The organism is Microbacterium sp. gxy059 (assembly GCF_050958665.1).
GTDB lineage: Bacteria > Actinomycetota > Actinomycetes > Actinomycetales > Microbacteriaceae > Microbacterium.
In genome coordinates, this window is the sequence record NZ_JAMXWT010000014.1 from 1 (window position 1) to 80,789 (window position 80,789).

General features: G+C 73.0%; 70 protein-coding genes and 1 pseudogene. 33 read left to right on the forward strand and 38 right to left on the reverse strand.

The features are described from left to right. Nucleotides 1-353 precede the first annotated feature (353 nt). The 4 genes and pseudogenes from NHL53_RS09350 to NHL53_RS09365 all read right to left on the reverse strand — a co-directional run bounded on the left by NHL53_RS09350 (nucleotide 354) and on the right by NHL53_RS09365 (nucleotide 7,879). A complete protein-coding gene (locus NHL53_RS09350) occupies nucleotides 354-689 on the reverse strand; it encodes a hypothetical protein (RefSeq protein ID WP_433776664.1) in 336 nt (111 codons plus the stop codon). 230 nt (nucleotides 690-919) lie between these two features. After that, nucleotides 920-1,297: pseudogene (locus NHL53_RS09355) on the reverse strand (alpha/beta hydrolase); the annotation flags it as partial. Nucleotides 1,298-1,443: 146 nt separating this feature from the next. Then, a complete protein-coding gene (locus NHL53_RS09360; RefSeq protein ID WP_433776595.1) occupies nucleotides 1,444-6,129 on the reverse strand; it encodes an FtsK/SpoIIIE domain-containing protein in 4,686 nt (1,561 codons plus the stop codon). 40 nt (nucleotides 6,130-6,169) lie between these two features. Beyond that, a complete protein-coding gene (locus NHL53_RS09365) occupies nucleotides 6,170-7,879 on the reverse strand; it encodes an RDD family protein (RefSeq protein ID WP_433776596.1) in 1,710 nt (569 codons plus the stop codon). 134 nt (nucleotides 7,880-8,013) lie between these two features. Here NHL53_RS09365 and NHL53_RS09370 point away from each other — a divergent pair, with 134 nt between their 5' ends. Continuing rightward, nucleotides 8,014-8,892, forward strand: a complete 879-nt coding sequence (locus NHL53_RS09370) for a spermidine synthase (protein ID WP_433776597.1) — start codon at nucleotides 8,014-8,016, stop codon at nucleotides 8,890-8,892. A gap of 547 nt (nucleotides 8,893-9,439) precedes the next feature. On the opposite strand, the gene NHL53_RS09375 is transcribed toward NHL53_RS09370, so the two are convergent. The 3 genes from NHL53_RS09375 to aztA form a co-directional block, all read right to left on the reverse strand. Next, complete coding sequence (locus tag NHL53_RS09375) at nucleotides 9,440-9,793, reverse strand: amino acid transporter (protein ID WP_433776598.1); 354 nt, start codon at nucleotides 9,791-9,793, stop codon at nucleotides 9,440-9,442. After that, on the reverse strand, nucleotides 9,790-10,419 hold the full coding sequence (locus NHL53_RS09380) for an acyl-CoA synthetase (RefSeq protein WP_433776599.1): 630 nt from the start codon (nucleotides 10,417-10,419) through the stop codon (nucleotides 9,790-9,792). The genes NHL53_RS09375 and NHL53_RS09380 overlap by 4 nt, the downstream gene beginning before the upstream one ends. Before the next feature lie 277 nt (nucleotides 10,420-10,696). Beyond that, complete coding sequence (aztA, locus tag NHL53_RS09385; protein ID WP_433776600.1) at nucleotides 10,697-11,317, reverse strand: zinc ABC transporter ATP-binding protein AztA; 621 nt, start codon at nucleotides 11,315-11,317, stop codon at nucleotides 10,697-10,699. 51 nt (nucleotides 11,318-11,368) lie between these two features. Here aztA and aztB point away from each other — a divergent pair, with 51 nt between their 5' ends. The 6 genes from aztB to NHL53_RS09415 all read left to right on the forward strand — a co-directional run bounded on the left by aztB (nucleotide 11,369) and on the right by NHL53_RS09415 (nucleotide 18,820). After that, nucleotides 11,369-12,259, forward strand: coding sequence for a zinc ABC transporter permease AztB (aztB, locus tag NHL53_RS09390; protein ID WP_433776601.1), 891 nt, complete (start codon nucleotides 11,369-11,371; stop codon nucleotides 12,257-12,259). After that, a complete protein-coding gene (locus tag NHL53_RS09395; RefSeq protein ID WP_433776602.1) occupies nucleotides 12,256-13,509 on the forward strand; it encodes an ABC transporter in 1,254 nt (417 codons plus the stop codon). The genes aztB and NHL53_RS09395 overlap by 4 nt, the downstream gene beginning before the upstream one ends. Before the next feature lie 413 nt (nucleotides 13,510-13,922). Further along, nucleotides 13,923-14,900 (forward strand): zinc ABC transporter substrate-binding protein AztC, encoded by a 978-nt coding sequence (aztC, locus tag NHL53_RS09400; protein WP_433776603.1) that lies wholly within the window; start codon nucleotides 13,923-13,925, stop codon nucleotides 14,898-14,900. Between the two features lie 26 nt (nucleotides 14,901-14,926). Then, a complete protein-coding gene (gene aztD, locus NHL53_RS09405) occupies nucleotides 14,927-16,147 on the forward strand; it encodes a zinc metallochaperone AztD (protein ID WP_433776604.1) in 1,221 nt (406 codons plus the stop codon). 811 nt (nucleotides 16,148-16,958) lie between these two features. Further along, nucleotides 16,959-18,185 (forward strand): sensor histidine kinase, encoded by a 1,227-nt coding sequence (locus tag NHL53_RS09410; RefSeq protein ID WP_433776605.1) that lies wholly within the window; start codon nucleotides 16,959-16,961, stop codon nucleotides 18,183-18,185. Continuing rightward, complete coding sequence (locus NHL53_RS09415) at nucleotides 18,182-18,820, forward strand: response regulator (RefSeq protein WP_433776606.1); 639 nt, start codon at nucleotides 18,182-18,184, stop codon at nucleotides 18,818-18,820. The genes NHL53_RS09410 and NHL53_RS09415 overlap by 4 nt, the downstream gene beginning before the upstream one ends. Before the next feature lie 760 nt (nucleotides 18,821-19,580). Here NHL53_RS09415 and NHL53_RS09420 read toward each other — a convergent pair. Together NHL53_RS09420 and NHL53_RS09425 are read right to left on the reverse strand one after the other, a co-directional pair. Beyond that, on the reverse strand, nucleotides 19,581-20,351 hold the full coding sequence (locus NHL53_RS09420; protein WP_433776607.1) for an LLM class flavin-dependent oxidoreductase: 771 nt from the start codon (nucleotides 20,349-20,351) through the stop codon (nucleotides 19,581-19,583). A 181-nt stretch (nucleotides 20,352-20,532) separates the two neighbouring features. Further along, nucleotides 20,533-21,000 (reverse strand): GNAT family N-acetyltransferase, encoded by a 468-nt coding sequence (locus tag NHL53_RS09425; RefSeq protein ID WP_433776608.1) that lies wholly within the window; start codon nucleotides 20,998-21,000, stop codon nucleotides 20,533-20,535. A 99-nt stretch (nucleotides 21,001-21,099) separates the two neighbouring features. On the opposite strand from NHL53_RS09425, the gene NHL53_RS09430 reads away from it, so the two are divergent. Further along, nucleotides 21,100-21,579, forward strand: a complete 480-nt coding sequence (locus NHL53_RS09430; protein ID WP_433776609.1) for a hypothetical protein — start codon at nucleotides 21,100-21,102, stop codon at nucleotides 21,577-21,579. Between the two features lie 550 nt (nucleotides 21,580-22,129). Here NHL53_RS09430 and NHL53_RS09435 read toward each other — a convergent pair. Beyond that, on the reverse strand, nucleotides 22,130-22,927 hold the full coding sequence (locus NHL53_RS09435) for a methyltransferase domain-containing protein (RefSeq protein ID WP_433776610.1): 798 nt from the start codon (nucleotides 22,925-22,927) through the stop codon (nucleotides 22,130-22,132). 14 nt (nucleotides 22,928-22,941) lie between these two features. Further along, nucleotides 22,942-23,583: a MarR family transcriptional regulator gene (locus NHL53_RS09440; RefSeq protein ID WP_433776611.1), complete on the reverse strand. Its 642-nt coding sequence runs from the start codon at nucleotides 23,581-23,583 to the stop codon at nucleotides 22,942-22,944. A 111-nt stretch (nucleotides 23,584-23,694) separates the two neighbouring features. On the opposite strand from NHL53_RS09440, the gene NHL53_RS09445 reads away from it, so the two are divergent. Next, entirely contained in the window at nucleotides 23,695-24,402 is a 708-nt protein-coding gene (locus tag NHL53_RS09445; protein ID WP_433776612.1) for a MarR family winged helix-turn-helix transcriptional regulator, read from the forward strand. 1,045 nt (nucleotides 24,403-25,447) lie between these two features. Here NHL53_RS09445 and NHL53_RS09450 read toward each other — a convergent pair. The 11 genes from NHL53_RS09450 to rpsF all read right to left on the reverse strand — a co-directional run bounded on the left by NHL53_RS09450 (nucleotide 25,448) and on the right by rpsF (nucleotide 37,303). Continuing rightward, nucleotides 25,448-26,419: a CPBP family intramembrane glutamic endopeptidase gene (locus tag NHL53_RS09450; RefSeq protein ID WP_433776613.1), complete on the reverse strand. Its 972-nt coding sequence runs from the start codon at nucleotides 26,417-26,419 to the stop codon at nucleotides 25,448-25,450. A 109-nt stretch (nucleotides 26,420-26,528) separates the two neighbouring features. Continuing rightward, a complete protein-coding gene (locus tag NHL53_RS09455; protein WP_433776614.1) occupies nucleotides 26,529-29,903 on the reverse strand; it encodes an AAA family ATPase in 3,375 nt (1,124 codons plus the stop codon). After that, nucleotides 29,900-30,088: a hypothetical protein gene (locus NHL53_RS09460; protein ID WP_433776615.1), complete on the reverse strand. Its 189-nt coding sequence runs from the start codon at nucleotides 30,086-30,088 to the stop codon at nucleotides 29,900-29,902. Before NHL53_RS09460 ends, NHL53_RS09455 begins: the two co-directional genes overlap by 4 nt. Before the next feature lies 1 nt (nucleotide 30,089). Beyond that, entirely contained in the window at nucleotides 30,090-30,545 is a 456-nt protein-coding gene (grpE, locus tag NHL53_RS09465) for a nucleotide exchange factor GrpE (RefSeq protein WP_433776616.1), read from the reverse strand. After that, complete coding sequence (locus tag NHL53_RS09470) at nucleotides 30,542-31,981, reverse strand: tetratricopeptide repeat protein (protein ID WP_433776617.1); 1,440 nt, start codon at nucleotides 31,979-31,981, stop codon at nucleotides 30,542-30,544. Before NHL53_RS09470 ends, grpE begins: the two co-directional genes overlap by 4 nt. Nucleotides 31,982-32,007: 26 nt before the next feature. Next, nucleotides 32,008-33,651, reverse strand: coding sequence for an Hsp70 family protein (locus NHL53_RS09475; protein WP_433776618.1), 1,644 nt, complete (start codon nucleotides 33,649-33,651; stop codon nucleotides 32,008-32,010). 190 nt (nucleotides 33,652-33,841) lie between these two features. Further along, complete coding sequence (dnaB, locus tag NHL53_RS09480) at nucleotides 33,842-35,221, reverse strand: replicative DNA helicase (protein WP_433776619.1); 1,380 nt, start codon at nucleotides 35,219-35,221, stop codon at nucleotides 33,842-33,844. Between the two features lie 432 nt (nucleotides 35,222-35,653). Continuing rightward, the gene (rplI, locus tag NHL53_RS09485; protein ID WP_433776620.1) at nucleotides 35,654-36,109 is read right to left on the reverse strand and encodes a 50S ribosomal protein L9; all 456 of its coding nucleotides are present in this window, start codon (nucleotides 36,107-36,109) and stop codon (nucleotides 35,654-35,656) included. Between the two features lie 9 nt (nucleotides 36,110-36,118). Then, on the reverse strand, nucleotides 36,119-36,373 hold the full coding sequence (rpsR, locus tag NHL53_RS09490; RefSeq protein ID WP_433776621.1) for a 30S ribosomal protein S18: 255 nt from the start codon (nucleotides 36,371-36,373) through the stop codon (nucleotides 36,119-36,121). A 27-nt stretch (nucleotides 36,374-36,400) separates the two neighbouring features. Then, nucleotides 36,401-36,952 carry a single-stranded DNA-binding protein gene (locus NHL53_RS09495; RefSeq protein ID WP_433776622.1) on the reverse strand — a complete coding sequence of 184 codons (552 nt, stop codon included), beginning with the start codon at nucleotides 36,950-36,952 and terminating at the stop codon, nucleotides 36,401-36,403. A gap of 9 nt (nucleotides 36,953-36,961) precedes the next feature. Further along, complete coding sequence (gene rpsF / locus NHL53_RS09500) at nucleotides 36,962-37,303, reverse strand: 30S ribosomal protein S6 (RefSeq protein ID WP_433776663.1); 342 nt, start codon at nucleotides 37,301-37,303, stop codon at nucleotides 36,962-36,964. A 281-nt stretch (nucleotides 37,304-37,584) separates the two neighbouring features. Here rpsF and NHL53_RS09505 point away from each other — a divergent pair, with 281 nt between their 5' ends. Continuing rightward, the gene (locus NHL53_RS09505) at nucleotides 37,585-37,938 is read left to right on the forward strand and encodes a hypothetical protein (protein WP_433776623.1); all 354 of its coding nucleotides are present in this window, start codon (nucleotides 37,585-37,587) and stop codon (nucleotides 37,936-37,938) included. 22 nt (nucleotides 37,939-37,960) lie between these two features. On the opposite strand, the gene NHL53_RS09510 is transcribed toward NHL53_RS09505, so the two are convergent. Beyond that, entirely contained in the window at nucleotides 37,961-38,350 is a 390-nt protein-coding gene (locus tag NHL53_RS09510; RefSeq protein WP_433776624.1) for a hypothetical protein, read from the reverse strand. Between the two features lie 301 nt (nucleotides 38,351-38,651). Here NHL53_RS09510 and NHL53_RS09515 point away from each other — a divergent pair, with 301 nt between their 5' ends. Next, nucleotides 38,652-39,785, forward strand: a complete 1,134-nt coding sequence (locus NHL53_RS09515) for a hypothetical protein (RefSeq protein ID WP_433776625.1) — start codon at nucleotides 38,652-38,654, stop codon at nucleotides 39,783-39,785. Nucleotides 39,786-39,797: 12 nt separating this feature from the next. Here the strand turns inward: NHL53_RS09515 and NHL53_RS09520 are convergent, their stop codons facing one another. From NHL53_RS09520 to NHL53_RS09545, 6 genes are all read right to left on the reverse strand, one after another. Continuing rightward, entirely contained in the window at nucleotides 39,798-40,568 is a 771-nt protein-coding gene (locus NHL53_RS09520) for a tyrosine-protein phosphatase (RefSeq protein ID WP_433776626.1), read from the reverse strand. A 225-nt stretch (nucleotides 40,569-40,793) separates the two neighbouring features. Further along, on the reverse strand, nucleotides 40,794-41,630 hold the full coding sequence (locus tag NHL53_RS09525; RefSeq protein ID WP_433776627.1) for an ABC transporter ATP-binding protein: 837 nt from the start codon (nucleotides 41,628-41,630) through the stop codon (nucleotides 40,794-40,796). After that, the gene (locus tag NHL53_RS09530) at nucleotides 41,623-42,414 is read right to left on the reverse strand and encodes an ABC transporter ATP-binding protein (protein WP_433776628.1); all 792 of its coding nucleotides are present in this window, start codon (nucleotides 42,412-42,414) and stop codon (nucleotides 41,623-41,625) included. The genes NHL53_RS09525 and NHL53_RS09530 overlap by 8 nt, the downstream gene beginning before the upstream one ends. Next, entirely contained in the window at nucleotides 42,414-43,337 is a 924-nt protein-coding gene (locus NHL53_RS09535; protein WP_433776629.1) for an ABC transporter permease, read from the reverse strand. Before NHL53_RS09535 ends, NHL53_RS09530 begins: the two co-directional genes overlap by 1 nt. After that, entirely contained in the window at nucleotides 43,334-44,386 is a 1,053-nt protein-coding gene (locus NHL53_RS09540; RefSeq protein WP_433776630.1) for an ABC transporter permease, read from the reverse strand. Before NHL53_RS09540 ends, NHL53_RS09535 begins: the two co-directional genes overlap by 4 nt. A gap of 5 nt (nucleotides 44,387-44,391) precedes the next feature. Then, a complete protein-coding gene (locus NHL53_RS09545) occupies nucleotides 44,392-45,990 on the reverse strand; it encodes an ABC transporter substrate-binding protein (RefSeq protein WP_433776631.1) in 1,599 nt (532 codons plus the stop codon). A gap of 143 nt (nucleotides 45,991-46,133) precedes the next feature. On the opposite strand from NHL53_RS09545, the gene NHL53_RS09550 reads away from it, so the two are divergent. Continuing rightward, a complete protein-coding gene (locus NHL53_RS09550) occupies nucleotides 46,134-46,724 on the forward strand; it encodes an Lrp/AsnC family transcriptional regulator (RefSeq protein ID WP_433776632.1) in 591 nt (196 codons plus the stop codon). A 220-nt stretch (nucleotides 46,725-46,944) separates the two neighbouring features. Here NHL53_RS09550 and NHL53_RS09555 read toward each other — a convergent pair whose 3' ends face one another. The 3 genes from NHL53_RS09555 to NHL53_RS09565 form a co-directional block, all read right to left on the reverse strand. After that, complete coding sequence (locus tag NHL53_RS09555; RefSeq protein WP_433776633.1) at nucleotides 46,945-47,298, reverse strand: hypothetical protein; 354 nt, start codon at nucleotides 47,296-47,298, stop codon at nucleotides 46,945-46,947. A 189-nt stretch (nucleotides 47,299-47,487) separates the two neighbouring features. Next, complete coding sequence (locus NHL53_RS09560) at nucleotides 47,488-48,477, reverse strand: hypothetical protein (protein ID WP_433776634.1); 990 nt, start codon at nucleotides 48,475-48,477, stop codon at nucleotides 47,488-47,490. A 28-nt stretch (nucleotides 48,478-48,505) separates the two neighbouring features. Beyond that, nucleotides 48,506-48,712: a hypothetical protein gene (locus tag NHL53_RS09565; protein ID WP_433776635.1), complete on the reverse strand. Its 207-nt coding sequence runs from the start codon at nucleotides 48,710-48,712 to the stop codon at nucleotides 48,506-48,508. 315 nt (nucleotides 48,713-49,027) lie between these two features. Between NHL53_RS09565 and NHL53_RS09570 the strand changes: the two genes are divergently transcribed. From NHL53_RS09570 to NHL53_RS09665, 20 genes are all read left to right on the forward strand, one after another. Continuing rightward, on the forward strand, nucleotides 49,028-49,897 hold the full coding sequence (locus NHL53_RS09570; protein WP_433776636.1) for a LysR family transcriptional regulator: 870 nt from the start codon (nucleotides 49,028-49,030) through the stop codon (nucleotides 49,895-49,897). A gap of 616 nt (nucleotides 49,898-50,513) precedes the next feature. Beyond that, nucleotides 50,514-51,350, forward strand: coding sequence for a sulfurtransferase (locus tag NHL53_RS09575; protein ID WP_433776637.1), 837 nt, complete (start codon nucleotides 50,514-50,516; stop codon nucleotides 51,348-51,350). A gap of 677 nt (nucleotides 51,351-52,027) precedes the next feature. Continuing rightward, nucleotides 52,028-53,179: an LLM class flavin-dependent oxidoreductase gene (locus tag NHL53_RS09580; RefSeq protein WP_433776638.1), complete on the forward strand. Its 1,152-nt coding sequence runs from the start codon at nucleotides 52,028-52,030 to the stop codon at nucleotides 53,177-53,179. Nucleotides 53,180-53,205: 26 nt separating this feature from the next. Beyond that, on the forward strand, nucleotides 53,206-54,339 hold the full coding sequence (locus NHL53_RS09585; RefSeq protein WP_433776639.1) for an ABC transporter substrate-binding protein: 1,134 nt from the start codon (nucleotides 53,206-53,208) through the stop codon (nucleotides 54,337-54,339). 1 nt (nucleotide 54,340) lies between these two features. Further along, nucleotides 54,341-55,423, forward strand: coding sequence for a FecCD family ABC transporter permease (locus tag NHL53_RS09590; RefSeq protein ID WP_433776640.1), 1,083 nt, complete (start codon nucleotides 54,341-54,343; stop codon nucleotides 55,421-55,423). Next, entirely contained in the window at nucleotides 55,420-56,265 is an 846-nt protein-coding gene (locus NHL53_RS09595) for an ABC transporter ATP-binding protein (protein WP_433776641.1), read from the forward strand. The genes NHL53_RS09590 and NHL53_RS09595 overlap by 4 nt, the downstream gene beginning before the upstream one ends. Next, nucleotides 56,262-57,608 (forward strand): NtaA/DmoA family FMN-dependent monooxygenase, encoded by a 1,347-nt coding sequence (locus NHL53_RS09600; RefSeq protein ID WP_433776642.1) that lies wholly within the window; start codon nucleotides 56,262-56,264, stop codon nucleotides 57,606-57,608. Before NHL53_RS09595 ends, NHL53_RS09600 begins: the two co-directional genes overlap by 4 nt. A 348-nt stretch (nucleotides 57,609-57,956) precedes the next feature. Then, the gene (locus tag NHL53_RS09605) at nucleotides 57,957-59,612 is read left to right on the forward strand and encodes an ABC transporter substrate-binding protein (protein WP_433776643.1); all 1,656 of its coding nucleotides are present in this window, start codon (nucleotides 57,957-57,959) and stop codon (nucleotides 59,610-59,612) included. A gap of 10 nt (nucleotides 59,613-59,622) precedes the next feature. Continuing rightward, nucleotides 59,623-60,576, forward strand: a complete 954-nt coding sequence (locus tag NHL53_RS09610) for an ABC transporter permease (protein ID WP_433776644.1) — start codon at nucleotides 59,623-59,625, stop codon at nucleotides 60,574-60,576. Between the two features lies 1 nt (nucleotide 60,577). Beyond that, a complete protein-coding gene (locus NHL53_RS09615) occupies nucleotides 60,578-61,492 on the forward strand; it encodes an ABC transporter permease (protein ID WP_433776645.1) in 915 nt (304 codons plus the stop codon). After that, a complete protein-coding gene (locus NHL53_RS09620) occupies nucleotides 61,489-63,099 on the forward strand; it encodes a dipeptide ABC transporter ATP-binding protein (RefSeq protein WP_433776646.1) in 1,611 nt (536 codons plus the stop codon). Before NHL53_RS09615 ends, NHL53_RS09620 begins: the two co-directional genes overlap by 4 nt. Before the next feature lie 214 nt (nucleotides 63,100-63,313). Further along, a complete protein-coding gene (locus NHL53_RS09625) occupies nucleotides 63,314-64,489 on the forward strand; it encodes an acyl-CoA dehydrogenase family protein (RefSeq protein WP_433776647.1) in 1,176 nt (391 codons plus the stop codon). Then, complete coding sequence (locus NHL53_RS09630) at nucleotides 64,486-65,508, forward strand: ketopantoate reductase family protein (protein WP_433776648.1); 1,023 nt, start codon at nucleotides 64,486-64,488, stop codon at nucleotides 65,506-65,508. The genes NHL53_RS09625 and NHL53_RS09630 overlap by 4 nt, the downstream gene beginning before the upstream one ends. Nucleotides 65,509-65,533: 25 nt before the next feature. Continuing rightward, complete coding sequence (locus tag NHL53_RS09635; RefSeq protein WP_433776649.1) at nucleotides 65,534-66,361, forward strand: nitroreductase family protein; 828 nt, start codon at nucleotides 65,534-65,536, stop codon at nucleotides 66,359-66,361. A 20-nt stretch (nucleotides 66,362-66,381) separates the two neighbouring features. Further along, the gene (locus NHL53_RS09640) at nucleotides 66,382-67,677 is read left to right on the forward strand and encodes an FAD-binding oxidoreductase (protein WP_433776650.1); all 1,296 of its coding nucleotides are present in this window, start codon (nucleotides 66,382-66,384) and stop codon (nucleotides 67,675-67,677) included. A 52-nt stretch (nucleotides 67,678-67,729) separates the two neighbouring features. Beyond that, complete coding sequence (gene cysK, locus NHL53_RS09645) at nucleotides 67,730-68,671, forward strand: cysteine synthase A (protein ID WP_433776651.1); 942 nt, start codon at nucleotides 67,730-67,732, stop codon at nucleotides 68,669-68,671. An 18-nt stretch (nucleotides 68,672-68,689) separates the two neighbouring features. Further along, the gene (locus NHL53_RS09650; RefSeq protein WP_433776652.1) at nucleotides 68,690-69,814 is read left to right on the forward strand and encodes a hypothetical protein; all 1,125 of its coding nucleotides are present in this window, start codon (nucleotides 68,690-68,692) and stop codon (nucleotides 69,812-69,814) included. 144 nt (nucleotides 69,815-69,958) lie between these two features. Further along, the gene (locus tag NHL53_RS09655) at nucleotides 69,959-71,038 is read left to right on the forward strand and encodes a hypothetical protein (protein WP_433776653.1); all 1,080 of its coding nucleotides are present in this window, start codon (nucleotides 69,959-69,961) and stop codon (nucleotides 71,036-71,038) included. A gap of 93 nt (nucleotides 71,039-71,131) precedes the next feature. Then, nucleotides 71,132-72,217: a hypothetical protein gene (locus NHL53_RS09660; protein ID WP_433776654.1), complete on the forward strand. Its 1,086-nt coding sequence runs from the start codon at nucleotides 71,132-71,134 to the stop codon at nucleotides 72,215-72,217. Between the two features lie 51 nt (nucleotides 72,218-72,268). Beyond that, nucleotides 72,269-73,444: a hypothetical protein gene (locus NHL53_RS09665; RefSeq protein ID WP_433776655.1), complete on the forward strand. Its 1,176-nt coding sequence runs from the start codon at nucleotides 72,269-72,271 to the stop codon at nucleotides 73,442-73,444. Nucleotides 73,445-73,546: 102 nt separating this feature from the next. Here the strand turns inward: NHL53_RS09665 and NHL53_RS09670 are convergent, their stop codons facing one another. The 6 genes from NHL53_RS09670 to NHL53_RS09695 all read right to left on the reverse strand — a co-directional run bounded on the left by NHL53_RS09670 (nucleotide 73,547) and on the right by NHL53_RS09695 (nucleotide 80,043). After that, the gene (locus NHL53_RS09670; protein WP_433776656.1) at nucleotides 73,547-73,945 is read right to left on the reverse strand and encodes a DUF779 domain-containing protein; all 399 of its coding nucleotides are present in this window, start codon (nucleotides 73,943-73,945) and stop codon (nucleotides 73,547-73,549) included. After that, nucleotides 73,945-75,474, reverse strand: coding sequence for an acetaldehyde dehydrogenase ExaC (gene exaC / locus NHL53_RS09675; protein ID WP_433776657.1), 1,530 nt, complete (start codon nucleotides 75,472-75,474; stop codon nucleotides 73,945-73,947). The genes NHL53_RS09670 and exaC overlap by 1 nt, the downstream gene beginning before the upstream one ends. Before the next feature lie 165 nt (nucleotides 75,475-75,639). Then, nucleotides 75,640-76,941: a GAF domain-containing protein gene (locus NHL53_RS09680; protein WP_433776658.1), complete on the reverse strand. Its 1,302-nt coding sequence runs from the start codon at nucleotides 76,939-76,941 to the stop codon at nucleotides 75,640-75,642. A gap of 332 nt (nucleotides 76,942-77,273) precedes the next feature. Beyond that, nucleotides 77,274-78,044: a GNAT family N-acetyltransferase gene (locus tag NHL53_RS09685; RefSeq protein WP_433776659.1), complete on the reverse strand. Its 771-nt coding sequence runs from the start codon at nucleotides 78,042-78,044 to the stop codon at nucleotides 77,274-77,276. Nucleotides 78,045-78,157: 113 nt separating this feature from the next. Then, nucleotides 78,158-78,979 (reverse strand): NAD-dependent epimerase/dehydratase family protein, encoded by an 822-nt coding sequence (locus NHL53_RS09690; RefSeq protein ID WP_433776660.1) that lies wholly within the window; start codon nucleotides 78,977-78,979, stop codon nucleotides 78,158-78,160. Further along, complete coding sequence (locus NHL53_RS09695) at nucleotides 78,976-80,043, reverse strand: lactonase family protein (RefSeq protein WP_433776661.1); 1,068 nt, start codon at nucleotides 80,041-80,043, stop codon at nucleotides 78,976-78,978. The genes NHL53_RS09690 and NHL53_RS09695 overlap by 4 nt, the downstream gene beginning before the upstream one ends. 105 nt (nucleotides 80,044-80,148) lie before the next feature. Between NHL53_RS09695 and NHL53_RS09700 the strand changes: the two genes are divergently transcribed. Further along, nucleotides 80,149-80,739 (forward strand): TIGR00730 family Rossman fold protein, encoded by a 591-nt coding sequence (locus NHL53_RS09700; RefSeq protein ID WP_433776662.1) that lies wholly within the window; start codon nucleotides 80,149-80,151, stop codon nucleotides 80,737-80,739. Nucleotides 80,740-80,789: the final 50 nt, after the last annotated feature.

Below are 80,789 nucleotides of genomic sequence, written 5' to 3' on the forward strand. Positions count from 1 at the left end.
TGCCGACTCCTGCGCGAGGTACCCCTCGGCCTCCACGCGCGAGACGCTCTCGGACAGCGGAGCGGTGTCGAGCACATGCGCCTCTCTCACGAAGCACCCTCGCCGTCGCGCGTCCGGATCGGGTGCAGCTGCGCCCGCCGGCCCGAACTCGTCTTCCGCATCCCTCCATGGTGGCACCCGCGCCGCGCGCATGACGACGCCGATCCGCGCCTGAGCACCCCGATCCGACCGGGCTTCCGGGCATCGCGCCGAGAGATGGCGTCGTCGTGCACCGGCGCCGGGGAACCGCCCCCAGACGCGAGCGCGGCGCCCGTCGAACGGATCGACGGGCGCCGCGCGGGCTCAGAGGCGGATCAGAGGTGGGTGCGGAAGAACGGCACGGCCGCCTCCAGCACCTTGCCCGTCGCCTCGGGCTGGTCGTACAGCTCGTAGTGCGTCACGCCCTCGAGCACCTTCAGCTGCCTCTCCTTCGACGCGGCGCGGCCGAACAGCTCCATGCCGAGGCGGTACGACGCGAACGCGCCCGGCTTGTCGCCGATGACGACGAGCAGCGGCTGCGTGAGGAACGTCTCGGCGTGCGCGTAGGCGTCCCACGTCGCGAGCGCGCCCTGGCGGGCGAAGGTGAAGCTCGTGCCCCCGTTCTCGTGGAAGCCGCGGACGGTCTTGTAGTAGTCGGCCGCCTCGAGCACGTCGACGTCCTCGACGCCGGCCTCGCGGGCCGCCTCGACCGACGGGAGGGCAGCAGATCGTTGATCTGCTCGGCCTGGCCGCGCGCCTCCGCCGTGCGCTGCGCGGCGACGGCCTCGAGCATGGCGATCGGGTCGTAGTTCGAGAAGCCCTCGCGCATGAGGCGGCCCACGTTCGAGCCGGCGACCGGCGCGAGCGCTTTGATCCGGCGGTCGATCATCGTCGCCGCGACCGCGCAGCCCGCGCCGCCGCACACGGCGATCGCGCCGATGCGGTCCCCGTCCGCCCACTCCTGGGTGACGAGGTAGTCGATCACCTGGCTGAAGTCGCCGACGCTGAATCCGGGATCCTCGGTGAAGCGCGGCTCGCCGCCGCTCTCGCCCTGGAAGCTCGCGTCGAACGCGATGGCGACGAAGCCCTCCTTGGCGAGGGCCGTCGCGTACACGTTGCCCGCGGTCTGCTCCGTGACGCTGCCCGTGGGGTGCGCCGCGATGATGACCGGGTGCTTCGCCGAGGCGTCGAAGTCGGCGGGGAAGTAGATGTTCGCCGCGATGTCCCAGGCGAGGCCGGGGAACGTGACGGAGGTGATGGTGGGGGTCTGGTCGGTCACGACAGTGCTCCAAACACGTCGTCCGAGTGGATCGGTTCGCCACCCTGATGGGGTGTGCAGTAACCGCTCTGCAAGCGCGCGACGGGCCCCACCAGATCCGGAACCATCCTAGGAAAGAACCGTCCTCGGTTCGATCCGCCTCCTGCTCATCCCTGCTCAGCGCCCTCCGCCTTCTTCGCCGCCTCGAGGCGGGCCTGGCGGCGGGCGCGGCGGGCGGCCCTCGCCGCGGCGTCGTCCATGTTGTCGCCCGACGCGGGCTTCTCGGCGGCCGGGGCGCGCTTCGGCTCGGGCTCCGGAGCCGGACGCTCGGGCATCCGGAACGGCGCCGCGGCCGCCTCCGGCTTCTCGTCGTGCGCGATCGGCACCTGCATGAGCATCGCGCGGCCCGCCTGCACGAACATGCCGCGGCCTTCCGGGAAGTCGGCGCGCTTGACCCGCCCGAACGGCACCTTGAACAGGCTGTCCCCGTCGTAGGCGTCGGGCTTCAGCGCGATGCCCTGGCGCCCCGCCTTCCACTCGCCCATCACGCCGGATCCGCCGCCGGCGCGCGTCACGTCCGCCTCGCCGATCAGCATGTGGTCGCTCTCGTTGATCGCCTTCAGCAGCCCCCGCATCGGCCGGTCCGCCGGCCCGTCGGCGAGGTGCGGCATGTCCTCGCACACGATGAGGATGCGGAACGGGATCGACTCGTCGGCCACGATCTCGGTCAGCTCCGTCGCGAGCTGCTTCTCGTCCTCGCCCCGCGTGGCGCTGCGCACCCACGGCCGGAAGTCGGCGAGCTCCGAGCGGCGCGTGCCGAAGTGGAACAGCTTCACCTCCGGATCGAAGCGCTCCATCGCGATGACGAGCGACTTGAGCGCGTTCGTCTTGCCCGACTGCGGCGGGCCCGTGACGATGAACGACCCGGCCGGATCGAAGCCGCGCGCCGCGAGCGTGTCGTCCGCGACGCCGAACACGGGCCGCCCCGACGCCGTCGCCGGCAGCTCGCGGATGTCGACCCGCGTGGGCAGGGATCCGATGCTCGGCGCCTCCTGCGCGCCCTCCGCGCGCAGCCGCTCCGCGAGCTCGTCGAGGCGCTTCGCCTGCTCCGAGGTGTTCGACGTGCCGCCGAGCACCGCCAGCTGCACCTCGTTCTTGTCGACCACCGACCGGCCGGGAGGCGACTGGTCGCTCAGCACGTCCTTGTCCGCGCCGAGCAGCGTGTACTGGTTGACGTCGGAGAGCCGCAGCACGATGCGCCGCGAGATGTTCGACGCGACGGCCGTCGGCACGGCGCCGCCGCGATCCGCCGTGATCACGGCATGCACGCCGAGCGGACGTCCCTCGCCGAGCACCCGCATGAACTCCCGGTAGAACGGGGCGCGGGCCGACGTGATCTCCCACTCCTTCTTGAAGTCGGGATAGTTGTCGACGAGCAGCACGATGCGCGGCATCGACGGATCCACCAGCTCGCGGTACTCCGTGAGGTTCGAGGCGTGCGCCGCCGCGAACGCCTCCGCGCGGCGGTCGAGCTCGCGGCCCAGCGTGCGCAGCAGGCGCTGCACGCGCTCCGCGTCGTCGCCGTCGATGACGGATCCGACGTGCGGCAGCTTCTCGAGCACGCCGAGCGCGCCCGACGCGAAGTCGAGGGCGTACACCTGCGTCGTCCCGAGGTCGGGCCGCATTCCCGCGGCCGTCGCGATCGACTTGAGCACGGTGGTCTTGCCCGCGCCCGACGTGCCGAACACCAGCAGGGATCCGTCGCGGTCCGGCCGGTAGAACACCGGGTTCTGCTGCTGCCTCTCAGGCAGGTCGGCGATGCCGAGCACGATGCGGCCGTCGCCCTCCGCCGGCAGGTCGGCGAGGTCGATGACCTGGGCCAGGTCGTCGAGCCACGGACGCCGCGGCGCGGGCAGGCCCGCCTCGTCGGACGCGCGGATGATGGTGCGCACGACGCGCTTCTGGTCGTTCGGGCCGAGATCCTCGTCGTGCGAATCGCTCTCTGGCGCGCGCTCGGGCTCCCACTCCGTCAGGGATCCGAACGCGAGCTCCGCCGCGCGCACCTCCGCGACCTGCTCCTCGTCTCGCGTCCACCCGCCCGCATACGCGGACTGGAACGGCGTGAGCCGCCCCGGGCCGGTCTTCGCGATGCCGCGACCGGGGATCGACGGAGGGAACGACGCGGCGATCGGGTCGTCGACGACGTCCTTCGAGTCGGCCTCGTCCGCCATGCGCAGCGCGACGCGCAGGTTGGTGTTCGCGCGCAGGTTGTCCTTGATGACGCCCGCGGGGCGCTGCGTCGCCATGATGAGGTGGATGCCGAGCGAGCGACCGCGCTGGGCGATGTCGACGACGCCGTCCACGAACTCGGGCACCTCGCCCGCGAGGGCCGCGAACTCGTCGATGACGAGCACGAGCGCCGGCGGGGTCTCGGGATCCTGCCGCTTCTCCAGCTCGAGGAGGTCCTTCGCCTTCTTCCGGTTGAAGAGGTGCTCGCGGTAGTGCAGCTCGGCGCGCAGGCTCGTGAGGGCGCGGCGCACGAGGTGCGGGCTGAGGTCGGTCACGAGCCCCACGCAGTGCGGCAGCTCGACGCAGTCGGCGAACGCCGATCCGCCCTTGTAGTCGACGAACAGGAACGTCACGCGGTCGGGGCTGTGCGCGCTCGCGATGCCCAGCACCCAGGCCTGCAGGAACTCCGACTTGCCCGCGCCGGTCGTGCCGCCGACGAGGGCGTGCGGACCCTGCGAGCGCAGGTCGAGGGTCATCGCGTCGCTCGCTCCCTGGCCGACGATCGCGCGCAGGTTGCCCGCCTTCTTCAGGCGCGGACGGGGCGCGTCGGAGCGGTCGATGATCGTGTTGTTCTGGCGCCAGCGGTCGATCACGGCCCGCGGATCCTCCGCGATCTCCGTGCCCGTGAGGGCGAGGAACATCACCGAATGCGGGATGTCCGACTCGTCGTGCACCACGGTCGACGCGTCGACGACGGGCGCGAGACGCCGCGCGAGCATGTGCATGTAGGCGTTCGAGACGCCCTCGATGCGCACGTGCTCGTACCTCTCGCCGGAGCGGACGACGCCGACCGTCGCGTCGTCGAGCCCGCCCGTGACGTCGACGAAGGTGCGGCAGGCGGCAGGCAGCGACTCGACGGTGGGCGACAGGAACACGGCGTGCACGCCCACGTCGGCGCCCAGCTCGAGGATCTGCGTGAGGCGCGCGCGGTCGACGGGCGCGTCGTTCGCGACGAACACGATCACCGAGATGCGCTTCGACGCGTCGTTGTCCTCCGCCGCGCGGTGCACGTCGGTGCCGTACCGCATCGGGTTCCAGGTCTCCTTGAACGGCCCGCGGTGCGACGGCGCCTTCACGAGGCGCATCACGTAGTCCTCGAGCGCGCTCAGCAGCGCGTTCGCCGTCGGCGCGGAATCGGCGAGGGGCAGATCCTTGAACGGACTCGTCTCGCTCGAGGTGTGCGGCAGCCACTTCAGCCACTCGAGCGCCTCCACCCACTCCGCGTCCGCGAAGGCGACCGTGACGACCTCGTTGGGGGCGTGCAGCCCGAACAGCTGCACCGCGATGCCGCGCATCACGTCGGCGGCCGGCTGCTCGGGCCCCGCGACGCCGAGGGATCCCGCGGCGGGCAGCGTCTCCAGCACGGGCACCTCGTGCACGTACCGGTACCGCTCGCGCAGGCGCTCCACGCGCGCGATGTACTCGGGCAGGCCGTCCTGCGTCTCCTGCTCGCGGATCGAGTTGCGGCTCTCGGCGGTCGAGATGCCGAGGCGCACCGCGAGGAAGTTCCAGTGCTCCGGTCGCCTCGTCCACAGCAGCGGACCGAGGCGCATCGCGTGCTCGAACACCTCCGCGACGGGAGGCACCTCCTCGTTGCGGGCGCGTTCCTCCTCCGGCTTCTCGTGGAAGAACCGCTCCTCGAGCTCCTCGAACTGCCGTTCGAACAGCTGCAGCTCGTGGTTGCGCTTGTTCTTCGACTGCATGCGCTGGTTGATGAAGTTGCCGAGCGCCATGAGGGGCGTCATGAAGATCAGCAGCAGCGCGCGCGGGCGCTCGGTGATGAAGTAGATCGACACCGCCATGATGATCGGCGCCACGAGGATCGTCCACGGGAACAGCTTCGAGAGCATCTCGGTGGGCATGCGCGGCGGGGTGTGCTCCACGCCCGGGTAGCGCACCTCGACGCGCGGGCTGCGGTTGAACAGCAGCCCGCCTCCCCGCTCGAGCACGGGGTCGTCGGCCGACGCGTCGAAGTCGGCCGAATAGAACAGCACGAGAGTGGATCCGCCGATCACGAACGGCTGGCCCGCTTCGATGCGCACGCGCTGCACGGGCTCGCCGTCGACGAGCACGCCGTTCGCGGAGTTCAGGTCGACGAGCTCGATGAAGCTCGACACCTCGAGGCGCGCGTGCCGCTTCGACACCATCCCGTCGCGCAGCACGACGTCGTTCGCGCCCTGTCGCCCGATGAACGAGTGCCCGCGCGGCACGGGGAAGTCCTGCCCCTTCAGCGGCCCGTCGACGGCGCGCAGCACGGCGACGATCTGGCGTCCGTCGACGGCGCGCGAGTGATCGGGGCCGAGGTTGTGCACGGCCGCGGCGAAGCCGGATCCGATCGGCGCCTCGCCCATCGGGGCGTCCGGCTGCAGCGGCTCGAGGCGGTCGGCGGTCGGCGGCGCCACGGCGAGCGTGAGCACGTCGTCGGGATCCGCGTCGATCGTGCGATCGGGATCCGCCTCGGCGATGTACCGCGCCACGTCGCCCGCGGTGGCCGTCGAATCGGCCGTCACGACGATGTCGACGGGGTCGACGCCCTCGCGGTGCAGGGTGAGCTTGACCTTCACAGTTCGCGCCTCGTCTCGATGGAGAGCTGATCGTGCGGCGTCATGCGCCGCTCACGGTGAGGGTGCGGTCGCCGAAGCGCACCGCGTCGCCCGGCTCCGCCACGAGCGCGGATCCGGGGGTCGCCTCGCGCTCGACGCCGTCGCGCACGAGGGCCGTGCCGTTCGTCGACCCGAGATCGACGATCTCGACCCCCCGCGCGGTCGCGCGCAGCAGCAGGTGCGTCTTCGAGATCGAACGGGTCTCGTCGGGCACCGGCACGGGATGCGCGTCGGGAGCGCTCGGGTGGGGCCGCGGATCCCGGCCGAGGACGATCGCTCCCCGCAGCGCGAGGACGGCACCCGTGTCGAGGGTGAGGCGGAACGCCGGGGCGGGAGGAGGCGGTGCCGCGGGCGGCTCGGCGGGCGACGAGGGCGCGCCCGGGGCGGGTGCTGCCGCGGGGGCGGAGGCGCGGCCCGGGGAGGGGAGCGCCGCCGGCGCGGCGGAGGGCGCGGATCCCGGGGCGGAGGAGGAGGCCGCGGGTGCGGCTCCCGGGGCGGAGGGCGCGACGGTCGCGGGCGCGGATGCCGGTCCCGGAGCGGGGGTCGCGGCGGGTGCGGGGTCCGGGGCGGCGGACGGGCCCACGGGAGCGGGCGGCGCGTCGGGGCCGGTCGGCACGGAGGCGCGGGCGGGATCCGGGGCGGGGCGCTCGGACCGCCGCGCGGCCGCGCGGGTGAGGGGCGGCTCCGCGGCGGGCGGCGCGGGGACGTTCGCCGAGGCGGGAGCGGGCGGGAGCGGGGCCGGATGCGCGGGCGGCGCCCCCGTGAGATCGGCGGGCGCACCGAGCACGATGCCGGGCGCCTGCGGCAGGTTCGCCTGCTCGTCGCGGGCCTCCCCCTCGCGTCGCGCACGGTAGCCGCCGACGACCGGACGCCCCGCGCCGGGCCGCTCCTCCGCGGGCGCCTGCGCCCCGGGATCGCGCGCCGTGAGCCCCACCGAGGCCGCTCCGCCCTGGCGATGCGGCCGGGCCACGCCGAGCACGCCCGCGCTGACGCGACCCGCCGGCCGGTAGGCGCTCGGCCCGTCGGCGCTGTCGGGCGTCGCGAGCGAGGGCAGCTCCCTCTGCTCCGGAGTCACCTCGACCTTCACGGTCTTGCGCGCGATCCGCATGCGCTTGTCGTCGTACGGCTGCAGCCCGCGCCGCACATCGATCATCCACAGCTGGGCCGCCATGTCGTGCCAGCCGCGGCCCCGGCGCTCGGGATCCCACAGCGGCGAGAGGAAGAAGAGCGCGGGGCCGAGAACGGGCACGACGCCCGCGCCGCCGATGATGAGCAGCCGGAGCACGACGCGCCAGAACCCGGGGCGCTCGAGGGTGCGCACGTTGACGCTGCGCAGGCCGCAGAAGCCCTTCCCGATCGTGACCCCCTTGCGGCCGTGCAGCGCGAGCTGCACCACGCAGAAGGCGAGGGTGAGCAGGGCCGAGACACCCGCCATGACGACCGCCAGCACGAAGCGCGGGTGGTTGAGGAGGCCGTAGGCCGTGATGCGCGACTGCAGGAACATGACCAGCAGCGGCATCGCGAACGCCCACGACGGGATCTGCAGGATCAGGTAGACGACGGCGTCGATCACCGCCGCGAGCAGACGGCGCCCGTAGGGCGCGCGCACGAGGCCGAGCGCCTCGGCGTATGCGGGATCCGGACGGCCCTGGTCGTCGAGTCCCTCGATCTCGCGCTCGCCGTCGTCGACCTCCCAGATCGTCGTCGCCATGCTCACCTCCCCGGCAGGCGGGCGGCCCTCGCCGCCCGAACGACAACGTTACCGAGCGCGGCGCCGGAAGCGGGCCCTCGAAGGCGGGGAGAACTCCCCATGTCGATCGGGAGCGCCCGTGTGAGGATCGAGGGATGAGCGACGCGAGAGGCGAGGCGCCCTGGATCGTGCCCCTGTCGGGCGGCGGGGAGGCCGCGCTGCGACCCGTCGACGGCGGCTGGCTGCTCGAGGTCGACGGCGTGCGCCAGTCGCACGTCCCCGCCCCGGGCGGGCGCCCGCCGCTCGCGATCACCCGCTGGATGATCGCCGCCCTCGGCCGCGGCGACGCGATCCGCGCCCTGCACCTCGGCGGAGGGATCCTCGCGCTCCCCCGCGCGCTCGCCGACGCGCGCCCGGGATCGACCCAGCTCGTGGCCGAGAAGGAGCCCGCGTTCGTGGAGCTCGCGCGCACGCGCTTCCCCGCGCCCGACGGCGCGGAGGTCGTCGAGGCCGACGCGCGCCGCCTCCTCGCCGGCACCGAGGAGGGTGCGTGGGACGCCGTGACGATCGACGTGTTCGCGGGAGGGCGGATCCCTCCGCCGTTCTCGTCGATCGAGTGCGCCGCCGAGGCCCGCCGTGCCCTGGCGCCGGGCGGCCTGCTCGTCGTGAACTCGGTCGCCGGCCCCGAGATCGACTTCACGCGGCGGCATCTCGCCGGCCTGCGCGCGACCTTCGCGCACGTCGCGATGATCGTGCAGGGGTCGTCGCTCGGCGGCCTGCGCTTCGGCAACGCGTGCCTCGTCGCGTCCGACCGGCCGCTCGATGCCGACGGGATCCGCGGATCCCTGCGCGAGGATCCCTCGAAGGGCGCGCTCGTGACCGACCTCGACGACCTCGTCGGCGACGCCGCGCCCCTGCACGACACCGACGAGACCTGGTCGCCGGAACCCGACCTGCCCGATGCGGCGAACGCCCTCGCGGCGCTCGAGCGCATGCGTCAGACGCTGACGCAGCTGCTGCCGCCGAAGGGCTGAGCGACGCGGACGGGGGTCAGCGCGCGGAACGTCGCCCTCGAGGGTTGCCACGCTCTGCGGCATGCCGACCGCGACACGCCGCGCTTTCTGGCGTCCGGCGCACACGCGCGGGGCGCGACCACGCCAGCCGGCGTGTCTCACTTCCGGTCGGTATGCCGCCGCCTTACCCGCCGAAGGTGAGACACGCAGCGGAGGGCGAACCCGGCATGTCCCACGTTCTGCCGGAATGGGAGCCGCATACCCACCTCAATCGAGACACGCACCTCCAGGACGAGCGCGGTCCCACGCGTCACACTTCCCGGCGACCGGCACGGGTCAGCGCGCGGGGCGCGACCACACCAGCCGGCGTGTCTCACTTCCGGTCGGTATGCCGCCGCCTTACCCGCCGAAGGTGAGACACGCAGCGGAGGGCGAACCCGGCATGTCCCACGTTCTGCCGGAATGGGAGCCGGATACCCACCTCAATCGAGACACGCACCCCCAGGCGCGCCGCAGGGCGAGCACGGTCTCACACACCGCACTTGCCGGCGACCGGCACGGACGGGCGTCAGCGCGCGGAGTCTTCCTCTGCGTCGCCCTCGTCGTCCGTGCGCTCCGCGGCGGCCTCCTCCGCGTCCTCGCGCTCCTTGCGCAGGAGCAGCGGCTCGTCGTGGGTCTCCGCGACCTCGCGCGGATCCACCACGAGCAGCAGGAGGGCGAGGGTCAGCAGCACCACGATGAAGACGATGCCCGCGAGGATCGCGGCCACCCGCCACGCGGTCGCGACCGCCTCCGCGGATCCGCCCGCGAACGCGCCCATCGACATCGCGGTCACGAGCCCGCCGAACAGGGCGGCGCCGAAGGCGATCCCGATGAGGTGGACGGGCTTCATGAGGTCGCGCCGAGTGGGCTTGTCAGTCACGGCTTGTCTTTCTGCGAAGGGGCCGCCTCGCGGGCGGGAGCGGGGGACATCGCGCCGATGCCGAGGAAGACGGCGACGATCGCCGCCCATCCGCCGAACAGCCCGACGCCGACGATCGTGCCGGTGAGCGTGAACGACTGCCCGGCCTCCTCGATGAAGTAGTCGAGGGCGTATCCAGGTGACACGACGAGCGACACGACGGCGAGGATCAGGGTGAGGGCGCCGACGACGATCCGGTCGCGCCCGTCGCCCGCCGCCGCGCCGCGACGCGCGCCCGCGACGCCGACCGCCAGCTCGAACGCGCCCGTCGCCGCCGCCCAGCCGATGAGGACCCAGTGGAACGCGACGTCGGGGGTCGCGTCGAGCAGCTGCGCGAGGGATCCGGCGAGCAGGTGCAGGGCGCCGAGCACGCGGGGCACGACGTTGCCCTGCTTCGGGCGCACCCAGATCGACTCGGCGAAGAACAGGACCGCGAGGGCGAGGGCGAACATCGAGAACACGAGGAGCGCGAACTCGCCCGTGCGCTCCTGCGCGAAGGTGACGATGAGCGCCGCGATCGCGGTGATCGCCGCCCGCAGCACGAGCACGAGGCGCTCGGCACGACGCGAAGGCAGGCGGGACGTCATCGGTTTCCTCGGGCTCGGAACGGGGACTGCCTCCATCCTAGGAGCCCGGCGGCTGAGAAGCCCCGGAGCGGGGCGGTCGCGCGGATCGGCCGGGGCGCGGATCAGGACCGGGGAGTCGAGGCGCGCGGATCCGCTGGGTCGCCAGAGAACGCCGCCCCACGCCGCGCGCACCCGACATTCCCTCGCGAGGCACCACCCCACGCTGGGTCGCCAGAAAACGCGACCGCACGCCGCGCACACCCGACATCCCCTGGCGAGGCACGTCCCCGCGGCGGGGTCAGGCCACGCGGCGGCCCGCCTCGAGGCGCACGGTGCGGTGGGCGCAGGCGACGTCCTCCTCGTCGTGGGTGACCCAGCCGACGGCGCGGCCGCGGTCGGCCTCGTCGGCGAGGATCGCGCGGGTGCGCGCCCGGCTCGCGACGTCGAGCCCCGCCGCGGGCTCGTCGAGCAGCAGGATCGGGGCGTCGCGCGCGATCCCCTGGGCGATGAGCACGCGCTGGCGCTGCCCGCCCGAGAGCGCGTGGATCGATCGGCGCGCGAACTCCGCGAGGCCCACGCGCTCGAGCGCGTCGTCGACGATGCGGCGCACCTCCCTGCGGGGCCGACGCCGGGCCCACGTGCCCATCGCGACGGCCTCCCGCGCCGTCATCGGGAGCGTCTCGGGGATCCGCGCACGCTGCACGACGAGCGCGACCTCGCCTGTGCGCTCCACCCGCCCCTCTCGCGGGGCGCGCACGCCGGCCATGATCTCGACGAGCGTCGACTTGCCGGATCCGTTCGCGCCGACGATCGCCGTGAGGGCGCCGGGCACGAGGTCGGCGCTGACGTCGTGCAGCACGTCGACGCGGTCGTAGGAGAAGCAGATTCCGGCGGCGCGGAGGGCGGGGGTCTCGATCACCCTTGTATTGTAATTGATAACCGTTTTCATCTTCATGTAAGGTCGTCCCTCGTGTCCTGGATCCTCGCCCCCTTCGCCGCCGAGTTCATGAGCCGCGCGCTCATGGGCGGCCTGCTCGTCGCGGCCGTCTGCGCCGTCGTCGGCACCTGGGTCGTCACGCGCGGCATGGCGTTCCTCGGCGAGGCCATCGGGCACGGCATGCTCCCCGGCGTCGCCATCGCGACCCTCGCGGGCTGGCCCGCCGTCGTCGGCGGCGCCGCGAGCGCCGCGGCCATGAGCGCCGCGATCGGACTGCTGCGCCGCCGCGGGCGCCTCTCCTACGACACGAGCATCGGCCTGCTGTTCGTCGGCATGCTCTCGCTCGGCGTCATCATCGTGTCGCACTCGGGCAGCTTCGCGACCGACGCCACCGTGATGCTCTTCGGCGACATCCTCGCCGTTCGCACGGGCGACCTCCTGCTGCTGGGCGGCGCGCTCGTCGCCACGCTGGTCGTCGCGGGCCTGTTCCACCGATCCTTCGTCGCCGCGGCCTTCGACACGCGCCTCGCCCGCACGCTCGGCCTGCGCCCGCAGCTCGCCGACGTCATGCTCACGGCGCTCGTCACCCTCGCCGTCGTCGCCTCGTACCAGGCCGTCGGCAGCCTCCTCGTCGTAGGCATGCTGCTCGCGCCCGCCGTCGCCGCCGGCCGCTGGACCCGCACGATCCCCTCGACCATGGCTCTCGCGGCCGCGTTCGGCGCCGTCGCCGTCGTGACCGGCCTCCTCGTCTCCTGGTACGCCGCCACGGCCGCCGGCCCGACGATCGCCGGAGCCGCGATCCTCCTCGCCGCGCTCTCGGCGCTCGTCGCCCACACCGTCTCGCGGATCCGCGCCGCACGCGCCGCGCACGGATCCGCGGCCCTCCCCTCCCCCTCGCCCCGACAGAAGGAGCTCGTCCCATGACGTCACGCCCCCGCCGCCTCGCGCACGCCGCCGCGCCCCTCGCCCTCGCCTCGCTCGTCCTCGCCGGATGCGCCGCCGAGGCGGCCGACGCCCCGACGCCCGACGAGGCGCCCACGGAGGAGCAGCAGGGCGACGGGCACGGGCACGTCGAGGGCGCGCAGGAGCTCGGCGAGCCCCAGCCGCGCCTCGTCTCGGTGAGCTCCGACGGGACGGTCGGCGTGCTCGACCTGCTCACGGAGGAGGCCGAGGAGATCGGATCCGTCGGCGCGCCCATCCGCGCCGCGAGCGACGGACGCTTCGCGTTCGTGGAGACCGACGAGGGCGTGGACGTCGTCGACGGCGGCGCCTGGTCGTGGGACCACGGAGACCACTTCCACTACTACGCCGCTGATCCCGCGTTGCCCGGGTCGATCCCCGGCGAGGGGCCCGTCGCGGTCGCGACGCCTCCCCTGGCGACGGCGGGCGGCACCGGCCTGTTCTTCTCCGGGTCGGGAGACGCGGTGCTCGTCGACATGAAGGCCCTGTCGGAGGGCGAGGTCTCCGAGCTGTTCCGGCTCGAGACCGACGCGTCCGCCGGCGTGGTCGCTCCCGTCGGCGACGCGGCCGTCGTGGCCCTCGCGGACGGATCCGACGCCGGCCTCGCGCGCGTCGTCGACGCCGAGGGATCCCCCACGGGGGTCGAGGAGGCGTGCGAGGATCCGTCTGGCGCCATCGCGACGCGGGTCGGCACGGTCGTCGGCTGCGCGGACGGCGCGCTCCTCGCGGTCGCGCCGGGAGGCGACGTGACGCTCGAGCGGATCCCGTTCCCGGACGACGCCGCGGAGCGCCCGCTCGCCTTCGACGGCCGCAAGAACCGGCCGACCGTGGCGGGGCTCTCGGGATCCGACGGCTTCTGGCTGCTCGACACCCGCGCCGGCGAATGGACGCACGCGGAGGTCGACGCGACGCTCGTGCGGGTCGTCGCCGCCGACGATGACGACGAGAACGTCGTCGCGCTCGACGACGAGGGCCGCGTGCGCGTCTTCGGACGCGACGGCGAGGAGCGCGCGGCGACCGAGCCGCTGGTCGCCGACGCCCTCGCGGGCACGGAGGCGAGCGGAGTGAGCCTCACGGTCGACACGCAGCGCGCCTACCTCGGCGACCCCGTGGCGGGCGTCGTGCACGAGATCGACTACGCCGACGGCGCCCGCATCGCCCGCGAGCTGACCCCGGCCACCTCGCCCGCCGTCTCGGCCGAGGTCGGGCGATGAGCGCGGCGCGACGCGGGCCGGATCCGACGCGGCCCCACCGCGGGCCCGGCGAGGCGGCGCGGCCGTCCTCCCGCCCGGCCCCGATGCATGACGACGCCGTTCTTCGGCACAGGATTCCGAAACCGGGCGAGAACCGGCCCGCGGCGCGGAGATGGCGTCGCCCTGCACTCGGCGCGGGCGCGGGGGCGGGCGCGCTCCTCGCCGGCACCACCCCGCGGCCCGGCGATCCTCACCCGGCCCCGATGCACGACGACGCCGATCCTCGACGCAGGACCCCGGATACGGGCGAAAGCCGGCCCTCGGCGCAGAAATGGCGTCGTCCTGCACTCGGCGCGGGCGCGCCCGAAGAGACCACGCCCCGCCGCGACGCAACCGACCGCACCGCACGACACGAGAGCCCTCGCCCGGCCCCGATGCACGACGACGCCGATCCTCGACGCAACGCCCCGAAACCAGCCGAGAACCGGCCCGCGGCGCGGAGATGGCGTCGCCCTGCACTCGGCGCGGGCGCGCTCCTCGCCGGCGCCCTCGCTCTCGCGGGCTGCGGCGCCGCCGCGGCGGACGGCGAGCCGCACGTCGTCGCGACCACGAACATCCTCGGCGACGTGACGACCGAGCTCGTCGGCGACGCGGGCCGCGTGACCACGCTGATGAAGCCCAACGCCGACCCGCACTCGTTCGAGATCTCGGCCCGCGAGGCCGCGGAGCTCGCCGACGCCGACCTGCTCGTCTCCAACGGCCTCGGCCTCGAGGAGGGCGTCGAGCAGCACCTCGACACGGCCGCCGACGCGGGCGCCGCCCGGTTCGTCGCGGGCGACCGCATCTCGGTCGTCGACTACACGGGCGACGCGACGGGACCGGATCCGCACTTCTGGACCGACCCCGCGCGCATGGTCGACGTCGTCGACGCCCTCGAGGAGCGGCTCTCGGAGATCGACGGGATCGACGCCGACGCGATCGCGGCGAACGCCGACGCCTACCGCGCCGAGCTGGCCGCGCTCGACGAGGAGATGACGACGGCCTTCTCCGACATCCCCGCCGAACGGCGCGCGCTCGTCACCAACCACCACGTGTTCGGCTACCTCGCCGAAAGGTTCGACTTCGAGGTCGTCGGCGCGGCCATCCCCGGCGGCACGACGCTCGCCTCCCCCAGCGCCGCGGACCTCGAGCAGCTCGCGACCGCGATCCGCGAGACCGGCGTTCCGGCGATCTTCGCCGAGTCGTCGCAGCCCGACCGTCTCATGCAGGTGCTCGCGTCCGAGGCGGGCGTCGAGGTCGAGGTGATCGAGCTGTTCACCGAGTCGCTCACCGACGCCGACGGGGGCGCCCCCACCTACCTGACCATGATGCGCGCGAACACCGAGCGCATCTCCGACGGGCTCACGCCGTGAGCACCATATTCCCGGAAAGGAATACGATGACCTCATCCCTCCCCCGACCCCGCCGCTCCCTCGCCGCGGCCGGATCCCTCGCCGCGATCGCGCTGCTCGCCGTGGGCTGCGCGTCCGGAGGATCCCCCGCCGCGCCCGACGACGCCTCGAGCGACGCATCGGCCGCCGACGTCGCCGCGGGCGAGCGCCTCGCCGTCTCGATCGACGGCCAGGTGCTCGTGCTCGACGCCGCCTCGCTCGAGGTGGTCGACCAGTTCGACAGCGAGCCGTTCACGCGCCTCAACCCCGTGGGCGACGGCCGCAACGTGCTCGTCACCACCTCCGAGGGCTTCCAGGTGCTCGACACCGCGACGCCCGAGCTCACCGACACCGTCTTCGCCGCGGAGGCCGCCGGCCACGTCGTGCGCCACGGCGGGAACACAGTGCTGTACTCCGACGGCTGGGGCGAGACGACGATCCTCCCCACCGATGCCCTGCTCGACTCCGAGGGCGCCCTCCCCGAGGTGCGCCAGTACGAGGCCGAGGAGCCGCACCACGGCGTCTCGATCGTGCTCGAGGACGGAACCCTCCTCACGACGGTCGGCGACGAGAGCTCCCGATCGGGCGCGGTGGCCCTCGAACCGCACGACGACCACTACCACGACCTCGCGTCGTCGAACGAGTGCCCAGGGATCCACGGCGAGGGCACCGCGGCCGACGAGGCCGTCGTCTTCGGCTGCGAGGACGGCGCCCTGCTGTACCACCACGGCGAGTTCGAGAAGCTCGACGCCCCCGACGAGTACGGCCGCATGGGCAACGCCTACGTCTCCGAGACGAGCCCGCTCGTCGTCGGCGACTACCAGGACGACCCGGACTCCGAGGGATACCTGCTCGACGCGGTGACGATCATCGACACCGCGCAGCACAGCTCGGAGGTCGTGAGCCTCGACGGGGTCGAGTACGTGTACAGCGGCGTCGTCCGCGGACCCGATGACCTCGCGTACATCCTCGGCTCCGACGGGTCCATCCACGTGCTCGACCCCGCCACCGGCGAGCTCGTCGACGAGCACCCCGTGATCGACGCGTGGGAGGGACCGGCCGACTGGCAGGACCCCCACCCGTCCCTCGAGACGGACGGCTCGGTCGCGTACGTCTCGGATCCGGCGAACGATCGCGTGATCTCCGTCGACCTCGCCACGGGCGAGATCCTCGCGGAGAGCGAGGCGCTGCCCGGCACGCCGAACGAGATGGCGCTGAACCTGGGCTGACGAGACCGCGCACGGTTGGGGCGTGCGCTGCGGGTCCCTCCCCTCGTGGGTGGGGAGGGGCCCGGATCCCGAGGGCTCTGAACCGCCGGGATCGGAAGGGGCGGGGTCGCGGTGACCCCGCCCCTTCGCCGTGCCCGGGGGGGCGAGCGCAGCGTCGTTCGAGTCGGCGAAACGCACGCCCCGGGCGCTCTGCGGGGTGCGATTCTGCGACTCGGGCCGGTGCGGGATCATTCGGGTCGGCGAAACGCACGCTCCGGGCGCTGCGCGGGGTGCGGTTCTGCGACCCGGGCCGGCGCGTGATCCTCCGAGTCCGCAAAACGCACGCCCCAGGGGGCGCGCGAGGTGCGATTCTGCGACTCGGGCGGGGCGGGATCCTCCGCGGGGAGAGTGCACGTCCGTGGGGCTGATGAGGAGAGGTGCGATTCTACGACCCGACAGGGCGCGGGCGGGGCGGGAAGCGAGCACTCCAGGCGCTGTGCGGGGTGCGATTCCGCGACCCGGACGGGTACCGGGTCCCTTCAGGTCCGCGAAACGCACTCCCCGGGCGCGGTCCCCCGTGCGATTCTGCGACTCGGGTCGGCGCGGGATCCTTCGCGGCGGCGAAACGCACGCCCCGGGCGCTGCGCTAGGTGCAATCCTGAGACCCGGACGGGTGCCGGATCCTTCAAGTCGGCGATACGCACGCCCCGGGCGCTGCACGGGGTGCGATCCTGCGACCCGCGGGTCACGGGCGGGCCGGGAAGGCGACCCCGCCGCATGGATCCGCCGTTCGGATGACGCGGCGCGGCGGCCGGCGTGCTGGGATGGACGCATGGCGGAGAGCAGGAGACGGTCGTTCGACGAGTACGTCGTGCCGCACGTGCTCTATCGGTCGACCGCCGGCGACGTGCTCACGGCGGTGCTCTTCATCATCTTCGGGTTCGCGATGTGGAGCCTGGACGTCGGGTTCGTGCAGGATCCCGACCCCGCGCTGCCGCTCGGGACGCCCGTCGTCGTCGGCGGAATGATCGTGCTCTCCGCGGCGCTCGGGCTGTTCAAGCGGCGTGCGCCGGCGGTGGTGGTCGCGATCCTCGGGGTCGTCGTCGTGGCGATGCCGCTGCTCGTCTCGCCCGGCCTGCCGCTCGTGCCCGTGATCGCCCTCATCGACGCTGGATACGCGGCGATGCTCGAGGGCCGCCGACGCGAGCGGATCGCCGTCACCGTCCTCCTCGTCGCGACCGTCGCGGCGTTCGTGGCCGTGCTGCCGCTCGACGGCCCCGGTCAGGTCGTCGCGATCGGACTTCCCCTCCTCATGATGCTCGGCCTGCCGGTCGCCTGGGGCACGGCGGTGCGCCAGCGCGACGAGCTCGTCGAGGTGGAGCGCGACCGCGCCGACGCCCTCGCCCTCGCGGCCGCCGCGCAGCGCGAGGCGGCCGTCCGCGCCGAGCGGGGCGAGGTCGCCGCACAGCTGCACGACGAGGTCGCCGCGCGCCTCGCCGCGATCTCGCTGCAGGCGGGAGCCCTCGCCGCCGCCGCCGACGACGACGAGGATCCGCGGCGCTCCCGCGCGGTCGCCGCGATGCGCGCGGCCAGCCACGAGGCGCTGGAGGAGCTGCACCGCCTCATCGGCGTGCTCGCCGAGGATCGCGACGACGACGCCTCCGAGACCTCCGCGGCGGATCCCCGCGACGCCCTGCGCGCGCAGGCCGAGGCGTTCGGCGCCGAGGTGCGCGTGGAGGGCGACCCCGGCCCGCTGCCCGGCTCGGTCGCCACGGCGCTCACCCGCATCGCCCGCGAGGCCGTCGCGAACGCCGCCCGCCACGCGCCGGGGCTGCCCGTGCGCGCGACCTTCGGGTTCGCCGACGGATCCGTCACCATGACGATCGAGAACCCCCTGCCCGACGAGGCCGCTGGCGCCCCGGGATCCGGCCTCGGCACCGCGCTCATGGCCGAGCGCTGGCGCGCCCTCGGCGGCTCCGGGTCGATCGGCCCCGCCGGCGAGGGACGCTGGCGCGTGGAGGCCTCCCTGCCCGTGCCCGAGAGGAAGGACGACCGATGACCATCCGCGTCGTCATCGCCGACGATCACGCCGCCGTGCGCGCCGGAGTGCGCGCCGTGCTCGACACGGCCGGAGACATCGAGGTGGTCGGCGAGGCCGCGGACGGCCGCGTCGCCGTGCAACAGGCCGAGGCGCTCTCGCCCGACGTCGTGCTCATGGACGTGCGCATGCCGCACGTCGACGGCATCGCCGCCACCGAGCGCCTCACCGAGCGGCGGATCCCCGTGCTCGTGCTCACGACGTTCGCCGTCGACGACTACGTGGACGGCGCGATGGCCGCCGGCGCCGCGGGGTACCTGCTGAAGACGGCGGATCCGTCGACGATCGTCGACGGCGTGCGCCGTGTGGCCGCCGGGGAGGGGATCCTGTCGCCCGAGGTCACGCGACGCGTGCTCGACCGCGCGCGGGAGGCCGGACGGCAGCAGGCCGAGCACCCCAGCCTCGACCAGCTGACCCCGCGCGAGCGCGAGGTGCTCTCCGCCCTCGGCGAGGGGCTCTCGAACGCGCAGATCGCCCGGCGGTTCGTCATCTCCGAGCCCACCGCGAAGAGCCACGTGTCGAACGTGCTCACGAAGCTGCAGGCGCCGACGCGCATGCGCGCCGCCGTGATCGCCCGCGACGCGGGGCTCGCGTAAGGGGCCGACGGCCGGGCGGTGCGGGTCGTCGACGCAGGCGGTGCGGGGCGCGGGACATCGACGCGGGTCGCGCGGAACGTCGGATCGGTGCGGGGAGCCGGCGACAGGCGGCGCGGGGCCCGCGTGACGGGGCGACAGCGCCGGGTGCGGGGCGTCGGTCGGGCGGTACGGGAGCATTGGCGCAGTGCGGGGCGGGGCGTCAGGCGGTGTGGGCCCGCGGGGGCGCCGGTGCCGGGTGCGGGGCGTCGGATCGGTGCGGGGCGGGGAGCCAGCGGCGTCGACGCAGGCGGTGCGGCGCACGAGACATCGACGCGGGTCGTGCAGGACGTCGCCTCGGTTCGCGGGGAACGGCGCGTGAGGACGGCGACCGCCCTGCCCCGTGAGGCGGCAAACTCCCCCGCGGGAAGGCGCACCCACGGATCCCGCCCCTTCCCAGGTCGCCAGAGAACGCGGTCGGCAGCGCACCCGAAGCGACCGCTCGTGGCGACCCGCTCGAACGGGGATCCGCCGCCTCGCTCCTCCGCGCGGCGGCCTCCGCGGCGGCGCGAGCGGGTGGCGAGTCACGCCACAGAGAGGGGAACCACCGGAGCGGCCCGCATGCGCCAGCGCGCGCTCCCCGGATCCCGCACCAGAGGATCCGCCCCACATCGGTCGCCAGAAGATGCCGCCGGCAGCGCACCCGAGGCGACGATTCATGGCGACCCACTCGGGCAGCCGCGCTCCCCTGGGAGATAACCCCGCGGCGGCGAGGTCGGAGCCGTCAGCGCGCGAGCGGGAGGAAGGCGAGGAACTCCTCGACGGCATCGGCGGGCGTCACGGCGCGCAGCACGATCTCGTCGACCGCGCCGCGGTAAGCGTCGCGGCCCGGACGCGGGTCGTCCTCGCCGGGGCGCGGCAGCGCGGTGTCGAGGGCGCCGACGCCGAGGCGGGCGAAGTTCGCGCCGTACGCGGGGAGCCCCTCGTAGCGGCGGGCCTCCTTCTCGAGGCGGGCGCGAGCAGAGGGATCCGCGTTCGTGCGCACGTAGAGCGAGACCGCGCCGTCGGGGTTCGCCGCGTGGAACTCGCGCGTCTGCGCGGCCGCCGCCTCGGGCGGGAGCCAGTTGAGCAGCACGCCGTCGGACGCGCGGGCGGCGAGCGCGCGCATCTTCGGGCCGAGTGCCCCGACGACGAGGCGCGCCGACGTGGCCTCGCGCAGCTCGGCGAGCGTCGCGTCGATCATGGCGAGGGCGCCCGCGCGGCGGCGGCCGGATCCGATGCCGAGCGTGAGGCGATCCTCGGGGATCTCCAGGCGCGCGATGTCGTCGAGCAGCTCGGACGACGGGCGCTCGTCGACGGGGATGACCCCCGTCGCGACGCGCAGGGCGTCGGTCTCCCTCGCCGCGGCGGCCGCGACGTCGAGGGCGTTGACGCCGGGGGTCTCGTTGATCCAGAGCGTGCGGAACCCCGCCTCTTCGAGGTGCGGGGCGAGGCGCGCGACCTTCTCGGCGCCGATGGCGCCGGCAACGCCCAGCGAGATCTCTGTCGGGAGCATGCACCCAGGCTCGCGCGGGCCGCGCGCGAGGTCAAGCCGACTGCGCGGGTCCGGCGCGCTCCGCCTGCTTCGTTCCCTCGCACACCCGCGGGATCCGTCCAGATGACGCGAAAGCACCGTCGGGCCGCGGCGGACGGCGCGTTCGCGTCATCTGGACGCGACGCGCAGCGCGGCCGCCCCCTCAGCCCGCGAGGTCGAGCTCCATGAACAGCGACAGCGGATTGTCCGCGTACTCGCCGAAGGCGCCGCGCGGGACGAACCCCTCGCTCGCGTAGAGGCGGCGGGCGGCGGCGAACTCGTCGGCCGTGCCCGTCTCGAGCAGCACGGTGCGATGCCCGGCCTCGCGGGCCGCGGCGAGCGCGTGGCGCAGGATCAGCCTCCCCACGCCCCGCCCGAGGAACGCGGGCGCCGTGCGAAACGACTTCAGCTCGGCGCGCTCGGCGTCGAGCCGGGTGAGGCCGCCGACGCCGGCGAGCGCGTCGCTCTCCCACGCCGACCAGAGCGTCACGGCGGGGTCGAGGAGACGGTCGACGTCGTACGCGTAGACGAGCTCGGGCACGGATCCCGCCCGCATCTCGGCGACGTGCGCCGCCACGAGAGCGCGCGTGGCAGGGTGGGTCAGGTCGTCTTCCCGGATCTCGAACGGCACGCCTCCATTGTCCCGCGCCCCGCGAGCCCGCCGCGTGGCGGAGGCCGTCTCATCCGTTGGAACGATGTGCGGGACGCGCGGCTCGGGTGGGATGGAGACATGATCGAATCCCTCCAGACCTTCACCGAGTCCCTGCCCGTCGCGCTCCAGTGGCTCGGGGTGATGCTGCTGGGCGCGATCCCGTTCATCGAGTCGTACCTCGGCTCGTTCGTCGGCATCGTCGCGGGGGTGCATCCCGTGATCGCCATCGCCGCCGCCGTGATCGGCAACATCGTGTCGATGACGGTCTTCGTGCTCTCGGCGCACGGCGTGCGCGTCGCGGCGACCCGCAACCGCGAGGAGAAGCCGCTCTCGCCGCGTCGCGAGAAGCTCAAGGCGCGCTTCGACCGCTACGGCGTCGCGGGCGTCAGCCTCCTCGGACAGCTCGTGCTGCCGAGCCAGATCACGTCGGCCATCATCGTCGGCTTCGGCGCCTCGAAGAACAAGGTGATCTTCTGGCAGATCATCTCGATCATCCTGTGGGGCACCGTCTTCGGCCTGCTGGGCGTCGCGGGCGTCGAGCTGCTCTGGCGCTTCTGACCCACCCCGATCCACCGGGCGGTTCTGCTGTTGGGGGCGGAGCCGCCCGGTTCCGTCTCTTCGAGGCGCCGCGGCTCCGCCCGCGAGACGTGCGATCCGTCGACCCGCAGCGCTTGGCCGCCGCCGAGATCGCAGAAACGCACCTGAAAACGTCCGTGGGACATGCGATTCGCCGACCCGAAAGATCCCCGGCCGACCCAAGTCGCAGAATCGCCCCCCGCATCCGCGCCAGGCCTCTGTGTCGTCGGCCATGGCGATCCCCACCACCGCGAGGGCACGCCCCGCGCGGCAGCACCACACCCGAAACCGCGCCGGGACCGTGCGGCCCGACAGCCCGCAGCGCGCGGCCACCTGCGAGATCGTAGAAGAGCACCCGCGGATCCGTTCAGATGACGCGAACGCGCCCTCGCGGTCGAGTCGACGGTGCGTTCGCGTCATCTGGATGCGGCCGGCGAGCTCGCCGGGCGGTCCACGTCGCAGAAACGCACCCGAATCCGCCGGTAGGACGTGCGATTCGCCGACCCGAAGGATCCCCGACCGACCCGCCCCGTCAGCGACGGGGCCGCAGCGCCGTGATGATCTCGAACGCGTTGTCGTCGAGCAGGAGGCCTCGCTCGTCGGCGATGGGCACGAGGCGCTCGCGTACGCGGGCGTCGAATGCCTCCGCGCGATCGCCGAGCACGGCGGGCGAGACGAACGAGGTCGAGTGCAGCTCTCCGATGACGTCGTCGATCGAGCGGACGCGCCGAACGGGGACGACGCGGCGCTGGATCCCGCGGAATCCGGCGTCGCCGATGTCGTCGGCGAAGTCGCGGGACGGCTCGACATAGGCTCCGCCTCCTGCGCGCCGCCGATCGCCGAGCATGTCGCGGATCACGGCGACGACCTCAGCCTTCCAGCCGGTGTCGTACGCCCAGATGCTCCGGTCGCCGAAGACGGCGAGCGCTCCGTCGTCGACGAGGGCGTCGGCCGCGGCGGCGAGGAATCGCGGACGGTCGAACCAGTGGAAGGCGCGGCACACCGTGACGAGATGCACGCGGCGGCTCTCTGGCAAGCGGATGTCCTCGGCGGGACTCTCCCTGAGTTCGACCGCTCCCGCCGAGATCTCCGGAGCCAGGGCCGACGCGGCCTCGGCGAGCAGATCGGCGTCGACATCCACGCCGATGGCCTCGTCGAAGAAGCCCGCGAGAGCGCGGATCACGAGCCCGGTTCCCGTGCCCGCGTCGAGCAGGCGACGCGGCGATCCCGCGGGCGCGGCCGCCGCGACGAGCGCGGCGACCTCGTCGGGGATCCCCGGCCGGTGACGCGCGTAGAACGATGCGGTCGAGGAGAAGGGGCGGGCCGTCATGCGGATCCGCCCCGTCAGCGGCGGGGCCAGGCGTCGGCGAGGCGGGTGAGGAGGTCGGCCAGCTGGTGGCGCTCGTCGCTGTCGAAGCGGTCGAGCGCCTCGCGCACCGCGTCCACGCGGGCCTCGCGCGCCCGTTCGGCGATCTCGCGCCCGCCGTCGGTGAGCGCGATGAGAGTGCGGCGCGCATCGTCGGGGTCGGCCTCTCGCCGCACGAAGCCCTCGTCGACGGACGCCTGCACGAGGCGGCTCGCGCGCGGCTGATCGACGCCGATGCGGTCGGCGATCTCGCTCACCGACAGCGGCGTCGGCGCCGCGGCGAGCACGTCGAGCAGCCGCAGCCGCGCCATGGACCGTCGCCCTCCGCGACGCGCGTCGTGCGGTCCGCGGATCCCCTCACCCTGCGGATCCCGATCGTCGTTCGCGCCACGGACGTGCGGTCCGCGGATCCCCCCGCCCTGCGGGTCGCCGTGCGGATCGTGCGGCCCGACGTCGGGGCCGCCGTGCGGGTGGCGCCCGTGGGGGCCGCCGTGCATCGGCGGCCAGCCGTTCCGCGGGCCGTCTGGGAATCCGTGGCGATGCGCCCCCGGTCCGCGTCCGTGCCCTGCGCGGATGCGGGCGAGGGCGTCGGCGATGCGATCGGCGTCGGTGGGGCTCACCCCCACAGGATACATGTCACTTGACATGCGATGCGTTGCATGTCATTGTGCATTTACATGCCACATGACATGCAATTCGCGCCGACCGTCGGCGCAGACGAGAGGACCACCATGACCACCGATACACACGACAACACGCACCCGCCCATCGGCTTCTGGCTGAAGGCGACCGACCGCCTCCTCACCCGCGCCTTCCGCGACGCCCTCGACAGCGAGGGTCTCGACCGGCGCACCTGGATGGCGCTGAACATCGTCGACGGATCCGTCGCCCTCCCCGACAGGGACGGCGAGCGCTTCCGCCGCGCCACCCGACGCCTGGCCGACCGCGGCTGGGCCGCCCGCGTCGACGGATCCTGGCAGCTCACCGACGCCGGACGCGCGGTGAAGGACCGGGCATCCGGGCCCGTCGAGGAGATCCGCACCCGCGTCGCGGACGCCGTCACGCCCGAGGATCTCGAGCGCACGCTCGCGTCGCTCGAGCAGATCGCCCGCGCCCTCGGCTGGCAGGAGGGCATGCCCCTCCCCCGCCGCGAGCACGGACGGCGCGGACACGACGCCGCCCACCGCTTCGACCGGCACGGGCACGGGTCCAGTCGGGATGAGCACGGGTTCAGCCGGGACGAGCACGGCTCCCGCCACCACGGCTGCGGCCACGACCGCGGGTTCGATCGCCACGAGCGCGACTTCGACCGCTACGAGCGCGGGCACGATGCACCCCACCGCTTCGACCGCGGGTTCGACCGCGACGAGCGCGGCTTCGACCCGCGCATCCACGGCGGGCGCGAGCACGGCCGCCACGCGCACCGCCCCTGCTGCTGACGAGAAGCCGACCCCTCTCGCGGGGCGCCGCTGATTCGCGGCGCCCCGCGCAGACCGGACAGAGTCACCGCAGAACGCCGTCCCGCGCCCCTGCGACCGGGTGGCGTCGCCGCGCCGCCCCCGACCGTTCGCGGCGACCCTCTTGCTCGAAGAGCCGTGCCGTACCTCGCGGGAAACGACGCGCTGCTCGCGCAGGGGCGCCGTGACGTGCGCCCTCTCGCCCCCGGATCCCCCGACTCGCGAGAACGCGCCCGCCGCATGCTCGATACGCGCGCGCTTCGCCAATCCGACGGATCTGGCGCCCCTCCCCGTCACGGAAACGCGCCCCGCGGAACCCCGGATACATGCGCCTCGCCGCCCCGAAGGATCCACACCCCACGCCCCGAGGCGCAGATACGCACGCGAGGCCACCCCGGACGTGTGCGAATCGCCGACGCGGACGATCCGCCCGCCGCCCGAGTCGCAGAATCGCACCCCGCGGAACCCCGGGCCATGCGTTTCACCACCCCAACGCCCCCCGAGGCGCAGATACGCGCCTGGAACCGCGGGCGGGACGTGCGATTCGCTGCCCCGAGAGATCCGCCCCACCGTCCAAGTCTCAGAAACGCACGCGAGGCCACCCCGGACGTGTGCGATTCGCCGACGCGGACGATCCGCCCGCCGCCCGAGTCGCAGAATCGCACCCCGCGGAACCCCGGGCCATGCGTTTCACCACCCCAACGCCCCGAGGGGCAGAAACGCACGCGAAACCGCCCCAGACACGTGCGATTCCCCGACCCGAAGGATCCGCCCGCCGCCCGAGTCGCAGAAACGCACGCGAAACCGACCCGGACGCGTGCGAATCACCGACCCGAGAATCCCGTGCCCCATCCACGTCGCGAAAACGCACCTCGCGAACAGCTCGACGCGTGCGTTTCGCCGACCCGAAGGATCCCCTCCACGCCCGAGTCGCAGAAACGCACGCCGCGCAACCCCGGAAACATGCGTTTCCCCGCTCCGAAGGATCCGCCGCCCCGCACGAGTCCGGGGCCGCGCGGATCCCGCCTCACCGCTCCGGCGGATACGAGAACCCCGCGGGCGGCGGGGTCATGACGTCGACCTTCGGGGTCCAGTCCGGCGCCGGGCGGAAGGAGCGCGTGACGAGCAGCACCGCGATCACGACGGCGAACACGATCCACCCGGCGACGCCGAGGCCCGTGCCGAGGGCGACGTCGGTCTCGGGATCCGTCCAGATGAGGGTCAGCGGCAGCGTCGCGTTGAGCGCGCCGTGACCGACCGCGGCGGGCCAGACGCTGCGGGTGACGTACCGGGTCCACTGGAGCAGCACGCCGACGAAGAACGTGAAGCCGCACATGAGCGCCAGCCCCCACCCGTCGGTGCGCTGGAAGTTGTAGCCGAGCAGGATGATCGGCGCGTGCCACAGCCCCCACACGATGCCGATGATGACCGCCGACGGCCAGAAGCCGAGGGGCGACAGCGCCGTGGTCAGATACCCGCGCCACCCGAGCTCCTCGCCGAACGCGGCGACGGTCGCCTGCAGGATGATGAGCGGCAGCAGGAGGAACTGCATCGCGATCCAGGCGTCGAGATTCATCGCCGGAGGCAGCGCGGCGGCGACGGGGGCGAGATCCGCGACCGATGTCCAGCCGAGCGCCACCGCGAGGAAGAACGACGCGAATCCCGTCGCGAGGAAGCCGACCGGCAGCAGAGCGAACATCCACAGCTTGCGGGCGATGGGCCGGAAGGGCAGCAGCCCGAGATAGCGCGCCCGGGCTCCCTTCGGCACGCTCGCGAAGACGACGACGAGCGCCGCGACCGTCGGCGTGTACATGAGGCCCGCCGCGTAGAGCTGGAAGGCCGGATCCCGCAGGCCGTCGCCCATCCACAGCGGCAGGCAGACGATCCAGCCGAGCACCGCGGCGATGGCCAGATACGCGATCACGCCGCCCCACGGCACGCGCGCGGGCGGCAGTCCGGGGCGGACGTCGTGCGGGGAGAAGAGGCTGGTGGCGTTCATGCTCCCCATCGTGCGCGGCCGCGGGTCGCGGCGCCTCCGCCCTCGGGCGGATCTTCGCGCTCCGCCGCGCGGCGGAGGGACGCCCCCCCGTCGGCGCGCCGCCCCCGCGTCAGCCGGCGAGCACCTTCGCGCACCCCTCCGCGATGTCCTGCGACAGGAGGGTCACCATCTCCTCGGGCGCGTCGTAGCCGTCGGCGCTCAGGCGCAGATCTCGGGTCTTGCAGGCCTCGTCGACGAGGATGCGCATCGCGCGGGCGTTGCCCCAGTCCTGGTGGTCGAACCGCCCCGCCTCGTCGGCCGCCGCGAGACGCGAGGCCAGCTCGTCGCGCGCGCCCGCGCCGAGCGTCTGACCGGCCTTGGCCGCCATGCTCTCGGCGATCCGGGTCAGCTCGTCCGCCGAATACGGCGCGAACTCGATCCGCGTCGTGAACCGCGACTTCAGCCCCACGTTGAAGTCCACGAACCGCTGCATGTCCCCGGGATACCCCGCCGCGATCGCCAGGAACTTCCCCCGATCGTTCTCGAGCCGCGGCACCAGCGTGTCGATCGCCTCCCGGCCGAAGCTGTTGCGATCCTCCCCCACCGGAACCAGCGAGTACGCCTCGTCGATGAACAGCACCCCGCCCATCGCCTCATCGATCTTCGCCGTCGTCTTCGGCGGCGTCTGACCGACGTACCCCGCCACCAGGTCCTGCTGCCCCACCTCCACGAGGTTGCCCTTCGGCAGCAGGCCGAGCGCACGATAGAGGCGCGCGAACAGACGGGCCACCGTGGTCTTCCCGGTTCCCGGCGGGCCCACGAACAGCAGATGCTCGATCGGCACGGGCCCGTCGACGAGACCCGCCTCCTTCCGCTCGGCAGCCAGGCTCGTCTGCGCGACGATCGCCCGCACCTGCCGCTTGAGCTGCGCCTGACCGACGATGTCGTCCAGCTCGGCGAGCACATCGTCCGTGCTCTCCCCGATCGAGCGCAGCGCGAGCCCCTCGCCCTCGCAGGCCTCGACCATGTCGGCCTCGAGGATCGTGACGAGCGCATCGGGATCGTCGTCGAGGTCGCCGGCGCTCACCCTCAGGTCGCGCGCCTGCACCGCGCGCTCGACGACGCCTCGCACCGCGCGGGCGTTGCCCCAGTCCTTCGCCGCGAACCCGCCGGCGCGCTCGGCCGCGTGCAGGCGCTCGGCGAGTGCGTCCCTCGCACCCTCCGTGAGCGTCTCGCCGGCCTTCGCCGCCATGCTCTCGGCGATGCGGATCAGCTCGTCCGCCGAATACGGCTCGAACTCGATCCGCGTCGTGAACCGCGACTTCAGCCCCACGTTGGAGTCGACGAACCGCTGCATGTCATCGGGATAGCCCGCCGCGATCGCGAGGAACTTCCCCCGATCGTTCTCGAGCCGCGGCACCAGCGTGTTGATCGCCTCCCGGCCGAAGCTGTTGCGATCCTCCCCCACGGGGACGAGCGAGTACGCCTCGTCGATGAACAGCACGCCGCCCATCGCCTCGTCGATCTTCGCCGTCGTCTTCGGGGCCGTCTGACCGACGTACCCCTCCACCAGATCCTGCTCCCCGACCTCCACGATCTCGCTGTTCGGGAGCAGTCCGAGCGCGCAGTAGAGGCGCGCGATGAGCCGCGCGATCGTCGTCTTCCCCGTTCCCGGCGGGCCGACGAACAGCAGGTGCTCGATCGCCGATCCCGTCACGGCGATGCCGCGGGCCTGCTTCGCCTGCTGCACGCGCGCCTGCGCGACGATCGCCCGCACCTGCCGCTTGAGCTGCGGCTGCCCGATCTGGGCGTCGAGCTCGGCGAGCACCGCTTCCGGCGTCTCGCTCGCCTCCGCGACGCGACCGAGCTTGAAGACGTCGCAGGCGGCGGAGACGTCCTCCGCCGTGAGGTTCACGAGCGAGTCGAGGTCGTGCGCGCCCGCGAGGCTGATCCGGGTGTCGCGCTGGATGGCCGCCTCGTCGACGACGTTGCGGATGCTGCGGGCGTTGCCCCAGTCGGCGCGATCGAAGCCGCCGCGGCGATGCTCGTCGGCGAGCCGACGGGCGAGCTCCTGCTCGGCGTCGGCGGCGAGCACGTTATCCATGCCGCGCGCCATGCTGCGGGCGATCTCGACGAGCTCGTCCGGCGCGTACGGCGCGAAGTCGATCGTGCGGGGGAACCTCGAGCGCAAGCCGGGGTTGGCCTTCATGAAGTCGTTCATCTGGTCGGTGTATCCGGCCAGGATGCAGACGAACCCGTCGCGGCGGTCCTCCGCCTCCTTCAGCAGCACCTCGATGGCCTTCTTGCCGAAGTCGTTGTCGCCGCCGCCGGCCAGCGCGTAGGCCTCGTCGACGAACAGCACCCCGCCCATCGCCTCGTCGATCGCGGCGAGGGTCTTCTCCTCCGTGCCGCCGATGTTCTGCGACACGAGCCGCGCCCGATCGGCCTCGACGACCTCCTCGCGCTCCAGCACGCCGAGGGCGTGGAACAGCTTCGCGATGAGGCGCGCGACCGTCGTCTTCCCCGTGCCGGGAGGGCCCGCGAACACGAGGTGGGCGCCGACCTGGCTCGCCTTCAGTCCCTGCTCCTCGCGCCGGCGGTTCATCTCGACCTGGTTCATCAGGCCGCGCACCTGCTGCTTCAGCTTCGGCTGGCCGATGATGGCGTCGAGCTCGGCCAGCACGTCCTCGACGGGGCTCGCGGGCGTCGGCGTCTCCCAGGCGGCGTCGGCGGGAGCCTCCTCCTCGACCACCGCGATCGGATCCGCGTCCGCCCCCGTGCGGAGGAAGCAGTCCAGCGTTCCGTACGTCACCGGATCCCGCCGGCTCGCGCCGTAGACCTTCACGAGCCCCGCATCGGGCAGCGACTCGATCACCGCCTGCGGCAGCTTGACGGTGGTGACCGCGTCGACCGCGTCCGCCAGCCGACGGCCGTTCACCGCGATCCGCTGCGGCGGGAGCGACACGCCGGCCGCGATCGGGTCGCCCTGCTCGCCGACGCGGACGGACCCGTCGTCGATCACGAGCACGACGGTCTCGCCGTCGGGCACCGCGCCCAGCCTTGGAAGGATCTCCTTGCCGCGCACGCTGACGGCGCCGGCGGAGGCCACGTCACCCGCGAACGCGGCGTACGCGTCGACGAGCGGCTGCGACGGCCACAGCGGCTGCACGAGCATCCGCTCGTCGTCGGGCCGCCGGGCGATCAGCTCGGAGCCCCCGCGCACCGACAGCTCGATCACGTCGCGGCGCTCGAAGCCGGCCTTCAGCGCCTGCACCCACCCGACCGGAGGGGCGAGCATCCGCTGCGCGTCCGGGTCGGCGCCCTCCAGCGCCAGCGACGTGATCGCGAGGCGGGCGCCGTCGACGCACCAGAGGGTGAGGGATCCGCCCGAGAAGAACAGGAGGGTGCCGCTGAGCGCCGACGCCTCGTTCGCCTGGCGCGCGGACGAGGTCTTCCCGAGCGCGGCGATGAGATCGCCCGCGGCGAGGGTTCCGAGAACGGTCATGACGAGAAGGGCGCTCCACTTCCGATCCACAGCAGAACACCGGCCGCGACGAGGCACAGCGCGCCGCTCGCGAGGTTCCGCGGCTTCTTCTTGTACTGCCGCTTCGAGAGGAGGATGCCTCGCGACATCAGGATGAATCCCACGAGCGCGAAGAGCGCCGCGAGGATCTGCGTCAGCTCGGCCACGTCACGCCGTCCCCTCCTCGTGCGCCCGCACGACGACCTGCGCCGGGCGCAGCAGGCGGGCCCCCAGCGTATAGCCGGGCCGGCGCACCCGCACGATCTGTCCGGGCTCGGCCCCGGCGTCGACGACCTCGACCACCTCGTGCACGTCGGGATCGCAGGCGCCCGCATCGGCGACCGGCTCGAGCCCCCGTCGGGCGAGGATCTCGATGAGCTCGTCGGCGACCGACGCCGACAGCGCCGCGCTCGCCTCCTCGCCGCGCAGGCGGTCGACGGCCAGCAGGATCTCGCGGAAGAGCCCCGCGAACGCCTCGCCCGTGTCGAGCTCGCGGCGCGCGGCCAGATCGCGCTGCACCTGATCGATCAGCTGATTCTTCGCCCGGTCGTCGAGGAGCCGCCGCTGGAACAGGCTGCGCAGCTCCGCGACCTCGCGGGCGAGATCCGCCTCGGCGCCCGTCATCTCTGCAGTCCGCTCGCGCGCTGCTCCGGAGTGGCGGTCTTCCGATCCAGCTTGTACTGCCGCGGGAACGACATCACGACGAACCACCAGCCGAGCAGGCCCCCGACGGCGGCGGTGAGGATGCCCTGGGGCATCGTGTTGAGGCCCGTGAGGAAGAGCACCAGCGCGAGGATCGCCACGACGATCTTCCCGAAGTTCAGGGAGACCCTCACCTTCTCCTTCTTCGCGAGGAACTCCCGCTTCGTCGCCAGCTGACGCTGCACGTCCTGGTCGGCGACGCCGAGGGCGGCGACCTGGTCGATCGCGCTGCGGTAGCAAGCAGCCTGCGCCTTGTTGAGGATCGTGTGGCTGTCGGCCGAGGTCGCGGGCATCTTGGCCTCGGCGTCGCCGAAGACGCTCCACGCCACCTGCGCCCTCACGTCCTGGTCGTCCGGGTAGCGCGCGAGCAGCGCCCGCGACTCGGCGAGCGCCTCGTCCCACCGTCCCCGCTCCCGCAGGGAGATGATCGCGTACCGCATCAGGCGCTGCGCCTTCGCGCTGTTCGGGAACGCCTCAAGCAGCTGCCGCGCGCTGACCAGCGCCGCGTCGACGTCGCCCTGCTGCTCGATGTCCTGGATCGCGAGGACCGCCTCGAGGATGTGCTGCTCGCTCGCCTCGATCCCGATCAGCCTCTGCGACACCTCGAGAGCCCTCCGCGGATCGCCCGCATCCCGCAGCCTCTCGCCAGCGGCCCGCATCACCTTCACGGGATACTCCTCGTCGGGGAACCGCGCCAGGAGCGCCTCCGCCTCGGCGAACCCCTCCGCGGCGCGGCCCTGGTCGACGAGCGCCCACGCGGCCCGGCCGGCGTAGTAGACGCGGTCGGGGGCGATCTCCGCCGCGCGCCGGAACGCCGCCTCCACCTCGGCATAGCGCTCCATGGCCTCGAGCACGTCGCCGCGCAGCTCGTGGCTCCCCTCGTCCCGCGGGGCGCGGCGCACGAGCTCGGCCGACGCGAAGTCCGCCTCGCGGTAGCGCTTCAGCTCGATGGCCGACCGGCCGTAGACGAGCCACGCGAAGGTGTCGCCGGGCTCGAGGTCGGTGCCCTTCTTCGCCGCGATGAAGGCGTTGTTCATGTCGCCCTCGCGGTAGTACTCGGCCGCGCGCTCGCCCCAGGCCTCCGAGGACGCGACGGGCGCGGCCGGAGCGGACGGCGCCGCCTGCTGGGCGGCGAGCGTCGCGTCGTACGTCTGACGGGCCGCGTCGTCGAGCAGGGCGTTCTCGGCCGCCTCGAGCTCGGCCATCCGGCGCTCGGCGAGCTGGGCGCGCTCGCGATCCGGCGATCCGGTCAGCTGGCGCCAGCGCTTGCGCGCCGTGCGGATCGCCTTCTCGATCGCGGGGGCGTCGGCGCCCCGCTCGATGTCGAAGATCTCGTAGTAGTCGGTGAGGTCGGACAAGGGAGGAACCTCCTGCGTGAGGGTGGTCAGCGGTCCGAGGGCCGCGGGGCGGGCGCCGAGGTCTGCGCCGGCGCGGTGCTCTGGGAGGCGGCGGTCGGCAGAGTCGGCAGACCGGACGGCTTCGTCGGCACGCTCGGCGCGGCCGGGGCGCTCTCGGCGGGCGCCGCGGCCTCGTCGGCGCCCATCGCGCCGACCTTCGCCGCGGCCGCCTCGACGGCCTCCTCGGTGAGGTTCGCGACGCGGTCGATCTCGAAGACGCCGACGAGCAGGTCTTCGGGCAGACGGAACACCTCGACGGTCACCGTCTGGTCGATGTCGTAGTGGTACACGACACGGAAGTCGGTTCCCGTGGGCCACTCCTCCTCGAGCGGGAAGACGCCGTGCCCGATCTCGGTCGTGAAATCGATGTCGGGATCGTCGCCCTGCGTCACCCAGACGTGCAGCTCGGTGCGCGGCGACAGCGTCGTCAGAATCTGCTCGCCCGTGGCGGGGACCTTGGTGTTCCTCTCGATGACCACCCAGTTCCGATCCACGCCGTCGTCGTCCTGGGCGACGGTGCCGAGCGCCTGCGAGGTGACGTCCTCGATGACGACATCGCTCAGGTCGCCCTCGCCGCCCGTCTCGATGCCCGCCTGGATCGCCGCGCCCAGCGCGACCGCCTCGTCCGGGTTCACGCCCTCGACCGGGTTCGCCCCCGACAGGCGCGCGAGGAGAGCCGACACCGCGGGCATCCTGGTCGATCCGCCGACGAGCAGCACGCTGTCGATGTCGTCCCAGTCGAGGCCCGACTCGTCGAGAGTGTCCTCGACGAGCTCCTGCGTGCGCCGCAGCAGGCTCTTCGTCGCGGCCTCGAAGCCCTCGCGGGTCACGTCGACGCTGAAGTGCCCGATGTCGAGCGACAGCTGGATGCTCGTGGTCTCGACGGCGCTCAGCGCGCGCTTGGCCTGCTCGGTCTTCTCCCGCAGCAAGGCGACGGCGTCGACGTCGTCCCAGAAGTCGGTGACGCCGTGCGTCGCCTCCAGCTCGTCGACGACGAGCTTCATCAGCGCGTTGTCCCAGTCGAGGCCGCCGAGGTTGCGGTCGCCGTCGGTCGCGAGCACCTCGAACCGGCTGTCCTCGATGCCGAGGATCGTCACGTCGAAGGTGCCGCCGCCCAGGTCGTAGACGAGCACGATCCCGTCGTCGTCGGAGGACAGTCCGTACGAGAGCGCGGCCGCCGTCGGCTCGTTCAGCACCCGCAGCACGTTCAGCCCGGCGATCTCGCCTGCCTGCCGAGTGGCGGTGCGGCGCGAGTCGTCGAAGTAGGCGGGCACCGTGATGACGACGTCGTCGATCGTCTCACCCAGCTCGGCCTCCGCGGCGCGCACGAGCGCGCGCAGGATGATCGCGGAGACCTCCTCGGGTCGATAGGACTCGTCGTTCGACGAGTCGAACCGCCAGCTCGGGTCGCCCATGTAGCGCTTGACGTGCTGCACGACGTCGTCGGGGCGCAGGCCCGCCTGGCGCTTGGCGGCCCCGCCGACGACCGGCTCGTCCTTGCCCTTGGCGTTCTTGAAGAGCACGACCGATGGCGTGATGGCTGAGCCCTCGCCGTTGTTCACGACCCTCGGAACGCCGGTCGCCTCCACGACCGCCACCGCCGAGTAGGTGGTTCCCAGATCGATTCCCACGGCGCGCCCCATACGGCCCCTCCCCCATCACGCTGGCCGCCCCCCTTCCCGGGGACGCCCTTCTTTCCTGGGGGGATCCTATCGACAACCTGGGAAACCCGAGAATGCGGCGGGAGCGTGCATCGCACCCGCGGGGCCGAAGCGTTCGGAGGGCCGGCCCTCGGAACGCGCCCGCGTCAGAGGGCGCGCGCTACTCCGCCCCGAAGCTCGACTCCATCTGCACCATGTCGTGGAAGCGGCTGTAGTGACCCTGGAACGCCACCGCGATGTCGGCCGTGGGTCCGTTGCGGTGCTTGGCGACGATGAGGTCGGCCTCGCCCGGCCGGGTGGCGCGGTCGTACACCTCGTCGCGGTGCAGGAGGATGACCATGTCGGCATCCTGCTCGATCGATCCCGACTCGCGCAGGTCGCTGACCATCGGCCGCTTGTCCTGTCGCTGCTCGGGGCCTCGGTTCAGCTGCGACAGCGCGATGACCGGCACCTGCAGCTCCTTCGCCATGAGCTTCAGGGCGCGCGAGAACTCCGAGACCTCCTGCTGACGCGACTCGACGCGCTTGCCCGACGTCATGAGCTGCAGGTAGTCGATGATGATCATCTTCAGGCCCACGCGCTGCTTGAGTCGACGGCACTTCGCGCGGATCTCGACGAGCGTCATGTTGGGGCTGTCGTCGACGTAGAGGGGGGCGTCGTTGATGCGGCCGCGGGTCTTCGCGAGCGTCGTCCAGTCGCGCGAGTCGAGGTCGCCCTTGCGCAGGTGCTGCAGGGGGATCTGCCCCTCGGCGCTGAGGAGGCGCATCGCGATCTCGGTCTTGCCCATCTCGAGGGAGAAGAAGATCGCGGGAGCATCGTGCTTGATCGCCGCCGAGCGCGCGAAGTCGAGCGCGAGCGTCGACTTTCCCATCGCGGGACGGGCCGCCACGACGATCATCTGGCCGCCGTGCAGGCCGTTGGTGAGCTTGTCGAGCTCGGTGAACCCCGTGGGGACGCCCGTCATCTCGCCGTCGCGCCCCTTGGCCATCTCGATCTCCTCGACGGCCGCCGACACGGCGACCTCGAGGGGCACGTAGTCCTCCGACTGCTCCTGGCCCGTGACCCCGTAGATCTCGGCCTGCGCCTGGTTGACGAGCTCGACCGCCTCGCCCTCGCCGTTGTACCCCATCTGGGCGATGCGGGTGCCGGCGTCGACCAGGCGGCGCAGCAGCGCGCGCTCCTGCACGATGCCCGCGTAGTACCCCGCGTTGGCGGCCGTCGGCACGATCGACGTGAGCGAGTGCAGGTAGTCGACGCCTCCCGCGCGCTGCAGGTCGCCCGTCTTCATCAGCTCGTCGGTGACGGTGATGACGTCGGTGGGCTCGCCGTGCGAGTAGAGGGAGAGGATCGAGTCGAAGATGAGCTCGTGCTTCGGCACGTAGAAGTCGGCGCCGCGCAGCGTCTCGACGACGTCGGCGACGGCGTCCTTCGACAGCAGCATGCCGCCCAGGGTCGACTGCTCGGCCAGGAGATCGTGGGGCGGCGTGCGCTCCGGCTCGCGCGGCTCTCCCAGACGCTCGGCGACATCGGCGATCGACACGTGCTCTCCTCTCACGAACGGCGATCCGCGCGGGTGGATGCGCGGCGGGCGGACCCGCGGGAACCGCGGGGTCGGGGTGCTGCGGCCATCATCCGAGGGGCCTCCGACATCCGACAGGAGCCCTCGCGCGCGGGCGCCGACCCAGCCTAGCTCTCGGCGGATCCCACCCTGTGGATAACTCTGTGGAGAGCCCTGCGGAAAACGCCGCATGTCCTGTGCACAGAGCCTGTGGAGAACTTTCCCCAACGAGAATATCGGGGCACCTCGATTCCGCCCTCATCAGGGGAAATGCCTCTTCCACACCCTGTGGAGGAAAACTCGTGTGAACCCCGGGTCGAAGGTTCTCGTCATCCTCAGCACATGTGGACGAAGACGTCAGAAACGGCGCCGCCCCCGAGAGGGGACGGCGCCGTTTCCAGACGCGCTGCGTCGTTACTTCTTGAGCGCGACGACCTGCAGCGAGATCACGGCCGAGACGTCATCGTGCAGGCGCACGACGACCTCGTGGTTGCCCACCGACTTGATCGGCGACGGGATCGTGACCTTGCGCTTGTCGATCTGGCCGAGACCGGCCTCGGCGACGGCGGTCGCGACGTCGCCCGGCTTGACCGAGCCGAAGAGGCGACCCTCCGAGCCGGCCTTGACGGCGATCTTCACGCGCGCGTCCTCGAGCGTGGCCTTGAGGGCCTCCGCCTCTTCGTGCGTCGCGATGGCGCGCGCCTCGCGGGCGGCGCGGATGGACGCCACCTGCTTCTCGCCGCCGCGGGTCCAGGCCACTGCGTAGCCCTGGGGGATGAGGTAGTTGCGGGCGTACCCGTTCTTGACCTCGATCACGTCGCCGGCGCTGCCCAGGCCGTCGACCTCATGAGTGAGAATGAGCTTCGACATGGGTTCTCCTTAGCGGCCAGCGCCCGAGTAGGGCAGGAGAGCCATCTCACGCGCGTTCTTGATCGCGCGGGCGATGAGGCGCTGCTCCTGAACAGAGACACCGGTGATACGACGGGCGCGGATCTTGCCGCGCTCCGAGATGAACTTGCGAAGGGTCGCGACATCCTTGTAGTCGATGACGCCGACCCGGATGTGCTTCGCGGGGGCGGCGTTCTTGCCGCCCTTGCGCGTCTTGCGGCGGTCGCCGCTCGACTTTCCAGGCATGAATCGGTCCTTACGAAGAAAAAGAACTTAGAACGGGGTGTCGTCCGAGAACGACCCCGGGGTGCTCCACGCATCGGCGCCGGTCGACCCGGGCGCGGCCCAGGGCTCCTCCGACGACTGCTGCGGGCGCTGCTGCTGTCCCCCGCCGAACCCGCCGGCCTGCGGAGCGACCTGAGCGGGGCCGCTGTTGCCGCCCCCGCCGAAGTTTCCACTGGAGGCGGCGCGGGTGACCTGAGCCGTGGCGTAGCGCAGCGACGGGCCGATCTCCTGGACATCCAGTTCGATCGACGTGCGACGCTCGCCCTCGCGCGTCTCGTAGTTGCGCTGACGGAGGTTGCCCTGCGCGATCACGCGCATGCCCTTCGTCAGCGAACCGGCGACGTGCTCGGCGAAGTCGCGCCAGACGCTGGCGCGGAGGAACAGAGCGTCGCCGTCCTTCCATTCGCCGGACGCACGATCGAACGTGCGCGGCGTGGAGGCGATCGTGAAGTTCGCGACCGGAACGCCGGACTGCGTGTAGCGCAGCTCGGGATCCGCGGTCAGGTTGCCCACGACGGTGATGACGGTCTCGCCTGCCATGCTCTCGCCTTAGGCCTTCGCCGCAGTCTTGCGCGCGGCGCGCTCCTCGGCCCGCTTGGCCTCGGAAGCGACCATCGCGATGGCCTCCTCGGCGCGCAGGACCTTGGTGCGCATGATGTTCTCGGCCAGGTTCAGCTGACGATCCATCTCCTGGGTCGCCTCGCTGGTGGCGGTGAAGTTCACGACGGCGTAGATGCCCTCGGTCTTCTTCTGGATCTCGTAGGCGAACTTGCGCTTGCCCCAGATGTCCACGTTCTCGATCGTTCCCTCGGAGTCGGTGATGACCTTGAGGAACCTGTCGAGGTACGCGGGAACCTGGCGCTCGTCGACCTCGGGCTGGATGATCACCATCAGCTCGTACTGGTGCGTGTGCGTCACTGTCCCACCTCCTTCGGACTCGAACGGGTGCCGGGTATCTCCCGGCACCAGGAGGGTGTGCTGCACGTCACCCGCGACCACCGAGAACCGGGAGCCGACAGGCAACCGGTAAAGACTACCTGATGCTTCCTGAGCGGACCACCCCGCGACGTGGCCCGTCACAATGTTTCGCCGCGTGTCGCCGACGGTTCCCTCGAGCGGATCCCCGTTCTAGCGTGGCCGTCAACCGATTCCCGAGCAGAAGGAGAACCGCCGTGTTCACCCCGCACCCCGCCACCCCGGCCGCCCCGGCGCGGAAGAGCGCGGTGTGCATGTGCATGCACGGCGAGCAGTGCTCCTCCTCGGCCCCCGGCCACGCGCTGCACCTCATCCAGGCGCGCCTCGCCGCGGCCACGCCCCGCGAGTGGATCGACGGCATCGTCGAGGCGGCGGACGCCGAGGACGGCACGATCCTCGTGCGCTCTCTCGACGGATCCGCCGCGCTCGTGTGGAGCGCGACGGATCTCGCGAGCACGACGGTCGAGGGATCGCCGGTGGCGCTGCACGCGCGCTGGAACGTGCTCGCCGTCGACGGCGCGCGCGTCAACGTGGCGCGGCTGTCGGCCTGATCCCTCGGGGAGGACGGACGCGTCAGGCGTTCGCCATCATCATGTTCTTCGCCTCCATGCAGGCGTCCATGCACGCCTTGCAGGCCTGAGCGCACATCTCGCAGACGTCGTCGCCGGAAGCCATGCAGGCGTCCATGCACATCTGGCACATCGCCATGCAGGCGTCGAGCATCGACATCATCGCGGCGGGCGACATGCCCTGCATGCGCATCATCGCGCGCATCATCGTGTTGCACATGTCGGCGCAGTTCATGCAGGCGGCCGCGCAGTCCATGCCCTGGCCCGCGCACACCGTGCACGCCTGCTCGCAGGCGGCGCACGCGTCCATGCAGGCCTGCATGACGTCCATGTCCATCTTGGCGTCCTGCATCATCATGCTCTGGGGCATTCGTCCCATCATCATCGCGTCCATGGTGCTCTCCTCACGTCGTCGCGGGCCCCGACGGCCCGCCCTGTCGCCAGGATAGGGGGGCCACCGACACGCGTCGAGGGTCCCCGGACGATCCGCGCGCCCCAGGTGCCGTCGGGCTCTCCCGGCTCGCGAGCATCCGGGAACGGGCCGGGGAGCAGTCAGCGAGGCCGGCTCGGGGCGCGAGCAGCGGGTTCCGGGCCAGGGCGCAGGCAGCGGGGCGCGAGCAGCGGGTTCCGGGCCAGGGCGCAGGCAGCGGAGCGCGCGAGCGCCGGGCTCCGCACCGACTCGATACCGTCGGAGGATGAGCAGTCCCCTTCCCGCGCCGATGCCCTTCGACGCGCGTGCGCTCACCGAGCCCGTGGATCCGCGAGAAGCCGCGCTCACCCGACGCCAGCTGAAGGAGGCCGCCCCCGGCGGATCCGGCATCGGCGCGACGGCGGTGATCCTCGGCATCGGCATCTCCCTCGCCGTCGTGAACCTCCTCTTCTCGCTCCTCGGCGTCGCCCTGGCGCTCCTCGGCCCGTACGGCCGAATCGCGCCGGGCGCGCTGATCCCCGCCGTCTTCCCCCTGCTCGTCGCGGCGGGCATCATCGTCGGCGTCGTCCTGTGGCGCCGGCGCACGCGCGACAGGCAGCATCGCCTCGTCCGCTTCGCCGCCTCCAACGGGATGACCTACCTGCCGCGCATCGACGCGCCTGCCCTGCCCGGCATGATCTTCGGGATCGGCAGAGACCGCCGCGCCGACGACGCCGTACGCGGCACGAACCCCCGCTTCGTCGAGTTCGCGAACTACCGCTACACGACGGGCGGCGGCAAGAACAGGACCACCCACCGCTGGGGCTACGTCGCGATCCGGCTCGACGCGCCGCTGCCGCACATCGTGCTCGACGCGCTCGGCAACAACAGCGTCTTCGGCTCGAACCTGCCCGTGGGCTTCGACCGCAGCCAGCGGCTGTCGCTGGAGGGCGACTTCGACCAGTCGTTCGCTCTCTACTGCCCCGCGGGCTACGAGGCCGACGCCCTCTATCTGTTCACGCCCGACATCATGGCGCGCTTCCTCGACCACGCCGGCGAGCTCGACGTCGAGATCGTCGACGACTGGCTCCTGCTCTACGCGCGCCGCGACCTCTCCACGATCGACCCGGCGACCTGGGCCTGGCTGTTCTCCGTCGTGGCCGCCCTGCTGGACAAGCTCGCCCAGTGGGGGCGCTGGCGCGACGCGCGGCTCGCCGGATCCCCCGCGCCGCACGGCGCGCAGGAGCACGGCCTCCCGTTCACCGACCCGGGTTCCGCACCCCCGCCGCCCGGCGTGGCCGCACCCGGACGCCGCCTGCGACGACGCTTCTCCTGGTTCGTCCTCGTCGTCGCCCTCGCCATCGGGGCGGGGTTCGTCGTGGCGTACATCGGGACGGTCATCGCGTCCTTCTCGCCGTGACGGGGCGCCCTCTCAGGCGAGGGTGCGCTCGCGGAGGCGCGTGACGAGGCCGTCGGTGAGGCCCGCGTCGCGCAGCGGCTGCAGCGGATCCGCGTACGTCGCATCGAGATGCGCGAGGAGCGACCGCATCGGCAGCCCGGAGAACTCGGTGCGCGTGGCGGCGCGCGCCGACGCGTCGAGGTCCACGCCGAGGCGGGCCATGAGGGGGCCGAGCACCTGGTGCGTGCGGGCGCGGATCGCGTCCTGGTTCTCGCCCGTCCTCTCATAGTCGGCGACGATCGCCTCGTGGTCCGCGCCGAGGGCGAGCAGCAGCGCCGCCGCGAGCACGCCCGTGCGGTCCTGACCGGCCGAGCAGTGGAAGGCGACCGCGCCGGGGGCGAGCGCGATGACGCCCAGCGCCTGCACGAGGCGGTCGGCCGAGCGCTCCATCATCTGCACGTAGAGCGCGCCGTAGGTGGCCTGATCCGTCAGCACGGTCTCGCCGTCGGCGGGCACGTCGTCGAGGCGGGCGAGCAGCGGCAGGTGGTGGTAGCCGACGGTCGTGGATCCCAGCGGGCCGCGGCCCGTGACGGCCGCCTCGTCGGGCGAGCGCAGGTCGATGACCGCCGCGAGCCCCGCGTCGCGCAGGCTCCGCGCCGAGTCCTCGTCGGCGAGCGCGAGGTCGTCTGCGCGGATCGCGACGCCGGGGCGCACGGAGGCGTCGCGCACGGGGACCCCTCCCAGGTCGCGCAGGTTCACAGGCGCCGACAGGGTCAGCGCGGGCAGGTCGTCGATGAGCGTCATGGGGTCCTCTCTCGCGGTCGACTCATGAGAACCCACGGAGGTGAACCGCGGGTGACGCGGCGGGGCGGGGTGCTCGCGTCACCCGGCGGCTCCCGGCTCCCAGCTCGCGAGCGGCGCAGGAATTCGCGAGCGGCGCAGAAATCGGGTCGAATATCTGCGCCGCTCGCGGACATCTGCGCCGCTCGCGAGCCTCGCCCGGCGCGCCAGCCTCGACCCGTGCCGTCCTCACCCGGCGGGCGGGACCTCCGACCAGGCGGCGCGGTCGGCCGCCGACGGGGCCGCCGGGATCCGGCCGCGGCCGTCCGGCTCGGGGATCGCGGCGAGCAGCGCCTGCGTGTAGGGGTGGCGCGGCGCCTCCCACACCCGATCGGTCGGCCCCTGCTCCATGACGCGCCCTCCGTACATCACGAGGGTGCGATCGGCGATGCGGCGGACCACGGCGAGGTCGTGCGAGATGAAGAGCATCCCCGCGCCGACCTCCGCGATGAGGTCGCGCATGAGGCCCGCGACGCTCGTCTGCGTCGACGCGTCGAGCGCCGAGATCGGCTCGTCGGCCACGAGCAGACGGGGCCGGGCCGCGAGCGCCCGCGCGATCGCGATGCGCTGCTTCTGGCCTCCCGAGAACTGGTGCGGGAAACGCCCCGTCCAGGCGGGGTCGAGCCCCACCCGCTCGAGCCACTCCTCCGGCCGGGAGCCCTCCGCTCCGCGGGCGCGGGCCGTGCGGGCCCCGTCCGCGATCTGGTCGCCGATGCGGCGCCGCGGATTGAGCGACGTGGCCGGATCCTGGAACACCATCTGGATCCCCGTCAGCGCGAGCGGACGACGGCGCACGCCGAGCGGCCGCACGGGCTCGCCGTCGAAGAGCACCTCGCCCTCCGCGGCCTTCTCGATGCCCGCCACGGCGCGCGCGACGCTCGACTTGCCCGATCCCGACTCGCCCACCAGCGCCACGGTCTCGCCGGCGCGGATCTCGAGCGACACGTCGGTCACGGCCTGCACCGGAGGGTGGCCGGGATAGCGCACAACGAGGCCCCGCGCCTCGAGAACGGTCCGCTCAGTCATCGTCGCCCTCCTCGATGCGCGACCCGGGCAGCGCCGCGAGCAGCTGCCGCGTGTACTCGTGCTGCGGATCCGCGAACAGCGTCGCGCGGTCCGCGCGCTCGACGATCCGCCCGCCGCGCATGACGGCGACGTCGTCGGCGATGGCGCTCATCACGCCGAGGTCGTGCGTGACGAGCAGCACGGCGAGATCGCGCTCGAGGGCGAGGTCGCGCAGGAGCTGCAGGATGCCGGCCTGCACCGTCACGTCGAGGGCCGTCGTCGGCTCGTCCGCGAGCAGCACCTCCGGCTCGCACGCGAGCGCGCAGGCGATCGCGATGCGCTGCCGCTGGCCGCCCGAGAACTGGTGCGGGAACCGATCCAGCGCCTCGTCCGGGTTCGGCACCTGCACCCGCTCGAGGAGCGCGCCGGCATGCGCGCGGGCGTCGCGCTTCGACAGCCCCATGTGGGTGCGCACGTGGTCGGTCAGCTGCCGTCCGACGGCGAGCTGCGGATGCAGAGACGACGACGGATCCTGGAACACCATCGCGATGCGGCGGCCGCGCACGCGGTTCAGCTCGCGGCGCCGGAGACCGAGCAGCTCCTGCTCGCCGAGGCGGATCGATCCGCCCGTCGTCGCCTGCCGCGGGAGGAGGCCCAGGATCGCGAGCGACGTGAGCGTCTTGCCGGATCCCGACTCGCCCGCGAGGCCCTGCACGCGCCCCGCGTGGAGGTCGAGCGAGATGCCGTCGACGAGCCGGCGGCCGATGTCGATCGTGAGGTCGTCGATCGTGAGCGCGGCGCTCATCACGCGGCTCCCTTCTCGCGGGCGGCCGTGCCCTCGTGCACGACCTCCGCGGTCGGGTCGAGCACGTCGCGCAGCGCGTCGCCGAGGAAGTTGAACGCCATGACGACCGTGAGGATCGCGAGGCCGGGGAACACGCCCAGCCACCACGCGTCGAAGTTCGACATCGCGGCCGAGATCATGGATCCCCACTCCGCCGTGGGCGGCTGCGCGCCGAGCCCGAGGAACGACAGTCCCGACAGCAGGAGGATCGCCGTGCCGATGTCGAGGGTCGCGAGCACGAGCATCGGGCCGAGGATGTTGGGGAGGATGTCGACGGCGAGGCTGCGCAGCGGCGAGTAGCCGAGCAGCCGCCCCGAGACGACGTAGTTCTGACCGCGCAGGCCGAGCACGAGGCTGCGCGTGACGCGGGCGTACTGCGGCCAGGAGACGACGATCGCCGCGATGACGGCGTTGTAGAGCGACGGGCCGAGCGAGGCGGCGACGACCATCGCGAGGATCACCGTCGGGAAGGCCATCACGAGGTCGGTGATGCGCATGAGCGTCTCGTCGACCCAGCGCCCGAAGTATCCGGCGACGGCGCCGACGATCGTGCCGATCACCATGGACGCCGCGACGAGCAGCAGGGCGAGGGGGATCGTCACGGTCGCGCCGGTCATGAGCCGCGAGAAGATGTCGCGGCCGCCGCCGTCGGTGCCGAGCAGCGCCTCGCCGCCCGGCGCCTGCAGGCGCGGCAGCACCTGCGCGTTGGGGGCGAACGGCACCCACCACTGCGCGGTGAAGGCGACGATCACCCAGGCGAGGGCGATGACCGTGCCGATGACGCCGAGCGGGCTGCGCCAGGCCCGCGGCAGGCGGATCCGGTGGCGCAGGCGGGCGGCGACGCGCTCGTCGCCGAGCGGGGCGGGGGTCTGTGTCGCGCTCATGCGAGCCTCACCCTCGGGTCGAGGACGCCGTACAGCATGTCGACGACGAAGTTGATGACGAGGTAGATGACGCCGACGACGAGGCCGACGCCCATGATGCCCTTGAGGTCGAGGTTGGCGGCCGAGTTGTAGGCGTAGGTGCCGAGGCCCGGCCAGGCGAAGACCGACTCGACGAGCACCGTGCCGGAGAGCAGGGATCCGAACGCGACGCCGACGACCGTGAGGATCGGCAGCGACGCGCCCCGCAGCACGTAGTCGATGACGACGCGCGCGCCGCTCAGGCCCTTGGCGCGGGCCGCGCGGACGTAGTCGCTCGCGAGCACCTCGAGCACGGAGGTGCGGATGAAGCGCGTGAGCAGGCCGACCGTCACGAGCGAGAGCACGAGCACGGGCAGCGCGAGGTGCGCGAGCGCGTCGAACAGGCCGACGCTGTCGCCGTTCAGGATGTAGTCGATCGTGTAGAAGCCCGTGACGTTCGGCGGGGGCGTGATCGAGGGCGAGATCCGACCGGATCCCGGGGCGATGCCCAGCTGCAGGAAGAAGAAGTTGAAGCTGACGAGCGCGAGCCAGAACGTCGGCACGCTGAGCCCGACGAGGGTGATGACGCGCACGACCTGGTCGGCGACGAGCCCGCGACGGTACGCGGCGAGCGTGCCGAGCACGATGCTGACGGCGAGGCTCACGATGATCGCGCCGACGGCGATCTCGATCGTCGCGGGCACGGCTGTCGCCAGGTCGGCGCTCACGGCCCTGCCCGTCACGATCGAGCGCCCGAGGTCGCCCTGCAGCAGGTTCGCCATGTAGACGACGTACTGCACGACGAGGGGCTTGTCGAGCCCGTGCGCCTCGATGAACGCCTGCCGCGTGGCGGGGTTCTGGGAGGCGCCCTCGCCGAGCGCCGCGGAGACGGGGTCGCCCGGCACGAGGTTCGTGAGGAGGAACGTCACGATCGTGACGCCGAGGAGCAGCAGCACCGAGGTGCCGAGCCGGCGGAGGAGGTACCGGGCGAGCGGGGATCCCGCCCGCCCGGTGCGCGTCGTCGCAGCCACGTGCCTCAGCCCGCGGGTGTGATCTCGGCGATGTCCATCTCCCAGATCGCGTTGTACACGGCGCCCGTGACGTCGGACGAGGTCGCGATGTTGCGGCCGGGGACGATCATCGGCACGAACGGGCCCTGCTCCTGCATCGCCTCGGCGAAGGCCGTGAAGTCGGCCTCGCGCTCGTCGACGTCGGTGGCGTTGGTCGCTTGGGCGGCGAGGTCGGCGATCTCGCTGTTCTGGTCGGCCTCCCAGCCGGCGCGCAGACCCACCTTGAGGCCGGGGCCGAACGGCAGGAAGTTGGCGGAGTCGGCGTAGTCGGGGCCCCAGAACCACAGGCCGAACGCCTCGGTGCCGTTGACGTACGCGTCGAGCTCCGTCGCGAACGGCGCGGGGGCCAGCTCGACGTCGATGTCGATCTCGGCGAGCTGCTGCTGGATCCGCTCGGCGAGCGGCGTGAACTCGACGCCGCCGACGGGGTAGTCGTTGGGGAACTGCAGGCGCAGCGTCTCGCCGTCGTAGCCGGAGCGCTCGAGCGCCTCGCGGGCCCGGTCGAGGTCCTGGCTCACGCCCCCGTCGAGGGCTCCCTCGTATCCGGGAGGGATGACGCCCGTGGCCTGCACGGCGCCCTCGCCCGCGAGCTCGAGGAGCGCGTCGTAGTCGAGCGCGTAGCGCATCGCCTCGGCGAGGTCGACGTTCGCGAGGTCGCCCGCGACCTCCTCCGACTGGTTGAGCAGGAGGAAGATCGTCTGCCCCGACGGCACCGACTCGACCGTGAGCTCGTCGCTGAGGCCTGCGACCTGGTCGCCGTTGAGGTCCATGGCGACCATGGTGTCGCCGCCCTCGAGGTTGATGAGCTGGGTGGCGCTCTCGGAGACGTTGCGGATGACGACCCGCTCGAACGCCGGATCCTCGTCGCCCGTGTACTCGGGGTTCGCGGTGAGCACGACCTGCGAGCTGAGGTCGAGGGTGTCGAGCACGTACGGCCCGGAGCCGGCCGACTCGCCGTCGAGGAACTCCTGCGCACTGTCGGTGCCGTCGGTCGCGCCGCCGTTCTCGGACACGACGTCGGCGTTGACGATGCCGAGCGCGGCGTTGGCGAGGATCGCGGGCAGCTGCAGCAGCGGGGCCTCGCTCGTGAAGCGCACCGTGAGGTCGTCGACCTTCTCGACGGTCACGCCGTCGAGCAGGAAGGCGGGCTTGGCCTCGGGCATGCCCTGGATGCGCTCCATCGTGAACACGACGTCGTCGGCCGTGATCTCGCTGCCGTCGGAGAAGGTGCGTCCCTCGTCGAGGGTGAAGGTGAACTCGGTCGCCTCGTCGTTCTGCTCCCAGCTCGCGAGACCGGGGACGGGCGTCGACACGTCGGATCCCTCGAAGTCGACGAGCGTCTCGTAGAGCGCCTTCGCGACCATGTTGCCCGTCGGGTCGTACGAGTTGCCGGGGTCGGTGGTCTCGATCGAGAACGCAGCGTCGATGACGAGCGTTCCCGCGGATCCGCCGTCTCCGACCGAGGCGTTCGTGTTGTTCGCCGAGTTGCCGCCCGAGCAGCCCGCGAGGGCGAGGATCGAGACGGCGCCGAGGACCGCGGCGGTGCGGCGCAGACGAAGGGTCATGAGGGCTCCTGGGGGTGAAGGACCTGCAGCTGAACGAATACTGTGGACAGCCGCGATCAGAATGGCACGGTGTGCAACGATTTGTCCACCAAGATCGCCCGCACGAAACACACTCTTCATACGATCCGGAGCATGATTGCAGAATGTCCACTTCACGCGCTTCTGATTCGCCGCCCGCCGGACGAAATGCCGCCCTGGACGATGTTTCGTACCGGATCCTCGACCTCATGCGCGAGAACGGGCGGATCTCGATCGCCGCGCTGGCCGAGCGCGTCGGCATCTCGCGGTCGAGCGCCTACGCGCGGGTCGAGAGCCTCGTGGAGTCCGGCGTCATCACCGGCTTCTCCGCGCGGATCGACCCGTCGCGCGCGGGGCTGTCGGTGTGCGCGCTCGTGTTCGTCACGGTGCTGCCCCAGTCGTGGGCATCGTTCCGCGAGAAGATCACCGAGATGCCCGACATCGAGTACTGCGCGATCACCACGGGCGAGCACGACGCGATGATGCTCGTGCGGGCGACCGACGTCAGCGGGATCCACACCTTCACGACCGGCGTCATCGCGACGCTGCCCGAGGTGCGCACCGTGGTCAGCGTCGTCGTGCTCGACGAGGTCGTGCGCCGCCCCTACCTGCTGCCGCCCGACCTGCCCGAGCGCGAGAGCGCGGCCCAGCTGGGCATGACGCGCTGGACGCCCGCCGCCGAGGGCCGCGACGCGATGGCCGCCCGCGGGGAGTAGGCGCGGCGGGGCGGGGCGCAGCCCGCGAGCGCGCCCGCCGATGCCGATGCCGATGCTCGCGAGTGGCGCAGAAACTCGCGAGTGGCGCAGACATTCGGCCGGATTTCTGCGCCGCTCGCGAAAACCTGCGCCACTCGCGAGCCGGAGATGTCGGGGCCGGGCCGGCCGAGCCGGGTTGGCGAGGCCGGGCGGGGCTGGCCGGCCGAGCCGGGAGGGGCCGTCAGCCCTGCGGGTCCTCGACGCACACGCTCAGCTGCGGGGATCCGTGCATCTCGTAGTGCTCGATGAGGCGCAGCAGCCCGTCGCGCTCCTCGAGCTCGCTCTCGCCGGAGCCGGTGACGACCGCTCCGTCCCGCTTCAGCACATGCACGAAAGACACCCAGATGGTGCGCGGCTGGCGGGTGCCGACGAAGCGGCCGAAGGTGACGGTGTCGCCCTCGTAGTCGCCCCAGATCGCGCCGTCCTTCTCGAAGTAGCGGAAGACGGTGGGCGCGTCGGGGTCGACGTCGGACGTGGTGGACGACTCCATGCGGAAGACGCGGCCGTCGAGGGAGGGGATCGGGGAAGAGGTCACCCGGCGATTATGCCCGGCTCGAGAGAACGCGCATCGCGGAGGGCCGCCCGGACCGGCGGAGCCCCCGGCTCGCGCACGGCGGCTCCCGGCTCGCGAGGGGCGCAGGAACTCGCGAGTGGCGCAGAAATCGGGCCGAATATCTGCGCCACTCGCGGACATCTGCGCCACTCGCGAGCCCGCTTCTCCCCCTCAGCGCGGCGCGTTGATCCGGTCGCCGTCCCACGTGAGGTCGGCGTCGGGGGCGATCTCGTGCGCCTCGATGTCGGGGGCGTCGACGAGGGCGCGGATCAGGTCGGCGGATCCGCCCACGATCGTCGAATCGAGATCGATCTCGCTCGCGAGGATCCAGGCGCGGTCCTCCGGCCAGATGAGGCTCGGGCTCTCGGCCTGCTCAGCCCACCCCGGCCGCGCCCACGGCACCCGATCGGCCCAGGCGGGGTCGGTCCACTCCGCGGGAGCCGCGCGGAACAGCACGTGCCCGCGGCCGGGCAGCTCGAGGCGCGGGCCGCGCGAGACCTCGTCGGAGAGCACGCCTGGGTGCCACCGCTGACGGCGGAACGGCCGCCAGAAGGGATCGTGCAGGATCTTCCCCAGGAGCGACTCGTGGCGCGGATCCTGCGCGTAGCGGGCGGGCGAGCCCTCCGGTGCGAAGCCGAAGTGGGCATCGGACGGGTGCCCGGGCTTCCGGGCGCCGAGGAGGTCGCCCCAGCCCTCCCAGATCGCCGCGAACCCGGCGTCCGGCGTCTCCGTGTGCGCGATGAGACGGCGCGCGACCGCGGCGAGCGTCTCAGGTTCGAGACGCCCCTCCTCCGGTCCTCCGTACCGCCAGCCGTCCGCGTCGCGCAGGTCGTGCGCCTCGTCCGCGTGCGGCGCGCCGACGAGGCGGAACCACTGCGCCTCCGGATGCATCGTCGTGCCGAATCTCTCCGCCGCCGTCGCCCACGTCACCCGCTCGCTCTCGATCTCGGGCGCGGCCGCGAGGAACGTCTCCCAGGCCTCCGGATCCTCCTCCCGCGGCCACGCGACGCCCACCGGGCGCTCCCGGTAGACGGGGTGCAGCACGCGGGCGTACGCCGCGAATCCTGAGGGCACGATGCCGCCCGTGATGCCCGGATCCGCCGAATCGCCCATCCGCTCGCGGATCCAGTCGCCCGCCGACACGTCGCTCGTCCACTCCATGGGGATCACGGTAGGCGACGCGGGGTGTTCATCTCTCGCGGGGAGGATCTGCCCCTCCCCTGCGCGCGGCGCGGCGCACCAGCCACGCGGTGCCGCACGCGAGCGAGATCGCGAGCACGACGGATCCGCTGACCATCGCCTCCGGCGTGCTGCCACGCAGGAGCACCCACGCGGCGACGATCGCGAAGCCCGCGAAACCCGCGGCGAGAGCGGAGTCGATCCGTCCGGCGTCCATGTCGGTCCTCCGTCTCCGTCGGTTGGATGCGCGGCCAGGGTGTCAGGGGACGGGCAGGACCGGGAGGAGACGGCGTCGGGAGTTCCGCTCCCGCGCTGTGTCTCCCCGTCGCCTGATGCACGACAACGCCGATCTTCGGGGCGACGGGTCGGATCCGCGGCGTGTCGGGGCCGGGCGCCGAGATCTGGCGTCGTCGTGCACGGGGCCGATAGCGGACGGCGAATCCGCCCCGCATGTGTCGCCCCGTGTCGCCGGGTGTGACGGCGTGTGACCGCCGGCCGGGACGCGACACGCCCGGATTCCTATTCTCGGAGGATGACGGAGACGCTGGACATCATCCCGCTGCGCACCTTCGTGGCGATCGCCGACTGCGGGGGCTTCGGCCGCGCCGCCGCGGCGCTGCACATGAGCCAGCCCACCGTCAGCCAGCACGTGCGCCAGCTCGAGCGGCGCATCGACCAGCCCCTCGTGCGCCGCGAGGGCCGACGCGCGGCGCTCACCCCCGCGGGCGAGCGGCTCCTCGCCGAGGCCCGCCGGATCCTCGCCGTGCACGACGAGGCGCTGGCGCGGCTCGACGTGGCGCAGGACCGCTCCCTCGTCGTCGGATCCACCGAGACGGCCGCCGAGCAGGTGCTGCCCGGGCTGCTCACCACCATCCGCGACGCGTTCCCCGAGCATCGGGTGCTGTTCCGCATCGACCGCTCCACGCAGATGGTCGACGCCGTCGACAAGGGCACGATCGACCTGGCCGTCGTGCTCGACACCGGATCCACCGTGCCCGGGCTCGCGGTCGGGACCCTCCCGCTCACCTGGTTCGCGAGCCCGAGCTGGGAGCAGTCGGACGCCTCCGCCCCGCTCCCCCTCGTGGCCTACGCCGAGCCGTGCGGCATGCGGCAGCGAGCCCTGCAGCGCCTCGGCGCCGAGGGGCGAGACGTCGAGATCACGGCCGAGTCGGGCACGCTGGAGGGCGTGCTCGCGAGCGCCCGGGCCGGGCTCGGCGTCGCCGTGCTGCCCTCCGCCGGCCGCGCCCCCGAGGGGCTCGTCGAGCGCACCGACTTCCCCGCGCTCGGCAGCATCGCCGTGCGGCTCGTCGTGCGCCGCGGCGTCGACCCTCTCGCGGAGGAGACGGCGCTCGCCGCCCTCGACCGCTTCTTCGCCGCCCCGCACGCCCGCACCGCGGCGTGAGGGTCGGCTCCGGCGCCTTCGAGGCACCCGCACGCTGAGCCGCGTGGTGGGTCTCCCCCTCGCTGAGTGCACGACGACGCCATTATCGGGAGGGTCGGCCGGATCCGCGGCGTGCCAGGGCCCAGCGCTGAAATCTGGCGTCGTCGTGCACCGGGCCGGGACAGAAACGACGCGGAGCCACACCGCGGCACGGGCGGCAGGGATCCCGCTTCCCACGTGAGTGCACGACGACGCCATTCTTCGGTTGTGCGGGGTGGATCCGCGGCGCGTCGGAACCCGGGCGGAGATCTGGCGTCGTCGTGCGCGGGGCAGGACAGACACGGGGCGAAAAGGAGTGTCCTCTCGCGGAATGTGACGCACCGCGACGCGAAAGACGAGTGTGCTCTCGCGGAGCGCGGCGTGGGCCGAGACGCCCGCCCCGTCACCCGGGGTCATATGCGTCACCCCGACGCGCCCGCGGATCCCCCGGTCACCCGCCATTCCCGCCGCCGATCGCGGATCCCGATCGGTTCCGATCCGCGGCGGGCGTTGGACGCGCGGGGCGGGGCGTTCCTAGGGTGAGGGCGACCGCCGCGGGCGACCGGCCCGGGCTCCGGACACCCCTCGTGGAGGCCTCATGTCGATCCTCGTCACCGCCGACCAGCTCGCCGCCGAGCTCGCCTCGGATCAGCCGCCGCGCGTCCTCGACGTGCGGTGGCGGCTCGACCGCCCCGACGGACGCGACGAGTACCTCGCCGGCCACATTCCCGGCGCGGTATACGTCGATCTCGACCACGAGCTCGCCCGGCACGGCGCACCCGAGGACGGCCGGCACCCCCTGCCTCCCGTCGAGGATCTGCAGCGCGCCGCCCGCGGGTGGGGACTGCGGAACGGCGAGCGCGTCGTCGTGTACGACGACCTGAAGAACCTCTCCTCCGCCCGCGCCTGGTGGCTGCTGCGGCACGCGGGTGTCGACGACGTGCGGCTGCTCGACGGATCCCTGCGCGCATGGACGAACGCCGGGCACGCCCTCGAGGAAGGGCCCGTGGATCCGGAGCCGGGCGACGTCGAGCTGACCTACGGATCCCTGCCCGTCCTCACGATCGACGACGCCGCGGCGCTGCCCGAGGAGGGCGTGCTGCTCGACGCGCGCGCCCCCGAGCGCTACCGCGGCGAGACGGAGCCGATCGATCCGCGCGCCGGACACATCCCCGGGGCGCGCAACGCGCCCGCGCCCGGCAACGTCGGCCCCGACGGGCGCTTCCTGCCCGCCGACGAGCTGCGCGCCCGGTTCGCCGCGCTCGGCGTCACCGACGAGGCCGCCGTCGGCGCGTACTGCGGATCCGGCGTCACCGCCGCGCACGACATCGTCGCGCTCACGATCGCCGGGTTCGCGCCGGCGCTCTACCCCGGATCCTGGAGCCAGTGGTCGAACCACCCCGACCGGCCGGTCGCCGTCGGCGACGCCCCGTAGGCCGCCGACCGCGGGCGCCCCGGTCCGGGGCTCCCCCACCGGCCCGCGCCCCACGGGTCCGCCGCCCCGCGCCCCGCGCCCCACAGGTCCCCACGTCTTCGCGACGTCCCCCGCCATCCGCAGCGGACGTCGCGAAGACGTGGGGACGTCGTCATGCCCCGGGCGCGCGTTACCCCGCCCCTGCCCACGTCGGCCCGAAGATCCGAAACCGCTCGTCCCACGCCGCGCGCCACCGCCGCCCGCCACGCCGCCCCGCCCGGGCACCCCGCACGGCGCACGCCGCGCCTCGTCCCGGCGAACACCCCGTAGGCCTTACCCGTGGGACCCCGGCCCGCGCCCCGTCAGGCCCCAGCCCGCGCCCAAGGGATCCGCCGCCCCGCGCCCCACAAGTCCCCGAGTCTTCGTCAGGTTCCCCGCAATCCGCAGCGGACTTCGCGAAGACTCGGGGACTTCGTCGTGCCACGGCGCACCCGCCCCGCAACAGAGCGTCACGGGATGACGCTCTGTGTCTCTCCCCTCCGCGCCCGCGAAAGCCCGCGGATCCGCGCCATCCCCGGCCGGACGCGCACCGATCGCCCGGCCGTATCGGATCCGATAGCCGTTCTCCGCTGGCTCCCCCGCTCGGCCGCTGGTGGGGTGGCCTCATCCCATCCGATCCACCCGAGAGGCAGCGGACCATGACCGTGGAGTTCATCAGCCTGACCTACCCGAACGCATCGACCGAGCTGAACCCGATCCCGGGCGCGCAGATCGACCGGAAGCACCTGATCCGGTACGCCCGCGCCGTGGAGGACGCGGGCTTCGACTACACGCTGCAGCCGTATGGATCGTCGTCGTTCGATCCGTTCGTCACCGCGACGACGCTCACGCAGCACACCGAGCGGGTGAAGCCGATCGTCGCGCTGCGCCCCAACAACATCCATCCCACGTATGCTGCGAAGACCCTCGCCACGCTCGACCAGGTGAGCGACGGCCGCGCCGCCGTGCACTTCATCTCCGGCGGCAGCGACGCGGAGCAGGCGCGCGAGGGCGACTTCCTCGACAAGGCGCAGCGCTACAGCCGCACGGAGGAGTACATCCGCATCCTCCGCCGCGCGTGGGAGTCGCCCGACGCGTTCGACTGGGACGGCGAGCACTACCGGTTCTCCGACTTCTCCAACGGCGTGCGGCCGGTGAACGGCTCCATCCCGATCTCGGTCGGCGGCTCCTCCGACGAGGCCTACCGGGTCGGCGGGGCGCTGGGCGACATCTTCGGCCTCTGGGGAGAGCCCCTCCGCGAGACGCAGGAGCAGATCGACCGGATCGGCGAGTCGGCCGCCGCCGCGGGGCGCGCCGACCGGCCGCGCGTGTGGGTGACCTTCCGCCCCATCATCGCCCCGACGGAGGAGCTGGCGTGGGAGAAGGCGGCCACCGTGCTCGACGCGCTGAACCGCAACACGGCCGCGGCGAGCGCCGCCCCGTCCGGTCGCCAGAAGGACCGGTACACGGGATCCCCGCAGAACGTCGGCTCGCAGCGCCTGCTCGACATCGCCTCGCGGGGCGAGCGCCACGACCGCGCGCTGTGGACCGCGCCGGCCGCGGCGACGAACGCCGCCGGCGCCTCGACGGCGCTCGTCGGCACGCCGGAGACCGTCGCCGCCGCGATCCTCGACTACGTCGACCTCGGCGCCGAGCTGATCTCGATCCGCGGGTACGACAACCTGAACGACGTCATCGACTACGGCCGCCATCTCCTGCCGCTCGTGCGCCAGGAGCTCGCCCATCGCGAGGCGACGGGACGCCGCGGCGAGGTCGTCGCGCAGCCGCCACTCGAGGGCGTCGCGGCCTGACCGCCGAGACGGAGGAGACCCCGCCCATGCCACGCGTGCACCATCGACACCGTCCCGCGCGGCCGCTCGCCGCGCTCGCCCTCGCGGGCGTCCTCGTCCTCCCCGCCTGCGGGACCGGATCGGGGGCCGCGCCGGCCGACGCCGCCGAGGGCACCGGCGAGACGCTCACGATCACCGACGAGCTCGGCCGCGAGGTCACGGTCGACGTGCCGATCACGGCCGTGTACACCGACCTCTTCTACACGACCGAGCTCGTGCGGGCGATCGGGGCCGAGGAGGCGATCGTCTCGGTCGACGACACGAGCAGCCCCGAGAAGACGCCCGCGAACGCCGGATACTTCGAGGAGTTCGCGGGCCTCCCCACCGTCGGCGAGTACGACGAGCCGAACTGGGAGGCGATCGTCGAGTCCGGCGCGCAGGTCGCCCTCCTGCGGCGAAACGGCCCGTACGAGGAGGCGATCGAGAAGCTGGAGCCCTTCGGCATCGAGGTCGTCGTCGTGACCTCCTGGGATCCGGCCGTGATCCGCGAGTACCTCCCCGTGCTCGGCGAGGCCTTCGGCACCGAGGAGCAGGCGGCCGAGGCGGCCCGGCTCTTCGACGACATCAGCGACCTCATCGCCGAGCGGACCGTCGACGTCCCGCCGCGCACCGTCTACTACGAGAACGCGACCGACTACTCGACCGGCGTGCCCGGATCCGGGTGGCACGACATCATCGTCGACGCGGGCGGGGAGAACCTCTACGGCGACGTGCGGCTCGGAGACGATCAGGGCGCGAACGTGCACAACTACGAGGTCGATCCCGTCGACATCATCTCCCGCGACCCCGACCTCATCGTGCGCCAGGGGCTCGACGACCACCCGCAGGGATACGAGGCCTGGCCCGCGGAGGCGTTCCAGCGGGAGGCCGAGGAGATCGCCGAGCGGCCCGGATGGTCGGGCATCAGCGCGGTGCGGGACGACGAGATCTACGTCGTGAACAACTTCCTGCTCAGCGCCTTCGGCAAGCAGCTCGGCGCGCTCGCGATCGCCACCTGGCTGTACCCGGACGAGTTCGCCGACGTCGACCTCGACGCCTACTTCGACCGCTGGCTCGACCTCCAGAACACGCCGAACGTCAGCGCCGGCGCGTACGTGCAGAAGATCGGCGAGGAGGGCTGAGATGACCGCCGTCGACGACCGGCCGGCCGCCGCGGGGGAGACCTCTCCCCCGGCACCCCGGTACCGCAGACAGATCGGGATCGTGCTCGCCGGAGCGCTCGCGATCGCCGCCGCCGCGCTCTTCGGCGTGCAGCTCGGCTCGGCGGGGGCGACGATCGCGGACGTGCCCGCCGCCATCTGGTCGAAGCTGCTGCAGATCGCCCCCGCCGACGCCGCGACCGATCAGCGCTACACGATCATCTGGGAGCTGCGCGTGCCGCGCGTCGTGCTCGCGGTGCTCGGCGGGGCGGCGCTCGCGCTCGCGGGCGTCATCTTCCAGGGCCTGCTGCGCAACCCCCTCGTGAGCCCCTTCACGCTCGGAATCGCGCCCGCGGCGGCCTTCGGCGCCTCGCTGTCGATCATCGTGTTCGGCGCCTCCGCGTCCGGCACCGGCCTCGTCGCCGGCGCCCTCATCGCCGCGGCCCTCAACACGGCGATCATCCTGGCGCTCGCCTCCTCGCGCGGCCTCGAGGCCACGACGCTCATCCTCCTCGGCATCGCGCTGACGCAGCTCTTCGGCGCGCTGACGGCGGGCCTGCAGTACTTCGCCGAGGACGAGGTGCTCGCCGCGATCGTGCGCTGGACCTGGGGCTCCGTGAACTCGGCGCTCTGGTACCAGGTGACGGCGCTGCTCATCATCGTCGCGGTCGCCTATCCGCTCGTGCAGCTGCGCAGCGGGAAGCTCAACGCGATCGCCTTCGCGGGCGACGACGCCGCGCGCAGCCTCGGCGTGCCGGTCGCGCGGGTGCGGCTCGAGCTCATCATCGTCGCCGTGATCCTCACCGCCGTCACGATCAGCTTCACCGGCATCATCGGGTTCGTCGGGCTCGTGGGCCCGCACATCGCCCGCCTCATCATCGGGCCCAACCACCGCTTCCTGCTGCCCTTCGCGGCGGTCATCGGCGCGCTCGTGCTCGTGGTCGCCGATGCGATCGGACGCCTGGTGCTCGCCCCGGCGGTCATCCCCGTCGGCATCATCGACGCCATCGTCGGCGCACCGATCTTCATCTACCTCATCCTCTCGAGAAGGAAGGCCCTCGCATGACGCTCTCCGCCGAATCCCTCGACGTCGGCTACTCCCCCCAGCGCCTCATCGTCCACGGCGTCGACCTGGAGGTGCGCAGCGGGGAGCTGCTGGGCCTGCTGGGCCCCAACGGCTCGGGAAAGTCCACCCTCATCAAGTCGATCGCGGGCATCGCCCCGGTGCGCGGCGGCCGCCTCGTGCACGACGACGACGTCGATCTCGCCTCGCTGTCCCGCGCGGCGGCGGCGAAGCTCGTCGCCTACGTCCCGCAGACGATCGAGGCCTCCTTCGGGCTCGACGTGCGGGAGTCGGTGCTGCTCGGGCGCACGCCCCACTTCGGCACCCGCCCCCGCGACGTCGACTGGCGGCACGTCGACCGGGCGATCTCCCTGCTCGGGCTGGACGATCTCGCGGGCCGCGCCGTCACCCAGCTCTCCGGCGGGCAGGCGCAGCGCGTGCTCATCGCCCGCGCGATCGCGCAGGATCCCCGGATCCTGCTGCTCGACGAGCCGACGAGCGCCCTCGACATCCGGTTCCAGTGGCAGACCCTCGCGCTCGCCCGGCGGCTGACGCGCGACGCGGGCGTCGCCGCGATCATCGCGATCCACGACCTCAACCAGGCCGCGCGGTGCTGCGACCGGCTCGTCGTCCTGAAGGACGGCAGGCTCGTCGCCTCCGGCACCCCCGGCGAGGTGCTGCGGCCGGATCTCATCGAGGACGTCTACGGCATCGCCGTCGAGGTCACCGACCACCGCGGCTTCGTGGAGGTGCACCCCGTTCTCGACGACACCGCCGGGCTCGGCGAGCACGGGCTCCGTCTGCTGTCGGCACCCGCCGCCCGATCCGAGGAGCGTGCGGCATGAGCGACCGTCTCGACCGCGACGACGAGCGCTTCGCGCTCGGCCTCCTCATCAACGGCGTCCCGCGCAACTGGGCGACCACCTTCGGCGACGACGACGACCCGTTCCGCGTCGACCGCTACGCGCGGATCGCCCGGTCGGTCGAGGCCGCGGGCTTCGACCTGATCTTCCTCGCCGACGGGGTGGCGACGAGCGACCGCGTCGCGCGGGGCGGGCTCGAGCCCCTCACCCTGCTCTCCGCGCTCGCGGTGCTCACGGAGCGCATCGGCCTCGTGGCGAGCGTCTCGACGTCGTTCACGGAGCCGTTCAACCTCGCGCGGCAGATCGCGTCCCTCGACCAGCTCTCGGGCGGCCGCGCCGGCTGGAACATCGTCACCTCGTCGGGAGGCGGGGAGAACTTCGGCCGAGCCGACCTCCCCCACGACGAGCGGTACCGCAAGGGCGCCGAGGCGGCCGAGGTCGTCCTGCGCCTGTGGCGGTCGTGGGGCGAGGAGGCGATCGTGCGCGACCGCGCGACGCGGCGCTTCTTCGACGACGACCAGGTGCGGGCCATCGACTTCGCGGGCGAGTTCTTCTCCGTGCGCGGCCCGCTGAACGTGCCGCGGTCGCCGCAGGGGATCCCCCTGCTCGCGCAGGCGGGGAGCTCCGAGGCGGGCCAGGAGGTGGGCGCGCGCTACGCCGACCTGATCTTCACGACCGGGCTGCCGTCCGTCGAGGAGTCGATCGCCTTCGCCGACCGGGTGAAGGCGCGCGCCGCGGCGCACGGCCGCGCGCGGGAGTCCGTGCGCGTGCTGCCCGGCGTCTCGCCCGTCATCGGGAGCACCGAGGAGGAGGCCAGGCGCATCTGGGAGGACTCGGTGCGCGACCTCGACGTGTGGCGCGACGCGGAGGGCTTCGCGAAGCAGTTCTCGATCGACATCGCGCAGCTCGAGCTCGACGCGCCCCTCCCCCGCGAGGCGCTCCCCCGCGAGGAGGACGTCGAGGGCCGGCGGTCGCGATACGGGGTGCTGCTCGGCCTCATCGAGAGCGGCAGAATCGTCACGCTGCGCGATCTCGTGCGGTATACCTCGACCGCCGCGGGCCACTGGTTCCCGATCGGCGCCCCGGAGCAGATCGCGTCGCAGTTCCTCGACCGCTACCGGCGCGGCGCCGCCGACGGCTTCAACGTGCTCGGGTTCTTCGACGAGGTCCCCGGCGGCCTCGAGGCGCTCACGGACGGCCTCGTGCCCGCGCTTCGCGCGAACGGGCTGCTCCGCGAGCGTCCCGCCTCCGGCCCCGGCCTGCGCGGCTCCCTGGGGCTCCCCGATCGCTCGGAGCCCCGGATCGAGGCGCCCGTCGCCGCCTGACCGCGCACCCCACGGCGCCCGCTCGGCCTCTCCGGCCGGGCGGGCGCCGTCGCGTGCGCGCCTTTCGCGCACCGACTCCCCCGCGTCGCATTTCGTCACGCGGGCGACATGCGGCGAGATCCGCGCGTCATCTGCTGTCACGTTCCCGGCGCTCCGCGCGCGACCGCCGGACCGCGGGTTCCGCGCCGTCATGCGGATCCGGCGGGCTCCGCACCCGCATCGATCGGCCTGGCCGATGGGAAGGCATCGGAGGGCGCGCATGGACGCCCGCTCGCCCGTGCCGGATGTTCGAACTGCGGGCGCGGCTCACCGCCGCGCCCACGCCACCCGTCCCGTTCGAGGAGCCCCATGAACGCCACATCCCTCCGCCGCGGCGCCCTCGCCGTCGGCTCCGCCCTCGTCGCCGTCTCGCTCGCCGCGTGCGCGGCCTCGCCCGGCACCGCGGGCACCGGCGAGGCGGGCGAGCCGCAGCAGGGCGGCGTGCTCGACATCGCCTTCTTCAAGGACAACACCGACCTCGTGAGCCTCGACCCGTTCCAGGTGTACTGGATCGAGCACCGCGTCGTGATCCGCAACGTCGCCGAGTCGCTCACCGACCAGGATCCCGAGACGGGCGAGATCATCCCCTGGCTCGCGGAGTCGTGGGAGGTCAGCGACGACGCGCTCGAGTACACGTTCCACCTGCGCGAGGACGTCGAGTTCAGCAACGGCGAGCCGTTCGACGCGACCGCCGTGCAGACCGCGTTCGACGCGAACAAGGCGTTCGCCGAGGAGAACCCCGCCGTGTTCGGCGCGACCTACCTCTCCGGCTACGAGCGCACCGAGATCGTCGACGACCGCACCGTGACGATCGTGCTCGACGAGCCCAACGCGGGCTTCCTGCAGGCCACCTCCACGACGAACCTCGCGATCCTCGCCCCCGAGTCGTACGAGAGGACCCCCGAGGAGCGGTCGGCGGGCGCGATCATCGGCACAGGCCCCTTCGTCCTCGCCGAGTACGAGCCCGAGGTCGGCCTGCGGCTCGAGCGTCGCGAGGGGTACGGATCCGCGTCGGCGGGATCCGAGAACACGGGCGACGCGTACCTCGACGCCGTGGAGATCGCGTACGTCGCCGAGGAGTCGGTGCGCAACGGCCAGTTCGTGCAGGGCGAGGTCGACGTGCTCTGGCCCCGCGAGCCGTTCGCGGAGGTCGACATCGACCTCTTCGAGGCGAACGGCGCGACGATCCAGAGCCGCTCCCTGCCCGGCCCCGCCCTCAACCTCTTCCCCAACGTGAGCGAGGGGCGGATCCTCTCCGACCCGCTCGTGCGGGAGGCGCTGCAGAAGTCCATCGACCGCGAGAGCTACGCGGCGACGATCTACAGCGCCGACTATCCGGTCGTCGAGAGCATCTATGACACGACGACGCCGTTCTTCGCCTCGCAGGCGGACGGCCTCGCCCACGACCCCGAGGGCGCCGCGGACCTGCTCGACGAGGCCGGCTGGGAGCTCGGCGACGACGGCTACCGGCACAAGGACGGCGAGCGTCTGACGCTCGTGCGCAACGTCGCCGCGGAGGACGCGGGTCTCGTGCTCGTGCAGGACCAGCTGAAGCAGGTCGGCATCGACCTCGAGATCCGCGTGCTCGCCGCCGGCGAGCTCACGACCGCGAACGCGGCGGGCGACTACGACCTGCACTCCAGCTACATGACCCGCGCCGACCCGATCATCCTGCAGAGCATCCTCGATCCGCGGTTCACGAACGGATCCGCCCTGTCGACGAGCACCTACTCGCCCGAGCAGCTCGACGAGGTCGAGGATCTCTTCGACGCCGGCCTGCGCACGTCGGACGAGGCCGAGCGCGCCGAGGCGTATGCGGGCCTCCAGGAGCTGTTCATCGAGGAGGACATCGCCTTCCCGCTGTACGAGCGCCTGTGGCAGGCGGCGACCGGGCCGCAGGTGCACGGCTTCGCCTGGACAGCCGAGGGCTTCGCCCTGCTGGGCGACATCTGGCTGAGCGAGTGACGGCCCCGCGATGACCCGCTATCTCATCGGACGGATCGCCCAGGCGCTCGTCGTGCTCTGGGCCACGTGGACCGTCACCTACGTGATCCTCTACCTGCTGCCGGGAGACGCCCTCTCGATCATGCTGACCGCCTCGGGCGTCGAGCTCGACACGCTCACGCCCGCCGAGGAGCAGCGTTACCGGGCCGCGTACGGGCTCGACCAGGGTCCCGTCGCGCAGTACTTCTCGCTGCTCGGCGACACCCTGCGCGGCGACTTCGGGCAGTCGCCGTCCCGCCAGGGGCAGCCGGTGCTCGACCTCGTGCTCGATCGCGTGCCCGGCACCCTCGCGCTCGCGGCGCTCGCCGTCGTGCTGTCGATCGCGTTCGGCGTGGGCCTCGCCTGGGTCGCCGCGATCGTGCGCTGGCGGCCCGCGCGGATCCTCCTCAGCCGCCTGCCGTCCGTGGGGTTCTCGATCCCCGTGTTCTGGGCCGGGCTGCTGCTCATCCAGGTCTTCGCGTTCCAGCTCGGCTGGTTCCCGTCGGCGGGAGACGAGGGGATCCGGAGCCTCATCCTGCCCGCCGTGACGCTGTCGATCCCCAGCGCCGCTGTCTACGCGCAGGTGCTGCTGCGCAACATGAACGACGTGTGGCGCGAGCCGCACATCGTGACGGCCCAGGCGAAGGGGCTCACACGCGGCGAGGTGCAGCGGCGGCACGTGTTCCGCAACGCGGCCCTGCCGGTGCTGACCCTCATCGGCCTGCAGGTCGGAAACACGGTCTCGGGGGCGGTGCTCGTCGAGACGGTGTTCACCCGCAACGGCGTCGGCCGGCTCGCCCAGGAGTCGGTGCTGCGACAGGACATCCCCGTCGTGCTCGCCGTCGTGACCCTCTCGGCGGCGGCGTTCGTCGTCGTCAACCTCGTCGTCGACCTGCTCTACCCCCTGCTCGACCCCCGCATCGCCCACGTCCGGAAGGTGGCCTGACATGACGATCGACACCGCCCTCGAGAAGCCGCGCGTCGCGGAGGATCCCGCGCCCGAGCGGCCCGCTCCCCCGCCCGTCGCGATCGGGCGCCGTCGGCGGATCCTCGCCTCGCTGCGGCCGCTCGTCCGGCGGCCGGGGTTCCTCGTCGCGGCGGGCTTCGTGCTGCTCGTCGTGTTCGCCGCCGCGTTCCCCTCGGCGCTCGCGACCCACGACCCGACGGCGACGGAGGCCGCCGCGAAGCTCGCCCCGCCGAGCGGGGCGCACTGGTTCGGCACCGACGAGATCGGCCGCGACCTGTTCTCGCGCGTCGTGCACGGCACGACCCTGTCGGTGCAGGCGGCGCTCCTCGCCGTGCTGATCGCCGTCGCGGGCGGCGTGACCCTGGGCGTCGTCGCCGGGTTCGCGGGCGGGCGGATCGACGCGGTGCTCATGCGCGTCGTCGACGTGCTGCTCGCGATCCCCGGCCTCCTCCTCGCCCTCGCGATCATCACCGCGATCGGCTTCGGCACGGTCCCCGTGGCGGTCGCCGTCGGGGTCGGGATCATCCCCGGCTTCGCCCGCACGACCCGCGCGGAGGTGCTGCGGGTGAAGACCCTGCCCTACGTGGAGGCGGCGCGCCTCGGCGGCGCGAGCTGGCCGCGCGTGCTCGTGCGCCACATCCTCCCGAACTCGTGGGCGCCCGTCTCGGTGCTCGCCGTGCTCGACTTCGGCTCCGCGATCCTCGTCGCGGCGGGGCTCAGCTTCCTCGGGTTCGGGGCGGCTCCGCCGGCGGCCGAGCTCGGCACCCTCATCGCGAACGGACGCACCTACCTCATGACGGCGCCCTGGGTGTCGCTGCTGCCCGGCCTGTTCCTCGTGCTGCTCGTGTTCGCGATCAACCACGTCTCCCGCACCCTCGAGGAGGTCACGCGATGACCGGCGTCGTCGAGCTGGAGGATCTGCGGATCTCCTACCGCACGGGCGGCGAGCCGCTCACGGCCGTCGGCGGGGTGAGCCTGACGGTGCGGGCGGGCGAGACCGTCGCGCTCGTCGGCGAGTCGGGCTCGGGGAAGAGCACGCTCGCGAGCGCGATCATCGGCCTCCTGCCCGAGAACGCGCGCATCTCGGGCGGCGCCGTGCGCGTCGACGGCGAGGACGTGACGGGCTGGCCGGAGGCGCGGAGGCGCGCCCTGCGGGGACGCCGCATCGGGCTCGTGCCCCAGGATCCGCTCGTGAGCCTCGACCCGACCGCCCGCATCGGCCGCCAGATCGGCGAGGCGATCGCGAAGGCGAAGGGGGTGCGCCACCGCGGCCTCGACGCCGACGTGCTCGCCCTGCTCGAGCAGGTGGGCATCGACCGTCCGGAGCTGCGGGCGCGCCAGCACCCCCACGAGCTGTCCGGCGGCATGCGCCAGCGGGTGCTCATCGCGATCGCGCTCGCGGGGGATCCCGAGCTGCTCATCGCCGACGAGCCGACGAGCGCGCTCGACGTCACGGTGCAGAAGCGCATCCTCGACCATCTGGCCTCCCTCGCCGCGTCGCGCGGCATCTCGCTGCTGCTCATCACGCACGACCTGGGCGTCGCGGCCGACCGCGCCGACCGGATCGTCGTGCTGAAGGACGGCCGCGTCGTGGAGGACGGCCCGGCGTCGCGCATCGCGACGGCGCCCGAGGCGGCGTACACGCGCGCCCTCCTCGACGCGGCGCCCGCGTTCGCGACGGCGGATCCCCCTCCCGCGCCCGACGGGCCGACGCTGCTGGAGGTCGAGGACGTCACGAAGGACTTCGCCCTGCCGCGCACGGCCAGCGGCGAGCGCGCGTTCCGGGCCGTGGACGGGGTGTCCCTCGCGGTCCGGCGCGGGGAGACGCTCGGGATCGTCGGCGAGTCGGGATCGGGGAAGACCACGCTCCTGCGCATCGCCCTCGGGCTCGAGCAGCCCACCTCGGGGAGCGTCTCGTTCGACGGCGAGAGGGTGTCGGGATCCTCGTGGCGCGCGCTGCGTCCGCTCAGACGGCGCGCGCAGCTCGTGCAGCAGAACCCCTTCTCGGCCCTCGACCCGCGGCTGACGGTCTTCGAGTCGGTCGTCGAGCCGCTCGTCTCATTCCGGGTGGGCGACCGCGCGGCGCGCGAGGAGCGGGCGCGGGAGCTGATGCGCCTCGTGCACCTGCCCGGGTCGCACCTCAGCCGTCTGCCGCGCGAGCTGTCCGGCGGGCAGCGGCAGCGCGTCGCGATCGCCCGCGCCCTGGCCCTCGAGCCCGAGCTCGTCTTCCTCGACGAGCCCGTGTCGGCCCTCGACGTGTCGGTGCAGGCGCAGATCCTCGACCTGCTGCGCGAGCTGCAGGGCCGCCTCGGCGTGGCCTTCGTGCTCGTCTCCCACGACCTCGCGGTGGTGTCGCACCTCGCCCATCGCGTGGCGGTCCTGCGCCGCGGGAGCGTCGTCGAGAGCGGGCCGACCGCCGACGTCTTCCGCCGCCCGTCCGACCCCTACACGCGCGAGCTGATCGCGGCCGTGCCGGGGCGCGCGCTCGCCTCCCGCCCCTGACCGGCCGTCACGCGGCGTCACCTCATGACGGCGGGTGACGGCCGCCGGGGGCCCGCCTCGACGGCGCCCGGCCCCGGCGTTCCGCGGAAGGCCGGGGTCGGGCGCCGATCCATCGCCCTCGCCGATGGGAAGCGATCGTCCCCGCCCGCTGGACGCGGCGCCCGTCCCCGCCCCACGCTGATCCCAGACCGAGAGAGCCCCCCGAGGAGATCCCATGACCGCCGTCATCGCCGCCCCCGCTCCCCTGCGCATCGCGCCCGACGCGCTCGCCGCGCTCACGTCCGCCGTGGGCGAGACCGCCGAGCGGTTCGACCGCAGCGCCGAGTTCCCGCGCGCCGGCCTCGAGGCCGTGCACCGCGCGGGGGTGTTCTCCGCCGTCGTCGGCGAGCGCTTCGGCGGCGCGGGGCTGACGGGGCCCGACCTGCTGCGCGTGCTGCAGGCGACGGGCGAGGGCGATCCGTCGGTCGCCCTGATCCTGTCGAACGCCGTCGGCGTGCACCTCGCCCAGGCGCAGCGCGACGTGTGGCCAGAGGATCGCTACCGCGAGCTGCTCGACGCCCTCGAGGAGCGCCCCGTCACGGTCAACACGGCCCGCGCCGAGCCCGAGCTGGGCGCGCCGGCGCGGGGCGGCCTGCCCGAGACGACGCTGCGGCGCACCACGGGAGGCTGGGTGCTCTCCGGCCGGAAGGCCTACGTGACGGCGAGCGAGGGGCTCGACTACCACCTCGTGTGGGCGAAGACCGACGAGCCGACGCCCCGCGTGGGGCACGCGATCGTGCCGGGGACGAGCGAGGGGATCCGGGTGATCCGCACGTGGGATCACCTGGGCCTGCGCGCGAGCTCGACGCACGACGTCGTCTACGAGGACGTGCCCGTGCGAGAGGAGGACTTCCTCGAGATCCCGCAGGACGGCGGCGGCTATCGCGACCCGTCCGGCCGCGGCGGGGCGCTCTCCCTCGCCCACGCCGCCCTGTACGTGGGGGTCGCCCGCGCCGCCCAGGGCTTCTTCACGCGCTTCGCCCGCGAGCGCGTGCCGAGCGCCCTCGGCCGTGCCATCGCGACGACCGAGCGCATCCAGCAGGTCGCGGGCGAGATCGAGGGGCAGCTCGTGCAGGCGGAGGAGCTGCTCTACGGGCTCACGGATCGCGCGGCCCGCGGCGACGAGGAGGCGATCCGCCGCACGCAGATCGCGAAGCCGTTCATCGTGCGCTCCGCGATCTCGGCGGTCGAGCAGGCCGTCGCGGCGATCGGCAACCCGGGGCTCACGCGCCGCAACCCCCTCGAACGCCACCTGCGCGACGTGCTCAGCGCGCGCGTGCACCCGCCGCAGGAGGACGCGGCGCTCGTCGCGACCGGCCGCCGCGTGCTCGGAGCGGAGGGGCTCGCGTGAGCGCCGTCTCGCGCTACGTCGTCGTCGGCGCCGGGGCGGTCGGCGCGGCCGTCGCCTCTGCGCTCGTCGACGCCGGACGCGACGTCGCGCTCGTCGCCCGCGGATCCACGGCCCGCGCGATCCGCGAGAACGGGCTGCGCATCGCCCACGCCGGCCGCGAGCGCGCCCTCGACCTGCCGCTCGCGGAGGATCCCGCCGAGGTGCGCCTCGCGGACGGCGACGTGCTCGTGCTCGCGACGAAGACGCAGGACTCAGGCGCCGCGCTCGCGACCTGGGCGCGCCAGCCGGCGGGCGACCGCCTCGCCGGCGAGGCGGTTCCCGTCGTGACGCTGCAGAACGGGCTCGAGACCGAGCGCGCCGCGCTGCGCCTCTTCGACCGGGTCGTCTCCGGCACCACGCTCATCGCGGCCAGGCACGTCACGCCCGGCGTCGTCGACATCCTGAACGGCCCGAAGATCGGGCAGCTCGTGCTCGGCGCCGCGCCGACCGCCGAGGCCGCCCCGGAGACCGCGGAGCTCGTCGCGACGATCGCCGCCGACCTCCGCGCGGGCGGGTGGCTCGTGCACGAGGCCGCCGACCCTCGCCGATGGAAGGCGTGGAAGGCGGTGCGCAGCGCGGCCTTCCCCGTCGACGTGCTGACCGGATCCGACGACGACCGCGACCGCCTGCGCGCCCTCGTGCGCGAGGAGGCGGAGCGGATCCTCGCGGCCTCCGGCATCGAGCTCGCCGACGCGAGCGAGCTCGGGTGGGATCCGGCGCTCTCCGCCGTCGACCCGGCCGCGGGCTTCGTGCCCGGGCAGCTGTCGACCTGGCAGAGCTTCGCCCGCGGCACGAGCAGCGAGGCCGACTACCTGAACGGCGAGATCGTGCTGCGCGCCCGCCTGCTCGGCCTCGACGCCCCCGCGAGCCGCGCCCTGCAGAGGACCCTCGCTGCCGCGGAGGCCGCGGGCGAGGGCCCCGGCGCGCGCCAGGTCGCCGACGTGCTCGCCGCGAGCGGCCTCGCCGCCGCCCGCCCCTGAACGACCCCGACGCCAGGAGGATCCCGTGACCGCTTCCGCCGTCCGCACCGCGGACCCCGCCCTCGCCGCCCGCTACGGCGGCGCCGAGCCGCCCGATGCGGCCCCCGCGAACGACGTCGTCGGCCTGCTCTACCGGCACCGCTCGGTGCGGCAGTTCGCGCAGACGCCCGTCGCCGACGACGTGCTCACGACGATCGTCGCCGCCGCGCAGTCGGCCGCGACGAGCTCGCACCTGCAGTCGTGGTCGGTGATCGAGGTGCGCGACCCCGAGCGCCGCGCGCGGGTCGCGCAGCTCGCGGGCGAGCAGGCGTTCATCCGCGACGCCGGAGCGTTCCTCGTGTTCGTCGCCGACCTGTCGCGCAACCGGCGCATCGCGGATCGGCGGGGCGAGCCGTCGGACGGCCTCGACTTCGTCGACTCGACGCTCACGGCGTTCGTCGACGCCGGGGTCGCCGCGCAGAACGCGGTGGTCGCGGCCGAGTCGCTCGGCCTCGGCACGGCGTACGTCGGGTCGGTGCGCAACGAGGCGGACGCGCTCGCCGACCTGCTCGGCCTGCCCGAGGCGGCGTTCCCCGTCGTGGGCGTCGCGATCGGATATCCCTCGGCCGAGGCGACCACGGGCGTGAAGCCCCGCCTGCCGCAGCACGTCGTGCGGCACGTCGACGCGTACGCGCCGGCGTCGGACGACGACATCGCGGCCTACGACCGCACCGTCGCGGCCTACTATGCGACGCAGGGAGCCGAACGTGCCTGGACGCCGTCGGTGCTGAAGCGGGTGCGCGACGCCGCGAGCCTGCACGGACGGCACGAGCTGCGCTCCGCCCTCGAGCGCCGGGGACTCCCGTCGCGATGACCGCCGATCTGCGAGGAACGATGACAGAGATCCTGACCGACCGATCCGGCCTCCTCCCCTCCGGCCCCCCGAGCGAGGTCGTCGTCGCCCGCGACGTCGACCACGTGCGCGAGACCCTCCGGCGCGCGCACCGCGACCGGATCCCCGTCGTCACGCGCGGCGCCGGATCCGGGCTCGCGGGCGGCGCGGTGGCCGACGCGGGCGCGATCGTGCTCGACGTGTCGGCGCTCGACCGGATCCTCTCCATCGACCCGGTGGACGGCGTCGCGCACGTCGAGCCCGGCGTCATCACGGCCGACCTCGACCGCGCGGCCCGGGCGCGCGGACTGTTCTACGCCCCGGATCCGGGCAGCGTGGAGCTGTCGACGATCGGCGGCAACATCGCGACGAACGCCGGCGGCCTGCGGGGCGCGAAGTACGGCGTGACCCGCGACGCCGTGCTCGCGCTGGACGTGGTGCTGGCGGACGGATCCCTCGTGCGCGTGGGGCGGCCGACGATCAAGGGCGTCACGGGGTACGACATCGCGTCGCTCATCGTGGGATCCGAGGGCACGCTGGGCGTGGTCGTCGGCGCGACCCTGCGGCTGCTGCCGGCCCCGCCCGAGACCGCCACGGCCGCGGCCTTCTTCCCGTCGCTCGACCGGGCGGCGGAGGCGGTCGCGGCCATCGCCGTGTCGGGTGCCCGCCCCGCGGTGCTCGAGATCGTCGACGCGGCGACGCTCGCCGCGATCGACGAGGCCGAGGGCACGCGGCTGCGCGAGCGCGGGGAGGCGTTCCTGCTCGCCCAGACCGACGGGTTCGGCGCCGAGCGCGAGCTCGCCGTCGTGCGCGAGGCGATCGCGCCGCTCGCGGCCGATCTGGAGTGGACGAGCGATCCGGAGCGCGCCGAGGGACTCATCGCGGCGCGCAGACGCGCCCTCCCGGCGATCGAACGGCGCGGGCGCGTGCTCATCGAGGACATCGCCGTGCCCCGCAGCCGCCTCGCCGACGCCGTGCGCGGGATCCAGCGGATCGCGGCCGAGACCGGCACGGAGATCTTCGTGTTCGGGCACGCGGGCGACGGCAACCTGCACCCGAACATCCTCACGGGCGGCGCCCCCGGCGATCCGATCTCGCCCGCGGCGGAGGAGGCGGCCGAGCGGATCTTCGCGCTGGCCCTGTCGCTCGGCGGCACCCTCACGGCCGAGCACGGCATCGGGCGCCTCAAGCGCTCGTGGGTCGCGCGGGAGGTCGGAGACGAGGTGCACGCCCTGCAGCGCCGCATCAAGGATCTGCTCGACCCGCACGGCATCCTGAACCCCGGCGCGGCGCTCTGACGCGCCCCCACCACCGATGACGCCCCGCGGGGCGAGAGACGAGACCGACACCGTGGCACGACACGACGACATCACCTCCGCGTTCGGCGGCACGCCCCTCGTGCGCCTGAACCGCGTGAACGACGGCGGGGCGACGATCTATGCGAAGCTCGAGTTCTACAACCCCGGATCCAGCGTCAAGGACCGCCTGGCCGTCGCCCTCGTGGACGCGGCCGAGCGATCCGGGGATCTGAAGCCCGGCGGCACGATCGTCGAGGCGACGAGCGGCAACACCGGCATCGGGCTCGCGATCGTGGGCGCCGCCCGCGGCTACAAGGTGGTGCTGACGATGCCCGCCTCGATGTCGAAGGAGCGCAGGGCGCTGCTGAAGGCGGCGGGGGCGGAGCTGATCCTCACGAACCCCTACGAGGGCATGACGCTCGCCGTGCAGACGGCGGAGGAGTACGTCGAGAGCCACCCCGAGGCGATCCTCGCGCACCAGTTCGAGAGCGAGGCGAACCCCGCGATCCACGTCGCGACCACCGGCCCCGAGATCTGGGACGACACGGACGGCGAGGTCGACGTGCTCGTCGCGGGAGTCGGCACGGGCGGCACGATCACGGGCGTCGGCCGGTTCCTGAAGGAGCGCCGGCCCGACGTGCGGGTCGTCGCCGTCGAGCCCGCCGATTCGGCGCTGCTGACCGGAGGCGAGCCGGGCGGGCACCGGATCCAGGGCATCGGGCCGAACTTCATCCCGCCGATCCTCGACCGCGAGGTGATCGACGAGGTCGTCGACGTCGAGTTCCCCGACGCTGTGCGCACCGCGCGCGACCTCGCGACCGGGGAGGGGATCATCGCCGGCTTCTCCACCGGGGCGGCCGTCTGGGCCGCGCTGCAGCTGTCGCGGCGCCCCGAGCACGCGGGCCGCACGATCGTCGTGATCGCCCCCGACTCCGGCGAGCGCTATCTCACGACCACGCTGTTCCAGGATCCGGAGCCCGAGCCGGAGGGGTGAGGCGGATAGCGTGAGGGGATGAGCACCGCCCCGGCCTTCGACGCCCGCCCGCTCACCGAGCCCGTCGACCGCCGGGCGGTCGCGGAGTACGCCCGGCGGCGGGGGCAGACGCTCGAGGCTCCGCCGATGACGGCGGGCGATCGCACCAGCCGCGTCATCGCGATCGTCTACGTGGTCCTCTTCGCGCCGCTCTCGGTCGTGCTGCTGGCCCTCGGGATCTCTCGCGGCAGCGCCCAGCTCGCCGCCTCCGGGGTCGCGCTGCTCGCGATGGCGGGGTTCGCGATCTGGTTCGCGCCGCTCCGGGGGCGTCGCGGCGACCCCGAGAAGGCGTACCGCTTGCGGCGCTTCGCCGAGGCGAACGGGTGGGAGCACCACCCGGGGTACGACGATCCGGCGCTCCCGGGCACGATCTTCCGCCGGGGCGAGGCCCCGCGCTCGCGCGACCTCGTGCGGATCCGCGCGCCGCGATTCGTCGAGTTCGGCGACTTCCGGCACACGGTTCCCGCCGCTCGGAAGCCGCGCGAGACGACCTGGGGCTACGTGGCGGTGAGGCTCGACGCTCCCCTGCCGCACCTTCTCCTCGACGCGGTCGCCACGCGTCCCCGCGATGGCGCGAAGCTGCCCGCGCACCTCGCCCCGCAGCAGAGGCTCTCGCTCGAGGGCGACGTCGACCGGCACTTCTCGCTGTTCTGCCCCGCGGGGTACGAGACCGACGCGCTGTACCTCTTCACCCCGGATCTCCTGGCGCGGCTCATCGACGGCGCCCCCGATCTCGACGTCGAGATCGTCGACGACTGGCTCTTCCTCTACGCGTACGGCCGCGAGGGGAGCACCCTCGATCCGGCCCGCTGGGCGCAGCTGTTCGCCGTCGTGGGCATGCTGCTCGACCGTCTCGCCGCGTGGGGCCGGTGGCGCGACGAGCGCCTGACGGGGATGCCAGGGTCGGCGGCAGCCGCCCCGCCCGTCGCGCCGGATCACGAGGAGATCGCGCCGCTGCGCGCGCCGGCGGAGATCCCGAGGGGCGTCGCCTCGCCCGGCCGCCGCCTCGCGCGGCGCGACCGCACCGTCGCGACCGTGCTCATCACGGTGGGCGCCGTGCTCGCCGCGGGCCTCGCCTTCGCGCTCCCGTTCCTGCTGGGCTGACGTCGCCTCGCCCGCGCCCGTCTGCTCGGATCTCGCGGCAGGGGCGACGGTGTCGGCGGCTGCACCCCGCCTCGCCCCGGCCGCAGCATCGTCACGGCCCCGGCGACGCCGGGCATCCCCGCCCCACCCTCTACCGTGGACCCCATGAGCTCCTTCGACGCGCGTGCGCTGACGGATCCCGTGGATCGGCGGGAGGTGTCCCGGCATCGGCGCGAGATGCGGAAGCGGTTCCCGAAGACGCGGGGCGGCGACGAGACGGGGTCGAACCTCCTCTATCTCCTCCTGGGCGGCTTCTTCATCGTCTTCGGCACCTTCTTCTTCCTCGGCGCGCGCAGCCTCGACTTCCGGCCCGCGCCCGCCGGACTCATCGCCGCGTTCATCGGCGTCTTCCTGGTGATCCGCGGCGTGATCGGCCTCGTCCGGCATCGCAGCGGCACCCGCTGGTATCGGCTCGACCGCTTCGCGCGCGCCAACGGCCTCGCATACATCCCCGGGGTGCAGAAGCCCGACCTGCCGGGCATGATCTTCCGCGTCGGCAGCAGTCGGCACTCGCGCGATCTCGTGCGCGGATCCGATCCTCGCTTCGTGGAGTTCGGCAACTACCGCTACGTCACGGGATCCGGCGACGACCGCAAGACGCACCGCTGGGGCTACATCGCGGTGCGGCTCGACGCGCCCCTGCCTCACATCGTGCTCGACGCGAAGGGCAACAACGGGCTGTTCGGATCGAACCTGCCGGTCTCGCTGCGCAGCAGCCAGAAGCTGAGCCTCGAGGGCGACTTCGACCGGCACTTCGTGCTCTCGTGCCCCGAGGGCTACGAGGCCGACGCGCTCTACCTGTTCACGCCCGACATCATGGAGCGCTTCGTCGACAGCGCCGCCCAGCTCGACATCGAGATCGTCGACGACTGGCTCTTCTTCTACCTGCAGAATCGCGACGCCTCGACGCTCGACCCCGACCAGTGGGCATGGGAGTTCTCGATCGTCGGCGCGATGCTCGACAAGCTCGCCCAGTGGGGGCGCTGGCGCGACGAGCGGCTGGCGGCGCCCGTGGATCCGGATCACACCGAGGCGGACCCCCTGCGCGGCGTCGGCACGCTCACCCCGCCTCCGCGGGGTGTCGCGGAGGAGGGGCGGCGCCTCAAGACCTCCCGCGCGTCGTGGGTCGCGGTCGTGATCTTCTCCCTCGCGGTCTACGTGCTCGTGCGGTTCCTCAGCGGGTGACGGGATCCGCCTCCGGGTCGCGCCACCCGGCTCGTCCCCGGACTCGCGAGCGGCGCTCCGCCGTCACCCCGCGCCTCGTGCAAGAGTGACCGCATGTCCACCGCCTCGCCCGTCCCGTTCGATGCGCGCCCGCTGACCGAGCGGCTGACGAGGCGACGGGCCGTGCACGTGCTCGCCGAGCGTCGCCTGCCGCGGCCGATGAAGGTCGGCACGCGCACGATCGTCATCCTCGTCGAGATCGCGTTCGTCGTGCTGGGCATCGCGCTGATCAGGATCCTGCCGTCCACCGACGAAGAGCCGTTCTTCATCTTCGGCATCGTGATCGCCCTCATCGCCCTCGCGTTCCTCGCCGTCACGGTCGGCACCTCCCTGCGCGGCCGCTACGTCGACGAGGCGCGGCTCGCGCTGTTCGCCGAGGCGAACGCCATGGAGTACGAGCCGTTCTGGGGCGGCAACGGGCACCAGGGGATGATCTTCACGTTCGGCACCGCGCACACCACGCGCGACGTGCTGCGCAGCACCGTGCCCCGCGTCGTCGAGTTCGGCACCCACGACTACGAGCCGCCCGACTCCGAGTCGACGGTGCGCTGGGGCTACATCGCGGTGCAGCTCGACGCCCCGCTGCCGCACATCGTGCTCGACTCGACCGCCAACAACCGGATGGGCCGGTCGAACCTACCGCTCGTGTTCCCCGACGCGCGCGAGCTGGACCTCGAGGGCGACTTCGGCCGCCATTTCCGCCTGCTCTGCCCGCCCGGATACGAGACCGACGCCTACTATCTGTTCACGCCCGACGTCATGGCGCGCCTCCTCGACGCGGGCTCGCAGATCGACGCCGAGATCGTCGACGACTGGCTGTTCTTCTACATCGACGGCCGCCGGTCGACGCCCGTGGATCCGCGCCAGTGGGCCTGGATGTTCACGCTCGTCGCGGCGATGCTCGAGAAGACCGACCAGTGGGCGCGGTGGCGCGACGGCCACCTCGCCGACGGGACGGCGCCCGGATCCGCCCCGGAGGCGCCTGCGGTGCCGAGCGTGCCCGTCCTGCCGCCGCCCGAGGGCGTCGCCGACGACGGCAAGCGCCTGCGTCGGCGCACGCGCATCACGATCGGCAGCGTGATCGGCGGCATCGTGCTCATCTTCTTCGCCGTGCTCCGGGTCCTCGAATGGATCGGGTGAGAAGCGGATCCGCCCTCGGGTTCCGTCGCTCGCCGTGACAGGGTGGACGAGATGTCTGCCCCTCTCCCCTTCGACGCACGCCCGCTGACCGAGCCCCTCAGCCGCGGGGAGGCGAAGCGGATCCTCGCCCAGCGCGGGCGGAAGCCCGGGTGCGGCCCCGTCGCCGGGGCGATCGGGCTGGCGCTGTCGATCCTCGGCGTGCTGATCGGCCTCGTGCTCATGACGCAGGGCACCCCGACCAGCGACGCCCCGGTCGTGATCGGCGGCATCCTCACCGCCGTCGGCGCCGTCCTCATCGTCGCGGTCAGCGTGCTCAGGGGGCACGGCGACGTCACGCGCATCGCGCGCCTCGCCGCCTTCGCCGAGGCGAACGGCATGCGGTACGACGAGCGGCCCGGGCTCACCTCGTACGTCGAGCAGGCGCCGGGCATGATCTTCGACCGCCGCTTCACGCACCCCGTCACGAGCCACACGCTCTCCGCGCCCGCGCCCCGCCGCGTCGAGTTCGGCATCCGCAACTACGAGGAGTCGCAGAGCGAACGCCAGCGCTCCTGGGGCTACATCGCGGTGCAGCTCGACGCACCGCTGCCGCACATCGTGCTCGACGCCACCGCCAACAACCGGATGGGGCGCTCGAACCTGCCCCTCGTCTTCCCCGACGCCCGCGCGCTCTCGCTCGAAGGCGAGTTCGGCCGGCACTTCCGGCTGCTCTGCCCGCCCGGGTACGAGCCCGACGCCTACTACCTGTTCACGCCCGACGTCATGGCCCGCTTCGTCGACACCGCGGCCCGCCTCGACGTCGAGATCATCGACGACTGGCTGTTCTTCTACTTCGACGGCCGCCGCGCGATGCCCGTGGATCCGGATCAGTGGGCCTGGATGTTCTCGATCGTCGCCGCGATGCTCGAGAAGATCGGCCAGTGGGCCCGCTGGCGCGACGAGCGCCTCGCGGGCGGGGCGCCGGAAGGCGCGCCCCGGGACCTCGCGGAGGCGGTCGGATTCGCCGGGGTGCCGGATGGCGCGGGCGGGTCCGCTGCTCCCGCTCCGGGCGCGGGGGTGCCGCCCGTTCCGCCGGTTCCCGCGCCGGTTCCGGTGATGCGCCCGCCGAAGGGCGTCGCGCAGGGCGGGCGCCGCCTGCGCGCCCGCACGCCCCTCGGCATCGGCGGCATCGTGGTGCTCGTCGCGCTCACCGCGTTCTGGATCCTCGGAGAGTTCGGCGGATCCTGACGCGCCCTCCCCGCCCCACCCCCGCCGAGTGACCACGAGATCGCCGAGTGACCACCGAATATCGTGGTCACTCGCGGATTCCGTGGTCACTCGGCGACGGGGTCAGCCCGACGTCACGTCCTCCAGCCGCGCGAGTTCGTCGTCCGAGAACAGCCGTGACCGGATGAGGAAGCGCCTGCCGGTCGGCCCCTCGACGCTGAAGCCCACCCCGCGGCCGACGACGACGTCGATCGTGAGGTGCGTGTGCTTCCAGTACTCGAACTGCGACGCCGACATGAACACCTCGATCGGCTCGTCCAGCCCGACGTCGATCGCGCCGAGCCGCACGTCGCCCGGCCCCGTCAGGAACATGCCCGTCGGATAGCACATGGGCGAGGATCCGTCGCAGCAGCCGCCCGACTGATGGAACATCAGCGGCCCGTGCTTCTCCGTGAGGTCGCGGAGCAGGGCGGCGGCCTCCTCGGAGACCGCCACCCGTGCGATCCGCTCGCCGTCGGGCATCAGAACAGCCCCGCGGGCCCCTCGGCGTACGACACGAGGAGGTTCTTCGTCTGCTGGTAGTGCTCCAGCATCTTGAGGTGGTTCTCGCGGCCGATCCCCGACTGCTTGTATCCGCCGAACGCCGCGTGGGCCGGGTACTGGTGGTACGTGTTGGTCCACACGCGGCCGGCCTCGATGGCGCGGCCCGCCCGGTAGCAGGTGTCGGCGCTGCGGCTCCACACGCCCGCGCCGAGGCCGTAGAGGGTGTCGTTCGCGATCGAGATCGCGTCGTCGTAGGTCTCGAAGCGGGCGACCGAGACGACGGGTCCGAAGATCTCCTCCTGGAAGATGCGCATGTCGTTGGATCCCTCGAACACCGTCGGCGCGATGTAGAAGCCGCCCGAGAGGTCGCCTCCGAGGTCGACGGGCTCGCCGCCCGTCAGCACCTTCGCGCCCTCCTGCTTGCCGATGTCGATGTACGACAGGATCTTCTCGAACTGGTCGTTCGACGCCTGCGCGCCGATCATCGTCGCGGTGTCGAGGGGGTTGCCCTGCACCACCTGCGCGACCCGGTCGAGCCCGTCGGCGAGGAACGAGTCGTAGATGGATCCCTGGATCAGCGCCCGCGACGGGCAGGTACACACCTCGCCCTGGTTGAGGGCGAACATCGCGAACCCCTCCTTCGCCTTCTCGTAGTACGCGTCGCGCTCGCGCGCCACGTCGTCGAAGAAGATGTTGGGGCTCTTGCCTCCGAGCTCGAGCGTGACGGGGATGAGGTTCTGCGCCGCGTACTGCATGATGAGGCGCCCCGTGGTCGTCTCTCCCGTGAACGCGATCTTGCGGATCCGCGGATGCGACGCGAGCGGAGCGCCCGCCTCGATGCCGAACCCGTTGACGATGTTGACGACGCCGGGCGGGAGGAGGTCGCCGATGATCTCGAACAGCAGCAGGATCGACGCCGGCGTCTGCTCGGCGGGCTTCAGCACGACGCAGTTGCCCGCGGCGAGCGCCGGGGCGAGCTTCCACGTCGCCATGAGGATCGGGAAGTTCCACGGGATGATCTGCCCGACGACGCCGAGCGGCTCGTGGAAGTGATAGGCGACCGTGTCGTCGTCGAGCTGGCTGAGGGATCCCTCCTGCGCGCGGATCACGCCCGCGAAGTAGCGGAAGTGGTCGATCGCGAGGGGGATGTCGGCGGCGAGGGTCTCGCGCACGGGCTTGCCGTTGTCCCACGTCTCGGCGACGGCGATCCGCTCGAGGTTCTCCTCCATGCGGTCGGCGATGCGGTTGAGGATCACGGCGCGCTCGGCGGGCGTCGTGTGCTTCCAGCTGTCGAACGCCTTCCACCCGGCGTCGACGGCGCGGTCGATGTCGTCGGCGGTGCCGCGCGCGATCTCGACGAACGGCTGCCCGGTGACCGGCGTGATGTTCTCGAAGTACTCCCCGCCTGCGGGATCCGTCCACTCTCCGCCGATGTAGTGGCCGTAGCGGGGGCGGTAGCTGGCGGGGGATCCGGGCTGTCCCGGGGCTGCGTACACGTTCTGGGTCATCGCTCACTCCCTTGACTCGATCGCGGCCTCGTCGCCGCGCTCACGCCGGACACTACGCCGCGCCGGGTTGCATCGGATTGCGAGGGTGCCAGCGCGGGTGCGAGCGGTTCGGGGCGGGGTCCGGACGGCGAGCGGGGCGGGTGGCCCTGACCGCGGCGCGGCGGCTCAGAGCGCGTCCAGCCGGGCGACGATCCCCGCCCGACGGGGAGAACGCGGCGGCAGCAGCGCGAGGCACAGCCGCATCGCCTCGACATCGTCGGCGCCGAGTTCGGTGTCGAGGAATCGGAGGAGCACATCGAGGCAGGCGTCGGAGAGGATCGCCTCGCGGATCTCGGCTCGCAGCCGCTCCCGCAGCTCGACGACGCCCGGGGCGTGCGAGTCGGGCAGGACGTCGCCGGCCCATGCGGCGAGCGCGACCCGGTGGGCGCCTCGGGCAAGGAGCGATCGCACGTCGTCCGCGTCGGTGTCGAGGTCGGCAGTCAGCCGGTAGGGGCGCGATTCGAGAGTGAGCGACGGTGCGTGGCGGCGCAGCGCCTGCCGGAGCCGCACCATCTCGGGGCGCAGGGTGCCGACGGCGTCGGGCGCGCCGTAGACGAGCTCCGCGAGGCGCTCGGCGGTGACGCCGCGCGCGTGCGCGTGCAGCATGAGCAGCAGCTCGCTGTGCCGTTCGCTCAGCTCTGCCCCTCCCGCGGATCCGATCAGGGCGCGGTCGCGGCCGAGCACGCTCAGGCGGGTGCGCGTCCGGGTCCGGGTCGCGGGGCGGATCTCCGAGTGGGGCGGCGGCGCAGTGCGGGAGCGCATCCGGGAGAGCATCAGCTCGCTCTCGACGGCGCGCACGGTCGCCTCGACGAGCATCCGCGCCTGCGGGGCGGCGGCCGGGTCGCCGCCCGTGACGTCGAGGACGCCGAGCACGGCGCGCGTCTCGGGATCGCGGATGGGCGACGCCGTGCACGACCAGGGGCGGACGAGGCGGCTGAAGTGCTCGGGGCCGCGCACCTGGACGGCGCGTCCGAGGGCCAGCGCCGTTCCCGGGGCGGAGGTGCCCACGCGTTCCTCCGACCAGTTGGCGCCCTCGACGAACCCCATGTCGCCCGCGCGGACGCGCAGCCGGGTATCTCCTTCGACCCAGAGGAGGCGTCCGGCGATGTCGCCCACGGCGACGATGACTCCCGCCTCGGCGGCGTCTCCCGGCAGGAGCAGCTGTCGGATCACGTCCATCGCTCCGGCGAGGGGGTGCCTGCGGCGTTCGTCGTCGAGCTCGTCCGCGGAGAGGTCGAGCCGCGGGAGCGCATCGGCGACCCCGATGCGGGCGAGCGAGCGGCCCCAGGATGCGCGGACGACGGGGCGCACCTGCTGCAGCCGCGGATCCGCGTCGTTCCCGGCGAGCAGCTCGTCGTGAGCGCGCTCGACGATCGAGCGCGAGAACTCGACCGGCGCGCGATCCGGCGCGATCCACGGCGACGTCACGGCCGCTCCTTCCTCATCGAGGGAGCCTGTACTGGGGTCACAGTCTAGGCCGCGGCGGGGGCCGGCGGGCGGGTTTCGGCGCACCGCGGGACCCGCCCTGCGTCGAGCGACCACGAAACCGGCGAGATCCCCAGAAAATCGTGGTCGCTCGACGATCTGGTGGCCGCTCGACGCGAAGGAGGACCTACGCGGTACGTGCCGAACCTGGTGTGGCCTCGCAGAGCCATCGAGGGTTCGGCGCCGGGAACGTCCCGCCGAGTGACCACGAAACCGGAGAGACACCAAGAAAAACCTTGGTCACTCGCCGATCTGGGGGTCGCTCGACGCGGGGATCAGCGCGGGGCGCGCACTCCGAGGAAGGTGACGCGGCGGCGGATCTCGAAGCCGAGCTTCTCGTAGGCGGCGACGGCTCCGGCGTTCGTCTCGGAGGCGTGGAGCATGGCGCGGTCGCCGCGGGCGCGGATGCCGTGCACCACGTCGAGGACGAGCCGCGAGGCGAGGCCCTGTCTGCGGTGCGATTCGTCGGTGGAGACCGCGCTGATCTCGGTCCATCCGTCGGGTCGCAGGCGCTCCCCGGCCATGGCGACGAGGCGTCCCTCGCGGCGGATGCCGACGTAGCGGCCGAGTTCGCGGGTGCGGGGCAGGAACGGTCCGGGCTGGTTGCGCGAGACGATCGCGAGCATCTCGTCGACGTCGTCGGCGCCGAGCTCGACGGCCTCCTCGCTGGGCTCCGCGACGAGGCGCGGGGTCTCGACGAGCTGCAGACCGGATCCGCGCCGCGTCTCCTCCCACCCGTCGGGCAGCTGCGGGTCGGCGTGCGAGATCGAGATCTCGGCGCCGGGGCCGAACACGTCGACGAGGGCGTCCCAGACGTCGGGATCCTGCCACGACCGCACGCCGGTGAACGGCGAGACGTCGTCGGGGTAGTGCTTGACGAGGTCGTTGCCGAGGGCGAAGGCCGCGTGCGCGCCGGTGAGCGCCGACCAGGCGGGAGCGTCGAGCACGGCGTCGTCCGGCGCGAGCACCGGCCCGTCGTGCCCGAGATGCGTCCCGGCGGAGACCGGGGTGAGGCTGAGCTCGGGCGGGGGTGTGACAGCGGACATGCGCGCCTTTCGTGCGGGGAGGTGCCGGCCCCATCCTGCAACGCGGTGGATGTGCGTCTTCTTCCCGGGCGAGCGGGGAGCGGATCCGGCGCGCGCTCTGGGCAGGAGACTGCTCACCCCATCGCCTCCCCGAGCGGAGCGGTGGCGAATCCGGCGCCGAGGGGCGCGTCGGGGGCGACGCGGATGGCCTCCTCGTCGAACCGGTCGGCGAACTGCTCCGAGTCGTCGCGGGGCGTGAAGCCGATGCGGCGGGCGCCCTCGCTGGACAGCCACCCTCGGGTGTTGGCGGAGACGCCCCACACGTGCTGGAACGGCGGGATGTCGTTCTCGAGGGCGGCGTCGACGAGCGCCCGGGCGTCGCGGGGCGAGAGCCAGATGGCGAGGCGCTGGCCGCTGCGCGGCTCCGGGAAGCAGTGGCCGATGCGCACGGCCACGCCGCGCATGTCGCCGCGCTCGCAGAACAGCCGCAGGAGGTCTTCGGCGGCGGCTTTGCTCCAGCCGTAGAACGTGTCGGGGCGGGGCGTCGCATCGTCGGGAAGGCCGCCCGCGGGCGCCTCGCCGCGTGTCCAGAGGCCTGCCGCGTGGTTGCTCGATGCGAGGACGAACCGGCCGACGCCCGCGTCGCGCGCCGCCTCGAGCACGGTGCGGGTGCCGTCGACGTTGATGTCGAGGATCCGGCTCCACGCGTCTTCGCTGCTCACGCCCGCGAGGTGCACGACGTCGGTGACGCCCGTCATCGCCTGCCGCACCGCCTCGGCGTCGGCGATGCTCCCGACGATGCAGCGCACGTCGTCTCGCCCCTCGACGCCCTCGGGCTCGTCGAGATCGAACGCCACGTAGCGCCACCCGATGCGCGGCGGCCGGTCGAGCAGGATCCGCCCGACCTGCCCCGCGGCGCCCGTGATGAGCACCGTGCGCGAAGGCGCGTCGGTCACAGCCGCACCATGTCGACGCAGGCGGGGGCGCGGTGGGCGACGCGGATGCGCTGCTCGCGCCCCGAGAGAGCCGCGTCGATGTCGGCGACGATGTCGACGGCGTCGGAGCGCTGCGCCGCGAGCGCCAGCCCCGCGTCGTCGAGCCAGCCGCAGAAGCGGGGCATGGATCCGCCGATCGGGATCCATCCTTCGAGGCGCGGGGCGAGCGGGTCGGCTGCGATGTCGAACACCGCGAGCGCGTCGCCGCCGCCTGCGGACAGCACGCGGTTCGAGACGAAGACGCGCGTGCCGTCGGGGTCGACGAGGATCGCGCCGACCGCGCTGTCGCCGAACCAGTCGCTGCGCAGCGTGGTCTGCACGTGGTGCGGCACGAGGCCGTCTGCTCCGCGACGCAGCACGGCGAGCGTGTTGTCGAGCTCGTTCGCGAGGTAGACGACGTCGTCGCGGCGCGGATGCGCGGCGAGGTGGCGGGGGCCGGATCCGGGTCGCTGGGCGACGACGCCCGCGTGCGCGATGTCGCCGCCGCGCCAGTCGAAGAGGTGCACCGCGTCCTGCGCGCGGTCGGCGACGAGGAGCGTGCGCCCGTCGGGCGAGAACACGGCCTGATGCGGCTCGGCGGCGGTCTGCAGCGCATTGCGGCGCGTGGCGTCGGGCGCGAGGCCGGCGAGCGGCACCCGCGCGCGGACGCCGTCGAAGCGCCCGTCGCCCGAGAGCCCGACCGTCACGACGTCGCCGCCGGTGAAGCAGGCGACGGCGAGCGCGTCGCCGCGCGGCGCGACCGACAGGTGCACCGGCTCGTCGCTGCCGAGGTCGACGACGTCGACGACCCGCGCGCTGTCGGCGCCCGCCGGAATCGCGACGGCGGCGAGCGACGCCGCGGCGCTCTGCGCGACGTACAGCACGCGCCGATCCTCGTGCCACGCGAACCACGTGGGGTCGAGCAGATCGAGCACGGCAGCGAGCCGCGGACGCCCCGCGTTCCACTCATGCAGCGCCAGGCCCGCGGGCGCGGCCGCGTCGGATGCGCCGGAGAAGCCGCCGACGATGAGTGTCTCGCGCGTCATCACGGGGCCTTTCGCTCGCGGTTCGGGTTCTCGAACAGCCTGGCACGGGGGTCCGACATCCGACGCCGCGCGGGCCGTGTCAGACGCACGCCCTAGGCTGGGATCATGCGCTCTCTCTCCCGCGTCACCGTGTTCACCGGCTCGGCGCCCGGCAACGATCCGGCTTATCTCGAGGCCGCTCGCGCGGTCGGATCCGTCTTCGCGCAGCAGGGCACGGGGGTCGTATACGGCGGAGGGAATGTGGGCCTGATGGGCGCCGTCGCCTCGGCCGCGGGCCGGGCGGGCGGCGAGGTGATCGGCGTCATGCCCGAGGCGCTCGTCGACAAGGAGATCGCGCACCACGAGATCACGCGCCTCGAGGTCGTCCCCGACATGCACGTGCGCAAGATGCGCATGGCCGAGCTCGCCGACGCGTTCGTCGCGCTGCCCGGCGGCATCGGCACCCTGGAGGAGCTGTTCGAGGCGTGGACCTGGCTGCAGCTCGGCATCCACTCCAAGCCCGTCGCACTCTTCGACGTGAACGGATTCTGGGATCCGATGCTCGCGCTCGTCGACCGCCTGGTCGAGACGGGCTTCGTCGACGCCCGATTCCGCGAGGGCCTCGTCGTCGCGACCGACCCGCACGAACTGCTCGAGACCCTGCAGGCCTGGGAGCCCCCGGCCGCGAAGTGGACGCAGCCGGCCGATTCGGTGTGAGGCGCGCGAACGGGGACCGTCGAGGACGTGCTGGCCGAGCTCGACGCCAT

What these genes read in the sequence shown, in the direction of transcription:
- NHL53_RS09620 (WP_433776646.1), top strand. Translation starts at nt 61,489, where the DNA reads ATGACCGGCGTCGTCGAGCTGGAGGATCTGCGGATCTCCTACCGCACG.
- NHL53_RS09535 (WP_433776629.1), bottom strand. Translation starts at nt 43,337, where the DNA reads ATGAGCGCGACACAGACCCCCGCCCCGCTCGGCGACGAGCGCGTCGCC.
- rpsR (WP_433776621.1), bottom strand. Translation starts at nt 36,373, where the DNA reads ATGCCTGGAAAGTCGAGCGGCGACCGCCGCAAGACGCGCAAGGGCGGC.
- NHL53_RS09660 (WP_433776654.1), top strand. Translation starts at nt 71,132, where the DNA reads ATGTCCACCGCCTCGCCCGTCCCGTTCGATGCGCGCCCGCTGACCGAG.
- NHL53_RS09550 (WP_433776632.1), top strand. Translation starts at nt 46,134, where the DNA reads ATGTCCACTTCACGCGCTTCTGATTCGCCGCCCGCCGGACGAAATGCC.
- aztC (WP_433776603.1), top strand. Translation starts at nt 13,923, where the DNA reads ATGCACGACGACGCCGATCCTCGACGCAACGCCCCGAAACCAGCCGAG.
- NHL53_RS09590 (WP_433776640.1), top strand. Translation starts at nt 54,341, where the DNA reads ATGACCGCCGTCGACGACCGGCCGGCCGCCGCGGGGGAGACCTCTCCC.
- NHL53_RS09640 (WP_433776650.1), top strand. Translation starts at nt 66,382, where the DNA reads ATGACAGAGATCCTGACCGACCGATCCGGCCTCCTCCCCTCCGGCCCC.
- NHL53_RS09625 (WP_433776647.1), top strand. Translation starts at nt 63,314, where the DNA reads ATGACCGCCGTCATCGCCGCCCCCGCTCCCCTGCGCATCGCGCCCGAC.
- NHL53_RS09520 (WP_433776626.1), bottom strand. Translation starts at nt 40,568, where the DNA reads ATGACGCTCATCGACGACCTGCCCGCGCTGACCCTGTCGGCGCCTGTG.
- exaC (WP_433776657.1), bottom strand. Translation starts at nt 75,474, where the DNA reads ATGACCCAGAACGTGTACGCAGCCCCGGGACAGCCCGGATCCCCCGCC.
- NHL53_RS09370 (WP_433776597.1), top strand. Translation starts at nt 8,014, where the DNA reads ATGAGCGACGCGAGAGGCGAGGCGCCCTGGATCGTGCCCCTGTCGGGC.
- NHL53_RS09430 (WP_433776609.1), top strand. Translation starts at nt 21,100, where the DNA reads ATGATCGAATCCCTCCAGACCTTCACCGAGTCCCTGCCCGTCGCGCTC.
- NHL53_RS09615 (WP_433776645.1), top strand. Translation starts at nt 60,578, where the DNA reads ATGACGATCGACACCGCCCTCGAGAAGCCGCGCGTCGCGGAGGATCCC.
- NHL53_RS09650 (WP_433776652.1), top strand. Translation starts at nt 68,690, where the DNA reads ATGAGCACCGCCCCGGCCTTCGACGCCCGCCCGCTCACCGAGCCCGTC.
- NHL53_RS09595 (WP_433776641.1), top strand. Translation starts at nt 55,420, where the DNA reads ATGACGCTCTCCGCCGAATCCCTCGACGTCGGCTACTCCCCCCAGCGC.
- aztD (WP_433776604.1), top strand. Translation starts at nt 14,927, where the DNA reads ATGACCTCATCCCTCCCCCGACCCCGCCGCTCCCTCGCCGCGGCCGGA.
- rplI (WP_433776620.1), bottom strand. Translation starts at nt 36,109, where the DNA reads ATGTCGAAGCTCATTCTCACTCATGAGGTCGACGGCCTGGGCAGCGCC.
- NHL53_RS09575 (WP_433776637.1), top strand. Translation starts at nt 50,514, where the DNA reads ATGTCGATCCTCGTCACCGCCGACCAGCTCGCCGCCGAGCTCGCCTCG.
- NHL53_RS09530 (WP_433776628.1), bottom strand. Translation starts at nt 42,414, where the DNA reads ATGAGCGCCGCGCTCACGATCGACGACCTCACGATCGACATCGGCCGC.
- NHL53_RS09685 (WP_433776659.1), bottom strand. Translation starts at nt 78,044, where the DNA reads ATGTCCGCTGTCACACCCCCGCCCGAGCTCAGCCTCACCCCGGTCTCC.
- NHL53_RS09365 (WP_433776596.1), bottom strand. Translation starts at nt 7,879, where the DNA reads ATGGCGACGACGATCTGGGAGGTCGACGACGGCGAGCGCGAGATCGAG.
- NHL53_RS09560 (WP_433776634.1), bottom strand. Translation starts at nt 48,477, where the DNA reads ATGGAGTGGACGAGCGACGTGTCGGCGGGCGACTGGATCCGCGAGCGG.
- NHL53_RS09655 (WP_433776653.1), top strand. Translation starts at nt 69,959, where the DNA reads ATGAGCTCCTTCGACGCGCGTGCGCTGACGGATCCCGTGGATCGGCGG.
- NHL53_RS09605 (WP_433776643.1), top strand. Translation starts at nt 57,957, where the DNA reads ATGAACGCCACATCCCTCCGCCGCGGCGCCCTCGCCGTCGGCTCCGCC.
- NHL53_RS09435 (WP_433776610.1), bottom strand. Translation starts at nt 22,927, where the DNA reads ATGACGGCCCGCCCCTTCTCCTCGACCGCATCGTTCTACGCGCGTCAC.
- NHL53_RS09665 (WP_433776655.1), top strand. Translation starts at nt 72,269, where the DNA reads ATGTCTGCCCCTCTCCCCTTCGACGCACGCCCGCTGACCGAGCCCCTC.
- NHL53_RS09455 (WP_433776614.1), bottom strand. Translation starts at nt 29,903, where the DNA reads ATGACCGTTCTCGGAACCCTCGCCGCGGGCGATCTCATCGCCGCGCTC.
- NHL53_RS09380 (WP_433776599.1), bottom strand. Translation starts at nt 10,419, where the DNA reads ATGACGTCCCGCCTGCCTTCGCGTCGTGCCGAGCGCCTCGTGCTCGTG.
- NHL53_RS09510 (WP_433776624.1), bottom strand. Translation starts at nt 38,350, where the DNA reads ATGGACGCGATGATGATGGGACGAATGCCCCAGAGCATGATGATGCAG.
- NHL53_RS09420 (WP_433776607.1), bottom strand. Translation starts at nt 20,351, where the DNA reads ATGCTCCCGACAGAGATCTCGCTGGGCGTTGCCGGCGCCATCGGCGCC.
- NHL53_RS09545 (WP_433776631.1), bottom strand. Translation starts at nt 45,990, where the DNA reads ATGACCCTTCGTCTGCGCCGCACCGCCGCGGTCCTCGGCGCCGTCTCG.
- NHL53_RS09565 (WP_433776635.1), bottom strand. Translation starts at nt 48,712, where the DNA reads ATGGACGCCGGACGGATCGACTCCGCTCTCGCCGCGGGTTTCGCGGGC.
- rpsF (WP_433776663.1), bottom strand. Translation starts at nt 37,303, where the DNA reads ATGGTGATCATCCAGCCCGAGGTCGACGAGCGCCAGGTTCCCGCGTAC.
- NHL53_RS09495 (WP_433776622.1), bottom strand. Translation starts at nt 36,952, where the DNA reads ATGGCAGGCGAGACCGTCATCACCGTCGTGGGCAACCTGACCGCGGAT.
- NHL53_RS09395 (WP_433776602.1), top strand. Translation starts at nt 12,256, where the DNA reads ATGACGTCACGCCCCCGCCGCCTCGCGCACGCCGCCGCGCCCCTCGCC.
- NHL53_RS09585 (WP_433776639.1), top strand. Translation starts at nt 53,206, where the DNA reads ATGCCACGCGTGCACCATCGACACCGTCCCGCGCGGCCGCTCGCCGCG.
- NHL53_RS09525 (WP_433776627.1), bottom strand. Translation starts at nt 41,630, where the DNA reads ATGACTGAGCGGACCGTTCTCGAGGCGCGGGGCCTCGTTGTGCGCTAT.
- NHL53_RS09670 (WP_433776656.1), bottom strand. Translation starts at nt 73,945, where the DNA reads ATGCCCGACGGCGAGCGGATCGCACGGGTGGCGGTCTCCGAGGAGGCC.
- NHL53_RS09580 (WP_433776638.1), top strand. Translation starts at nt 52,028, where the DNA reads ATGACCGTGGAGTTCATCAGCCTGACCTACCCGAACGCATCGACCGAG.
- NHL53_RS09410 (WP_433776605.1), top strand. Translation starts at nt 16,959, where the DNA reads ATGGCGGAGAGCAGGAGACGGTCGTTCGACGAGTACGTCGTGCCGCAC.
- NHL53_RS09600 (WP_433776642.1), top strand. Translation starts at nt 56,262, where the DNA reads ATGAGCGACCGTCTCGACCGCGACGACGAGCGCTTCGCGCTCGGCCTC.
- NHL53_RS09450 (WP_433776613.1), bottom strand. Translation starts at nt 26,419, where the DNA reads ATGAACGCCACCAGCCTCTTCTCCCCGCACGACGTCCGCCCCGGACTG.
- NHL53_RS09515 (WP_433776625.1), top strand. Translation starts at nt 38,652, where the DNA reads ATGAGCAGTCCCCTTCCCGCGCCGATGCCCTTCGACGCGCGTGCGCTC.
- grpE (WP_433776616.1), bottom strand. Translation starts at nt 30,545, where the DNA reads ATGACGGGCGCCGAGGCGGATCTCGCCCGCGAGGTCGCGGAGCTGCGC.
- NHL53_RS09700 (WP_433776662.1), top strand. Translation starts at nt 80,149, where the DNA reads ATGCGCTCTCTCTCCCGCGTCACCGTGTTCACCGGCTCGGCGCCCGGC.
- NHL53_RS09415 (WP_433776606.1), top strand. Translation starts at nt 18,182, where the DNA reads ATGACCATCCGCGTCGTCATCGCCGACGATCACGCCGCCGTGCGCGCC.
- NHL53_RS09695 (WP_433776661.1), bottom strand. Translation starts at nt 80,043, where the DNA reads ATGACGCGCGAGACACTCATCGTCGGCGGCTTCTCCGGCGCATCCGAC.
- NHL53_RS09570 (WP_433776636.1), top strand. Translation starts at nt 49,028, where the DNA reads ATGACGGAGACGCTGGACATCATCCCGCTGCGCACCTTCGTGGCGATC.
- NHL53_RS09445 (WP_433776612.1), top strand. Translation starts at nt 23,695, where the DNA reads ATGACCACCGATACACACGACAACACGCACCCGCCCATCGGCTTCTGG.
- NHL53_RS09610 (WP_433776644.1), top strand. Translation starts at nt 59,623, where the DNA reads ATGACCCGCTATCTCATCGGACGGATCGCCCAGGCGCTCGTCGTGCTC.